Source organism: Vibrio gelatinilyticus, assembly GCF_022836845.1.
Lineage (GTDB): Bacteria > Pseudomonadota > Gammaproteobacteria > Enterobacterales > Vibrionaceae > Vibrio > Vibrio gelatinilyticus.
Window position 1 is genome coordinate 1 of the sequence record NZ_JAJNNZ010000011.1, and the last position, 115,343, is coordinate 115,343.

The following is a 115,343-nucleotide window of genomic DNA, read 5'->3' on the forward strand; positions in this document are numbered from 1 at the left end:
TGAAACAGTAGAAGATGTATTTGCTACGCAAATCCTTCCTGAGCGTTTTGTGAAAGCAAAAGCTGAGATTGAAAAGAAAATGGCTAAGCCAGCAGCTAAAAAAGCCACTAAGCGCGCCGTAGCTAAAACACCTAGCTACTCAAAATAATCAGGAAACTAAGCCATACGCTTAGGCTCTGATACGCATATTTTGTGAATAAAAAGCTCCCTCTGGGAGCTTTTTTTTGGTTATAAAAATACAGCGCCACAAATGGCGTTACTTTCCTTTCTAAAAAACTCACCTTGTAGCACAACAAAACCCAGCTTGGTGCAAGCGCACCATTATTGAGCATCTTATAACTACCTTTTACATGAGAATACCTCTAACCCCTCTCTTTTGGGGTTCTTAAACTTGGTCAGCTTATTGCATAGTCGTCTTAACCCTAAGCATCTGAAAGGATTCTGTGCGACATGAAACAACCACCACTAATAGAGCTCTGGAATGTGAGTAAGGCTTTCCCTGGCGTCATTGCAAACGACAAAGTAGATCTGACGCTTCACGAAGGGGAAATCCTCGCCTTATTAGGCGAAAATGGTGCAGGTAAGTCGACTCTCGTTAAAATGATCTATGGCGTCAACCAACCAGACAGTGGAGCCATTCTTTGGAAAAACCGAGAGATCACCATTGCGTCCCCCAGCCAAGCCAGACACATGGGTATTGGCATGGTGTTTCAGCACTTTTCAGTCTTTGAAACCTTAACGGTACAAGAGAATATCGAGCTGGCTCTCGATAAAGAGTTTCGCACCAAGATCGGCGATCTGCGCAAGCACATCCTAGATATCAGCAAAAAGTATGATCTTCATGTACACCCCGAACGATACGTGCACAGCCTTAGCATTGGCGAACGTCAACGAGTCGAGATCGTTCGCTGCCTCATCCAGAACGTTAAGCTGTTGATATTAGACGAACCCACTTCAGTATTAACACCTATAGAAGTCAAAGGGTTATTTGGAGTCTTAAGAAGTCTAGTTAAAGAAGGTTGTAGCATTTTGTTTATCAGCCACAAGCTTAAAGAAGTGACGGAGTTGTGTGACCGAGCACTGATCCTTCGAGGTGGAAAAGTAAGCGGTGAATGCATTCCAGCCAATGAAACCGCCGAATCCATCGCCCGAATGATGGTTGGCAGTACAGCAGAGCTTTCTGAATCTTATCCAAAAAAATCATCACAAAGCGTCACGCTTCAAACTCATCAACTGACTCTGCCCTCTTCTCATCCCTTTGGTTGTGGGTTAACCAATATCACTTTTGAGCTTAATGCCGGTGAAATTCTCGGCGTCGCTGGGGTGGCCGGTAATGGGCAAGAGGACCTTTTAGCCGCTCTCAGTGGTGAAGACACCAGAGCAAAAAGTGGCAGTATTATGTTCGATGGTCATGACATTGGTCACCTTGACGCGGGCGAACGACGCCGACGAGGCATGGCTTACGTACCGGCTGAAAGGCTCGGACAGGGTGCAGTTCCTGAAATGACGTTAGTGGATAATACCCTGTTAACACACTCAGATACGCTAGCCAAAAGAGGCATTATCGACCATCGCAAGCTTGAGTCCCTAGCCGATGACATCATATCCAATAACAACGTCAAGTGCCGTGACCGTAACGCTCAGGCCAAAAGTCTATCCGGTGGCAACCTGCAGAAATTCATTATAGGTCGAGAGGTTCAAAAGGCTTCTCGGGTATTGATTTGCGCCCATCCAACCTGGGGGGTTGATATTGGTGCCGCCAGTGCTATTCATCGACAAATCATAGCACTGCGAGATGCTGGCGCAGCGGTTATCGTAATTTCTGAAGATATCGATGAACTGTTTGTCATCTGTGACAAGTTGGCAGTGCTGTACGAAGGACAATTGTCTGCGACGGTTAACACCGAACAAACCACCATCGAAGAAATAGGAAAATGGATCGCGGGCAGTTTCATTCAAAACAAGGAATGCGTCGATGCTTAATATAGAACCAAGAATCGAAAACTCTAAAGCGATGGCGTGGATATCTCCATTTATCGCTATTTTTCTGACGATGTTGGCGTCTAGCATCATTTTCACGCTACTTGATGTGAGCCCTGTGAAAGCATTTGATGTCTTTATTATCCAACCAGTCAGCGATACCTACAACATTGGCGAATTATTGGTTAAAGCTACCCCCTTATTGCTGTGCGCGACGGGACTCGCTATCTGCTATCGGGCCAATATTTGGAATATTGGCGCTGAAGGGCAATTACTTATCGGCGCGATTGCCACCAGCTATGTGGCGATACAAGCCACTGACACTAGCGGCAATGGCCTGTTCTTTGTTGCATTGTTGGCTGGCATTGGCGCAGGAATGGCTTGGGCGGCCATTCCGACATTGCTTAACAGAGCCTTCCACACCAACATCATATTAACCACTATCATGCTCAATTATATCGGCCTTTACACCTTATTGTGGGCAGTGCATGGGCCACTTGCTGACCCTCAGGGCTTTGGCTTTCCTGAATCTGTGATGTTCCCTGATAGTGTCTTATTACCGCTGCTTTTGGATCAAGGACGAGCATCCGTCAGCGTCATTGTCGCTGTTGCCATCGCCCTGCTATGTGGTTTCGTTTTATTCAAAACACTGCCTGGCTTTAAAGTCCGTGTTTATGGTGAAGACCAACATGCCGCTCGCTATGCTGGGTTTAGCGCTAACAAAATCATTTGGGCCGTGATGTTATTTTCTGGTGCACTTGCTGGTTTTGCCGGAGCAGCCGAAGTCACAGGGCCTATAGGCCAACTTATTCCCTCTGTTTCTCCTGGCTACGGTTACGCTGCCATCATCGTCGCCTACCTTGGACGACTCAATCCCTTTGGGATCATTTTGTCTTCCTTTTTTATGGGCGCTCTTTATATGGGGTGTGATCTAGCCCAAATCGAACTTGGGTTACCCACAGCCATCACTGGCCTTTTCCAAGGTTCACTATTGTTTTTCTTATTGGCATGCGACTTCTTGATCTTTTATCGCATCAGGTTGGTGTCTCCTAAGGCTATTTGGTCAAAAAAATCCCCCCCTTCAAAACCTTCAACAACGACGAACTCTGAAGGCACAACCGTTCATCCAGAATCGCAAAACCAAGGAGTGGTGTAATGGATATTATGCTGATTCAACAAATTCTCATTGCCACGTTAAAAACAGGCACCCCGCTCTTACTCATCGCACTTGGAGAGCTGATTAGCGAAAAATCAGGCGTTCTCAATTTGGGGCAAGAAGGGATGATGCTAATGGGCGCGATGGCTGGCTTTGCTGGCGCATACTACACTGGCAATCTATTTTTTGGCGTTAGTCTGGCCATCCTATCGGGCATGATGATGGCCTTCATTTTTGGCTCTCTGTCCTTGATGTTAAATACCAACCAAGTAGCAACGGGCCTTGCCCTTACCATATTTGGTACCGGGCTCAGTGCTTTTCTTGGCACCAGTTTGGTAGGAACCACTATCGACGGTTTCAAAGAACTTCCAATCCCAGTTCTGAGTGATATTCCACTGCTTGGCCCATTGCTCTTTAATCAGGATATCTTTATTTATTTAAGTTTTGCTCTCGTGGGTGTGTGTTGGTGGGTGGTGAATAAAACGACTCTTGGCTTGACCTTGCGCGCTGTGGGGGAAAACCCACACTCAGCGAATGCCCTTGGAATCAACGTATTAAAAGTACGATTACTGGCCACTCTGTTTGGCGGTGCGATGGCAGGACTAGCAGGATCGTATATGTCCCTTGTGTATACCCCAATGTGGATGGAAAACATGACCGCGGGGCGTGGTTGGATTGCCCTAGCGTTAGTCGTATTTGCCTCGTGGCGAATTGGTTATCTGATCTTAGGAGCCTACCTTTTCGGTTTCACTTCAATACTGCATCTATTGATGCAAGGGTTTGGATTTGACATATCACCGAACTTACTGGCCATGACTCCCTACGTTGCAACAATTATTGTCATGGTATTGATCAGCTCAAATGCTCTGAAACAAAAATTGGCTACCCCAGCAAGTTTGGGCAAGCCATTTGACCCGAAATTACATTAGAAAGCGTTATGAAAATGCCCCTCGCACAAAAGTTGTCGACGGGCAATCCAGAATCGAAAACATGGTCACGACAAAATGCACAAATTTGGTGCGAACATTATCAATAGGCTCACCATAATCAATCAGGTAAGCATTTTGAGTGGCGAGATGGTTCGAAAAACCGGCGGCCTCAGCACCTCACAGTACTGACGGCATAAGCTTTACACGACAAACACACAATCATTAACAAAAAGACAACAACTTGGTCAATTTCTTGCAGTAGCTGGCTGTACGTTTAAAAAGTCAAAATGGATAAATGGAGAATTTCATGAAACTGAACAAATGGATGATGACTGCGGCATTGACGGCCGCCGCCACTTTTTCCGCTTCAACACTCGCAGAAGACCCACTAAAAGTCGGGTTTGTTTACGTGGGTCCAGTAGGCGATCATGGGTGGAGCTATGAGCACGACCAAGGTCGTCAAGAAATGCAACAGTACTTTGGAGACAAGGTCAAAACAACCTATGTTGAAAATGTTTCTGAAGGCGCTGATGCTGAGCGTATCATCACGCAACTGGCTAAATCTGGGCACGAAGTTATATTTACGACCTCATTTGGTTTTATGAATCCAACCATTAAAGCGGCGAAACGCTTCCCGAACGTCACCTTTGAACATGCAACCGGATATAAGCAAGCCAAGAACGTCTCAACCTATGGTTTGAGAACCTACGAAGGACGCTATGTGTCTGGTGTTGCTGCGGGTATGGCAACGAAAACCAATACCATCGGCTACATTGCCTCATTCCCCATCCCTGAAGTGATCCGCGACATCAACTCGGTCTATCTCGGTGCAAAAAGCGTTAATCCTGATATCAAAATCAAAATTGTTTGGGTGAATACCTGGTACGACCCAGGCAAAGAGTCAGATGCCGCGAATGCACTGATCGATCAAGGCGCCGATATCATAGTTCAACACACCGACAGCCCTGCGCCATTAATTGCCGCCGAAAAACGTGGTGTGATGGGCATTGGGCAAGCCTCTGATATGAGCCACTTTGCGCCCAAAGCGCACATGTTCTCGGTGCGTGATGTTTGGGCTCCGCACTATATCGAAACGGTCAAAGAGGTCATGAACGACAGCTGGAAACCCACTGATTTCTGGGGTGGCTTCCAAGAAGATATCTTGCAAATCGTATCCATCAATCCAGATCTGCCAAAAGACATCCAAGCGGCGATTAAAACCACTCACGCAAAGATTAAAGCAGGTGCATTCCACCCCTTCACCGGACCAATGGTTGATAATACTGGCAAAGAAGTCATCGCGGCAGGATACACCCTTAACGACAAAGAGCTGGCTGCTGTTAACTGGTACGTAGAAGGCATCGACGCCACGATTCCTAAATAAAAAATCACTTCTCGTAGCTTTACATACATATAGCCCAATATTTATTGGGCTTACTTAGGACAACTCTATGAATGCAGCCTTACCTATTATTGATATCTCACCGTTGTCAGGCAACAACCCAGAACACCAGCAAGACGTGATCAACGCAATTGATCATGCTTGTCGTGACAAAGGCTTCTTCTACGTCACAGGTCATGGCATACCCGAAGAACAATTCGCCAAGGTCCAGGCTATCGCAAGTACTTTTTTTGCCTTGGAAGAACAAGAAAAGCAGCGCATCAATATTCAACAATCTGCTAACCATCGAGGTTGGGGACAAGTCAATGCTGAGAAACTCGACCCTGAGGGGCCGCAAGACTATAAAGAAACTTTTGATATGGCATTGGATCTGAGCCCTTACCATCCCCAGGTTACACGCTTTCCCGAGCTGTACGGACCAAACCAATACCCAAACCTTACTGGGTTTATACAGATCATGCAGCAACATTACGAGCTGACACTGCAAGTTGGCCTAAAGATACTCAGCGCTATGGCATTAGCATTAAAACAACCTGAGGATTTTTTCACGCAGTATTTTACCTGCCCTATCAGTGTGCTTCGCCTCATTCATTACCCACCCCAACAACTGCAAAGTAACGGAGCTGGTGCCCATACTGATTACGGATGCATCACATTATTGCATCAGGACAATACTGGAGGGCTGCAAGTTCAAGACATTAATGGCACATGGCTAGACGCGCCACCAGTGGCTAACAGTTTTGTTGTCAACATTGGTGATCTGATGCAGCGTTGGACCAACGATCACTACAAGTCGACACCACATCGAGTCATCAGTCCGACAGCAAATACCACTCGTTTTTCGATGCCGTTTTTTGTCGAACCGGATTTTGATACCCCTGTTACCACGTTGGACTCGTGTTTGTCACCCGGCGAAGCGTCCCGCTATCCCACCATCACGGCAGGAGACTGGATATTGTCGAGGTTCTCGGAGACTTATGAGTATCGACATGGCTCAGAAGACAAACACCACGAACAAACGCCAGCAACGTAACGCTACCGAGTGCCGACGGCTCATGCTCACGCTCACAAGGCAACAATAATCCGCATTTGCTGTAATTTTCTTGCTGCAAATGCGATTAACCTTGATAGACAAATTCAGATGAAGTTCACAAACTTGAGTGAATGTTTAAATTGAAGCTAATGGACTCACCAAGAAAAATACATCTGCGTAACAAAAATAATGTAAAACCCACTATTTATTCTAATCATTTTAATTGGTTACACTGACTTCCGTAATGGGCCATTGCAAGCATAAGCCCCGAGAATCAATAGCGAGGTGTTATTTGCTTTTTCAATTTGAACTCGCCACTTAGTTGTATATAGTGCGCGAAAAGCATAACCATAATAAACATAGTCACATAACGTCACTTAGGCTTTCACATGAACCAAACCACTTTCGACCTTCTTAAAAATACTACGCGTGGCAAGATAAAAAATATTGAACGGATCCCACCATGCAGCAAAGAGTCATTGCTTGACGCCATCGACAACGTGACAGAATTAAATGACATCATCATTATCAATCACGCAATCAAAAAGATCATCGCACATGAATACGCTATGGCGTCTGAATCCTACGATGAAGCGAGGGGCTAGTCACTAGCGACTAAATGTGACGAAAGGTGAAATTCAGTGAATACATCAAGGGGAACGGGTATTCACTGTGGCGAGTTCCCATCGCTAAGCCAGGCTCATTGACGGCGAGCTACCTTAACAATATAGAGAATAGTTCACAATTTTCGCCTTCGCCTGCGTCACGCCAACCTCAGAGCGGCGAAACTCTACGGATTCGATTTAGTAGAGCCGACCTACGTCGTGATGATTTTTCGCAACGCTCTAGGCTTGTCGCTACGCTCTGAGCTTGTGGAAAAAAACCTCTATCCCAGCAGTTGCTGCGCCATTTTATTGGACACGCCCGCAACCCAGCCTCCGTCAATGCGAATGTCGCTCCCCGTTATGTACTGACTGGCATCACTTGCTAGAAAGTGATACGTCCCCAACAAGTCAGACACCTTTGCAGGTTTGCCCGCACAAGTCAGCGCCCGACATAAGGTTGCCTCAGGGCCATCTTCAGGTTCCATACTGGTTAATACCGTACCTGGCGACACAGAATTGACGCGAATACCACGCTCGGCCCATTGCATCGCCACATTTTTAGTAAGCTGGATAACCGCCGCTTTACTCACACTGTAACTGGTGTAGTCTTCCACCGTGAGATGAGCGGCCAGCGAAGCGGTATTAATAACAGAAGCACCCGCCGACAGCATTGAAGAAGCCGCCTTTAAGCAGCGAGTAATCCCCAAGAGGTTGGTGTTGAGGTTATTTACGATCTCAGCTGTAGCCAGCTGATCAACTGGGGCTTCCTGACCCGATATTCCAGCATTGTTGATCAAGACATCGATAGGTTGTCCCGCTTTCGACAGGTCATTAAAGGCGCTTTCAACCGACTCGTCACAAGACACATCCAGCGTGACAAAACGTATAGGCATAGCTTGCAGCTGTGCGCTGTACGTTCGCGCTGCCGCAGTCACGATAGCCCCTTCACGAACAAAATGCTGCACCAGACCCAGCCCAATACCCTGGCTCGCCCCAATCACCATGATGTGTTTCCCTGCTAACTTGAACATATACTGACCCCTTCACGATAGATATCCCATAGTGAATAACATCCACTCGAAGTCCTATACCCCAAAAACGTAACACAGAAATAACTAAGAGAGACTGAAACTACCGATAGGATCTAAAGCGAAGGGATACCACCACCCATCATCAACAATAAGTAGCGCAATAAACAGAGGAATAGGCCTGGTTCCAATGGTGCTGTCACCTACCAGTGGATATCAAGATCTTGCTGATTCAACAATTCAATTTCATACCAATCGTCGATTAACTCTTTGGCAAAGTCAGACGAGATAGGCTTTTCGAGCGTGGCGTCTTTGTGATCTTTCAGCGCGATACTGTAGATGGTTGCGCCTTTATGTGTTTTTATTGCGTAGTATTCTTTTAGGCACTGATCTTTATCTTTATTCGGCCCCCACGCCATAACAGACTTTGAGCCATTAATATCGATGCAAACTGCTAACGAACAACATTCCATCATAATCACCTCTGCGTTGTGCACGTACCCCAAAGTGTAGGCCAACATTGAGGGCTGCTCTAGCAACTAGCAACTAGCAACCCTCATTGATTACTGATAATCCGAGTCATGCTCTGAGAACAGCACTAACCACCACGGCGACAAAGATCGAGCTAAAGCGATACAGCAGAGCAAAGAATGCGTCTTTGTCTCCAGGGGAAAGTGCTGACGTCATTGGTACGGTAAGCGCCGCCATAGCAGAGAATGCAATCGCTCCTTTGGCTGGCCCTTGTGTTTGCCAGTAACAAAACGGGCCCATAGCAATGGTAAACAGTAGCCAATACAGGAACGCACTTTCAAACCAAAGCCCAAGTACCATCTGCATACCAAGGCCGACCGCACACCCCATTGCAGTACCAATAATTCTCACTTTCGCCATTTTTAAAGCCCCAGCACAGCTCATAGGCGCTAAGATCACCAGCATAGATGCATGAGCGGCTGCCGAATCATAGAGATCCAGAACTTGAAATGTAACAAACGCCACCATTGCCACAATCCAAACTGTAAGTACATTTTCTGCCACGTAAGCTGGTGATGATACTTCTCCGCCACTCGCGTTGTGACTTTCCTCCTGAGCCGGAAAAACCCAATACGCAATGGCACAAATCACAATATTAAGCGCTGCGTAAACCCAAACCGTTATAGACATATCTTCTATATCGACAAAAGGATAGGTTGCCAAGTTAAGAACGAGAGAGCCAATCACAATGCCCATGTAGCCGATCAGAAATGTTTTCTTGTTCGTCATCGCAATGCATTTGGTCATAAATACCAGTGCGACCGCAAGCAGCAACATCATTGGGTAACTGCCCATAATATCCACTAACAGCATCGCCTGAATGGTTGTCCAGACCGACGAAACTAATATCAATAGCAATAAAGGGACATTAAAACTGTCTGTATTGCTAAGCACAAACATCGGCAAGATTATCCCCAAAAAGCCGTAATCTAATCCGAATACAACACTCAGAGCCAACCCCAGCGAACATGCAAACCATATGCGAAGTGTTTTCATGCCACGCCCTTAGTAAATAAAGTGGAACCAGCTCACAAGTTGAATACGTGTTCGCGCAATGAACTGCCAGAAACGGCTCTCACCTGAATACAGGGCAAGGGTTGCTCGCGAGCCAACAAACAGTGACGCAGGCAAAGACTCTTCATGCTCAAGGTTAATTCGCGTTCTTTGGGCATCTCGTACCCAACGATTGTTCACTTCAATCTGGGTCAGCGTTCCATTTGGGTTTTGATGGCCCGCAGCAACCCCCTTATCACGGCTGGCAACGTCATAGCGAAACACTTTTCCAGGGAAGAACCATAGAGCTAACAGAGTCAGGTAAGCACTTATATGAGCTGATTTATCAGCAGTTCTATCATGTTGAGCAAAGCTTGATCGCGATGGAAGAATCAAAACAAGAGTTTACTGGAACCGTGCGCATTGCGATTCCGTCTGCGCTTATGCTCTCGGACATATTCAAATCAATCGTGATCGAGTACTCCATTGAGTTTCCCAATGTCCGAATTGAAATCGAGAATCACCACGAAAGTATTGATCTTAAAAGGCAAGGATTTGATTTACAGGTTCTACCTGATGCGGTGGGCGTCACTGACGACAGCTACGTTCAGTTCAGTTTGCTCCATTACGGTTCAAACCTCGTCGCCTCGCCTGGCTACCTTGAGTCACACCCGCCGTGCGAGACTGTAAATGATCTCAGATCGCATCGAATTTTCACTAATCGATACAACGCTGATCTGTTGAGTGAAGACATCCCGGTTCGATTAAAAACCGATGATCTGAATTTGATGCATGAGCTAGCGCTCAAAGGACAAGGTATCGCCTTTTTGCCGCAGACTCACTCAAAAAAATCGCTCGATTCTGGTGAGCTGGTAAAAGTATTACCAAGTTATAAATTCCCACGACTCAGCCTTACGTTAATCTACCCTTCAGCAAAGGCGCTCTCTAAAAAGACCCGAGCCTTTATTGATTTGTTTAAAAACAAGCTCAACTAAACACGCTGCGTCTGGCTGAGGTTACTTTCACGTAACCTCTAGCCTATGGCCAAAGTTGGTTTCGAGTGGGTGCGGTAGAAATGACTGCGGTTATTGATGCTAGTCATGAAAAGTTAGGCGAATGGGTATACGCTTATATCGTAATATTAAAAGCGGAACTACAAGTCGACGAAGAGAGCCCTATTCGTTGCAGTAAAGGGCAACTCGCTGCTTACGAATACCCGTGCCGTATTATCATTCATGAATCCCTACCAATGACGGCGACACGTAAGATTCTGCAACGCGAGTTAACAGAAGAAATGACACCGGAGGTGTAATATGGAGCGTTACGATTACATTGTCGTTGGTGGAGGCTCGGCCGGATGTGTGCTGGCTTCACGCCTTACTGAAGATGAAACTATTTCAGTATGTCTGCTAGAGGCGGGTGGCAAAGATGACAGTTCCATTATCCACACTCCGGTAGGCATGGTCGCTATGGTGCCAACCAAGATCAACAACTGGGCATTTGAAACGGTGCCGCAGCCTGGTCTTAATGGCCGTAAAGGGTATCAACCTAGAGGGAAAACTTTAGGTGGTTCAAGCTCTATTAACGCGATGATGTATGCCCGAGGCCATAAGTACGATTATGATCTTTGGGCAAGCTTAGGTAACGAAGGATGGAGCTATGATGAGTGTTTGCCTTACTTCAAAAAGGCGGAACACAATGAAGAGTTGAAAGATGAGTTTCATGGTCAAGGTGGACCACTGAATGTAGCGAACCTGCGTTCTCCAAGTCCTATGGTTGAACGCTATCTTGATGCCTGTGAAGAGGTCGGCATTCCGCGTAATCCAGATGTGAATGGCGTCGAGCAATTCGGTGCCATGCGGACCCAAGTGACTCAATTAAATGGTGAGCGTTGCAGCGCAGCAAAAGCTTACCTTACCCCGAATCTTGATCGCCCTAACCTAACTGTTGTGACCAAAGCCACCACGCATAAAGTGCTGATGGAAGGTAAGCGCGCGGTGGGTGTGGAGTATGGCTCAAAAGGCAATGTGTTTCGCATCTCTTGCAAACACGAAGTAATATTATCTGCCGGTGCGTTTGGCTCACCGCAGATCCTGCAGCTTTCTGGTATTGGCGATAAAGCCGATCTAGAACAACACGGCATTGAGCAGGTACACCAGCTTTCAGGTGTTGGCAAGAACTTACAAGACCACATCGACCTAATACATAGCTTTAAAACCACAGCCAAGAATGAGACGTTTGGTATTTCACTGCAAATGCTCGACGATATCCGCAAGGCGTTACCGGAGTGGAAGAAGGAGCGCAAAGGCAAACTGAGTAGTAACATAGCTGAAGGGATTGGATTTTTCCGCTCTGAAGAAGGTGTCGATGTGCCCGACCTGGAGTTTGTCTTTTTGGTGGGTGTGGCTGACGATCATGCAAGAAAAATTCATACTAGTCATGGGTTTAGCTGCCATGTAACACTGCTAAGACCTAAGAGTCGCGGCAGCGTCACAATCAAAAGTAGCAATCCATATGAGGCTCCGGCGATTGATCCCAACTTTTTCAGTCACCCTGATGACATGCCTTTAATGATCAAAGGGTGGAAAAAGCAGTATCAGATGTTGCAAAGCTCAGCCTTTGATGATGTGCGTGGTGACAACTTCTACCCTGTTGACCCTAATGATGATAAGGCGATTGAGCAAGACATCCGAAACCGAGCCGATACTCAGTATCACCCGGTCAGTACTTGTAAAATGGGGCCAAAAGAGGATGAGCAAGCGGTAGTCGATAATCAAGGCCGAGTCTATGGTATCGAGCAGCTTCGAGTTATTGACGCTTCTATCATGCCAACTTTGGTTGGTGCAAATACCAATGCCCCAACCATCATGATGGCAGAGAAAATCGTTGAGCAAATCAAAAAAAGACACGCGGTCACTGTGAACAGTTTGTACCGTCAAGTCGGTTTACCTGTACATCAAGACGCGAATCTATCTGGAAGGGATTTTTCCTAGTTTACTGCCTAGGTCACTCTTTGAGCTATTGTGTAAACATTTATGGCTGCTATAAACTGGTCGGAGCACTGCTTAGCGGTAACCTTCAATTATCGAGAAAAAGGACTTTTCTATGAGTGATCTCTCTTCCCAGTTCGAAGCGGCAGCCGAAGCCGTAAAAACATTGAAGCAAAGGCCTGATGATGAAACGCTGTTGTCACTCTACGCCTACTACAAACAAGGCAGCACTGGCGATGTACAAGGCAGGCGGCCTGGTCTGTTCGACTTTAAAGGTGGTGCCAAGTATGCTGCGTGGGAGCGCTTGCGTGGCATGGAATCAGATAAGGCTAAACAGGCATATGTCGACCTGGTCGAGCGTTTGGCCAGCGCCTGATCAAGAAGATACAGTTCAGCGGATCGAGCCTCTAATTTGTTGAGCTACACATATTAAAGGGGTTAAAAACAAGTCTTTGTGAACGTTATGATTCACACAGCGTGAGAGCGGGTTTCCCCTTTTTCTTAACCACAAGGGACTTTTGATGTTTAGTAAAATCCAATATATCGCGGCTTTAGTCAGTGTTCCCTGGCAAAGTAGCGAAGGCAATGCCCACGATTTTAGTTTCGATACCATCACTGGTGATGCATTGTCCCTTGCCGATTACAAGGGCAAAGTCGTGCTGGTAGTCAATACTGCTTCAGAGTGCGGCTTTACCCCGCAGTACAAGCAATTACAGACTTTGTGGGAAACCTATCGTGACCAGGGGTTAGTCATCGTCGGGGTGCCGTGTAACGATTTTGGTGGTCAGGAAAAAGCCTCCAATGCCAGTATCAATAGCTTCTGTGAACTTAACTTCGGGGTGACGTTCCCACTAGCCGCAAAAACAAAGGTGAAAGGCAAAGGTCAGCACCCATTCTATACCTGGGCCGGGCAGAAGGTCGGTTTCGTGGGTAAGCCGCGCTGGAACTTTCACAAATTCCTGGTGAATAAAGACGGCAAACTGGTTGATTGGTTTTCGTCGACGACCAAACCCGATGCCCGGAAACTGGTGAGAGCAATTGAGCGTGAGCTAGCCAAATAACTCAACAACGCGCCGATCTTAATCATCGCCAGTGCAACACGATCGGCTATACCGGCCAGACTTCCTTTTGATGCCCTTTTCAAAGCCCTCGCGATAATGGGAAGGCCGTCTTCTTTGATGCTACAGTGAAGCCCGAATCTAGGGTTTGCTCTACTCTCAACACAGCCCTGCTGATGGCAGATGCGGCTGTTCGCAACTTATTGTCCAGCAACACTTTTTAATCAATCTGCTCCTTGAGTATTTCATCTGATCCAACATTGATTTGCACATATCATAGACTCGCGCAACTTATTTTTTTGCGATTGTGTGGCCTAGTTAACACTGGGTGGTCGTACCAGTTGCTATGCTTGAATGACGTAAAGAAATCATGTCGCCGCGCGCCATTGGCAGGGTTACATAAATGTTATGGAGGCTAGTCAAGGAATGAATATGAACTACTTTATCACCGGGGCCAGTGGATTTATTGGCTTAAACCTCTTACAACGGCTGACCAAACGGCCAGGAACCTTTTATTTGCTGGTTCGCAATGACGATAGCCAGATTAAGATCCTGGATGCGGCAAAACAGCTCGGTTTCCCAACGGATCACCTGGTGTTTGTCCAGGGCGATTTAACACAACCGAAGCTCGGGATCGCGACCCAGTGGATCGATCAACTCAGCAACTCAGTGACACACTTCTTCCATCTGGCCGCGGTTTATTCGTTTGAAGCCGACAGTGACACTATCGACAAAGTCAACATCGACGGTACTCGTCATGCACTTCAGTTGGCCGAAAAACTGGGTGCAGGCTGTTTTCACCATGTCAGTTCGATTGCTGTCGCTGGTCAGTATCGTGGCTGGTTCCATGAAGATATGTTCGAGCAAGCTCATCCCGAGGGGCACAGTTACCTGACCAGTAAACTGGCATCCGAAGCGCTGGTGCGCGAGCAGAGTGCATTACCATGGAAAATTTATCGGCCTGGGGTGGTGATCGGAGACTCAAAAACCGGTGCGGCCATGCGTATCGATGGTCCTTACTATTTCTTCAAGTTAATTCAGAAAATACGCGATTCCCTACCGCAGTGGATGCCTATGCTGGGGCTTGAAGGAGGCCGCCTGAATCTGGTGCCGGTGGATTTTGTCACCGATGCCATGGATCATATTTCCCATCAGCCGGACTTAAACGGCCAGTGTTTTCACCTGACTGATCCAGAGCCTTTCCGAGCCGGCGAGATAGTGAATATCTTCGCCCGCGCAGGACACGCGCCTCAGATGACGATGCGGATTGACCTGCGTCTGCTAGAGCTACTGCCCGAGGCTCTACGCAAGGAGCTAGGCAATCAGCCCCTTTTGAAGCGTCTGGGCCATTCCCTGTGTCAGGAGTTCGGGATCCCGCCAGCAGTGGCCGCGTTTTTTACCACACCAACGCTATTTGACAGCCGCAATACCCAAAGGGCCCTGGAAGGCACTAACATCAGCTGTCCAAGACTTGACGATTACGCCCCGGTAATTTGGGATTTCTGGGAGCGAAACCTGGATCCTGATCTGCACCAGGCGCGCAGTCTCAAAGCACGGCTGAAGGGTAAAACGGTGATGATCACGGGCGCATCATCAGGCATAGGTAAAGCCGTGGCCCTTAAGCTAGCCAAGGCAGGGGGACAGATGTTGCTGGTGGCGCGTAATGCCGAACGACTGCAGGAGACGGTTCGCGAAGTTGAAGAGCTAGGTGGCAATGCCGCGGCATATTATTGCGACATCGCAGACCTTGAAGCCGTTGATGTCATGATGCAATTGGTTGAACAGCAGTTCGGTAAAGTCGATGTGTTAATCAATAACGCCGGTCATTCGATCCGCCGCCCGGTGATCAACTCGCTAAACCGTTTCCACGATTATGAGCGCCTGATGCAGATAAACTATTTCGGCGCACTGAGGCTTATCAACGGTTGTCTGCCAGGTATGATCGCCAATAACGGTGGCCACATTATCAATATTTCGTCGATTTCAGTGCTGACCAATCCGCCACGCTTTGCTGCTTATGCTGCATCTAAAAGCGCGCTGGAAAGCTTCACCCGCTGTGCAGCTCCAGAGCTGATTGACTACAACGTGCGAATGACGACGATCCATATGCCTTTGGTTGATACGCCGATGCTGGAGCCGGTGGAAACCTATCGATCGGTCTCCACTCTCAGCCCTGAAGAAGCCGCAGAGATGGTTACCAAAGCTGTGATTGATCGGCCGAAGCGCGTCGCTACCCGGTTGGGTCTGTTCGGTGCCTTGGTGCACGGATTATTCCCGAAACTGGGTGAGCTTATTATGAACACTTATTTTCATATGTACCCAGACAAGCTGGATCAAAAGTACCGACCGGATCTGCCCGAAGCTGAGGCTGCCCATAAAAATCAGCAGCAGATACAGCGAGAGATCCAGGCACTGTCCAGTTATATCCGAGATATTCATCTGTAAGTTTGTGCTGGATTAAGCAGCAGGTTAATCGGTCAATAGAGAAAAGACGACCTAGGAGTGGGAATGAAATGAAACGAATCGAACTGATTCATGCCTACGCGGCATCTTTGGATGAGGTAATCCGGTTTTTTAGCGAAACCGACCTAATCGAAGAGAAATATGCAGAGCTCGGAGCACGTCATACCCAGGTCCTGGAGCTGGCAGAAACCGACGACGGGTTCAGGACCCGAACCGAACGCCAAATACCGGCTCAGGTGCCATCGGTACTCAAAGCTGTACTTGGCGATTCGAACCGGATTCGTCAGCAGGAGCAGTGGCACTGGTTGGACGACGACACCATCTCCTGTGACCTGGTGGTGGATATCGTCGGCGTGCCAGTGACGGTGCAAGGTGAAATGCGACTGATCGCCTTTGATGACAATCAGCGCTGTGAAAACCACGTCACCATCTTGGTATCAGCATCGCTGCCGCTTATTGGCGGCACACTGCGAGATTTTGTTGCCAGAGATATCAAGCGTCTGGCCGAAGCCGAGTTTGAACATATTCAGCAGCAGATAGCAGTCAGCACCGCGTAGTCAGGTATATAACCACGTAAATGTAACCGTTGCATGGAGGCCTAGTGAAAACCAAATCCAAGATCCTTGAGGCAAGCCGATGTCTGTTCAATCAGCACGGGGTCGAGCCCATTTCCAGCCTGCAGATCGCAACTGAGCTTGGGATCAGCCCTGGTAACCTTTATTACCACTTTCGCGGCAAGGACGAGATACTCGCTGTGTTGATCAGCGAATGCGACCAGCTGTTTGCCGACGATAGTCAGGCGTTTTCACAAGAGGTTGAGGGCCTGGAGGACTATTGGGCCTTTCTGCACCGTCTGATGGAGCACTTCTTACGTTACCAATTTATCTTCAGGAGCCTGGATCACCTGCATTGTGACTCTCCTGCCCTTGGCCGGCGTATTCGTGCCCTAGTCCGCCGACTGAAGGGACTGATTATGACCATGCTGGAGCAGCTGTCCAGTCTCGGTGTTTTGCAGGTTAATCAAGCCGAGCAGGCTATTCTGGCCGACAACCTGTTACTGGTTGGCCTGCACTGGGCGCATTACCAGGTTCTGCAGGATCCTGGCATCGACGAGCAAGCACTACTGCGCAAAGGCGTGATTCGCATGCTGACTCTGGTCTCTCCCTACGTGGCGCCAGAGCATGGGGCAGCACTGGTTCAGCATCAGCGCTGGGCTGAGCAACTCACAGGCTAGGCCAAACTTCTATCATCGAGAGCCGAATTCCCGCGGCTGAGCTACTGATACTAGAGTGCTGTTTTAGGCAGCGGGATCTTCGCCTTTTACCACATCGTGTTGCCACAGAAAATGGGCAATGCTGTCAATGGCTTCTCCGGCTTCCCGGATCTGACTAAACAACGGATAAACATGGGGCATACCTTGACCTACGATCAGCTCGATCGGGTGTTCGGCCTGTGTCAGTTTGTCAGCCAGACGAGTTGAGTCATCCAGCAGGACCTCCTCGGAGCCCACCAAGATAAGCGTGGGAGGAAGTTTCACGTAGTCGGCGTAAATCGGAGAAACCAGGGGATCCCGAGGCGGTGCACCGTTAAGATAAGTATTGCGCATCAGCAGTAGCGAGGGCAGATCGAAAAACGGATCGTCATTACGTTTTTCATAGGCGCTGTTTCCTGTCATCTCCATATCAGAGACCGGCGAGAGCAGTACTGCAGCGGCGGGTAGTGGCAATTTATTCTGCAGAACCTGCAGTAAGGTTCCGAGTACCAGATTGCCACCGGCTGAATCGCCCATCAGGATTATCTGACTGCTGTCGTAGCCTTCTTTTAGCAGTGCACGGTAGACCCTGTAGCAATCATCGTGGGCGGCGGGATACGTATGCTCCGGCGCCAGGCGGTAATCAACCATCAGGCCGCGGGCGGAGATCTTCCGACACACCCGAGCGATGAAGCTGCTGTGGGTATTGGGGCTGACAAAACAGAAGCCGCCGCCATGGAAATAGAGCAGCAGCAAGTTGTCGTTCGATGTGGGCATGTCGACCCATTCACAAGGAATACCAGCCCAACTGCACGGGGAGCGCTTGATGAGTTTGGGGGGGTTGATAAGCGCGCCATACTGATCGATGTTGGTGATCAGCTCTCGCATTTCATGTACATCGTTGCAGCGAGCCATACGTTGGCGCATTACGCGCTCAAGTACTTTGTTAAATGCCCGACTTTTCCAATGTGCCATGTTTACCTCCCTGAGCTGATTAGGGGAACCCGTGTAGTCTTTTAATCTCAACAATATAGCGAACAAAACGGACCTTTAGTTTTACTCCTTCGCTGGCTCAGTTTCTTTGTTTACCCTGCGGTGTTGCCGAGGAAGAGGAGATACCTTGAACTGTTTCAGTTCGGCAAGCAGCATCTCAGCCTCGTATGCCAGATTTCGTGAATGATCGTCGGCACTGGGGTTGAACAGTCCGCCATTTACCGCTGACATTGCGGTATCCATCACATCCTGGTCGAGGGACGCCAGTGCTTCTTCCAGATAATCGGGAATTTTCTCCGCATGGGGCAAGTTAGATGGACAGCTGACGAGTCCGAAATGCAGATGGTCATCGTAGCCGAACATTGTGATGTTAATAGTCTGGCCAGGGATCAGCAAAGACAGCGGATAGCATTCCTGAACTTCGGCACCGAAGAAATAGCGCCGCTGCGCTGGTCCCGGCACATTGGAGATGATCAGATTGGTGGCTGGGGGTAGCACGTGGTTGATATTCAGTTTACCGCCTAACAATGCCAGTCCGTTGACCAGAATCGAATAGTTGATATACCCCCCAGGTGAGACCTCCTGCGCCTGGTGCTTCACATCGTGAGTCGACTGCTGTATCGCAGCCAGGCGCCTGGTCGGCGTATCTAGGGCATGACCCAGTTCCACCAGCCCAACCGCGAACTTGTTACCACCTTTTTTGACCGCTCCCTCTTCCCGCAGATCAATCGGCATCAGCGCGACCAAAGGCTTCTCAAGACACAGACGGTGATCCTGCAGGTGACGGTTCAAAGCAATATCACACACACATAACATCACGTCGTTCAATGACGCGCCAGTGAGACGGCTAATCTGTCGAAACTGGCTGATAGGAAGGCGGCCCAGGCCAACTGCACGCGATTTGTGATGCTTCTGATTGAACGGGGTCTTGGGTGCGGTAAAGGGAACTTTTAGATCGGGGCGTTTGCCGCAAAACAGTTTCGATAACATACCAGTGCCCAAACTGACCAAGCCCAATGAGGCACTGAGTTGACGTTTCAGTTCACAGGCCGAGCCAAACAACTGAGTAATCAGCTGCTGGTTTTCTTCTTGCTGTCGCTTGCGTGAACTTCCCAGATCCTGCTGCCAAAATGGCGTGCCCGGCTCGGCGGGATCCTGAGACGTGCAGAAATCAAACAACTTGCCGACTTTCATGCCATCGGCAATAGCGTGGTGTACCTTAAAGCAGATCACCACCTGGTTGTTCTCTAGGCCACCAATCACCCACATTTCCCACAATGGGCGGAAGCGATCCAGTTGATTGCTGTGGATCCGTCCCACCAGATCCAGCAGTTGCTCACGGCTCCCCGGTTGAGGCAGCATCGATAAATGAACATGCTGGGTGATATCCACGCTCGGGACTTCCTGCCAGTTTGGCCATTCGGTCAATGACAGGTTCAAGCGCCAGTTAAACGGTTTCTTGACCTCGGAATAGGAGAGCAACTGGCTGTACAAGTTACATGCGAACTCCGCGCTCTCGGAGTCAGTAGGTGGCTGCAGATGGACTAATCCAGTGACATGCATTGGCGTGTCACCAGATTCAAACAACACAAACGCAAGATCGATAAGAGAGAGTTGATTCATAGACACCTGCCGCCCCAGTCTTGTAAACAAATGAAAAAGGGGTGGGGGCAACGCCCCACCTGTTTACCAGCAAGTTGCCGGCTATTTTTTCGCTTGCTGTTCCAACATTGCTTCCACGATGGTGGTCAGCTTCTCGATTTTGTCATCTAACCGATCAAGCTTGGTCCGGTCGATGCCGCTGACGCGATACATTACGTCGTTCAGCTGGTCTTCAAGATGATCGGCGGTTTTATCGCGCGTTAGATCGATCTTGTCTTTCGCAGCCTGTTCCACTTCCTTGCCACGCTCTACCAGTTCGTCAAACATGCGGTTGGTTTTATGGTTGATAGACTGGGCCTCTTCGACACTGCGGCTATACATGCCCAGTCCGGCCAGCCAGATGTTTCGTGTCATAGACTCACCGCATTCAACGATTTGAGTGGCGGTTTGGTCAACTGTGCTCAATTTGCTCATGATGTCCTCCCAATAAACGGGTGTGTCGGGTTATTCCGCTTTTTCGGCTGTTGCAGTTTTTGGCTTACTTACTGGTGCCTTAGTGGCTTTTACTTCGCTGGCCGGTGCATTAGTAGCTTTTGCCTTGCCAGCCGGAGCATTAGCGGCCTTGGCCTTGCTAGCCGGGGCTTTTCGCCTTGCTACACCTGAAGCTGCGCGCGGCTTGGCCTTGGTGGTTTTTACAGCCGGCTTGGCAGGTGGCGCTTTAGCGACAGTATCTGCAGCGCTAATCGCTGCTGGCGAGCTCTCTTTCTGATCCTGGCTCTGTTTGAGCAACAGTTCGACCTGTTCGGTCAATCTGTCTAGCTTGTCATCAACCTGGTTCAGTTTGTAGCTGTCGACGCCGGTAACTTTCTGCACCATTTGATGCAATCGTTCTTCCATTGCCACGGCAGCTTTGCTGCGGGTTGTATACACACGTTCTTTCTGCTGTTTTTCGATGGCACGCCCGCGCTCGAGCAGGTCTTCGAATACCGAGCGGCCGCGCCCAGAGATCTCGTTGACCTCCTCGGTACTTTTGGCATAGGCGCCGAGTCCGGCCAGCCAGATGTTGTACATCATTGTTTCGCGCATGCTCTCGACGCTTTTTTCATTGTCGGCTGCGCTGCGTGAGAAGATCCCCATCTTTCCCTCCTTAACATGAATAAGAGTGAATTCTCATTCCAGTCTCATCATAGGTAGAGAAGTTAGAGTCAGCTTTCTAATAGCTTGTCAGCGCACAAAAAAATCGAATAAATCTTGATGGGATTTGTGCTGGATCAATTTTTGATGGGGACTAGCAGAGCAGCTCGTCTAAGCGCAGGGAAATATGTTGTTCGATGGAGCATGCAAACAGACTAGCGGCAAAGCCGAGGCGGATATTCATGCTCAGTTTGCCAGAGGTTGGCAACACCCACCCACGGGCAGAATGGTGTCGAAAGTGCAGATGTTCATCGTCCCAGTGCCAACGCAGGCCAAATTCCTGCTCCAGTTCATTGGCGACTTGCTCGGCAACATTTCTGGCCTGGCTGTGTGATAATTCATGATCGCGCTCGATAAAAATCAACATAGGTAATCAGACCGCCTCTTACTTCTGAGTTTCGATAAATCACTTTCGTTGACTATTCATAGCGCAAAGCATTGTAAAGATCCAGCGTGTCGCTTTTCAGATAGGGAAAAACCTGAAGGATCCCTCAATGTTAAACACATCTTCTCAGAATGAAGAAAAGTAGTGTTCACTGAGAGTTACCTGCATGATAGCCAAGTTTTTTCTTAGGTTCGAATCAGGAAATTGGATACAGATTCATATCAGTTAGTACGCAACAGCGAAAAGATTGCTGTAGCATTTTAGAAAAGCTTGTTCCTGTCATTATTGAAATCATGATGGATTGTACAGACAAAGTTTGGGGCGAGGCTGTGTATCCTTTGATAAACAACAATTAGTTATCCAACCAACTCAAATACCAGATTTCCATATGAATTACTCATCTATGTTTAACGTTGTACCCGAGTGCCTACGTTGAACCGTCACCCCTATATAAATTCCTATGACAATACATAAGGTCGCCACCAGCCCGGCTAACGATAACGCAGGTAATGCGACCAGCAGCTGTGAATCATTCCCGCCCCCTGCCATCACGGCCCCTACTCCCATCAGCATACCGGCCATAAAATGCTTGAATAACCGCATTACGGATGCCAGCTCAAATTTGAATGATTTGGTGATAACAGCGGCGATAACCATTCCCAATACTAGCCCCACAAATAGATAAAAGCGCTCTACTCTTGGCCAGCTGTCGTCGTGCCCATTCCAAACAGATACACCTATCGATTTTAATAATCCACTGGGCGTCCAATGGGGTTCATAGATAAAGACCAACCCGGCCATTGCGCCAATACCGAGCATTGAAAGCCAAAGCGTGCGAGTACTTGCATCACTTTTAAACGCCACTATAAGTAAAATCACAGAGAGTGTTATTAACGTTCCCATATGAGCAACCGCAGATAGCTGATACTGCTTTCCGGCGCTGCCCACGAGCAATTCACTAAACAGCAACCATGACGCTAACCAACCTAGTATCGTAGCGGCCATCATGACTTGCCCTCTGGCAAAGCGACTGATGGTAGATACGCCACATCCACCGTTAAAAGCAGCGCCAAAGCCGAAGATAAGCCCACCTAGAGCAGACATCATAGTTGGAAATTGCGTTGCATAAGTAACGGGTTGCCCCAAGAAATGGGCTGCGCCTATGGCCAACCACATCAATGAACCGCTCAGCAAAATCGAGATTAAGAACACAGGCTTGCCGCTGATAGCCTCTTTAACGCCACGCACCATGCAAAGCCCTGTGGTCTGGGCCAAAAAGCCGATAATGGCGATAAATAAAAGAGAGAGAAGCAACATGAGAATGCCTAGAGGTGCATCAAAAACACGGTATCAGTAACTATAGTAAAGACCTTAGAAACCATGTTCGGTTCGAACAATTAAGCGAGAGATACGCCGGGGCCGTAACTCTTACAATAGAACCTGCATTACGTGCTATTTGTGGCCCAGTTTCTACCACTCGTTAATGAGCAATCGGCTTTTTACACCGCGAACTTGCAGCCCCATGGCCTCAAAAACTTCCTCAAAATCGAGGCATTGAGGTGGAATGTTTGGCAAAGACAATGACGCTTCGGTGAAGAAACGCTGTTTATGATGTTCTTGCTCGCCCCATGCGAGATCCCACCAGGAAATGATTCGTTGTTTAGAGCCCACTAATCTGCGTTTACTCGGCAGGCGGTCACTCTTGCTTGTATTCTCTTTCTCAGTGGTCGGAAGCAAATTCCACATGTCGTTGTTTGGCCAATAGGCGAAAGGTAAACAATGATCAACGTGAAACGATTGGTTCAATTTAGTATTGCTCCAAACACTCGAAATTCGGTGCTTGTTTTGTTGCAGCTCACTAACTCTTTTTCGTACTTCACGTGTGTCATGATCTTTCTCTAACCATACCAAGCAATCGTGGTAGGTTTGCAACGACGTATTATTTTTCTTATTTAATTCATAGCGCTGCATTTGCATCACCCACTGGTTTACCACCAACGGCTCAATCCAGGCGTTGTAGATCCTAAAACACTCCCAAAGGCTTTGTTTTAGTGTGAAGAAACCAAAGCTTTCAAAAAACTCCGTATTCAAATAAACCGTATCCTGCATCCGGCGTTTTTTAGAAGAAGCGACTGTAGAAAACTCGTGTTTCTTTTCGTGCGCAGAGCCTGTGTAAATGAACTTAATTGGCCCTTCTTTCATCGTCTTTATGGTCGACTGAATGGTCTTTTGAAGTGCTTCGGCATCCTCGCCGAAGAACATCGTGCCTACCGCAAGATCGTCTGATGACAAATGCTTAAGCTTGTTCCAACCATCATCAGTAACAAAGCCTAATCCTCTATTGGAATTACTATTCTGCTGAAGATTTCCATAATCAATAAGCCGCTTGTAAGCCTTGACCCAATACAAGGCCACCAGCCCTAATGGAATAACAACTTCACCATCACTTCGATCAGAGACACAGCCGGGATGGGCATCTGCAATTCGAATCAGCACACGTAGTAGTGCCAGTTTGTACGTAGCACTTTTGCTGTCATTAACAATGATATGGCGTACTTTGTTAAGATCGCCCGAGCCATCATCAGGTAATGAAAATACCACCGTCTGCCAGCTAACGTTTTTACGTTGCAACGAATCGTCTGAGCGTCGAACTTCTTTGGCTAATAACGCTGTATCTTGTGCAAACTGTTCGAGCTCTTCTACTGAGACAGGATAGCTCACCCGCCCATCATCAAACTCGCCATGTCGTAAGCTAATAACGAGCTTGCCACTCGGTGCAAGTAAGTTCGACAATTTACGAAATGCACGACTTCTTGCACTCGGCGCTATGTGCATCCAGACCGCGCTCAACAAAATGACATCGAACCTAATGCCAAGGCTTTGTATCTGATTTAGGCTCGGCAGTTCATCCTCAATCCAGGTGACCTCAGGGCCACTAAAGGCTTTACCGATGGCCGCTAATTCTTTACATGGCTCTAGCGCAAACACCTCTGCGCCCTGCTCTAACATCCATTTCGCATCTCGCCCAGAACCAGCACCCACATCTAACACGACATCGCCTTCCAAAGGCCAATGCGGTTTCCATGAACCGTGCACTTTATCGAAGTCCAACGCATTGTATTGCTCAGATAACGAGTGTGCATTTCTGCTGTAGAAAGAAGAGGTTGCTGTCATATCAGTGCCATTATTTTGCCTTATGCAAGATTAACGGGAAACTAGATGAAAAGCGAGTTTGCGGGTAGGTAGTTGAGATACAATAAATAAAAAACTCACCAAAATGGTTTGAGAAACCCGCTCGTGTAACTAGAGTTGGAAGTTTATCGGTTTTCACTTTCAAATCTAATCACGTCAACTTTATAAAGGTTAGCGAACAAAGTTGACAATCGGCTAACTGAAGTCAGGGGTTAGCAAAGATCGTACTGGCACATAGTTAGCCGTTATCTATCAGTCTATTGGTTTGTTTTCTCCTCCTTAGTTTGCACCTCACCATTATCTATGCAAACTAAGTGTTTCAGTATATCTCAACCTCAATACCTCAATACCTCAATACCTCAATACCTCAATACTTGTCCTAGTACAGATGTCAGTTGATAGATAAATCAATATAAGTCACCAAAAATGAGACTTACCATTAAGTTATTGTTTTGGTTATAAATAACCAACCTTTCTGTGAGATTAGTCCTATAAATCAACCTAACATAGTGTTATTTTTGAACAACTTTGCAACCAGTTATTCACCTAACACTTACTTAAAGGTTATCCCCGGTCAACATTCATGTCTTTTAGTTTCGAAATCTTTTTAAAAGCTCTGGTCACTACAAGCTTAATCTTGTTGGTTTTTATTGTGGACCCATTGGGCATTCGCAATTCCGCTGAAGATCACTACGAAGACCATATTCTGCGCCTGTGGTCACCGTTTTTCAGTCAACAAGTTTCCGATGATGTTGTTGTTATCTTAATTGATGATCAATACATAGAAGCAACCAATTCCTACCCCGTCAGTTACCGAAACCTAACGAGAATGCTTAAAACCATCTCTCGCTTTGAGCCCCAGTCCATCTTTTATGACATTCTTCAACATCACGAACATTCGGACCATCTTAATCGTTGGTTGCGCACACTAGACAGTCAAACATTCCCGGTGTTTATGGCAAGTAATACTCGCTATGACACACAAGAGCGTTTAGACGATCCCAACTCTCTCAGACATAAAATTGCCAATGTCGCCGAACTGGCCGCGGTTTCATGGAGTGCTGAAGGCCGTTATTACCCACTCTCTGTTTCTTGGAATGAGACGAAAATGCACACCGTTGCCGCCGCCATGTATAAAGATTGGTGTACACGAACCCAGCAATGCAATGAGTCCACAATAGGAAGCATGGATGACTCCGTGATAGTTCAGTGGACCAATAAGCATGCGGACAACCAAGAATCCTATTTCCCTTTAGGTTTTGAGTGTGGAGATAACACCAGTCAATGGCAACAACTCAAAGATCTCCTTATCGTTAGCCTAACTCAGGGCGTGCAATCTGAAGAAGACGTCGATGCCACACTGAGAAAACGCTGTCCTCCTTTCCTTACTATTGCAGCCTCTAAAATTAGTGCTCCTGGCGCAGCGGGTTCACCCGAACTTAAAGCTGCGATCCAGGGAAAAATGGTATTGGTCGGTTATCATGTCACAGGTGGGGCAGACTCAGTTGTTTCACCTGTCCACGGGATGCTACCGGGAGTCTACTTCCACGCGATGGCATTGGATAACCTTATCACCTTAGATGGAGAATATTGGCGCTCACCTGACGACGCAGGCCTTTTCAACTTGAGCATGGCCGATATAATCGAGATCGCTGTACAAACAATTGTGCTATTTCTTGTAATTTGGTTTCGATTCAACTTCTTAGAACAACAAGCAACAGAGCAATTCGATGAAAGACAAAAACTTTGGGGAGCATTCATTCCCATGCTTATTATCATCGCCGTTATTACTATTTCTATCGTTCTTTCCCACTTTGTTCTCAATGTCGGCGCACCGAATTGGTACGGGTTGATCCTTATTATCTTTATCGACCTTCCCATCTTCTTCTTCTTCATTTTTGAAGCTTTCAGACCAAAACTCCAATCGTATAAGGAAAGGGTCTGTCTATTCGCAACAACCACAAAAAATAAACTTAGAAAAAACCAATAAATCTAAATACATCAATAAATAAGGAACATTTATGACTCGATTATCAACGTTAGTTTTAGGCTTAGCTTTCGGTATAACCTCTTCTGTATGTTTGGCACAAGACCAGGTAAAGATTATTGATTTTTTGGTTGATAATGTTTGGGTTTGTGACGAAAACAACAATTGTTCTGACGTGTCCATTGACACGCTACCTGACCCTACAAAGGGTGGCCTAATTGTAGAAAACTATGACCGCAAAGAGCAGATGGTAATGGTAAAGATCAATGGTCAAGCAAAGTGGTTTGACCAAATTGAAGTACAGCTCAACAAAACAGCCGTTGCGAGTGTCGTATGTAGCACCCAGACTATCAGCGCTAAAAGTGATAGTGGCACTTACGCAACTCTCGGCTTAGGTGAGGGGTGCAACTAATGAGTAAATTACTTTGGCTCACTGTACCTCTACTTATTTCGGGTTGTGCCGTCGACAGCATTAATAACTTAGTAGGTAGTAAGTATGAATCGTTTGAAGGTAAATACATCGACCAGCACCTTCTTGAAACCAATGCACCTGAAACCAATTCACCTGAAACTAACACTTCGGCTAGCAAAGAATTTCAAAATATCGTGAATACACGGGCCGCTGCTGACAAAGACCTGATCGCTAACCCATACGTCGACAAATACCTCAAAGACATTTTGACGAAACTTCTAGAACAATGGGAACAACCACTTAACAAAGACATCAGCATCATGGTTTCGTCAGACCGCAGTTACTCAGCCCATGCAACCCCCAATACGATTGTGATTACTCAAGGCGTTTTAGCTGATGCAGAATCCGAAGATGAAGTCGCGTTCATCATCGCACACGAACTGTCACATATCTTACTCGAGCATAATGAAACCAATGAATACTTTGCGAAACAAAGCGCACTGGTCAGTAAAACTGCCAATATTGCGATGGGTGCAGCGCTAATCAACGATATGAAAACGGAAAAAAATGCTGGGGGCTATAAGATTTCGGCTCAAAACAAGAGCTCGAACAAGAGTATGATTCAAGATTCTTACAAGGCTGGTTTAATTATTAACCGACTTAGCCGCGACGTTATTAGCTCTTCGATGAGCCGCAGTGATGAAGACGAAGCCGATCTTCTAGGTATGGACCTGTTGGTTAAAGCAGGTTACAGCCCCAGAGCTTTTTCACCTGTGCTTGAACGTTTAGACAGTAGTCACCAATACACCACAGAACAACTAAAAGAGAAAAAGGCTGAGTTCCAAAGTTTCGTTACTTTAGCGAGTGACGCTGGAAAGCACCTACAAAGCGACAATAAATGGAGCAGTTTAGGCTATTTGGTCGCGAATGAAGCGGGTACACAACTGCTTCAAAGTTTCTCAGCGCGCCATGCTTCTCCTATGGATCGTAAAAAAGACATGTCGGCTTATATTAAACGCGAATATAGAGAAGAGCGCCGTCGAACCTTCTCTTCTGATGAGTTTGAAAAAGTCGTTAAATCAGGTAAAGGTAATCAGATACAGCAGAACTATTGGTATGCCTCAGAAGCCTTTAAAGCACTTGAGTTTGGTGATATCAAAACCGCAGAAAAACTGGCGAGAAAATCCGTATCTGGACCAACAAAAAACCACGCTTACCCAAGATTGGCATTCTATAGTGTACGTAAAATGCAGAACTTAGATTCCAAAGCATTGCAAAACTTAGCGTTGATTCAAAGCTGGGACTATGCCTCGATTCAGACTTTCACACTGGCAGCTCAATCATACAGAGAGCAAAACAAACCCCAAAACTCTTTGAAGCTTTTAGCGAAAGGGGAGCAAGTTATTGGTACTCAAGTTCCTTTCTTATCTGAATATATTGCCGCACACAAAGCACTTGGTAACGATAGTGAAGTCAGTGAGTTATTGGCGAAATGTAAAAGTTTAAGTGAGAGTAATATTGTTGCTCAATGCCACAGCAGCGCTGGTGTTCCATTGCCCCAAAGTAAATCAAGCAATGGGCTTATGGACTCATTCAACTCTTTAACTAGCATAGTTGAATTCTAATCCCTTCTCGACTCTCCAGTATGATTAGCATTCTGCTGGAGAGTATGAAAAGCAATATGAAAGAAGACTAACTAGCGTCTAGTGATGTGGTGGCTATTCACAATGTATTGAAATTGCGGACTCAGTAAAAAAGCGAATAGTCGAAGCAGAGTTAAATCACATTCGCGGGCATGGCATTGATTTTGATTGGCCACATCCACGTGCTATACGATTAGAGTTCTGGATGGAAAATCCATTCATGCGTGTAAGTCAAATCGTCATACTTTTAATCGTAGCCATACTTTATGTGCTCACAACTCCCATCGCTGGAACCTACTATCTTGTTTCACGATTCAAGGCTATACAAAGACTGAAAAAAGAAATCGCTAATCTTAATTACATCGACGTGGCTAAATGCCATAAGACTAAAAGCATCACTACGCTCTGGAAGCTATATGGTCTCGACGAAATGCGTTATGCCACCGAGCATAAACTCGATGTACTGGACCAATGGATCCAGGTTCTATACGCTGAATCAGTTGCGACGAACATTAACGTGCACGAAATATACGATAACATCTCGAACTCACAACATAACGCCAACCGAAGCTATTACCTTAACGACCCAAGCGCGGTGCACTTCCATTTTGTTCCGCCTTTTCAGTCACTACTAAGTAGACTAGAAAAGTCCTTACCGCTCATATTCGAGTGAGAGTTCAGCAAAAGAGCACAAACATTGATTGAATGGGAATTTACTTAAACCCAGTTTTTCTATACAGGATGACGGACTTTCTTTGTTTTTTCTCAAATGGATACAACGAAAAAGCCCCAGCATTTCTGCTGGGGCTTAGAATGTGGCGGGAGTGAGACCTCAGACCTAAACTTATAACCAATTGATTTATAATACTAACCTCAAGCGGAGCACAACTAAGCATTTCAATGCGCATACACCCCAACAACTCTTATCTATACTCTCATATCTCTTTGTATTAATAGTATAGCGGTTGCTAAAGCGACTGCCTATCCCGCCCAAGAATAGCTATTTTTCAGAACGGGGGGAGTTTGCTTGCCTCGATCTCATTTCATATGCAACACTGACAACGTTCCTCCGAAGCTTGAGGTGGGGACCTCGGGCACAATGTATGAGCCGCCGGTTTAGGCGGTTCATTTTTCGATTGTCCTGACATAACACCAAACGGGCTACATAACGAACACACCTAGATAACACGCACATTAATGTGTTTTCTTACTCGAAATAAATTTGGTTAGGATTAAAAAATGGAATTTTTAAGAACAACATTGTCGCTGGGTATGGCTTCTGTTTTAACTGCGTGCGCATCTGGCCCAAACATCGCTGACAAAGAAGAATCAAGTATCGCCCTTCAAATAACCACGTCCGCTGGCTCTCACAAAATTTTCCACGATTCATCGGTTCGCAAAGACCAAGTAGGAGACGTTGGGCTTACTGGATATGTGGGCTCTACTCTGCTTGGATGGCAACTAGGAAGTGCGATGACTGGGTTTGGATTAGCACTTCTCGCCGACAGTACACATGGTTGGGAGTATACGAACTTCATAACTTATTTAGATGCTAGTGAAGTTTCAGGTTTGGACAAGGCTCAGATCTGCGAAGTAGTAGCTAATAAAATGTCTAACAGTATTTCGACTAATAAAGATGTTCTACAAACCTACACGAATATCCAACTCAACGATTCGAATCGACTGATGCCAAGGGAAGCTCACTACAATGGTGGCTCATACATCTGTGCCGATGGGTACAAAGTAAGTGACTCAGATTCGATAAAGAATCGCATGTACTTCCGCAACGATAACTATGTAGTGGGCTCAGTCATCAACATTAGAACGGTCAAAAAGCCTGTTTCATCCGAGTTATTCAGCAAAGAACTACAAGCCAAACTACCGAGCGACGAAGTAGTCGTTGTTCGATTTAATTTCAATAGCAGTTTCATTTCTCATCTACTAACAGAGCACCAACCTAAGGAGGGTTACTTCAGCTCAGATGGCTTTATAATGAGCCCTAGAATTACACTTCCCCCTGCAACATTCGTCAGTCTTCCTAGAAAGCAGTATATTCGTAAAGGCGAATACTTACCTCTCGTCTCTATGGTTAGAGACAATGACAATGCATACCTTTTCATTAAACCAGAATCATATTCACAACAGTCAATTTCGCTCACGGACTACCATGAGCAAATATCCAGCACATATAGTGGAATAATAAACACAAAATAATCAAACACTTAACAAGGATACTAAGATGAATACGGCACTTATATTAAAGACTATAGTGATTAACTTTCTATTAATACCGTTTGGATATGCCGCGAACATGTTAGATTTAATAGACCCAAAGAATAAGAAGTTTGCAGATGGCTATCCTTACTATAGTGCGATAGCTAGACTGAACTTCAATGACACTGGTAATGGTACAAGCATATTCGCACTTCGAAGCAGGACCAACAAAACTGATGGCTATGATACGATATATGCTGCCTCGATTAATGTAGATCATGAAAACAAAAAGGAAGTTCGCATTTACTACCCTTCGCCAGACTGCAATCAGGAGGGGCGTTCCTATGCAACAACGACTAGCCTTTCAACAAACGGGCGTCTAATAGAATATCGTAAGCACTGTGATGGTAAGACATACTTTATTAAGCCTGAATCGAACGAAGGAAAAGACTTCTTAACCAACCAGTTTAAAGCCACAAATTTTGTTTCTATAGAGTTTAGCAATGAAATAGCATTACTCGATACTACGGGATTTACAAATGCGTGGAACAGAATTAACTAAGCTTTAATAGTCTTTGATTTTTTAAAACATTAGCAAAACCATGTGACGCACGCTCATGTTTAACAACAACTTACTGAGCAAGTGTCACTTGTATTTGTTCAAATCCCACTTCTCTACTCGCTCCTCAAAAAATACCACTTTACCGATTAGTGAGCGAAAAAACGCCCACTAATCGCTAAAACGCCAAACAAAGTACCTTATTCTCTCATCTGTAGCCGTCAGTGCAGTACCAACGAGACAGTTACCTCATGTTATGAGCATAATTGAAAAGGAACAGCATATGAAAACAGTACCGAATCAAAACCAAGAATCCACTAGCAACTCAGAATTCTCTTCAATAGATCAAGTAATAAAGGATAACGGGCTTAACACGGATTCAAATGTTGACTATATTATTATGGCGCTTGCTCGAATGAAAGCCTGGCCATCAGTGGTGAAGTACACGGGCATCACAAAATCTCGCTCTCGTTTCCTGTGCTGCTACCAAGATGCAGAACGACTAATTGACGATATGACCTATATACTCAGAAAAGTAAGGAGTCCCAAATATACTTTACCTTACAGGCTTAAAGAGTTGATTAAACATTATGAGAAGAAGGTTGTCTTGGCGAGAATGCAAAATGGACTTCTACACTTTATTGAACTCAACGATATGCCTTCACACAATACTACTCTTATTTACAACATACTAGGATACTACGATGATATCTTTATTACCGACAGTGCAATATGCGCCAATCTTTGCTGGTCTAATTTACAAAATGCCATTTTCATTGATCCCTCCACTCCAATTAAATTCGATGACATGCTAAAACTCCGTTTGCTTCTTGGGGACCAAAGAGTGTATATAGTAACAGGAAGAGAACGGCTTACTTCATTGAAAATAAATAACATTCAAGAAATAATTCACAATGAAGCTATACTGTATAATGGGGTAGGCTGTTACGAAGACATAATGAAGATCATTTCTGAGAAACAAACTTTCGTCTGATATCTTCCCATGGTTATTGCCTACCCCTGTAGGCAATAAGCCTATGAATTTTATTATTTCATTGAATCAAAATCATCCCAATTTGTAATTTCCAAGTCATCAATGGCTTCACTATCAACAGCATCGAACCACTCCGCCACTTCTGAAAAATCCTCGGAATCAACAAGATCAAATGTATCCTCAATCAAATCATCGTTGTCAAAACACGATTCATCGCACTCTAAGTAACTATCATCTATCGAATCGATACCACTATTCCCATACGCATCATAGCCATAATCTAGACTCATATCACTGTCTCTCCGTGTATAGTAATCATCCTCAGATAAGAGCGTACTTCCTTTGAGGTCTGAGTCACCAAAATGCAATTCATTAAAAGGCTCTATTTGATGCCCCCATGGATATAGCGGATGCGTAGGGTCATTCAGGTGGTCGTCGTTAATCTCGTCATCACCACTAAGCCAGTCGTTTTGTTCTTTACGTAACGCTTCTTTTTGTTGCAGGTAGCGGAAGACCTGCTCTCTTTTCGCCATCTTCAACGTTCTTGCTTTGCGTGTAATTTTTTCTACTCGTGCGCCATTTAAGACAGCTATCGCAATATCAATATCCAAACAAGGCTTAGTGTTACGCTCCGAGCTTAAAGCTATATGAGAAACTCGTGATGATGGCTGAGTGCTGCCGAAAAAAGATCGTTGAGGTTTCGATCTTATACCGACTAACGAAGGTTGATTTTTCTTTCGCAACTTGTCGTTCTCAACAAGCAGACCACTGTTATCTTGCGAATTTTTGTTACTAGTACTATGTTGAGTTATCACTTTCATCATCAGTACAGCAAACGCGATTCCCAGTATCACTCCTCCAATACCGAGACTACCAAACACAGGTAACCCAACCATGCTCAGGATAAAAACTAAATAAGTCTTCATATCGCCTCCATTGTTCCTATTTCGAATCTGATTAACAAAACTAGAACAACCAAATGCACTCAGATTTATATAGAAAGGATACCACAGTATTTTTCGCCTCCCCCCAAAAAGCAAATTGACCGCCCAAATGACAAAATTCGACGCACTAATCGGGGAAATGACCATTTTGGCACGCTATAGTTAGTACTGTGACACCATGATGGATTCACGCCCTTTGAGTGTGTATTCATCAAAACATGCTGGAGAGCTGACTGAAATTCTCCCATAGCCAAAATGCTATGCCCCGACTGAGTATGTAGTTACTCACTAATAGAAGATGACGGTTCACTAAATTGTCGTGAGTGCAGTTTTGTAACGTCCTACCCCAAAAGCGCTGTTACTGATGATGTCTCAGCCCAAATCCTAAGTTATGGCCTCCAGTTGTCCCCGTCTATTTTAGACGGTAGGAAAAAATAGACGGGGACCCGAGCCTGACTAAAGCCTCTGATATTCCATGTAAAACTGGAATCATCGCAACCATGAAAAAGCATGAAATTGATCTTCATGCCTTCAAAACTTCTCATTCAGACACTGCCGGAGCTAAGGGAAATTGCCCTAAGCATGTGAGTCGCAGTCACCAAGCAACCTGATATCACAGAGAAAGCTACCTCACTAGTTTTAATGCCTCGGAATGTATTGATTGTTCTCCTTTCACTTTTAGAGTGGCGCATTCACACACAAGCAATACCAACCCAATGGCAACAAAACATAACGGTGAACCAGCCCAACACAACAAGCGTCGAGAGCGCTCTTATCTTCTCAAACCTTTGCAAATGTCGCGCTCATTTTAAATGCGCATTAACACTTAACCATATGATTCTGCGTGCAAAGTAAATCTAAAAGGACAACCAAATGACGAAAGTAACCACTATAGGCAGACACGAACGAGCTAATCCAAACTCAAAAAACTTTGGGCTAGGGTCGCGGGACATAAAGCAGGCAGCAAAAAACGCGTTACAAGAGAAAGGCAATGCATCACAAGTAGGGTTTACCACTGCGAGTGTGCAATCTAATCGATTTTCCCAATTTGCAGACTATCTAAAGGATGAACACGGTATAAAGGATATGAGAGACATCGAAAAAGAACATGTCGCTCAATACGCAGATGAACTACAAACCAAGTTTGATTGTGGGGCTATTGGGGTAAAAACAGCTCATGACTATCTTTCAGCCGTAAACTCTGTGCTCAGTCAGGCTATTGGTAATAACACTCTACGTGTAACAGCATCTGAAGCAGGCATCCCTGATAGGAGCGGGATAACAACTGACAACAAAGCCATATCAAATGAGCGCCACGAGCAAGTCAAAACCGAGCTTTCCCCTCGCCTTTCTGCCATTGCTGAGATGCAACGGCAACTAGGTTTTCGTTTTGAAGAGGCCGCCAAAAGTAGCCCATCAGCAATGCTCCAAGAAGCGCACCAAAAACACGCAATTACGATCTCCGATGGAACGAAAGGTGGTCAGCCCCGTGTCCTGCCAATTTCGTCACAAAGTCAGATTGACGCTCTGAAAAGCGCCAGCGTCATACAAGGTCTGCATCATTCAATGATCCCCAGCCATCAGAGCTATATCCAATTTAGTAGAGAGGTTTACCGTGAACACGGAAAGATAGGTCATCAGTGCCATGGTGAACGACATACCTTTGCTCAGAACAGTTACTCCAACCATATGCTGAACCAAACCGGAACTAGAGACATCAAATGCCCAATTTCATCCGGCTATAGTCGCGGCGAAGCTCATCACCAATATATAGCAAACAAGGTCGGTTGTACGATTCAAGAAGCCAAGGCATTTGATGCTAACGCACGAATGAATGTTGCAGAAGAACTTGGCCATCACCGAACAGACATCACTAACGCATATCTAGGGTAATGTTATGACTAGAATGGAAATGGAATTGAAACAAGCACTTCATTTGTACCAAAGAACCGGCGGGAAAAAGAACCGTAAAAACCAAGCAGAGAAAATACTTAGTTTTTGTAGAGACATCCAACATCATGACCCAAAGCTGAAATCGATTGGTCAAATTGGTAGAAGGCATGTTTCTGGGTTTTGGCGTAGGAAAAAGCGTTTAGCGCCTAGCACAAAGCTCGCGTACTACTATGGGATTTGTTACCTATGGTGCAAGATTCTAAAGCGCAGTTCAACCCCACCGCATTATGACAATGGCTAAGAAAATTTAATTGACCGTCTCACAGGATGCTACATTTTGGGAAAAGTCGAGAAGTTAGATCTTTAGGATCTACAGAAGGGCATTAGAGAAAAAGAAAGCGGCTTATGGCCGCTTTAATAACTACTTAACGTAATCTAATCCTATACGTGACGCATACTCACCGGATACTTTTGAGTGATGCAGGGCATATTCATATCTCAATTGACCGACTACTTTGTAATCGCACACCTTGACTTGTGGCGGTGTTAGCGACAAGTTCAAATTATAACTTCTCAATTCAAAGCGATCATTCCAGAGCCCCTCATTTGCAAACGCTAAGCTTGTCAGGCTTGGGTTCGAATTTTTATACAACTTAGAAATCGTAGAAAAGATTTCCACGCTACCGTCAATCAGTATAAAAAGTATTTGCTTGTTATTAACAAACTCTCTGCAACGTTCAAATAAGATACTTTCTTCAAGTGTCCCTTCGTCACTATCCTGCCTCACAGCTGCTGAAATAGGATAGAGCCTCTGTACCACGGCTTCAATATTCGTTGCTTTGTCATTTCGCCCTGGAACGAGATCGCACGCAGGAGTGACGACAAGAAAATAATCCCCTGTAGCGTTATTTTTAAGAACATGACCTGTAGTTAGGTGTTTACCTTCCACAGGCAGTGAGTTGTTGAACGCATTTGAAGACTTAAAAATCTCAAAATTATTTATCAACACTGCTGCTGGCGCGTATCTGGCTTCTATTTCTTCTATAGGTTTTCCTTCACACATTAAGCTCTGCACAATACGTGTCAAATATTGGCTCAGGTCATCCTTATAATGCCAAGACATCTCTTCTAAGTGACTTTGAGCTGTATACCAGGCTTGTTGCTCTAGATCCTGTCCTCGAACATTAAGAAGCTCTCTTAACCACCCAGCTTGAGTATGTGTTTTACTCAGTACACTATTGGCCAATGTAAAACCATGCTCATCCAGCTTGTGTCTAAGTTTAGCTAACAATAATCTGTGGGGATGTGGTCTCCAATGCTTTAAAGCACTTAGCAATTTATCCGGTAGTTCTGACGTTGGTACTGCTTTTCCAACGACACAAACAAAAAGATTGCCAGCTTTTACCCACATGTAATCGTTGTCAGCCCACTGCAAATCGTAAAACTCTGTTGGACCAAAATGTTGCTTAAGCTTTATTCCTTTTTTCTGTAGTACATACCACTGCAGGAATTTGAGCTCCAAATTATCTAATTCATCTTCTTCACCGATAGGGCGAGTATCGTAAAGCGTTTTCAGCTCTTGCAACTCTCTAACATCATGTCCGATTTTTACTGGGTTGATCGCTGATGAATACAGATTGAGATAATCCATATCTGTGACACTATCTATTAGTGTATCGAGGATCCCTGCCTGCTCTGCATCCCATGCATCAATAGCCTCCTCAATTTTCGCCTTTTTTAGCACCTTATCAGGAACTTCTTGGAACAAACGTGGCTTCTGAAGGTAAAAAACAATATCTTTGAAAACCGCCCTGTAACCATCATCGCCACCTTGATCACCATAGCCTTTCGTGTGAACAACAACTAAGTTGAAGTGATCTTTATTTGCTAATGATGAAAGTACATTTAGAGCGGTTTCTCCTCGACCAAAGTCACCATTACCCTCCAAATGATAATCTAAAATCAGCAAATCACTGTGATGCAAATTGTCCACGTCTCCAGTCCCATTAAATTGACCGTCATGTACATCTAACATCCAGTTATTGTTGGTATCTTTACACATTCCAATAACTTCTTGAAGGCGCTGTTTATCTTCTGCCTTAGAACCATCAACTCCCGTAATTAGGTTAGATAACGTTGGGTATTCATCATCAACAACCATTACACTTCGAATAGGGTTTATGTAAGCTTCTTTAATCAAATCCATCATGCTCATCTCATAAGCCCTCCAATTTTGATACCGAAATTCGCTCCCGATAGACACTTTTCATCTGAATTTGTAATGTAACGAATCGAATGGCCGGATAAAGCTAGATTAGACTTGCAGAGATAAAGGCCGACACCACGCCCACCGCGTTGTTTCTTGGTGAAGAAAAGCGTAAATAAACTTTCTAAATCGACCAAATCTACACCTGGGCCGTTATCCGCTACAATGACTTCTCCATCTCTGTAATCCAACAAGATTTCTTTTGGATCTTCATCTTTGACATTTAACCAATAACGAGAGTTATTGATTAAATTGATAAACACCGGATACAATCTAGCAGGTGAATCATAAACACTAAAATTGTCAAAACTGTCCGTAGTACTGAGCGTAATGTTTCTCCGTTCTAGCGCATTACCATAAAAATTATTTACATAACTTACTATTTTCGCGCCAGTCACATCGGTTTTTGTGTGGTCACCAGAAAGCTTTAATGGGGACAAAAAGCGCCATTTATCACTTAAGCTCTCATGAGCAAAACTAACGGAGTCAACCAAATCATTTTGGGTGCTCGATAAATCTGTTTTGCGGAGATCCCTTAGTCCCCTAGCCATTGTAAGGTCAAGACCTTCAATCTCATGACCGATAATTTCAACGGTAATACCGAGCTGTGCTAAACCGTTCAGCCTTGTCGCTTCTTGCTGCCACTTATTTGATTCACGCAAACTTGCAATTGCTAAACCTTCGAGGTCAATTGCATTTCGAATGCTGCTTAAAGCAGAAATATATGGCTTCAGAGCTTGGGCGTTTGCAATTTCTTGTTTTTGGAATTCGAGATCTATCTTTTTCATTGCATCTGAAGGAGATATAACTCCAAGGTCGAGATCCTTCAATAACTCGCTTAGTGCTGCGTCATAAGCCTTATTGCAGCTATCAACCAATTGTTCAAACCGCTCCAACTCAGCTTTTAACAGTTCACGACCTTCTGCCGCCATTTTCTTCACTTTTGAGGTAATGTAGCCACGGTTGGTATTGAATTGTGAACGAGCAACATCGGTATCACTTTTTGTTGTATGTTTTTCGATTGCGGTGTCAGCCGACATCGTCAGCCGCTTCACTATCTCTTTTGCTTGTAACTCCAAAGAACGGTAATCATCATACTGATCTTTTACTGTTCCCAAGCTTGGAGGGATTGGGCTCAAAGAGTATTCCTTCAAATTCTCATTGTATCTATTAGAAAGGTTTTTGAGCTCTTTAGCTTGATGCAAGTTAGTGATGTCTTCACCATGAATCAAGTCTGCTTGTACCTCTTCTAACTCCATAAGGAACGCTGATAGGTTTGGCTGGTTTTCTTTTATTAATTTTTTAACTCGATTCCGCTCATTCTTGAGCAATTTCTTTCTATCAGCTTTGGCTTTTGCTTCTGCCCTTTCAGCTGCGATATCCGCTTGAGCTTCTTCCCTGATTTTAGACCTACGGCCAAAGAAACGTTCTGCTGTTTCTATAAGGATATTGATTACAATTTCTCGGAACAGCATTGCTGCTCGATTGTCCATCAAGCCTTCTCGCCCAGCTTTATCTTTTAGGTTAGGGTTACCTAACCTTGAAATACTAATACGCCCATACGTCTTTCGTGCAGACCAAAAATAATGACCAGCATTTCTAGTACGACGACTCTCTATTTCGAAAAAGTCACTATCATCACGGCCATATGGCATCACTCGCAAACCATCACGGTAAATTCTTAAACCGCCATGTAGTGTCGACTTTGATTCGATTTGTTCCCAGAGCTCTTCGGGCAAAGATGACTTTTTCTTCAAACCCTCATAGCCGCCAATCCGCACATCAAACGCGCCAAATCGAGAATCTACACGAGTTTTATATTGTCTTACGGGCTTTATGACAACTTCGTCGAACTCTTGGCCAAATACTTTAACAGTGCCTTTAAAGTATCCTTCTTCATCAACATGGCCGTCGACCAAGTGTTCCATTTTTTCTAAATCTTTAATATCAAATTCGCGCTCCTCACCAACGAGCACTCGCTGTAGTTGACCATTCCATGCCACTACAATACAAGAAAATGGATCGTCTTTATTTTTTTCATCTTCAGTAACAAAGGGGTCAGTAAAATTAGAAAGTGTTTCCAGTAATTTTAATTTTGCACGGCCAGTTGCATCGTTGACTTCACTTATTGAATCCATGACCAACTGATCTTCAAGTTCATCAGGTATACCAACCATGAACATAGCTGTACCTGTTTCAGAAATACCCTTTGCAACCTGCCAAGTGTTGACGACGCGCTCGGTGAAGACATTTAGCTGCGACTGATTAACAATCTGATCTAGAGTAGATTGAAAGCCATCTAAATTTTGATTCTGTTTAAGGTACTCTTTTTCCTCGAATCCTGAAAACATTTCCCAAGCCACTCTCAAACGAAGGGCTGCTTCAGACTTGTCTTCTTCGGAGGGAGTTACATTTCGCATTAAGCCTTCGTAAAGAGATGGAAGTTCTGAATGAAGTTCTTCTAAACTACCTACCTCTACAGCAGGAATAGCTATATCGTGGAGCATGACGTAGGGGTTTTCAAAAATACGCCAGTCGATAAGGCTTGCAACATATGGATAGTGCTCTTTCTTACTGACGAGCAACAACAAATGGCCTAGAGCTGCGGATGATAGGCGACCGATACCCTTTTGCCCTTGCTTCTGTCTATCGTACTTACGTTTGTTTTCAGATTCGCCGTCTTCAGACTCAATCTTAGATTCAGTACCTACAGTGAGCCACTTTTCCTCGAAATCAGCCAAACTCATCCCAAAGCCATTATCAACAATAGCGGCTACTGATTGTTCACCATCAAGTATGTGCAGAGCGACTTCATCTGCATCTGCATCATAGGCATTTTTCCAAAGTTCAGATATGGCAGTAGGACAGTCAGCGATCTGTTCTCGCCCTAGATGGTCTATCGTTCTTGCTCTCGTTTTGAAAGACGATGTGATTAGAGGCATAAAGTAATTCCAGTTACGTATAAGCTCGTTTTTTAACTTAGCTTACTGAAAATAAAAAAAAAGTGCCTAACATTGTAGGCACTTTCTTCAATTCAATCTACTGCATATATCACTAATAAGAATCTGACCGAGCAATGGCGGTACAGCATTTCCTATCTGGCGAGCTTGCTCGGTAGAACTTCCATAAAAGTTGAACCAATCAGGGAATGATTGTAAACGGGCAGCATGTCGTAATGTCATACCATGGTCTTTCCAAGGGTGGACAAAGCGCCCTTTAGAAGGATTGTTACAACCAGTGGTCATTGTGTTGCTCGGTGTATGTATAAATATCCGACCGTACACATCTTTGTGCCCCTTATAGCCATTTGAGTGACACTTTAACCTGTGTTTCTCACCTGCGTCTTCACGACTACCATTTAGTGGTGTATCCGCAAAACGCTCTTTCATCACGTCAGTTGGAACCATATGAACATTGCAAGGATCGTTCTTATTTAATGGCTCTCCATAAGGGAGTGATTCAAGAAGTGCAAATATTTCATCTTTGCTGCGTTTGTCTTTTCTATTGAAGAAATCTTCCCAATACACTTGGTAAAGATGCTCTGGAATCTTTTTAAATACAGAAGATGCAGCAATCCACTCTGGCCTTGCTCCTGAAGTTGGAGGGAAGTGAGTCCTTGACGGTGGAAATACAATATCGTCTGAATCAAGGTCTTGACGAATGCCAAAAATAAATACACGTTTACGGTTTTGAGGTATCCCGTAATCTTTTGCGTTGACGACATCGCAGAACTTGATTACATAACCAGCCTGTTCAGCTAATGCAATGAACTTATCTAAAAAAGGCTTATGGCGTTTCCACAAAAGTCCTGAAACGTTTTCAACTAGGAACGCCTTAGGCTTGAACTCATTTACAAACTCGAAGTACCTAAGAAGCAAAGCATTGCGAGGATCATTAACACCAGCGTTTTTGATGCGATGTGTTGAAAATCCTTGGCATGGTGGCCCACCAAGAATTAAATCTAAATCACTAGGGTCTAAGCCTAAACTATCTCTTAGTTCTTGCGGCTCAACATTATTTATATCACCGCAATCTTCGCCAGCACGGAGGTCAATGTTTAACTCTTTAGATTCAATAAAGTTTTTCTTATAAGTATTGGCAGCTGCTTTATCAAACTCGATAGCTGCAAGCACTTCCACCCCTGCATCGATTGCAGAAAGTGTAAAACCACCGGCGCCGGCAAATAAATCTATCGCTTTAACTGTCATTAATGTCACTCAAAAGAAACTTAGCTGGCACATTCTACCGACTTGCTAATAAATTACCATTCCTAGGAAACTAACAGGTGATAAAACAAACCAACATATTCAGAAAATCAAACAAGGAACATTGTTTGACATTTTAGCTCGACTCAAACTGTGTTTATATACAGTTTCTTTATTCTACTATGTCGATTAGAAACTTAAAAGGTGGTTCTAAAAACCTTTCCTCTGCGAATGCTGCCTAAATGGTAGCACCAGCAGGCGCGTTCGTAAGAACTTTGCAACCAAGAGTAAAGCTAGGGCTTTTGAGCTTTACATAGCGAAAAAAGTTGATGATATGCCCTGGATGGGTATTAAACTGGATAACCTAGGAATGAGTGAGCTTTTGGAAACTTGGTGGCCCCTCCATGGCCATACTTTAAAATCAGGCAAGCATGAAGTAGCACAGGGTCTGGTCTTGCTTTTTACCACTATTAGACTCACTCTCGAATAATGCAACCCAAAGTGAGCATGGTCTTTCCCTCTTTCATCGGATTAAATTTGGTAGGGAGGGCGCACGCCCCTTAAAAGCGTAGAGTATTTAATCTAACGAATTTAGAGGCAAAAACAAGCTTGCATCGTTTCAACAATGCCTCAAAGAGTGGAGAGGAACACCAATGGTTGTTGGACTAATTAAGTACGTTGTTATCAACTCACTGGGTTGCAGCCTGCACCGTGATACACAAAAACGTCCACCTCTTTAATCATATGAACGCTCATCCATGCGCCCTTGCAACCATTGAAAAATTTCCAGTTCAATCCACCCAACACTTCTTCCCCCTAATGAAACTGCTTTCGGAAACGCATGACCGTCGGCATAGCGATAGATAGAACTTTTTGACAGTCCTGTTAGATTGATAACCTCTTTAAGACGAAGCACTCGAATTCGTTTGTCCATAATGGGGCTCCTGCACGTGACGTTTGTATCTATAAGCCCCAATATGGCAAATACTAAAGGTATTTTTATCGATTAGTGGCAGCGATTTTCTCATTTCGAATGTTCATCGGTACCAGAGCACCCAAACGCTATACTGCCTTTAAAGAACGGTACCCAGTGATCGACACCGTTCCGTAGCTAGCCTCTTCAATTCTCTTGCTCCACCAATCCATCAGTGGACGCCTGCGCTCTAGATAAGTCGTGCGATTGTAGGCTTTGCGAATTGCGTTCTTGTCTGAGTGTGATAATGCAGCTTCTATTACGTCTGGGTTAAAACCTTGTTCATTGAGAGTTGTTGACGCCAACGAGCGCAAACCATGCGCGGTTGTCCTACCGTGAAAACCAATTCGACCTAATGCCTTATTGATTGATTCTGAGTCAGTATGCTTCTTGGGATCACGTATTGAAGGAAAGATAAACTCTCTGTGTCCACTGACCGGACGTATAGTTTCTAGAATAGCCATACATTGTGGCGATAATGGAATCACATGCTCACGTCTCGCCTTCATTCGATGAGCTGGAATTATCCATAGTTTCTGTTCTACATCGATCTCATCCCACGTTGCCGCCGCTGCTTCGATGGGGCGAGTCATCGTGTGTAGTTGCCACTCTATTAAGCACTTTGTGGTAATAGCCATATTGGCTCGTGCAATAGCTTGAACAAGTTCAGACAGTTCCTCAGGCTTCAGGGCTTTCATGTGCGTTACTTTAGCCTTTTTGAACACTTCCCTTATACCACTCAAAGGGTTCGAGTGGATTAGTCCCGCATTGACCGCATAAGTCATTACTTCATTCATAAGTTGTGCGGTACGCTTAACAGTCTCGAGTAAACCCTTATCTTCCAATGGCTTTAAAGCTGCGATTGCCATTGGAGCTGTGATCTTGGTTATGGGAATGGAACCTAATAGCGGGAAGGCATAGAGTTCAAGCTTCCGCCAGTTGCCTTCAAGCGTTTTGGGCGTGATTCGGTTTTGCTTCATGTCTATCCACAATTCGGCAACAGCCTTAAATGTATTCGCCTGCTCACTTGCTAACTTGGCTTTTTGCTCAATCTTAACCAACTGTGGGTCGATACCATCGGCGACAATGCGTCTTAGCTCTGTTGCTTTCTGCCTCGCCTCAGCAAGCGACAAATCCGGAAATGAGCCTAACCCAGTAAACGTGGGCTTGCCTGTCGAAGGCTTTACATAACGAAACTCCCACGATCTTGCTCCACTGCTTCTTACATGAAGGTACAAGTTACCTCCATCCCCTAGTCGATAGGCCTTCTCTCTGGGTTTCGCTGTCGATACTTCTCTTGCCGTTAGTTTTGCCATTGTTCTCTCCTTTCTATCGGAAATTAACCACACAGTACGCAGATTTTTGACCTATTCGGCTCCCTCAAAATTAAAGTATGCAAAACAGGTGAATCTATGTTTTTCAAAGAGATAAAAATGGAATAAGAAACTTGGCAATCCTGCTCCCCCGTAAACTGTATGCTGCATTTTTGACGCAAATGTATGCCGATTTCTTTCAAATCTTAGAAGCATACACTTAGGCATACAACAGTACTTGGGATTGTAGAGGACGGATGGAACGTTGTGAGACTTGGGATTCGATATAAAACAATGAGTTATAAAACGAAAAAAGCCCCTAGACGCGTCTAGGGGCTCGAATGTGGCGGTGAGTGAGAGATTCGAACTCTCGATACGTTGCCGTATACACACTTTCCAGGCGTGCTCCTTCAGCCACTCGGACAACTCACCGTATTGTTTGTTAACGCTGTTGGCTAACGAGGCGCTAATTTAATGATTATCGGCCAGATGGTCAAGCCTAAACTCAGAAAAAAGCGCTCTTTTTTAACTGTTTGCCTACTTTGTGACTAATTCGATCAAAATCAAATCAAACCAGTTCGCGTTCTGTGCTTGTTAGGCGTTTTGGCAATAGCCCGGTACTTTAAACCACTTGCGGCAATAGTCGAGAAAATAGCCGTAAAGTACCCCCATACCACAAGAAACGATGGCGTTGCTCGAAACCGCAGTGATGATCTGGTCAGTAGATGCGCCTACTGTAAATAGAATCGCTGCGTATACTGGCGATTGGAACGCCACGTACGCCATCAGATCGGCAATGGATTTCATGAAACCAGAATCAGACACTTTGGCGCCCTGGCGCAATGCCCAATCGCGAAATACGCCGTATGGCCAGGCAATAGCAATATTGACAGGAATAGACAGTAACCTTGACGCTAGCGATTGTTCTAATGTCATTCCAGACACCAAAATTTCAATCAACATGCCAGTGATGAAACAGAACACAACCATTGCAAACGTGTCTGCCGCGGCATTACGCAGGCAAAAAGGACCTTTAGGCTTCAACGTCAAATTCCTCTAGGAGATAAAACCAAATAAAAAGACAGGCGCAATACAGAAAACTATATATGTAACGACTAACCAGTTGAGCGCGCTATTAAACCACTAAGTTTATAGTTTTACATACCAAATTTAAAAGACCAAGGTAAATAAACCACCATTTTGAAAGGAAAAACCAGTTAATTACACTAAGTTCTGTCTGGTCGATGTTTTTCCACCCTAAACCATCAGTTTCAGCGAGTTACAATTGCCTAACTGTAAGTTAATTACTCAATCTGGCTTAGGTTTCTGTTGATTTAGTGTCTATCAGTGACAAATGTGAAGAATTAATGGCAAAAAGGCCAAACTTGAGTGTTTGGCCTTTGTCTGTGTTATGCAATCTTCTTATGGCTGGGCTATGAGTGAACCCTTGCTGCAGCAAACTGGAACAGTTTTTCGGAGTACTGGTGCAATGCATCGTTTAGAATGCGATCGTCTATGGGTTTGGCCAGGATAAAGTCAGCCCCTGCACCTAACATTTTTTTTCGGGTCTCTTTAAAGACATCAGCGGTACAACCAAAGATTAAGGTGTGTTGCTTTTCGTTGGCGAGCTTGCGGATCTCTGTGATGGTCTCTACCCCGTCCATTACTGGCATGTGGTTGTCCATCAATATTAGGTCGTAAGTTTGCTCGTCTAATGCTTTGAGTGCGAGTTCACCGTTCTCAACACTGTGCGTCGCAAACCCTTTCTTTTTCATAAAGGCATTAATAATAATGGTGTTGGTTTTATTGTCTTCCACAATAAGAACCCGCAGCCCCTGGTAATTCCCCTCGCGCTCGATGGCCGCTTCTGTCTTTTGTGGTTCGCATTGGCTGAGCTCGGCGGTGACTTCGAATGTGGAACCTAACCCCGGAGCACTGTGCACGTGTATGTCGCCATGCATCGCTTTGGCTATCTGTTTTACAATTGCAAGCCCTAACCCTGTGCCGCCGTAACGACGTGTAGTGCCCGATTCTGCCTGCTCGAAAGGTTTGAATATCCTTTTCTGAGCTTCGCTTGATATGCCAATTCCTGTGTCGGATACGCTCATTCTCAGTGTGTTTTTGCCATCGATCTCGCATTCACTAATATGAACTTGCACCGAGCCTTGCCCTGTAAACTTAACGGCGTTGTTGATTAGGTTAAACAGCACCTGACGCAATCGTGCTTTATCGCCTATGTACCAACGATCTTTTGGTACTGTTGATGTCACCTCAAAGGTTAAGCCTTTCTCTACGCACAAGGTGTGATAAATACTGTGGATACTGCCAATTATCGAGCTTAATGAAAACGGAACACGCTCTAGCTCTAATCGCCCTTGTTCGATCTTGGAGTAATCCAGAATCTCATTGAGGAGCGCCATCATATGATCGCCCGAATCGTACAAGGTTTTAAGATGTTTTCTTTGTTCTAGTGTTAGCTCAGTTTTTAATAACAGCTGCGCGGTGCCCAGTACACCGTTCATTGGCGTGCGGATCTCATGAGACAACGTAGCCAAAAAGGCCGTTTTGGCGTTGGTAGACGCTTGCGCTTTAACGCGTTCACGCTCCAGGTACATGGTTTTACGGTTGAAATTATCGATGAGTGAGCGAATTTCATCAAGGCTTCGATAGTCCATATCTATGGTGCCACCAAGTCGCGATTCTTGCGCTTTACGAGCGATTTGTGTCACGGGGTTTATCAGGTAGCGGTTGATGAGGTAGTAACCCACCATCACGCACAATAACAAAATAGGGACAATGGCAATTTCGATGCCTGTGACGATCTCGAACACTTGATCCGCTACGCCTTTGCGTGCGTTCACCGCTTTGATGCTCCAGTCAAAGTCACCAAACGCCAGCTCACTAACATAAATGTCACGACTCAACCTATAGTTGTGCTCGGTAATGACCGTGCGCGAGCCGTCTAAAATAATGATGCCGAGTCCATGATCTTGAGCCCGAGAATTGACATAATTCACTAAGTCAGACAACGATAAGTCTACTGTAACTACACCGGCAAATTGACCTTTAAGGTAATACGGTGATGATGCGGTGATCATTTGAACATGGGTGTAAGGGTCGATGTAAACTTCAGACCACATAACCGTATCGGGCGCGGTGTGTTTTACGGAGGTGTACCACGGCTCGATATCGTAACCGGGTGATTGTGGATTGTTCCACAGGTCGATTTTATCTACTTCGCCAGATTGGCTGCGGTTATAGAATAGGCTTGCCAGACGAACATCAGGATCAACAGAGTACGGCTCTGGCCAAATGCCCCCACTAACTACGATACTGCCTTGTGGCGAGAATAAGCGGCGCAACATGGTATCGGCAATGTCAATATTGGTGTTGCCTTCCGCCATGGCAACTAAACTACCCAATGTGCTGCTTGCGCTATCAAGGGGCGATTTGATCTCTGCGGCCAATAGCTCGCTTTTTATATCTAAGTTGGTTTCTAGGGTTGTTCGAATTGGTGACTGCACCACGAAATACGTGATGCTTGCCAATACGGCTACAAAAAACGTTAGATAAACGGAGAGCGCGATTATGCTTTTCTTTTTTAGTGAAGACCGAATATACATTTCCCTGTATGCATCCCTTTTCTACTTTTGTCATCGACAATTGGTTGCTACTATAACGCTTTACTTCTCGCCTTTACGGTAAATCATTTTGACGTTAAAAGACATACTTGCCCAGCCAGAACTGGACGGAAAACTCCTAAATCAAGCTCAAACACAAGGGTTTATTGCTTCAATGGCATCTGCGCCAAATCTACTCCCGCCAGAAGAGTGGCTTGCGTTTTTATGGGGGGGAGAAGAAACCGCACCTTTTACTAACGCAGATCACTTCGAGCAGTACATCGATATGATTATAGCAATGTGGAACGAGTATCGCCCCGCTTTGCTTGATGGTACCTGGGCGTGGCCACAAGAATGCCAATTGGATGAAGAAGACATCGTAAACGAAGCAACGCGCTTTTTCTGTGAAGGCTTTTTGCAAGGCTGGCAACTTAGCCGCGACGATTGGGAAACCCTAATGCCAGAAGACAGCGAAGACAACGCACTGCTTGGTGGCGTGCTACTTTCGCTAAGTATGCTCTACGATACCGAGACATCTATTGCGACTTTGCAGCAGCAGGGAATGGAAGGATTAGAGCAGTTTGAAGAAATCTTCAACGCCATGCCTGTCATGCTATGTGGTATTACTCAAAAAGGCGCGGTATTGGCAGAAAACCAGTAATCGGCTCAACATTAAATAAACGGCTCATTGAACAATGAGCCGTTTTTTTGTGTCTTGATTTAAGCATTAAAAAGAATCACCTTAACCGTCAACTAATAGATCAGCTTGGCCAATGGAACTTTTCGATGCGCTCATCTGCGATATAGAACAGTTTGTTCCCTGGGTGGATGATTTTATCTAGCTCGGGATTGAGCTCTATTCCCTGACCAACATCGACGGCGATAAGAGTCGATTGATACTCGCTCTTCATCCAGTGAAACAGGGTAGATGTGGTCGTTTGAGGCTGTTCTTCGGGATACATCACTGAGTATTGTGTCATGCCTCGCGTAGAGCTCAGCAGTTCTTGATGAAGCGCACTCGAGCCAGGATCAACCGCCGCCTTGGCAAGCATCTCTGCCCCGACGGCGGGTATGCATTCAGAATTAGGGCAATGCTGATGCAACAGGTCGCTAAGCGCTTCGTCTTTAAAGTACGCGAGTAAATGTGCATTAGGGTTGCGATTAGCACAATACAGGGCCGCAGAGAGCGTGATGTCGTCTTCAGGGTTATCAATCAAAATACAGCTGGCACTTTCAATATTGGCTTTTTCCATTTCGCGGCCATCAGTGTAGCTGGTCACTTTGACAAATTCGATCTCCCCGAGCAAAGGGTTTTCAATGTCCGAGCGGCTGCATAGTACAATCGGGCGTCTGCCGGTTTCTTCGTGCTGCAACATACGGATCAAGTGAATGGTTCGCTGGCCGTTCCAACCCAACAATAAGATGTGATTGTCCACTTTTACTCTCCTTCTGCCTAGCTGCCCTGCGCGCCAGTATTCCAGCCCTTGTGCCGCCACTCTTCCTAATAATGCGGCAAATAAGGTTAATCCACCGGGAATGATAAACAACACGGCCACCCACTTCCCTGCTGTTGAGCTAGGCGACATGTCGCCATATCCCACAGTCGACGCGGTGACCAATATGAAATAAATAAAATCAGAAAATGACCCTGCAATTGCCATCTCATTCGTAATGTACAGCAAACACCAACTCGTCCCCAAGTAAATGAGTAAGGCGAATACTAGGTTTTTGAGCTTTAAATCAAACAGATGCAATTGCAGCCACTTTCTAAGCTGATACCAAATGACCAATTTCTTTTACCCGTTTTGCTTTCATCTATTGCTTTTATAGCACGCATAAAAAAAACCAGCTAGTGAGCTGGTTTTTTCTATTGAGCAAAACACGATTAAGCGTTGCCTTTCACCTGGATTTGCAGCTGCTCTGCAAAATCAAGCATGCGATTTAATGGGATAAGGGATTTCACTCTTAACTCATCATCAACGAAGATTTCGTGCTCTTCACCGCCTTCACGCAGTGCTGCATCAATTGCTTTAAGACCGTTCATTGCCATCCACGGGCAGTGAGCACAGCTGCGGCACGTTGCACCAGCGCCTGCTGTTGGCGCTTCAATAAGTTCTTTTTCTGGCACCAGTTGTTGCATCTTAAAGAAAATGCCTTTGTCGGTTGCGACAATCAGCTGCTTGTTAGGAAGCTCTTTCGCTGATTTGATCAACTGGCTAGTAGAACCAACCGCGTCTGCCAATTCAACAACGCTTGCCGGAGACTCAGGGTGAACAAGGATTGCGGCATCTGGGTAGACAGATTTCATGTCTTTCAGTGCTTTGGCCGAGAACTCATCATGAACAATACACTCACCTTGCCACAGTAGCATTTCAGCACCTGTTTGCTTGGCAATGTAAGAGCCTAAGTGACGGTCTGGACCCCAGATGATTGGCTTGCCTTCGGAGTCAAGTGACTCAACGATTTCTAGCGCGATACTTGAGGTCACAACCCAATCGGCACGAGCCTTAACGGCAGCTGAAGTATTGGCGTATACAACCACTGTATGATCTGGGTGTGCATCACAAAACTCAGAGAACTTGTCGGCAGGACAACCCAAATCAAGTGAGCATTCAGCTTCAAGAGTTGGCATTAAAATGCGTTTCTCTGGAGTCAGGATTTTTGCAGATTCGCCCATAAAGCGCACACCCGCGATGATCAATGTTGACGCTGGGTGACGGTTACCGAATTTGGCCATTTCTAATGAATCACCAACAAAGCCACCGGTCTCTTCTGCAAGAGCCTGGATTTCTGGGTCGGTATAGTAATGGGCGATGAGTACAGCGTCTTTCTCAACAAGAAGCGCTTTAATATTTTGAATGTACTGTTGTTTCTCTTGATCCGTCAGTGGGATCGGTTTTGGTGGAAACGGGTAAACAGTATCGATTGTATCTAAGATGTGGCTCATAGCGGCTGCTCTATGCTACTTCCAATTAATCCGAGTATTGTACCCAGTTCTGAATAGAAAAACAAAAGCTATCCCTACCGGCGATAATAGCAAGCCCAACCACACATCAAACTATCGAATAATAACCCACCACAACAGACAAAAAGAGCGCAGTGAATGCGCTCTTTTTGTTTGTGAGTAAACTTAAGTTAATGACTTAGGTTACTTTAATCTGGATGTCGCGACTTTGGCCGATGAACTGGTTGGGTGCTCATCAACGACGCGTTGATAGTATTTCTTGGCGGTTTCCAAATCATTGCCGCGTTTGGCAATGTCTCCGAGCTTAACCAGAGCGTCGGCACGTTTGTTTGAGTCTTGGAACTCTAACACCGCTTTAAAACTCTGTTCAGCTTCTTTGTCCTGGCGTTGAGCAAAGTAAAGCTGGCCTAACCAATAGTGAGTGTTCGGAGCGAAACTTGAGTCTGGGTAATCTGTTTGAAACTGCTTGAAGGCCGCGATTGCGCCGGTGTAATCTTTCTTTTTCAAGATCAAATCAACGGAATTTTGGTAAGCGGTTTGCTCATCGGCGTTGGTACTAAATGTCCCCTTCGAAGGCTTTTTTTCTTGTGTTGCGGTGCTGGCGACCGCTGCAGTACCCATTTGACTGCGAAGCTTATCAAGATCAATGAACAGATCGCGCTGACGCTGAAGCATTTGCTCCATATTGTAGCTATTACGCTCTAATTGACCTCTTAGCTCACTGATTTCGAGTGCCATCTCGTCCATTTGCGTTTGCATTTGCAATTGAACGCGATTGCGATTTTGGAGTAGTCGTTCTAACCGTTCAACATCAGTTTCGTTACTTGCAGCGTGCGCCGAGGCGACAGAAACAACGGTCGATGTCGAAGTAGCTGACGCATTGAGATCGGTAACTGGTGCTTTAGCAGCGAGCACAGGGCTCGCTGCTACGGTTAGTAACGTAAGCACAAAAGTGCGCTGTAAGTTACCTTTCATAAGGTTCAAACCTCATTTAACCGTTAATTAGTATACTAAAACTGCACGACGGTTCTTCGCGTATGCATCTTCAGATTGGCCAAGTAGTAGTGGCTTCTCTTCACCGTAGCTTACGATAGAGATCTGGTCAGCTTGTACACCAAGAGCTTGGATGTATTTAGCAATAGCTTGTGCACGACGCTCACCTAGTGCGATGTTGTACTCAGGAGTACCGCGCTCATCAGCGTGACCTTCGATAGTCACTTTAAGAGACGCATCTTTGCTCAGGTACGCTGCGTGTGCTGCTAGCATATCTTCGTAGTCGCCCGCGATTGTAGAGTTGTCAAAAGCGAAGTAAATAGTTTGGTTTTCACGTAGCGCTTTTTCTTTCATTTCTTGCTCAGTAAGCTGTACAGTTTCTTCAACTGGCGTAGCTACTGTTGTGGTTTCTTCAACGACTGCTGCATTGTTGTTTGTTTCTGAAGCAGATGTTGAGGCTGCGTCTTCGCTAGAGCTACAAGCCGTCATTGCCAGTACAGGTAGTGCAATTAGCAGCCCTTTAAAAACTTTATTTAGTTGCATTGTTCTTTCCCTTAAATATTAAAGTAAGTTGCTATAAAAACGGTGACCATGCGGGTGCTCTTACACGCCCATTTGTTGCCGGTAATCTAGCTTTAAAACGTCCGTCAATAGAAACCATTGATAACACGTTAATTTTGTTATACATCGAGCTATAGATGACCATAGCTCCGTTCGGTGCAATGCTCGGCGATTCGTCTAACAACGTTTTTGTTAGAATCTGAACTGCTCCTGTTTCTAAATCTTGCTTTGCAAGGTTAAATCCAGAGTTAGAGCGATTGACCATGACTAGGAAGCGACCATCGGGGGTGATCTGCCCACCAAGGTTTTGGCTGCCTTGCCATGTTAGTCTACGAGTTTTACCATCAGACAAATTTACTCCATAAATCTGAGGGTTACCACCCCTATCAGAGGTAAAAATAAGCGATTTTCCATCTGGTTTCCAAAATGGTTCTGTATTATTTGACCTTCCCCTAGTAATTTGGCGTAGCTTGCGCGTTTCTAGATCTAATGTATAAACATGCAAACTTCCGGTCTTTGACAGTACCAATGCTAATGTCTTTCCGTCAGGAGAGAATCTTGGCGCACCATTGTGACGTGGGAATGACGTTATTTTTTCTCTTTTACCTGTGTAAATATTCATAATGAATATTTCAGCCTGACCGTTTTGGAAGCTCACGTAAGCTAACTTCTCACCATCGGGCGACCATGCAGGCGACATAAGTGGCTGCTTAGAACGCAATACCATACGTTCGTTGTAACCGTCGTAGTCGGCTACGCGCATTTGATAAGGGTATGAATCCTTATCATTTACAACGACATAGGCGATACGAGTCATGAAAGCACCACGCTCGCCTGTCAGTTCTTCATACACCAAATCGGAGATTCGGTGTGCGTATTCTCTCAAGCGAGGGCCTGGTACCGACGCTTGCTTCTTAAACAAAATGTGATCGTTTGAAAGGACCAGTTGGCCATCATCACTCAGCGCTTTTGACTTACCACCCGTTAGTTGTCCACGTACAACGTCGATCAATTGATATTGAATAACGTAGTTATTTTCAGCGTTTAAGGTGATCGTCCCTGTTAATAATGCGTCTACACCTATCGATGTCCAGGCGCCAAAGTTAACCTGTGACGCATCAAAAGGCGTTTGTGGCATGTCACTGGTGGAAACCGGGCTAAATTTTCCGCTGCGTTGCAAATCCGAGGAAATTACCGCCGAAACGTCATGAGGCAGTTTGCCTGGCCCCTCCCATTTAAATGGGACAATGGCTATCGGCCTTGCTGAATCAATGCCATCGGTAATAACGAGTTCGAGCGCGGCATTTGCTAGCTGTAGGCTGCTGCCTACGATGAATGCCATTCCTATCAGTAATCGCCTAATCACAAGCTTTTCCTTTTACTCTGGTACTACGGTTAAGTTGATGTTCTTCAGTTTTTCATTCACATCGCTTTCTTTCGACAGCGGGAATGTGCCTACTTGAGCTATTGCGCTTCGTGTCGCTGCACATAAGCGGCTATCGCCATCGAGCACTTTTACCTGACCAGCAATCGCTCCACTGCCAGCAGGTATGAGCCTTAAGTTAACTCGACAAGACTTTCCCCTAAAGCTGTCCTCTAGCAATAGTTTTTGTTGAATCAGCTGGGTATAAATGGCCCCCATACGCTGCACTTCTGAGCTCACATGCCTAGAGCGTGCCGTCGTGTTTTGCGCTGATTCAGTTTCTAATCCACTAAAAATATCACTGAGCGCCGCTTCTTGCTCTTTACGCTCTCGCTCTAGCTGCTGCAGTCTTTCTTGCTCTTTTCTCGCTTTCTCGGCAGCTTCTTTGGCGGCTTTCTCTTTTTCTATACGCTGCTTCTCGGCACGCTCTGCCGCCTCTTTTTCAAGTCTGGCCTTTTCTTGTGCGGCTTTAGCTGCTTTTTCTTCTGCTACGCGCTGCTGCTCTGCTTTTGCAATCGCCGCCTCTTTTTCAAGACGTTGCTGCTCGGCTACAAGGATCGCGGCTTCGGCTGCTAAGCGTTTCTGCTCGGCTTTTTTCACCGCTTGTTCTTTAGCTTTACGTTCAGCCTCAGCCTTGGCGGTTTTTTCTTTTTCAAGTTTTCTGCGTTTTTCCGCTTCGCGAGTCGCTTTCGCTTCGTTTGCTTGTTGCTGCTTTAACTTACGAATACGCTCTTCTTCCGCTTTGCGGTTGCGCTCAAGCTGTTCGCTTTCACGGCGCAGTTTATCGAGCCTATCTTGTTCTTTCTTAGCCGCCGTTTGACGCTGCTTTCGGATCTCGTTCGCTTGCTGCCTGACTTTCGCAGGATCGATAACCACAGCTTGCACCATGCCAGCTGGTTCCGGATCGCTCATGGTGAAATCCGTTCCCCAAAGCAACGCGACAATTAACAGGGCATGCAATGCCACCGAGATTACCATCGGCGTTGAGTAACTATTCGCTACATTCTTTTTATTTTTCATAGCAGTTCGGAAACTATTCCTTTATCTCCGTCAGCAATCCAACTTTAGGGATCCCTGCCTGGCTCAACTCGTCCAATAAAATAACAACTTCTGCATAAGGTGTTGCGGCATCGCCGCCCACGGCAACAGGAGAGTTGGGGTTGATGCTTAGCTCTGCTCTTACACGCACGATGATGTCTTCTAAAGACAGGCCTCTTTGTACATCTTCGTTGTTAACGCTTAACCCTAGATTTCCCTCTGCATCGACTTCAACAATAATGAAGCTTGCGTCTGTGTCACCCGCCAATTCAGAAGCCGGTTTCGCACTGGAAGTCTTAGGGAGTTCTACATCCACACCTTGAGTGACAAACGGTGAGGTCACCATAAAAATGATCAACAACACCAACATAACGTCGATATACGGAACAACGTTAATTTCGCAAGTCAGTTTACGCTTTTTGGGTTGGTAGCCAGCCATTACTGCTCCCTACCCGCCATAGCCTGCCTGTGCAGGATACTGTGGAATTCTTCTGAGAAGGTCGCGTAGTTATGCTCTAGCTTACTTACTTTGTTACTTAGGCGGTTGTAAGCCATAACTGCTGGGATTGCAGCAAACAGACCCATCGCCGTTGCAATCAGCGCTTCTGCAATGCCTGGCGCGACCATCGCCAATGTCGCCTGCTTGACTTCACCTAAGGCAATGAAGGCGTGCATAATGCCCCATACCGTACCAAATAGGCCAATGTACGGGCTGATAGAGCCCACTGTTGCCAAAAATGGCAGATTGGTTTCTAATTCGTCGACTTCTCTGGCGACCGCAACACGCATGGAGCGCCCTGTGCCTTCCATAATAAATGCTGGTGAGTCAGAGTTTGATTTACGTAGGCGTAAGAACTCGGTGAAACCCGAATAAAAAATCTCTTCCGCTCCCGCCAGCTCGTCTTTGCGCTTCTTGACGTCTTGATAAATTTGAGACAAGTCAGCACCAGACCAAAATCTATCTTCAAAGGCGTTTGAGTCTTTGGTGGCTTGCGATAGTACTTTGCTTCGTTTGATGATCATTGCCCATGAGACAACCGACATACCGAGCAAAATAAGCATAACGAGTTTAACTAATAGACTCGCTTGTAGAAAAAGGTCCAAAAAGGAAATATCAGCACTCACTGCTTTTGAGCTCCTGTACTATAAATGATGGTATTGGTTTAGGTTTCATCTTTGCATTGTCTATACAGGCGACCTTAACCAGCGCCTTAGAAAATACAACACCCTCAGCATTAACAATTTTTTGATCAAAAACGATTGAAGCACGTTTTAGCTCGGCCACAGTCGTTTGCACCGTAAGGTGATCATCTAACTTAGCACCTTGAAGAAAGTCGATGTCCATATGGCGTACCACGAACCCGACATGCTCTTGAAGCAAAACGCCTTGGTTTATCCCTAATGTACGGAGTAACTCAGTTCTCGCTCTTTCAAAAAACTTCAGGTAGTTGGAGTGATAAACAACACCACCAGCATCTGTGTCTTCGTAGTAAACCGTCACTGACAGTTCAAATGGTAATCCTTGATGAGGCAAAACGCAGCTGATCCTTTGTAAGTAATGGCAATTAATATAACGCAACTCATTGTGTTTGTTATAAGCGCTGACCATTTTTTTTGATTTAAGTGCGAAAATTGACAATTACATGATTAAATCGGCAGCAAATTACCTGGTCCTCACATAACAAATACCAGAAGGTGTAAGAAAAAACCGAGCACTAGGCTCGGTTTATTTAGAAATAGTAACGAATTGTAAAATAAATCAGTATCGACAAACAAAAATATGGACTAAACACGATTTGCCAAAGCCAAAACCTGGGCTTAAATCCTATTCCGTAGACCATACTTGCGCATACAGACCACACGAACAGAATGCCCAATAAAGGGGTAAATCCTGCTATCTGCTCTGCATAGGCTTCAGGGGACCACATGAATAGCCCCGTGTTAAGAAAGCCAAGTAGCATGGATAAGGCACGTAATGCCGCCTTATCCATATAGCGATGTAGACGCTCTACTTGATGAGTAAGGTTACTCACTGTCTTTGTCCATCATTTCACTGTGTTCTAGCCAAAGCGCATTGATAATGCCAAAAGCGCAGGCCAAAAGAACACCTAAAATCCAAGCAAAATACCACATAACGTTGCTCCTTAATAAAGTGAGTTCTTGTTCTCTTCGATGAATTTTTCATCCAAGCGACCAAACATTTTGTAATACGTCCACGATGTGTAGCCAAGAATCACTGGCACCATCACAAACGCGACTGCGGTCATTAGGTTGAGTGTCAGTTCGCTCGACGTCGCATCCCACATTGTTAGGCTATGCGATGGATTTAAGCTACTTGGCATAACAAATGGGAACATGGCGATACCTGCAGTGAAGATGATGCCACCATTAGCCAGGCTTGACGCAATAAAGGCAGTAGCCCCTTTTTCTAGCTTAGAGGCAACAACCGCAATTAACGGCATTGCAATACCTAGCGCTGGCGCAATCCAAAGCAATGGGTTGCGTTCAAAGTTTGCCATCCATGCACCGGCTTCACGAATCACTTCTTTATTCAGAGGATTAGATGCGGCATTACCATCGAGAGAACCAACAATCGCATAGCCATCAATTCCTTGGATCCAGAAACCTGCGCCAACAAACGCTGCAACAACCAGCAAGCCTGTCAGTTGTGCGACGCTTCTTGCTCTGTCGTGCACTTCTGCCGTGGTCTTCATCTGTAGCCATGTTGCACCTTGTAGCAAGATCATAAACAGACTAACCAAACCACACAGCAAGGCAAATGGGTTTAACAGCCCAAAAAAGGAACCATGATACGTTGGCATCATAAAATCACTTAATTGGAACGGAACACCCTGCAACAGGTTACCAAACGCTACACCAAAAATAATAGGCGGAACAAAGCCACTGATTGAGATGGCAATATCCCAAGTGCTTCTCCACTTCGGATCTTCTATCTTGGAGCGATAATCAAGACCAATTGGGCGCAACCAAAGCGCCGCTAGAGTAATGATCATTGCAAAATAAAAGCCAGAAAACGACGTCGCATACACCAAAGGCCAGGCCGCAAATAACGCACCACCAGCGGTGATTAACCAAACTTGGTTACCATCCCAGTGCGGTGCAATTGAGTTGATCATGACGCGACGCTGAGAATCACTTTTGCCGATGATAGGCACCAGTGCGCCTACCCCCATATCGAAACCATCGGTAATCGCAAACCCAGCGAGTAACACGCCGATGAGTACCCACCAGATAAATCGTAAGACTTCATATTCAAACATCTTTCTCTCCCTGCTTACGCTTCTACTTGACGATTGACTTTGCTTTCTGCCGTATCAACATTTTGTTCAAAGTGATAACGACCTGTCTTGAGGCTACTTGGCCCCTTACGTGCAAATTTAAGCATCAAGTACACTTCAGCAATCAAGAACACTGTATATAGGGCGATAATGGCAAACAATGAGGTCCATAGCTGACCTACTGTCAGTGCTGATGCTGCAACGTGAGTGGGTAGGATTTCACCAACCGCCCACGGCTGACGTCCGTACTCAGCAACAAACCAACCTGCCTCGATCGCAATCCAAGGGAGTGGGATACTGAAGAGCGTGGCTTTAAGAATCCATTTCTTCTGTTCAATTTTCTGGCGACACGTTTGAATAAACGCCGCACCAAAGACGAACAACATGATGAATCCACATGCAACCATGATACGGAATGACCAGAACAACGGCCAAACGGTTGGGATAGAATCATCCGCAGCGGCTTGTATTTGGTCTTCGGTGGCATCGACAACTTTGTCGGTGTAGCGCTTAAGCAATAAACCGTAACCAAGATCTTCTTTAACTTCATCAAACGCTGCGATGTTGTCTTCACTTCGCTCGCCCGCGCGCAATTTCTCAAGTAGTTCGTAAGCGTACATACCGTTGCGAATGCGATCGACGTGTTCTTCGCGAAGGTCACGAAGGCCCGTTACTGGTGTATCTAATGAGCGTGTGGCGATAATACCCATTACATAAGGGATCTTCACTGCATAATCAGTATGCATTTCGTCCTGGTTTGGCAGGCCGAATAAAGTAAACGCTGCTGGTGCAGGTTCTGTGTGCCATTCTGCTTCAATAGCCGCCAACTTCACTTTTTGAACGTCACCTAGCTCATAGCCCGACTCATCACCCAGTACAATGACCGATAAGATTGACGCCATACCGAACGAGGCTGCAATGGCGAACGAGCGTCTAGCAAAGGCAGTATCACGCCCTTTCAGTAGATAGTATGAGCTGATACCAAGAACGAACATCGCACCTGTGGTGTAACCTGATGCAACAGTATGAACAAATTTCACCTGCGCCACTGGGTTAAGGACCACTTCGGCAAAGCTGACCATTTCCATACGCATGGTTTCGAAATTGAATTCAGCACCCACTGGGTGTTGCATCCAACCATTGGCAATCAAAATCCAAAGCGCTGAGAAGTTTGAACCGAGTGCAACTAACCAAGTTACGGTTAAGTGCTGACGTTTTGAAAGGCGATCCCACCCAAAGAAGAAGAGACCTACAAATGTAGATTCTAAGAAAAAGGCAACAAGGGCTTCGATGGCCAGAGGGGCTCCGAAAATGTCTCCGACATAATGAGAATAGTACGACCAGTTTGTGCCAAATTGGAACTCCATGGTTAGGCCAGTAGCAACACCAAGAGCAAAGTTAATACCAAATAACTTACCCCAGAACTTAGTCATGTCCTTGTAGATTTGTTTATCGGTCATTACATATAAAGACTCCATAATGGCAAGAAGAAACGCCATACCCAAAGTCAGTGGAACAAACAAGAAGTGATACATTGCCGTCAGTGCAAATTGCAGCCGCGACAGATCAACAACGTCAATCATGGTAACTCCTTTACGTGTCAGCTAAGCGACACTGTCAACATTTACATAAAATAAGCATTTGTTTAATGGAGATTAAACTTGTTGAGCTTTGTGCCTATATTGTTGTGTAAATGTACCTTATTGGTTAGTTAATTGTTAAGCATGAGCTAATATAGCTGCGGCTAATATTACTGGCAAATTGATAACCTTTCAAAATTTTTATTTCTTCAGGATGCCTTGATTTGCATCAACAAATGTGGGATGTGAGCTGTGCAATAAAACATCACATTGATCCAAATCAAACGCTGACAAGTTATATTCTATGGGAGGAAGATCGCGATTAGAGATAACCCAAAAGAGGTAACCTATTAATTTTACGCATAATATACGCTAGCAACTACTCGCTTGAACTATCATCACATTTCAAATGAATCTTGCTGCGCATAATTCTTAATTTTTTTTTTAGATCTTGAAAATTTATTTGAATGAAAACTAAGTTTGCCATTATGCGTTGAAAATATAATCAAGTTTAGTTCAATAAAACAGCAAACAAAATTAATCAGATTGATAGCAAAAAAAAGATCGCGGAGAGGAGGGTGAAAAAACGTAGCGGCAATGACACAAAAAAGGCTCGCTGTTGCTAGCGAGCCCGGAAAATTAAGACTTATCTATTCCAAAATGAAGATAAGCTCGGTCTGAGGCTATCCGTCCTCTTGGCGTTCTTTGTAAATAGCCCTGTTGAATCAGATACGGTTCGATTACATCTTCTATGGTGTCTTTCTCTTCACCGATTGCTGCAGCTAGGTTGTCTAACCCCACTGGCCCTCCTGAGAATTTCTCCATAATCGCCAGAAGCAGTTTTCGGTCCATGTAGTCAAAGCCTTGGCTGTCGACATCGAGCATATTAAGAGCTTTATCCGCGACATCAGAGCAAATATGGCCGTTGCCTTTCACTTCGGCGTAATCTCTTACCCTACGTAATAAGCGGTTGGCAATACGTGGCGTACCGCGTGCGCGCCTGGCTATTTCTAACGCTCCTTCTGGCTCCATTGACAGGTTTAAACAACCCGCACTGCGTTGTACGATGTGCTGCAAATCGGCGATCTTGTAGTATTCCAATCGCTGGACAATTCCGAATCGATCGCGCAATGGCGATGTTAATGAACCCGCTCTAGTCGTTGCGCCGATCAGGGTAAAAGGTGGCAAGTCAATTTTAATTGAACGTGCCGCAGGGCCTTCGCCGATCATGATATCCAACTGATAGTCTTCCATAGCTGGATACAGCACTTCTTCTACCATCGGGCTTAAACGATGGATCTCATCAATAAATAAGACGTCGTTTTCTTCGAGGTTGGTTAGCAGCGCAGCCAAGTCCCCTGCCTTTTCTAATACAGGGCCTGATGTTGTTCGAATATTCACTTCCATCTCGTTAGAGACAATATTCGCAAGCGTGGTTTTACCCAATCCCGGAGGGCCAAAGATCAATAAGTGGTCTAAGGCTTCATTCCTCATTTGGGCCGCTTTGATAAAGATTTCCATCTGGTCACGAACATGGTCTTGACCTCGGTAGTCAGACAACTTCTTAGGGCGAATGGCCCTATCGATGACATCTTCATCTTTAAATACTGGGTTTTCGGGGGCGATTAAGCGATCGGCTTCTATCATACTAATTAGATCTCGATGGTCAGCTTAGACCATTCTCTGTTAAACCATTCTCTATCAAAACAATAACTTGTTATAGTCTAGCTTATTTAGACCATGGCTCGCAGTGATTCACGGATCAGTGCTTCACTAGACATCTCTGGTTTCGCAACTTGAGCAACAATTTTTGATGCTTGTTGAGGCTTATAGCCCAAAGCAAGAAGAGCGCTTACGGCTTCTTCTTCTGCGTTAGCGTCGTTAGCGGCCACGCCTGCGCTATCAATTGGAGCAGCATCAGTTGCCGGCGTAAAGAGATCTCCCGCGCCCCAACCTTTCAACCTGTCTTTCATTTCAACCACAAGTCGCTCTGCGGTTTTCTTACCGACGCCGGGCAATTTCACTAAGGTCGAAATGTCTTCGCGCTCTACGCATGCGACAAATTGACTGGCAGACATACCCGACAAGATACCGAGGCCGAGTTTCGGTCCGACACCGTTGGCTTTGATAACTTCGCGAAATAGAGCACGTTCGCGAACCGTATTGAACCCATAAAGTAGTTGGGCATCTTCACGAACAACAAAATGAGTATAGATAATGGCTTCTTCACCAACGTCTGGCAATTCGTAAAAACAGCTCATTGGCATTTGAACTTCATAACCGACTCCACCGACTTCAATTAATAATTCTGGTGGCTGCTTCTCAACGAGAGTTCCTCTTAAACGTCCAATCACACTTCTATCTCAGTTTGTTTTTGATGGACACTAGAATATAAAATAACTGGATAAGTATCCAGTAAGATTTATGGAAATTGGCCTTAACAGTACATATTAAGGCCAAAAGTCGGAGTGCTATGCGTTTACCGCAGCACGAAGCCTTTCAGACAGCGTCGCCCCTTGAGTGATTTGTTCATCAAGATTGTGGCTAATTTGCTGCACATCTTCGGAAATATGATTTGTGGAGACCACCGAACGTGCGACATCGGTACTGGCAAGGTTGAGCTCCGAGATAGCCTCGTTCTGTTGATTGAGAAGCTGAGTTAACTGATCGACATCCTGGGAGATGGTTTGCACTTTTTCAATCATATCGCTAAGTTGTGTCACCGTTTCTTTAATGGTGGCGTGGCCCGCATCGATCTGTTGTTGGCTATTGGAAATTAAGCCACGGATCTCACTGACCGAATCACTAGTTTTCGAGGATAACTCCCTGACCTGGTCAGCAACGACTGCAAACCCTCGGCCATGCTCTCCGGCTCTTGCAGCTTCAATGGCCGCATTAAGTGCTAACAAGTTGGTCTGCTCTGCCACGGCTGTAATAAGCTCAATGACGGCGACCACTTTCTTGTTACTTTCGTCAATATTGTTGATCGCTTCAGTTGAAGCTTGCAGCGCGCCATTGCTCATTTCAGCTTGCTGACGAACCGATTCACTTTTTTCAGTTACCTGATGCATGAAATCAACGGAATTATCGGTGACCTGAGAAAGCTGTCCGAGTTGTTGGCTCATTTCTTCGGCTGCACTCGCCTGAGAAGAGCTGTTCATCCCCAGCGAGCTCATCTGCTCGGTCAACGCTGCAGATTCACCTTTAACTTGCTGCATGACGCCATCAAGCTCGTTAGAGCTTTCATTGACTGATGCCAATAACTGATTAAGTTTAGTTTCACCTTCAATTGCTTGCTGCGCGACTTCTTCACTGTCTTGGCGGGCTTTTTCAGCGTGATGAATTGCCGATTCTTTTTGCTTAACAGTAAAACTTTGCGCAAAGCAGATCACCGCCAATGGCAGTAATGTGCCTGACCATATCTCAATATTTTGCTTGGCTTGGGTCAATTCGATTTGCGGGAACATGTAGCCAGACACGTGAGCGTAGGTCATCATGGCTGACATGGAAATAATGAAGACACTCCACGATAGCGCCGCCACCCTAGAGGCCGAAAGGAAGAAGGCCACAATGAGCAATGGTACCCAATAAGTTTGTGTCGATTCTACGACGCCGCCACTTTGATAGATAATGTTAGTCGCATGACCAACCATTCCAGCAAAGCCAAGGTGCATCGAAATCTTATAGTGACGTGTATATTTGAGTACCGCCAACGACATCAATTCGGCAATAACGAGCAAATAAGACGAAGTGATAAGGGTGGAATGACCGTTGGCCGACCATTTAAACGCACTGTAAACCCCGACACACAATGCCACGATCGCGAATACGGCTGTGGTTTCAGCGCCTCTCATTTCATGCGACGGCAATTTTGTTTCCGAATAGATAAATCGCTGCCAGTTTGGTCCCGTTCCCATTTACTTTTGCTCCATTTCGCAACACATCGGACCAATAATATTGAGTTAACAAATAATTAACAAGGCATGATATTGGCAAATTGATAATTTTGTGGGGTAAGTTCTATTATGCTCACCTAATTGTAATCACTTCCTATAAAAGTGATGCTGTCACTGATTTAGCTATAACGACCAAGCTTCAGTAGCGACCAGATTTAGCGGTAGCGACCACGTTTCGCGCTCGACGCCTTACCAGCTAACGCAACCAGAGTTTTATTAGTGTTGGCATGACAAATCGCAACGCCAAGAGCATCGGCTGCGTCCGCCTGGGGTTTTGCCGATAGCTTTAGCATACTGGTCACCATGTGCTGAACCTGTGCTTTGTCTGCACCACCTGTGCCAACAACGGCTTGTTTTATAAGACGAGCTGCATACTCATAAACGGGAAGATCATGATTGACGGCGGCGACGATTGCACTGCCTCTTGCCTGACCAAGCTTCAACGCTGAGTCCGCATTTTTCGACATAAAGACTTGCTCGATGGCGAACACATCTGGTTGAAATTGGGTAATGATTTCGCTAACACCCGCATAGATTTGCTTGAGCCGCCCAGGCAGAGCTTCTTCTGAAGTGCGAATACAACCACTTCCCAAATAATGCAAATGCCTACCTTGTTGACGAATAACGCCATATCCCGTAATTCGTGAGCCCGGGTCAATGCCTAGTATAATGGACATAATGCTTACAAACTCGCGGCAACGTCATCAGAAATATCACCGTTGTGATACACTTCTTGCACGTCATCGAGATCTTCTAGTGCATCGATCAGTCGCAGTAGCTTAGGCGCGGTCTCGGCGTCTAGATCGGCTTTGGTTGAAGGAACCAAAGTGACCTCTGCGTTGCTTGACTCAAAACTGGCGGCATCCAGTCCGTCTTTAACCTGACCAAATTCTGCAGGTGAGGTGTAAACATCTATCGAGCCATCTTCAGCGGTTTCGATATCATCGGCCCCTGCTTCCAATGCCACTTCCATCACCTGGTCTTCATCAAGGCCCGGAGCATAGGAAATCACCCCCCTCTTTTCAAACAAGTAATTCACACTCCCATCGGTGCCTAAGTTACCGCCTGCTTTGGAAAACGCATGTCGAACACCAGAAACCGTGCGGTTGCGATTGTCAGTCATGCACTCAACCATCACCGCAGTTCCACCAGGGCCATAGCCTTCGTAGATGACCGTTTCCATATTGTCATTGCCTTCGTCACCCGCACCACGGCTCACCGCTTTGTTAACGGTGTCACGCGTCATATTGTTAGACAGTGCTTTATCAATGGCTGCGCGCAATCTTGGGTTATTTTCTGGTTCAGCACCGCCTTCTTTGGCAGATACAACGATCTCTCGGATTAATTTGGTAAAGATCTTACCGCGCTTGGCATCTTGTGCTGCTTTTCTATGACGAATGTTTGCCCATTTACTATGACCGGCCATGACAAATCCTTTGAGTTCTATGAAGTTGGATTACTTTCTATGTTGGTATAACTATACAGAATTGAGAAACAAAAACTCCCGCGATTGCGGGAGTTTTAAGTATGTTGTGATCTTGGCTTTTAGTTTTGGTACTCGCTTTGGTTGGATTCCTGCCTGCGTAGGCGCACGGCCAGTGGAATGACACATCAACCTTTGGTGTGCCAAAAATAGTCGTCATCCCTGCGTAGGCAGGGATCTACTAAAAGCGTGCGACCTAACTATACTACTTAGCAGTTTCTTAAGCGTCTTTCTCTTTCGCTACTGTCACTGCAATTGCAAGCTCTTCTAGAGCGGCTGGGTTTGCAAGACTTGGAGCGTCAGTAAGTAGACACGCTGCCGCCGTTGTTTTCGGGAATGCAATCACGTCACGGATGTTCTCTGTTCCACAAAGAAGCATAACTAAACGGTCAAGTCCGAACGCCAGACCCGCATGCGGTGGAGTACCGTATTTTAGTGCATCCAGCAGGAAGCCAAACTTCTCTTGCTGCTCTTTCGCGTCGATACCTAAGATTTCAAATACCGCAGACTGCATTTCTGCGTTGTGAATACGAACAGAACCACCACCCACTTCATAGCCATTAATCACCATATCGTAAGCATTTGAGTTTGCCGCCGCTGGGTTCACTTTTAGCTCTTCAGCCGTCATGCCAAGAGGTGAAGTAAACGGGTGATGCATTGCGTGTAGGTTACCTTCGTCGTCTTCTTCAAACATTGGGAAGTCAACAACCCACAATGGTGCCCACTTCGACGTGTCTGTTAATTCTAGGTCTTTACCTAGCTTCAGACGAAGTGCACCCATTGCTTCAGAAACAGTGTTTGCTTTGTCTGCGCCGAACAAGATGATGTCGCCAGACTCCGCGCCAGTGCGCTCAAGAATGCCGTTGATTACGTCTTCGTTTAGGAATTTCGCTACTGGAGATTGAATGCCTTCTACGCCCGCTGCGCGATCGTTGACTTTCATCCAAGCCAGTCCTTTCGCACCATAGATGCCAACGTATTCTGCATAGCCGTCGATTTGCTTACGAGTCAACTTCGCGCCACCCGGAACACGGATAACGGCAACACGACCTTTCTCGTCATTTGCTGGGCCAGAGAAGACTTTAAATTCTACGTCTTTTACAAGATCTGCTACGTCTACCAACTCTAGTGGATTACGTAGATCTGGCTTATCTGAACCGTAACGTGAAATCGCTTCTGCAAACGACATCACCGGGAACTCACCTAGATCTACATCTAGAAGCTCTTGCCACATATCGTGAACCAATTTCTCGGTAATGGCTCGCACTTGATCTGCCGACATGAAGGACGTTTCGATATCAATTTGAGTAAATTCAGGCTGACGGTCAGCACGTAAATCTTCATCACGGAAACATTTTACGATCTGGTAGTAACGATCAAAGCCAGACATCATAAGCAGCTGCTTAAACAACTGTGGCGATTGTGGCAATGCGTAGAACGAACCTTTGTGAACGCGGCTAGGGACTAGGTAATCACGCGCGCCTTCTGGTGTTGCTTTAGTCAGTACTGGTGTTTCGATGTCTAGGAACGCGTTGTCATCAAGGAAACGGCGAACGAAGCTTGATGCTTTGGCACGTAGCTTGATGCGATCGCTCATTTCTGGACGACGAAGATCGATATAACGATATTTTAGACGCTGCTCTTCTGTGTTGGTCTGGTTAAAGTCCAATGGAAGAACGTCGCTACGGTTAATGATTTCAAGGCCTTTCGCCAGGATCTCAACATCACCCGTTGCCATGTCTTTGTTTACTTGGCTATCAGGACGCGTGCGCACTTCACCGGTGAGTTTGATGCAGAATTCGTTGCGAAGTTGATTCGCGACTTCGAACACATCTGCCATATCAGGGTCGACGACTACTTGAACAATACCTTCGCGATCTCGCATATCAATAAAGATTAGGCCGCCTAAATCGCGGCGACGATTTACCCAACCGCACAGTTCTACAGTTTGTCCTGCGAGGGACTTGTTCAGGTGACCACAGTAATGGCTACGCATAGTGAATTTCCCAATTTCCAAATAAGTGATAATAACTTGCTTCCCGATTTGCTGATTATATTTTAATCGCTATCGCAAACCAAAAATTCAAAGGTTCATTTATACGCGGAAAATCGTCTAAAATCGACCATATTCGAGAGTTTTTATTATGATTAATCGCGCTTGAACCATTATAAACTCGCTAAGCGACCAAAATATCAACAAATGACAGAGATTAAGGCGGAAATGGAGAGACCCATGATCTATATCGGACTGACCATGTGGTCTCACAACGAATGGCAACAATCCTTTTATGGTAAAGGGACGACCAACAATGAGCGGCTTGAACGCTACGCCTCTGTCTTTAACACCGTTGAAGGTAACACCACCTTTTACGCTACGCCCAGCCCTACCACGATACGAAATTGGGCCAGCGCCACCAACGACGATTTTCGGTTTACCTTTAAGCTGCCAAAGTCCATCACCCACGACAAGCAACTGACTTTGGTCAAGCATGATTTATTGCAGTTTCTTAATGCCATGGAACCCGTTACTGATAAGGTCGGCCTATGGACCATTCAACTGCCGGCGTCTTTTGGACCAAGTGATCTCGGTAAGCTAAAGCAGTTTTGCCAGCTTTTTCCCGATCATTTCCCATTGGCGGTAGAAGTCAGGCACCCCCTGTTTTTCGCCAAAGGGCCACAAGAAAAAACGCTTAATCGCTGGCTTAGTGAGTCAAACATGGATCGGGTTATTATGGACAGTCGACCGCTGTTTGCCGCAAAACCCGAAAATGCAGTTATTCGCGACGCCCAACAAAAAAAACCTAAAGTGCCAGTACATGCGATTGCCACGCACCAATCACCTATGATTCGGTTTATTGGACAAACTGACGCTAATGCGAATCAGCATTATTTTCAGCCATGGATCAGGAAAATAAGCGATTGGGTCGAGCAAGGCAAACGACCTTATATCATGATTCATACCCCCGACAATGCTCGTGCGCCCGAACTTGCCGTCAGCCTGCATCAACAACTGTCGCAGTCACTTAAGCTAGAGTCACTTGCCCCCTTTCCGGCTCTGCGTCACTCTTCGCAAATTTCCTTGTTCTAAACTATGTTCTGTTAGCGCATACGATTAAGATGACAAGCTAAGGGAGATGGCATAAAATACGCGCCTTTTTTATCGGCCCGACAATACTTGCTGGCTTCTGCCTGTCTAGAGAACACACATATGGCGAATAAAGACACTATTTTTTCTGCTCCTATCGACAAGATCGGTGATTTCACGTTCGATGAACGTGTTGCGGAAGTTTTTCCAGACATGATCCAGCGCTCGGTACCGGGTTACAGCAACATCATTTCAGCAATTGGTATGTTAGCGGAGCGATTCGCTAAACCTCATAGCCACGTGTATGACTTAGGCTGCTCTTTGGGTGCAGCAACGCTGTCTATGCGACGTCATATTCAACAAGAAGGTTGTAAAATCATCGCTGTCGATAATTCAGCAGCAATGGTTGAGCGCTGCAAGCTGCACATCAACGCTTACCGCTCAGATACCCCTGTGGAAGTGGTAGAGGCGGATATTCGTCATATCGACATCGATAATGCATCGGTGGTCGTACTTAACTTTACTTTGCAGTTTTTGTCACCTGAAGACCGATTAGTATTGCTGCAAAAAATCCATGATGGGCTCCGCCCTGGGGGGATCCTTATCGTCTCAGAGAAATATGTGTTTGACGACGAGCAAGCCCATGAGCTTCTCATCGATCTACACCATGATTTTAAACGTGCTAACGGATACAGTGAGTTAGAAATCAGTCAAAAGCGCAGCGCTATCGAGAACGTGATGCGTCCCGACTCAATAGAGTCCCATCGTACCCGGTTCTCAGACGTCGGCTTTGCCACCAGCGAAGTCTGGTTCCAATGCTTTAACTTTGGTTCGATGTTCGCCATCAAATAGACGTTGCCATTTATTCCTACGCAGCACAGTGAGTGTTACCACCGCGGGTTTACCACGCTTGAGTTAACAGACAGTGTTTGTGTTCGCTAAAACTATAGAGATCACCATGTTCAATTTTGCTAATTTTTATCAATTCATCGCACAAGACACTCGATTGCAGCCGTGGCTCAATATTCTTCCACAGCAATTGACTGACTGGCAAAACGCTGAGCATGGAGACTTTGATCGCTGGTTGCGAGCGCTGGCTAAGATTTCGAATGCCTCCCCTGATCAGGTCGAGCTGAAAAGTGAAGTGGCGTTGAGTAACGACACACCTTTGGCAACGGGTGAATGCAAAAAACTCGAAAACCTTTTGCGCACTTTTCACCCATGGCGCAAAGGGCCTTATAACGTTCATGGCATTCATATTGACACGGAGTGGCGTTCAGATTGGAAATGGGATCGCGTACTACCGCACATTTCTCCGTTAAAGAATCGCTCTGTGTTGGATGTAGGCTGCGGGAATGGTTACCACATGTGGCGCATGTTGGGTGAAGGCGCGCGCATGTGTGTTGGTATCGACCCTTCTCACCTGTTTTTAGTTCAGTTTGAAGCCATTCGTAAGTTGATGGGTGACGATCAACGTGCTCACTTATTACCTTTGGGCATCGAGCAGCTTCCGGAACTGAATGCGTTCGATACCGTGTTTAGTATGGGCGTTCTTTATCATCGTCGTTCACCGCTTGATCATATTTTACAGTTAAAAAACCAATTGGTTTCTGGTGGCGAGTTAGTGCTAGAGACTCTAGTTATTGAAGGCGACGAAAATGCGGTTTTAGTGCCAATGGACCGATACGCTCAGATGCGCAATGTTTACTTCTTCCCATCGGCTAAGGCACTGAAAGTGTGGCTAGAGAAATCGGGCTTTGAAAACGTGCGTATTGTTGATGAAAATACCACTTCAGTCGGCGAACAGCGCACCACCGATTGGATGACACACAACTCTTTGCCAGATTATCTCGACCCTAACGACCCGTCTAGAACGGTAGAAGGCCACCCAGCTCCTCGCCGGGCAGTATTGGTTGCCACTAAGCCTTAACACCAAGGCAGTGTATACAAAATCGCCAGCACGTGAACGTTTGGGTGTACAAAGTTCACGTTGCTGACCGTATCTTTATAACTCTTACTTAGCTCTGACAATAGGGAGTTCACGACACCCTATCGATTGCGCTAGAATCCCTCTTCAGAAATCACCTCTGCAATTTAAGTCACTTAAGGTTAGACATGTACAAACGATTGGCACCTGTTGTCGCCATTGGCCTTCTCGCTGGTTGTTCTACAACCAATCACGAGCAGCTCCAACAAGCTACTATCGACGCGATTAATACCTCAGAAGCAAGGCTCGAAAATAGACTTACCAACCTTGACCTTCAACTTAGTAATCAAAGTGATTATATCGACAGCTTGGAATCAGAAGTTATCGCACTTACCCAGCAATTGGATTCTATACAGCTTTCTCAAAACAACGAACCTTTGTCTGATGACAAAGACACCGATGAAATTAAGACCACAAGTACGACGCCAAAACTCTTAACCCCTAGCAAACCTTCTTCTCTTGTCTTATTGGGGTCGGTTGAGATGGTCGAGCTCGATATCTTGCAAGCTTCGTACGATGCACGAGTGGACACTGGCGCGGCTACCTCGTCTCTTAATGCTATCGACATTCAAGAGTTTGAAAGAAACGGCAGTGACTGGGTTCGTTTTCACCTTGTCGATGACAAACATAAGGATCGTAAACAGCAATGGATAGAAGCACCGATCGTTCGATATGTGAAAATTCGCCAACAAAATAGTGAAAAGAGCGAGAGACGTGCCGTCATCGAATTGTGGATCCGGGTTGGAAAAATCCATGAAAAAGCGCAATTTACGTTGGCGGATCGTTCACAAATGAACCACCCTATATTATTAGGAAGAGAATTTATTAAAGATATTGCTTTAGTCGATGTAAGTCAGCAATATATACTTTCAACTAACAATTAGTTCTCTTTTCGCTAACACATTTACGGATAGCAAAAAATAATAAATAAGGTTGTGTATGACTTCTCGTATTCCATTTTACCTTTCTGTAGGTTTATTGATCGTAGTGGGTGCTGCTCTAAGCATAATGCGACACGACACCTATGGCGTTCCCTGGACTCCTGGTGAGACTCGCCAAGTCTGGGATATAGAAGCTCGTGTAGAGTTTAATGCTATAGGCCAACCCGCAAAGATCTCTTTGGCCGCTCCTCTTACTCAAGAAGGTTTCACACTCGTGGGAGAATCTGCATCTTCCCCTGGCTATGGTGTTTCCTATGTTGATACCGACTCAGGCCGCCGAGCTGAATGGTCTATTCGCCAAGCTGATGGACCACAGACTATCTACTACAAGACTCAGTTCTTAGTCGATGACCAAGCTGTGGTTGAATCCGTGCCACCAAGTGAAGATGCTATTGTTAGACCAACCTTTGATGGCCCAGAAGAAGCGGCGGCAACGGCCGTTCTTGAGCGCGCAAACAGTCGCTCTGCTGACAACATCACATTCACTCGTGAACTGATTAAAATCCTCAACGATGCTGATAGCCAAAACAGCGCCCTGCTACTGAATAACATGACGAAAACTGAAGCGGCTGCAAAACTGCTTTCGTTTGCTGAAATTCCGAACAAAGTCGTTGGTGTTATCGAACTTGAAGACGGTCGTCGCCGTCAGTCAATTCAACAAATGAATCAAGTTTGGGATGGCCAGAAGTGGACCATTTTCTCACCTGAATCGGTTGAAGGCAGTAAAAAGTCAAACCTGCTGGTATGGGATGAATCGAACATTTCTTTACTCGACGTAGTCGGCGGCAAAAACAGTAAAGTTCACTTCACTATGATTGCTCAAGATGCGACAACCCAAGAAGCGACCAATAGTAAAGTAGCGGCAGATGACCTGCTAAACTTCTCGATCCATAGTTTGCCACTAGAAGAGCAAGCCATGTTTAAGACCATCATGCTGATCCCAATCGGTGCATTGATAGTCGTTTTCCTTCGTATACTCATTGGTTTGAAAACCTCTGGTACGTTCATGCCTGTACTGATCGCGGTTGCTTTTGTACAAACTTCGCTTGTTACTGGTATTGTTGGTTTCTTACTGATTGTCGGAACCGGCTTGGTTATTCGTAGTTATCTTTCTAAATTGAACTTATTGCTGGTCGCCAGGATTTCGGCGGTCATCATTACCGTAATATTGATTATTTCGGTGTTCACGGTTGTTGCCTTTAAGATTGGCTTAACAGAAGGCCTCTCTATTACGTTCTTCCCAATGATTATTCTGTCTTGGACAATCGAGCGTATGTCTATCCTATGGGAAGAAGAAGGGGCAAAAGAGGTTGTTCTACAAGGTGGCGGTTCATTGCTAACTGCGGTTCTGGTATACCTTGGTATGACGAACCCATATATTCAGCACCTGACATTCAACTTTATTGGTCTTCAGTTTATTATTTTGGCCTGTATCTTATTGCTCGGTACTTATACTGGATACCGCTTAACCGAACTTCGTCGCTTCAAACCACTAACGGAGGACTAATCCTATGTTAAATAGAATTACCTCTCCGTTTAAGTTACGTGACCGCGGTATTATGGGTATGAACAAGCGCAACCACAGCTACATTGGGCGCTATAACGATCGTTCAAAGTACCCGTTGGTTGATGACAAGCTCAAAACCAAGATCATTGCAAAAAAGGCCGGGGCAACAACCCCTGCCCTGATTGGGGTCATTCGTAGCCAAGTTGAAGTGAAGACCATTCATAACATGGTCAAAGATTGGCCTGGCTTCGTGATTAAACCGGCTCAAGGCAGTGGTGGTAAGGGTATCCTTGTTGTTACCTCCCATAAAGATGGGGTTTATACCAAGCCGTCTGGCTCTACCATCAATAAAGAAGACGTCGAACGCCATATCAGTAATGCGTTGGCTGGGCTGTTTTCTCTGGGTGGCAAGAACGACGTTGCGGTGGTCGAAAACCTAATTAAGTTTGACGATTGCTTTGAAGGCTTTAGTTACGAAGGTGTTCCTGATGTTCGTATTATCGTCTTTCAGGGCTACCCTGTGATGGCGATGATGCGTCTTTCAACGTCTGCGTCTGATGGTAAGGCCAACTTGCACCAGGGTGCGGTAGGTGTTGGCATTGACATCGCGACCGGTAAGGCGGTGCGAGCGGTGCAATTTGACCAACCAGTGACCCACCACCCAGACACTGGCAAGGAACTGGCGCTACTAGCGGTTCCTCACTGGAAGCGTCTACTCACTTTGGCATCAAGCGCTTATGAGATGACCAGTCTGGGTTACATGGGTACAGACATGGTGTTGGACAAAGAAGAAGGCCCAATGGTACTAGAGCTAAATGCTCGACCGGGTTTAGCTATTCAAATTGCTAATGGCTGCGGTATTTTGCCGCGATTGCAGCACATTGAGTCGCTCGGTACCCCGGATCCCTTCAGCTACCCTTCCCCTGAAGAACGCGTTGAATATGCGGCTAAAATGTTTGGTCATGGTGAAATCCAGGATACATAACGTCATTGCTCACCGAGCATCGACCTAGTCTCTAAAAAGCGATTGTTGCCTGCAACAGTCGCTTTTTTTTAGTTAAGTCAGTCTGCACAATCGAAAACAAAAAAACCATGGAGCGGCTGGCTCCATGGCTTTTATGGATGGTCGAGTGGCTGTTTATATCAGCTCATTGACTCAGCCTAGTGCATCTTCCACTAAGCCTTGACGACTTGTTTTACTTGAAAGGTTTTCGCCAAATCCACGAAGTCCAACGACATGAACGTGCTCGTGATCTTTAAAGACCTTTCTCACCAACTTATAAGTGGTCCCTTTTTCTGGGCTGATGTTTTCTGGCGCGGCAATCAGCAATTGCATACCTTGACGATCACACAGCTCAAACAGTGTCGCAATAGACTTACTGTCCAGTCGGGCTGCTTCATCGAGGAACAGTAAGCGGCAGGGCATGATGTCTTTGCTGCGTAATCTGCGCGACTCTTCTTCCCAGCTTTGAACAACCATCAGCAGAATGGACTGCCCCGTACCGATAGCCTCACCCGTAGACAGAGCACCAGATTCGGCTTGTAACCAACCATCAGAACCTCGGTTGACTTCAACACTCAATTCCAGATAGTTACGATAGTCTAAGAGCTCTTCACCAAGAACCTGTGGGGAACGTTGTCCCATATCGATATGTGGATTAACACGCTGGAATAACTTCGCTATCGCTTCTGAGAAAGTGTAACGTGATGACTCGAATAGATCTCTATGCTGCTGCGTAAGTGCCACTAGCAGTTGCTCATGACTCTCACGGATCTTGACATTCAACCGCACTCCTTTCACCTGACCAAAGTGAATATTCGATAACCCCTGATTAAGCATACGAATTCGGTTTTGTTCCCGTTGAATCGTTTTGTTGATAATGCTCGCCACTGACTCTGAACTAATGGCAAGACGGCTTTCACGCTGAGTAAGCTCTTCGGTTAATCGAGCAAGCTCTACTTCCATCTCTTCAATGGCTTCGACAGGATCATCGGTGCGAATAATATCCTGACGAATGCGCTCACGTAGGTGTTGATATACCGCGATGTAGAACAGAACCTTGCGTTCTGGCTTAGAGTTGTCTTCAGACAGTCTTAGCGCATCTCGCAAGTCGTCGTTATCTGCAACCGCTAAACGCAGCGCGCCCAACGATTTATCCGACATTGAACGCAGCTCAGCGGCAGACAGGTAAGCAAGCTCTCGACGGTGTAAACGGCGCTCAACATCATTGGCCTTGGCAAGGCGAAGTACATTACACCAACCGGCTTTGGCGATGACGGCAATGCTGCGGAGCTCAAGATATTCTTTCGACACTTTCTTGAGTCGTTTAGCCAGCGACTTCATCTCCAGTTCCGTAGAGGTGAGTGTTTTCTCGTATTCTGATCGGCGGGTTCTTGATGTCTGCAGAGCCTGATTCAATTGATCTTTTCTTTGCTCAGCACGCTCTAGTGTGCTGTCATCTGGCACAATACCGTATTCTTGCAATTCCGCTTTGAACTCTTGAACCGTTTCAAGTTTCGCTTGATGGGAGCTCTTCAAAGAAGCCAGAACCTGATTGTACTGGTTCACTTGCTCGCGAGACTGATTTAACGACTCTCTAAAACGAGCCCGGGCACTTTCTGCCTGCACCAACTTCGCTTTTAACTGTTCGCTCAATTCACTGCTTCGATTCAATAAGTCCATTGAATCCTGGTAGGCGAAATAAGGGCGACGTTCAACTAAGTCTGCCACTGCAAAAATGGTTTTTTTCAACGCTTGCAATGACTGATCGGCACGCTGGTAGTCTTGCTCAAGGGCATCAAACTGTTGTGGGTCCACCTCGAGCGCATTAACGATGGGTGCTAGCTTATTAAGAACTTCACTGCGCTGAGATAAAAAGCGCTTCGCTTCATTTAGAGATTCGATATTAAGCTGGACTTCTTCGTGACGCATTTCGAGAGTGTCATCAAATACATTCGACGTTAACAGTGCCAGTTTATCAAGCAGGATAATCGCTTGCTTACACGAGGTAAGTTGGCCGCTTTGCTGCTGCTCTTTCTGGTGCAGTTCATTGGACAAGCGCGTGCTCTTATTGAGCACCTCTCTCTGGGTAAGTAAAGCCTGCTCTGGATCGGCTTCAAATGCGTGTTGCAAGTGCTTGGCAACAAAATCGTTGAACGCTTGAAAAACGCGTTGCAGTTTCTGTGCGTCGAACGACGCCTTAGCATGCAGTTCAACCGTTACATCTCTTTCTTCACGCAGCTTTTCTAAACGCTGTTCACGCGCAGCACGGCCAAAGAGCGGGATTTCGGGTAAACGTGAATAACGCAATTGACGGTCATTTAATTGCACACAGACTGCGCCTTCGAGCTCATCCGCGTCAAATGTACTGTCGTCAAAGGCATCAATGTCACCTTCAATGATGTAGAGATCTTCAGGGCAGTCGTCGAGCTCGACCAATTTCTCTTTAATGCCATCAAGGTTTGAAACGACAATAGCGTGACGAGCTGGCCCGTACATAGCGCTGAAGTACGGCGCATCGCTAAGCGTAATATCATCGTAAATCTCCGATAATAAGACGCCACCAAGGGTATCTGCTAAGCCTTTTAGTCGCGGGTCATTTGAGCCCCCCGGCGAGGCCAACAGTTCAATTTCACTTTCAAGCGAATGTCGCCGCTGAGCAAGAGTATCTCTTTGAGACGAGGTTTCACGCTCTTTCTCTAGTACTTTTTGCATGGCACTGATCACAGCGCCGCGCTCTGTAAGCTCATAACCCGACTGTTCTCTTAGAGCGACTAATGCATCGTTAGCGCTGATCCATGTTGGAGCGTAGTGTTCGAGTTTTTCAATTTTGCCGCGCAGCTCTTGCTCCTTTTGACGAGCATCACGCTGCTGCTCTTTTACAAGCTCTAGGTCGCTTTGTAGCTCATCGGATAGTGCACGTTGACGTTCTGATTCAAGTTCAACATCTGACTCATCGTGGATATTGACCTGAGCCAGCTCAGCGTAATTCTGAATCAGCTGTTTACCTTGATTTTTCTTCGTTAGCTGCTTCTCGATGTCCTTGCTTTGAGCGTGCAACTGAGTGCCGTTTTTGGCTTCTTGGGTGTAGCGTTCCGCTTTTCTTAATAACGCTTTTGCATGGACAGACGCCTCTTGACGCGGGATCTGTGCATCAACCTGTTTAAGCAGTTCAAAGGCATTATCGAACTGTTCAGCAACGGCTGATGACATGTCAAGGCGATGCTTAAGCTCTAGCAATACATTGGTGTCATGTGTTTCTGTCTGCTTCAATCTTGCCAAATGCTGCGGTGAATTATCAGCATTAATATCGCCATCACCGAGCAGCTCACGCGCTTTTTCTAACGCTTGAACGGCCTGTTGGTATTGCAATGCTCGAGTTTGCTGTACATCAAGCGCTTGTTGGTAGTCGGCCAACTGCGTTTTCAAGCTATCGACTTCTTCCTCGGCAAAACGGCTTTGCTCTTCGATGGTAAGCTTAGTTTCTTGTGCCTCTTCCACCACCATCATTTGCTCTTCGAGTCGTTCGCTCAACTCCTCGAGATCATCTTGATAGCGCGAGATTTTCTCTTGCTGACGCAATGCGTTTTGCACGAGTTGCAAATGGTCTTGTGCAGCCTGATGATCTTGCTCTAGCCCTGACTCCTGGTCATTGAGCATGTCGAGTTGTTGCTGAACATTATTAAGCAATTCGTTTTGAGCAATAAGCGTCTGCCTAGAACCAAACAATTCGTTTCTCAACGTCAAGGTTTGCTCTAGTCTGTTGCGTCGATCGTTTGCATGGCGCATGTAATCAGCGGCAACGTAATTGGTCGACTCGGTGATCAAATGCTTAAACAGATCGCGGTCGGTTTGAGTCGTTTTGATAGCCTCAAGAGTCATGCGGTTTTCACGCAGCGCCGATTCCATATCTTGGAAGGCTTTCTTTACCCCACCGTTTTGCGGCAACAAGTAATCACGAAGTGAGCGCGTAATCGCGCTTGAAATACCACCATACAGTGACGCTTCGATTAATCGGTAAAACTTCGAGCGATCGCTGTTATTACGCAGTTTCTTTGGTAAAACGCCAAATTCAAACATTTGCGCATGGTAATCAACAATAGAATTAAACGCTTTAAATTGAACCCCTTCGATCGCCAAAGCGGCTTCTTTCACTTCATTGATAGGACGTACTCTGGCTTGATTGTCAGAAACATTCTCGATCAAGATATCCGTAGGTTTGATATGGCTTGGTAAGCCCTGGATAACAAAGGGTTTGATGTCCACTTTCTTATCACGACCAGCGACTTGCTGCAGTTTGACCGCAAACAACAATCTTTGGTTGCGTGAGTTCACCACGTCTAAGGCTGAGTAACAGGTTCCCGGTTGCAATTTTCCATACAAGCCTTTGTCGCGAGACGCTTGGGAACTGCCTGCTTCAGTTGTATTTCTAAAGTGAAGAAGACCCTGATCAGGAATCAGTGCGGTGATAAAAGACGCCATCGTGGTCGACTTACCTGCGCCATTACCGCCTGATAAGGTGGTGACTAACGTATCAATATCAAAGGTCCGGGCAAAAAAACCGTTCCAGTTCACCATTGTCAGTGATTGATATTTACCTCTTTCAATCATACGTCAGCCTCTTGTGTTGCTTGTTCTTTCTTGTCTTCATTATTAACTATTTGACTCGGAATTAAGCTACCTTGTGTCGGAGCCTGGGCATGCACCACAGCCTCGCCATCACGAATAAGGCGCAATTGTGCTTCTTTCATGTCGTCGCCAACTCTAACATCCGCGCCAAAGCGAAATACCGCTTCACTGATACGGAATTTTCCACTGTCACCAATTGAGATGGTCATTCCCAAACGCTTAAGGCGGCGCAACGAAGTGCGCACTTTGTCGAAAAGTTTCTCTTTGTCCAGATCCGAGCCAGTTGCTCGATTGGTGACCAGCCTCATCAACTTTTTATCATCGGTTAGTGACAACAACTCGTCATAGAGTTCTTGGTGAGTAAAAATCCCTTCGTGTGCTAATCGCTCTGGGCTTAGATACAAGAAACACAGCACTTTTCCCACCAGCATATCGAGCTCTGACAATACACTTCGACCTATTAAGCTGGTCGAACGTGGTCTTAAGTAAAAGAAGCCTTCTGGAGCTTTTACCAGTTCAGTGTTATAGCGCTGATAAAAGTGCGCCAGTTCGGTTTCGAAGTCACACAACAAAGCATGGTTGTCCATGTCTTCGCTCGAAATGTGTCTCCCCGCGCGCAATACACTATCAAGCGCTGGGAAGAGTGGGTTTGAAATCGCTTTGGCCAGTTTTTCTGGCATATATTCATTAATATTTGTCGATGACATTTGCTTGTACCTTTGCGCCAAAATCGTTGATGGCTTGCCAGTCGGGTTGGATGGCAGAGTAGTCGGACTGGGAATACCCCATACGTACCGCTTGATCAACAACGATTCTCGCTAAATCAAAATGATGAGTGCGTGGGTGGGCGGCGAGGTATTCTTTCAAAACCACACCAAGATCAATCGCGCCCCCGTGCATTTTATGCTTGGCTAGCATGGCCGAGATTCTCTCTGCTAGCTCATCATTTACCTGTTCAAATTCTTCGTATTCAACATCAAGAGGGGCCTCGCCTGTCACTTCATCATTACGAAGTAACATGGCTTCATCTCTCATGTCAGTGAGCTTGTCTGCATCAGCATAAGTAAGGAACCAAGGCATCTCGAAGTAGTCAGTTACCGATTGACGAAGTCGCTGACTAAACGCGCGATTCTGGTCCATATCGATGGCGGTTCGAATAAATTTATGTACGTGGCGATCGTAACCAATCCATAGGTCTATTGCTTGTTGACCCCAACTGATTATTCGATCCAACTTCATTTGCAGTGCAAACAGCGCTTCTCCGATGAACTCTAAGTCATCGTCGCCGTAAACAATTTCCTGGATATCGAGCAATTGAGATTGCAGTTCATCACTTGCTGCTTGCAATGTATCTTGCAGCTCTCTTAGATTTGACGACGTTTCTGACAGTAAGCTTTCACAGTTACTGATCGCTTCACGCCAATCTTTGTTGAGTAGCTCGGCAATTTCGGCTTTAACGGTTTGCTGTTGCTCATCCATGACACGTTGATTGAGATCGATTTGGTCAAAGATCTCTCCTACCGAATATTGCAATACCCCGAAAACATTCTTTCGCCAGTGCGCTATGGTTCCACCTTCTTGGGCTGCAATAATGGCCTTACCCATCTCATCTGCAACCATAGAAAGTTGAATCGAAAGTCTTAGTCTGGAAAATTCTCGGTGACGGACGTAATAGTCTGTGATTCCAACGGCTAAGGGAGTCAAACGATAGATGCTCGCCCCTTCCGTGACTTCGCTTGTAAAGCGTGTGAGTAACCTTTGGTTGACTAACTCATTAATAGCGTTGTTGGCTCGAAACGCGGAGGCTTCCCCGGTTTCTTCAAATTGTTGGGTGACAATTTTAAATGCATCATGCAATTCACCTTCACCCAGCTCTTCATCGAATCTTTCGTTACTTAATACCGCGATGGATATTAAAAAACCAAGACGTTCCGTGGAAAGATTCAATGAAAAATCATGCTGCTTGACCCACCCTATCAATTCATCAATCGGTTGATCAGCAGCATGCAGAGTCTTCTCACTCATGTTCTTTCCTGTTGTTATTTTTTCCTAGCCCATACATGAATGTATCGACCCAGAGACAAATACGGTTCTTGCCTGCACAGCGTTTGTTCAAGCTGCAAGACATCCTCTGCCGTATAGTCTCCCATATATTCCATGTTACCAATGTAGTCACTAAAAGAACGGATTCCAGATTTTCCACAGATTTCGAATCCGGCTTGCTCTATCCATTGATAAACATCTTCAGGCTTTAACCCTTTTTGGGGCTGAAGCTTAAATCTCTTTCGATGCGGCATTCCATCCAGTACGTGTGGAATATTGCCGCAGATGACGTTTTTTAAAACCAAACCATGATGGTTGTAGAACATAACAGAAACAATACCGCCTTGTTCAATTTGCTGTAAGACTTTTTCAAGAGCAAACTTAGGATCCGCTAACCACTCCATTACGGCGTGAAAAAGCGCCAGGTCAACAGACCCCTCTATGTGCTGTTCAATATTCTGTATTGGACTATGAATCAGCCGATAACGGTCGCTTAATCCATTTTTCTCGATGTCCGCTTTTGCAATCGCAAGCATCTCTGAAGAGAGGTCGCACAAGGCGACTTGGTGTCCACGCGAGGCTATACGCTGCGATAATTGGCCCAATCCCCCACCAGCATCTAATACTTTGAGTGTTTTTTTAGTATCATCCAACTGAGCTAAGATTTCGGTTATGTCTTGCCAAACAATAGTTTGACGGATCTCACCTTTTTCCGAGCCATAAATATTTTTTGCAAATTTGTGGGCAATATCGTCGAAATTTCGGTCTTCTGTCACAGTTTGTTGAGTTATCATAACGAATCGTATCGCTATTCTGTCATATAAGTGGCAGGAATAAAGGATCTTGTGCCCTTTACAGCGTCAAGTGGTGTTTTTTCGGACTATTTATCTATGTTTGAGCTGAAAAAAGTCGTGTCATCTTTACTTATGCCTTTACCTGCTATGCTCATTTTGGGCTTTTTGGGTTTAGCACTCATCATGTTTACAGCGAGGCGTCGCCTAGGCTGTATGGTTATTCTTACATCTCTTTGTGGGATATTTCTCGTTTCTTTCCAACCATTCTCTAGCCGGGTGTTAATGCCTTTGGAACGTCAATACACAGCGTTTCTTACCACAGCAGAATCTATTGATTACGTAATGGTACTTGGCAGTGGCCATGTGGTTGACGACGCCATTCCGCCTACATCTGAATTAAGCCGCAGTTCTTTGATGCGGCTGAATGAAGGGATACGCATTATGCGTATGTATCCTGGAACTAAGCTTATATTGTCTGGCTACTCTGGTGGTACTGAAGTAAGCCATGCTCGCATGATGGCAAAAGTTGCATTGGCTTTGGGGGTTCCGAAACCGGATATTGTTTTACTTGAAACCGCAAAAGACACTTGGGAAGAAGCTCGCCAAGCCGCCGCTTTTGTTAATACCAAGAAATTGGTATTGGTGACATCGGCAAGCCACATGGCAAGGGCTATGAGTGAATTTGAATCTGCTGGCCTTAATCCTATTCCAGCGCCTACCAACTATCTGGCTCAGAAAAACGTCGAGCAATTTTGGCAAAAATACGCTCCAAGAGCAGTGTACTTAGAGCAAACGGAGAAGTATTGGCACGAGCAGATGGGGTTGATTTGGAAAAGTCTGCGTGACTGGGTATCGGAAGAACAATTTGAGCCTGTTGATATCAACGTGTCTGATCTAACTGGTGGGGATGACAATGAGTTGGTATTACCCGAATAAAGCGACCCCAAGCACAAATTAGCTGATTGAACATCAAAAAAGGCCGATGATAACTCATGGGCCTTTCTTATATGGTTCTCAACAGTAAAGGCTAACGCCCTCGTAGTCATGCTAACTTCATTGAAAAATTGCGTCAGTGCGATTCTCAAAAATAGTGACATGGAAACACGTGAAACTAATCTCCTGCAAACATATAGCCTTCGCCATGAACCGTAATAAAAATCTGTGGGTTTTTGGGATCAAATTCCATTTTCGCTCTCATGCGGCGGATCAGAACGTCGATTGTTCTGTCATTTGGTGCATCCACCCGGTGACTGATCATATTCAATATTCGGTCACGGCTTAATACCTGATTAGGATAGCTGGACAATGCCACCAGCAGTTCGTATTCGGCTTTGGTGAGTTTCACCGGTTCGCCATGACGACTTAAAGAACGTCGTTGTTTGTCAAAGATCCAGTCGGAAAAGTGCACGGTATTGCCGTCAGGTTCAAAAGTATCTCGGCTTACCGCTTTGTTGGTTAAAGAAATCCGCCACAACAAGTTCTTTACGCGTACGAGCAACTCTCGAAGCTCAAAAGGTTTCGTAACGTAATCGTCAGCCCCCATTTCCAGCCCGACAATTTTGTCGATACTGTCGGTTCTGCCTGTCACAAGAATAATTCCGATATCTGAGTGGCTTCTGAGTTCTCTGGTCAACATCAGGCCATCTTCGTCCGGTAAGTTGATATCTAGCATAATCAGGTCGATGTTTTGTGATTGCAAAACCTCCCTCATTTGCACGCCATTTTCAGCTTCGCTAACCTGATACCCCTCTTTCTCAAAGTACCCTGCTAACTTGCTGCGTGTGACAACATCATCTTCGACGACTAAAACGTGATAGCTCATATTCACCACTTTTAAAAAAATCGGATTACCGAGTCATTCTATTCATAATTGTTCACAATTCTAGCTCACATTTGCAAGAACAATAGAAACTCGGAGCTTTATTGATTCAAAACAAACTCAATCGCATCACAAGAACAAACGCGCTTTAATTTAGCGATAACGTTGACACTGGTACCAAGCGTTTGCTTTCTGTTTATCTTTGATAACAAATCACTATTTTTCTTCATGAAAAGAGTTATTGCTGTTCATTTTTTTTCGCTAAACTTATGTCATTACGTTGTGGAGTAGAACAAAATGCAAGAACTCAAAGCATTCAATGAACAAAGAGCTGAAATATATTGGTGGTTGTCGAGCCTGTTTGCCAAAGAGCTGACCGAACAAGAACTCGATAAATATCACTCGGCCGAGATTAGGTCGTTCCTTACCGGTTTGGGACAAAACGAAATGCTTGCCAAGCCGATAGAGCAATTAATAACTTCATTGAATCAACTACAGGATAGAGAAGACGCACAATTAGAACTGTCTGCGGACTTCTGCGATCTTTTTTTAAAAACCGATAAACACGGTGCGCTGCCTTATGCCTCTATGTACATAGGTAAGTCCGGCTTACTTAATGACACCCCAGCGCAAGATATGGCAGACCTGTTAGCAAAGCACAATATTGCCGTTGATAAAAACCTCAACGAGCCTGCGGATCACATTGCAATCGAACTCGACTTTCTCGGAAATTTGATCATTCGTTCTAATGAATTGGAATCAGCTGTTCATATGGAAGAGGCTCTACGCTATCAAGCCAATTTCATAGAAAGTCAGCTGTTAACCTGGCTCCCCGAGTTTACCCAACGCTGTCAGAAACAAGATGAGTTTGGCTTCTACTCGGCCGTGTCATCGGTACTATTAGCGTTCTGCAATATTGATTTACAGTACTTAAAGGTCGAACAATAGTGCATTTTCCGGTTAGTTACCGTTCATGTATTTGCTAGAAATGCTGCACGAGCTGTATATTTGCTAGGTAGATCATTGCTTGCCATTCCTTCTAGTACTAGAATCAGGTCACATAGAGTGCTATATGACCCTCATCTACAATACCTACAAAGGTCAGCACCAATTAATAACCGCTTTTACCAGCGGTTTTTTTAATGAACCACTATCGACTATACCTAAGAAAGTATTTATGCATTTTCTTAGGTATAAACTAATTTTAATAATAAAGAAGAAAACAATCCGAGAATACGTTTTCTACAGGATCCAGTTATGGCAACAATTAAAGATGTCGCCCGTCTTGCCGGCGTATCAACGACTACCGTCTCTCACGTAATCAATAAAACACGATTCGTAGCAGAAGCTACACAAGAAAAAGTAATGGCGGCCGTTGACGAACTCAACTACGCCCCAAGTGCCGTCGCTCGAAGCTTGAAATGCAACTCAACTCGCACCATTGGAATGCTAGTAACACAATCAACTAACTTATTTTTCTCTGAGGTTATCGATGGTGTCGAAAGCTACTGTTATCGACAAGGTTATACGCTGATTCTGTGTAATACCGGGGGTATTTACGAGAAACAACGAGACTATATCCGCATGCTTGCTGAAAAGCGCGTCGACGGTATGTTAGTCATGTGTTCCGACCTAACTGAAGAACTGCTGCAAATGCTAGAAAAGCACTCCGACATTCCAAAAGTCATTATGGATTGGGGACCTGAAAGCTCACAAGCAGACAAAATCATTGATAATTCGGAAGAAGGCGGGTATTTAGCCACCAAGTACCTTATCAGCAAAGGTCATACCGATATTGCCTGCTTAAGTGGTCATTATGAAAAGGCCGTTTGTAAAGAGAGAATTATTGGTTATAAGCGAGCATTGGCCGAAGCAGGTCTAGAAATGAAAGAAGATCGCATTTTAGAAGGCAACTTTGAGTGCGATACTGCTGTTATCGCGGCAAACCGCATCGCAGCAATGGAAGACAGACCTACAGCTGTATTCTGTTTTAACGATACTATGGCACTTGGCTTGATGAGCCGACTTCAACAGTTGGGGGTTCGCGTACCTGAGGATGTTTCCGTTATCGGCTATGACAACATTGAACTGGCTGAGTATTTTTCGCCGCCGTTAACTACGATTCACCAACCAAAGCGCCGTGTTGGTAAAAACGCGTTTGAAATTCTTTTAGAACGAATCAAAGATAAGGGGCACGAAAAGCGAATTTTCGAAATGCACCCAGAAATTATCGAACGACATTCTGTCAAAGACATTACAAATCAATGACAAAAGCGCCCTTTCGGGCGTTTTTTTTGATCTCTTCCACAATTAATATTTATGAATTTGTTAGTAAATATTACCCCTTCATCACAAATCACAATCCTTTTTGTGAACCAATATCACAAAAATGAACCATAACCTTGCCGAAGTAATGTGCTTTCATTTTATCCTATTGGGGTCACGCACAGGGCAAACCATTCGAAAGGGTGGGACGCAAAGCCACCGGCCTAAACCAAATGAATTGGTAGGTAGCGGGGCTGCCGATGGCAAAGGTGACTTTTTTTGAAAGGATTCAAAAACCTGACATGAATTTGACACCTGTTTGCTAACCTCTCGGACCTGATTCTGGTGACTTAATCAACAACACCGAGATATAGAAAGCATGGACAATCCAATATTAAAAAATTCGATGCAATTATTTGGTCAACTAGGAAGAGTTAAATCACGCTCGATGTTTGGTGGATTTGGCATTTTTGTAGACGATACAATGTTTGCATTAGCAGTGAATGATAAGTTACATATCAGAGCTAACCGTCAGACCGCTTCAACTTTCAAGACTCTAGGTTACAAGCCTTACGTCTACAAGAAACGCGGATTCCCAGTAGTTACTAAGTACTTTGCACTTCCTGAAGATTGCTGGAACGATGAGGCGACAATTTTAACGTATGCCACATCAGCATTGGAAATCGCAAAACAAGAAAAGGAGAAACAGTCAGAGGCCAAACCAACTCGCCTCAAAGACCTGCCTAACTTACGACTTACTACAGAGAGAATGCTCAAAAAAGCAGGCATCGACTCTGTGGTTGATCTAGAAGAACATGGTTCGGTTGAAGCTTACAAAGCGATTCAAAGAACGCACACAAATAGTGTTGGCTTAGAACTGCTTTGGGCCTTAGAAGGAGCAATTAACGGCACTCATTGGTCCGTTATTCCTCAGACTAAGCGTGACGAGCTCGCAAGTAGGTTGTGCTAACTAACTGCGCTTCTATATAAAATCAGCCATTTGGCTGATTTTTTTTATTCCTACTCATTGAAATTTAATGTTTGTTCGCCCTGTCTACTAGACTAACAAGCAGACCCACTAGGAATCTAAGCATGAATAAGAAGCTCATATTCGGTATTATTCTCGTAGCCACTATCATTTTTTTGGCTATGAACTTTAGCCACTTACTCACCCTTGAAAATGCCAAAGCACAACAACAAGTCCTGACAAGTTATATCCAAGATAACTTTGTGACGGCTGCCATCAGCTACTTCTTCGTTTATGTTGCCATTACGGCTTTTTCTATCCCCGGAGCTGCAGTAGTCACTCTTTTAGGTGCTGCTCTGTTTGGATTCTGGAATAGCCTTCTACTTGTTTCTTTTGCCAGTAGCATTGGAGCGACACTTGCCTTTTTAAGCAGTCGATTCTTACTACGCGACTGGGTACAAAGTAAATTTGGTTCTAAATTACAAACCATTAACCGTGGTGTCGAGAAAGATGGCTCTTTTTATCTGTTTTCTTTGAGGTTGATTCCTGTCTTTCCTTTTTTCCTTATCAACTTACTCATGGGATTAACACCTATTAAAGCGTCGCGCTTTTACTTAGTGAGTCAGATCGGTATGCTGCCAGGAACTGCAGTTTATTTGAATGCGGGGACCCAACTTGCCACTATTGATAGCTTATCGGGCATAGTCTCTCCTGGTGTCCTACTGTCTTTTGCGTTATTAGGTTTATTCCCGCTGATTACGAAGTGGATTATGGGTCGACTTCAAAAAACACCTCAAATCCAGTAACGAGACGCAATGAAAATATACATAGGTTCAAACCCAGCCGAGACTCACATCGTTTGCCAGTTGCTTAATATGGAAAATATTCACTGTGAAGTACGTGGTGAGGGTCTATTTGGATTGCAAGGTGAAATCCCTTTTGACGATTCAACTCAACCTTATATTTGGCTTGATGAACCAAAGAAGAAGTCTCAGGCCCTAGAGGTTATATATCAGTTTAAGCTAGACCAGTTGAAATCGAACGACACTAAGACTTGGCTTTGTCAACAGTGTGGAGAAACCAATGATTGGCAATTTGCGGTGTGTTGGCATTGTGAGGCGATAGGTTCTGAGCAGTAGATGACTGACCGGCTCTGGACCAAAGAGCTAGCTTACAGCTAAATAGTGCTCTAGGACGTTATTTAGCTGTTTTCTTTTATAAAGTTAATCGAGTGTCGATTAAACTCTTCAGGCTTCTCTACGTTGCACACGTGGCCACAGTTTTCAATTTCTTTTAATTGACTAGAACGGTGCTCCGCCACCATCTCTTTAACAGGCTGAATAAACATATAGTCTTTATCTCCCATCAAATAGAGCGTTGGGATTGGAAGTTCTTTGTCTTTAAAATAGCGGTTTAGAGGGTTAACCTCTGAGGTCAGAATAAACCAGCGTTTGAACTCTTTTTGACACAGCTTTTTCGCTTCACGCACAAATAGATGGCGCGACTCTTTTTGACTTCGTTGTGGCATGACGATATACGCGAATAACCGGTATAGCCACATGTACGGAATGATGTGCTTACTAAAATTACCTAGGGTAACCAAAATCTGAGAGCGCGTATTAAGTCGCGTTACAGCGCCCCCTAGCACCATAGTTCTCACACGTTCAACAGCCAGTTCTGCAATATTACGCACAATGATCGTTCCCAGTGACATTCCTACAAAGTGTGCCGACTGGATTTTTAAATGATCAAGAACACGTAAGATGTCCATCGTCACCGATTTAAAGGTGTATTTGTTACTGATGATATCTTTAATCAGCTGGTTGGACTTACCGTGACCACGTAAATCAATAAAAAGCAGGTTAAAGTGCTCTTTATAGGCTCGTATTTGCTTGAACCAAATGGATGAACTGCCCCCCGCACCGTGCACAAAGACTACCCACTCTTTACTTGTAGGGTGTGGATAGGTTTTATGAAATAGTAACGCTTGACTCATATCGCTCATTTGTTCTCTGGTCGTAATTGCCCATACCCTACCATAATCGGCAGAATTTGCGATATTCTACCCAATAATTTTTCTTTGAAAATGATTGCCAAATGTTTATCGCTTCGTTCTAAAAGAAAAAAGCAGCTCTAAACGCTGCTTTTTTGTCCGTGTGTTAATTCTCGCCCAATGCGAGCTCGTACATCGAGATGTACTCTTTTGCCGACTCTTGCCAGCTAAAGTCCTTTCTCATCGCTCTGAGCTGCATCTGGCGCATTTCCGTAGGGTTTTGTAGATAGAACAACACCACTCTCTGTAACGCTATAAGCAAAGCATCATGACAAGGCTCAATAAAACCAAATCCTGTCGCTTGTGCCGGATTTTCATCGTAATCAACAACGGTATCTTTTAGTCCACCGACTTGTCGCACAATAGGCAACGTGCCATAGGCCATACTGTAGATCTGATTTAAACCACAAGCCTCAAACTCAGAGGGCATTAAGAAGAAATCAGCACCAGCTTCTACCAAGTGAGCAAAACGATTACTGTATGCCTCTACAAATGAAAGCTTATCACTGTATTGTTCGGCAATATCTTTTAGGTGAGCCGCGATTTCTGGCTCGCCGGTACCGATAATCACCACCTGTACATCATTGAGTAAGAACTTTTCCAGGATCGGTAAGATATAGTGAAAGCCCTTTTGGTGAGTCAGGCGACACACCATACCGACCATAGGAATATCTCTTTGTGGCAAGTTTAACTCTGTTTGCAACAGTGTTTTTGCCGCCAACTTTCCTTGCAACATGTCTTCCAGTTCATCGCTATAAGCCTTTGGCAGGAAGTCATCGTTGCGTGGGTTCCACTCTGAATAGTCGCAACCGTTGACGATGCCGTGCAGATCTTTAGCTCTGTGTACAAAGTCATCAACTAGGCCATGAGCCCCTAAAGGGGTCACCAGCTCTGCTGCATAATTGGGGCTTACTGCATTGATCTTATCAGCAAAAGCAATGCCTGCTCTCAATGTACTGACGTATCCTGGGTCCCACTGCAAAAATTCCATTCCAGATAAGTTTAATTCCGGAATGATTTCGAGTTGAGGGTAAGAGAAAATGCCTTTAAAAATTGCATTGTGAACCGTGAGTACTGACTTAATGCCGGCAAAGCGCTCATCGTGTTCGTAGCGAACTTTCAACAAAAATGGGATAAGTGCGGTATGCCAGTCATTGGCATGAACAACACTAGGTTTAATGCCGAGCTTAGGGAGTACATCCAAGCTTGCCGCCGCAAAAAAACCAAAACGTTCACCGTTGTCGCTGTAAGCTCGATTGTGCTCGGCGTATAACTCGGGACGGTCAAAATACTTATCGCATTCAATAACGAAAACATCGACACCATCCAGTGCCGTTTTTTTCACTTGATATGCAGTATGGGGCCAATGTTCCAATTCTGTCGATAGAACCAATTCATAGTGTTCTTTATCAGGCAGTGCCTGATAGCCAGGAATTGCTATCGCAACGTCTTTATCCAGCTCTTGCAACGCTTTTGGCAGAGCCTTGGCTACATCAGCCAAGCCTCCACTTTTTACCAATCCTTGCGCTTCAGAAACTGGAAACCAAACATCAAGGTTTCTCATTCTAGAATCCAACTTTCATCCCTTTCTTGATGACGACAACACCTTCTGGTGACACGTGAAATCTTTTCGCATCTAGCTCAAGATCCTCACCAATGACCATTCCAGGTGCAATTTCAACATCTTTGTCAATAATCGTGCGACTGATTGTACACCCTGCGCCAATTTTTACATCCCCCAAGATAACGCATTCACTGATTTTTGTTCCTGCTGCAATATTACTGCGATAACCCAGTACAGACTTATAGATGGAAGAGCCTTGTACATAGCTACCCCCTGAAATTAAGCTGTCTGTTACCTTAACATTGTGATGCTCAGCATCGACAAACGTGGCAGGTGGCAATGGCGGATAATAGGTGTGTAGAGGCCATGAGCGGTTATAAAGAGAAAACTGTGGTTCTTGCTCTAACAGATCCATGTGGGCAGCCCAATAAGAATCAATGGTACCCACATCACGCCAGTACGTTGTGTCTTTCTCACCAGGGATTTTGTTGGTCGAGAAATCGTAGACGTAGACTTCACCTTCAGGGAACATCTTAGGAATGATATCTTTGCCAAAATCGTGGCTAGATTCTTTGTTGTCAGCATCGATTTCTAACTCATGGCATAGGGACTTAGCGTCAAAGATATAGTTACCCATTGAAACTAAAGCCATATCTGGATGACCTGGGATAGATTTTGGGTTCTCTGGTTTTTCTTCAAAGCCGATCATCTTGCCATTTTCGTCGACTTCAATGACGCCAAATTCAGTTGCCTCTTTCAATGGCATACGCAGTGCAGAAACCGTCAGTTTTGCTTCCATACGCTTGTGGAAATCCAGCATTTGGCGAATATCCATTTTGTAAATATGGTCTGAGCCAAAAATACAGACCTGCTCAGGGTCAGATAATTCAATGAAGCGAATGTTTTGATAGATCGCATCAGCTGTGCCTTCATACCAACGTTTGCCATCACGCATCTGTGCTGGAACGGGATCAATGAATCGATCGGTAATTCCAGATAGGTTCCAACCCTTTTTCATATGTAGATAAAGTGATTGCGACTTAAACTGTGTTAACACGTAGATCCTCATTAGATCCGCATTAATAAAGTTGTTAAGCGCAAAATCAATGAGGCGATAACTTCCACCAAAAGGAACCGCAGGTTTGCTGCGCGGCTCCGTTAATGGTCTTAACCTTGAACCTTCGCCACCAGCAAGAATCATTCCTAATACACCAGCCATTTATTTCTCCGTTCTCGTTACAGCCTTGTTAGTCATCATCAAACGCGATACTTTTATTGAGTTCGGGGGATCGTTCGATGACGTATTTTTGTAAACTACAAATTTGGCGGGTTGCCCTACCAAGCCTTCGTTAAATCGTATATCAACAAATAAAATTAACCATTAAAGCTATCATTAGATCTTTTGCTTTGCATTTACCTAAATTATCGTTTCTCGTTGAGATTACAATGCATAATGCTGCATTCTATTAACTTGATTTGACTTTCACTACGAGCTTTGAGTTAGGTCACAGTATGGCGTACTGGAAAATTGGGCGGGTTACTTAGTCATTACAAAATTCATACACATTATCAACGTTAAATTTCGAGCCTAGTCCCCCGCAACGTCAAATACCACATGGCTTACAGGAGGACTCTACCGTTTTATCCGCAAAGCGGTGATTAAAACAATGGTGCAACTTATGCAAAAAAAAGAGCAGCGTTACAACGCTGCTCTTTCAACTACTATTTTTTAGGTTTCTTTCGTTTGTCTGTGATTTCCCATTTGCCGTCTACATAGAGTGCAGTCCAACCCGATGGCTTACCATCAACTTCTGAACGTACATAATTCTCTTTCGATTTACGGCTAAAGCGGACCACAGTCGGCTTACCATCAGGATCTGCTGTGGGAGCATCTGCAAGATAATGGAACTTAGGTGATATCCGCTCTTTATATCTCCGTAACTCCTCTACAAGAGGCGCTCGTGTTTCGCGAGATTTAGGAAAGTTACTCGCGGCCATAAACAGGCCAGAGGCTCCGTCTCTTAATACAAAGTACGCATCAGAGTTCTCGCAAGGCAGTTCAGGGAAATGAACGGGATCTTCTTTAGGTGGTGCAATTTCACCATTCTTAAGGATCTTACGGGTGTTTTTACACTCTTCGTTTGTACACCCCATGTACTTACCAAAACGGCCATTTTTCAATACCATCTCAGAGTTACATTTATCACACTCAACCGTTGGGCCGTCGTATCCTTTAACCTTGAACTCACCTTTCTCTACGACATAGCCATCACAATTTGGGTTATTACCACATACATGCAATTTACGTTTGTCGTCGATTAGGTAGGCATCCATTGCGGTTTCGCAAATAGGACAGCGTTTTTTCGCACGCAATGCGGCTGTTTCAACGTCCTCTTCAAGAACATTAATGATGCCTTCTTCGTCACCTAAGTTAATGGTGGTTTTGCAACGCTCTTTTGGTGGTAAAGCATAACCTGAACACCCTAAGAAAACACCTGTCGATGCTGTACGAATACCCATTTTACGAGAACAAGTTGGGCATTCAATATCCGTTTCAACGATATGATTTGGCTGCATGCCGCCAATCTCTTCATCAAGCTCGGCTTTTTCTAGATCAGCGGTAAAGTCCGCAAAGAACCCATTGAGTACGCCTTTCCAATTAGCTTCACCCTCTGCGATTTGGTCGAGCTTCTGCTCCATACGTGCCGTGAAGTCATAGTTCATTAAGTCTTCAAAGCTGCCGCTCAGACGATCAGAAACAATCTCACCCATTTTCTCTGCATAGAAACGGCGCTGTTCAACTTTAACGTAACCACGATCCTGAATAGTCGAAATGATCGAAGCGTAAGTCGATGGACGACCAATACCACGCTTTTCTAGTTCTTTCACTAGAGCAGCTTCAGTAAAACGCGCTGGCGGTTTAGTGAAGTGCTGTTTTGGTTCTAAAGCATCTAGAGACAACTTGTCGCCAATCTGAACCGATGGCAAGATCGCATCTTCGTTTTTACCAAGTGGACGCTGAACACGAGTCCAACCGTCAAATTTTAGAATACGACCTTTGGCTTTCAAAGTGTATTCTGATGCTTTGACACTGATGGTGGTCGAATCATATTTTGCCGGTGTCATTTGACACGCTACAAACTGATTCCAAATCAGCGAATAAAGTTTGTGTGCATCCGCTTCCATTCCTTTTAGATCATCAACTTTGACATTAACATCTGAAGGTCGAATCGCTTCGTGCGCTTCTTGCGCCCCTTCTTTACTGCCGTACCTAATAGGCTTAGCTGGTAGGTAAGCATCGCCAAATTCTTCGCCAATAAAGCCACGTAAGTTCTCTACAGCCTCGCTACTCAAGTTGGTAGAATCGGTACGCATATAGGTAATATAACCGCCTTCATACAGACGCTGTGCCAACATCATGGTCTTTTTAACGCCATAGCCAAGACGAGTACTTGCCGCTTGCTGTAATGTTGATGTGATGTAAGGTGCCGAAGGCTTGCTCTGTGTGGGTCTATCTTCGCGCTTACACACCTCAAAGGTGGCTTTCTCTAGAGTTGCAACTGCAGTCGATGCTTGAGATTCGTTGACCGGTTTAAAGGCCACACCATCTTTTTGAGCTACGAGCAGACGAAAATCGACATTGTCTTTGGTTTGGGTGTTAGCATGAATATCCCAGAACTCTTCTGGGATGAAAGCGTTAATTTCACGCTCTCGTTCAACGAGCAGCTTAACGGCAACAGACTGAACACGCCCAGCAGATAGGCCCCTCGCAACTTTCTTCCAAAGCAAAGGAGAAACCATAAAGCCAACCACGCGATCGAGGAAACGACGAGCTTGCTGCGCGTTGACTCCATCCATACTCAGCTCACCTGGCGATTGGAACGCCTGCTGAATGGCATTTTTTGTGATTTCGTTGAAAACTACACGTTTGTATCGCTCTTCATCACCACCGATGATCTCGCGAAGGTGCCAAGCGATAGCCTCTCCCTCACGGTCCAAATCGGTTGCGAGATAGACGTGATCTGCATCTTTGGCGAGTTTTTGTAGCTCGGCAACAACTTTTTCTTTGCCCGGCAGAATTTGATAGTTCGCAGCCCAGTCATGATAAGGGTCAATACCCATTTTCTTGATCAGCGCTTTACGATCTTTATCTTTCTTAATTCGTGCTTTTTCTTCTGCACTTAAGCCTTTTGTCGAAACCGCAGCTGCTTTTTTGCCTGTACTTTGACCAGCAGTAGGCAGGTCACGTACGTGTCCTACACTCGATTTTACAATAAAATCTTTACCGAGGTACTTGTTGATAGTCTTGGCTTTAGCTGGCGACTCCACTATTACTAGTGACTTACCCATATTGACTCTAACGTCCTATATCATGTTGCGACGTTTTAATCGCACGATGTTCGAATGTAATTCTTCTTTTTACTATTGAGCGATAAACAAAGAAGATCAACCTGTTTTTTGGTTTACTACGGTTAATTGGTCGACAATTCACCGCTATTATGGATCACGATGCCTTGGAATTTCGGCAATACTAAACGGCAAAATACCTATTTAGCCAGCGAATATCGATAAACTATGCATCTCGTCACAATTTACAATCCGCGAAATTGCGGCTTGCTGTACGCATCAAAATTTATTGAAATAAATGCTATGAATAATAGACTATCGACACATTTTTACTTTAGGTGTTTAAGATGTCGAATAAAAAGCCTATCTCACAATTCGATTTGTTATTGATTGCTAACCAAATAATTCAAGACCACGACGACTATTTAGACGGCATGCGCGCGACTTCTGTTGTCGAGAAAGACATGGTGTTGATCTTCAAAGGTGAGTATTTCCTCACTGATGAAGGGCTACCATCAGAAAAAACCCCTGCGGCGTTTAATATGTTTAAATATCTCGCACACCATTTATCCCCAGAATTTACGCTTTCCAAGTAAATAAAAAGTGCCCCTTGTTTGGGGCACTTCCTTATTCAGAACAACTCAATCCTGCCAGCTTTTCGAAATAATCTGGAAACGTTTTAGACGTACATTTCGGATCATTGATGGTCACAGGTGTATTACTTAGAGCCACTAATGAAAAACACATCGCCATACGATGATCATCATAGGTATCAATGGCTGCATGCGTCAGTTTTTTCGGTGGATTAACAATTAAGTAGTCCTCCCCTTCTTCAACCTCAGCACCCACTTTCCTTAACTCTGTCGCCATCGCCGATAATCGATCGGTTTCTTTCACGCGCCAGTTATACACATTTCGGATGGCCGTTGTGCCTTCAGCAAAAAGAGCGGTGGTTGCAATTGTCATTGCGGCGTCCGGGATATGGTTATAATCCATATCAATCCCTTTCAATGAACCCTTTCTACAGGCAACAAAATCTTCACCCCATTCGATATGAGCACCCATTTTCTCTAATGCGTGAGCAAATTGAACATCGCCTTGAATACTGTTTTTCCCGATACCTGTGACCTTAACTTCTCCACCTTTTATCGCCGCTGCCGCCAAGAAGTAAGATGCAGACGAAGCGTCACCTTCGACAAGGAATTGCCCGGGCGAAAGGTACTTTTGACCACCGCGAACAACGAAAGTCTGATACTGGTTGTTTTCGACTTCAACACCAAACTGCTTCATTATATGCAATGTAATATCGATGTATGGCTTAGATACCAGTTCACCAACAATATCAATTCGCGTATCGGCTTTCGCTAACGGAGCTGACATTAAAAACGCAGTTAGAAATTGACTTGATATTGAACCATCGATAGAAACACTCCCGCCTTGAAGTCCACTTCCTTGGATCTTAAGTGGTGGATAATGTTCGTTTTCTAAATACTCAATATTTGCCCCAGCTTCTTTTAACGCATCGACAAGGTGACCAATAGGTCTTTCTTTCATGCGAGGCTCGCCAGTAAGCACATACTCGCCCTGACCTAGACATAACGCTGCCGCTAACGGGCGCATCGCTGTTCCGGCGTTACCCAGAAACAACTCGGTTAGTCCACGCCCCTCAAATGCTCTGCCAAGACCAACCACTTTACATTGAGTTCTATCTTCTGAAAGTTGGTATTCAACACCCAATTGACTGAGTGCGTTAAGCATGTGACGAATATCATCACTGTCGAGTAAGTTAGTAAGGTGAGTGGTACCTTCTGCCAATGCTGCGAGTAGCAAGGCTCGATTAGATACGCTTTTTGAACCCGGTAAATTAACAGTACCAGATACCTCTTTGATGGGCTGTAGAGTTAGGCTTTCCATTCAGTTTTTTCATTCCTTCATTCGTGATCATTTCATCCATTAAGGATCACGATGCAAAATTCTTCGTACTTGCAGACTACCCAAATTGATTCGCAAAAACCAGAGTTAATCCAAGCCATTTTTCGTGATGCAATGAGCTCCGACCTCAAGAATTTGTTATAAAACAGTTACCACCCAAAACGTAAAGTCCAAAAATCACGTTATACTTTTGTATTGAAATAGAACATGATGGGCTACGTAATAGCCTTGATTTAGGCATCGTTTGTAACACTTTTGGGTCAGTTTTATTAATGGCGATTTATTTATACGAACTCTCATCTTCTGATTATTGGTTTCCTTACCCTGAAGACGCAATGGATGACCCGAATGGGCTATTGGCGTTTGGGGGAGATTTACATCCAGAACGAATTTTCGCGGCCTATCAGCAAGGCATTTTCCCCTGGTTTGGCCCACAAGAACCCATTCTATGGTGGAGTCCTGCTCCTAGAGCTGTCTTTGACCCTGTCAGTTATCGCCCTTCTAGAAGCGTTAGAAAGTTCCAGCGAAAGGCTCAGTATACTGTCACTCTTAATCGAGCGACTAGTTCCGTCATCGCCAATTGCGCAAGCACTCGGAGCACTGAAGAGACCTGGCTTAACGAGGATATGATCAAGGCCTATATTCGGCTTTCCGAGCAAGGGATCTGCCATTCGGTAGAGGTATGGCGTGGTTCTGAGTTGGTCGGTGGTCTATACGGGTTATGTATCGGTCAAATGTTTTGCGGTGAGTCTATGTTTTCAACTCAGGACAACGCATCGAAAATTGCCCTTTGGTACTTTTGTCATCACTTTGCGCTTCATGGTGGTAAACTCATCGACTGTCAGGTCATGAATGATCACCTTTTGTCGCTTGGGGCTTTTGAGCTTGATCGAGAAACCTATCTCACTCAGCTGGAGAAACTTCGAGCGCAACCGCTACTAAAAGACTGCTTCACAATGCAAACTTTACGAGAACCAAATATAAGTAGGGATCCTTAGTGAATATGGCTCAGGAACAAATAAGGATTGGACTCAGTCGCAATCAACCTTGTAGTTACTTGCCCAACAAGCAAGAGCGCGTTGCGGTAGTGCTCGAAAAACACTGTCACGAGTCCGATCATTATGAAATGCTATTGGCCAACGGTTTTCGCCGCAGTGGCGACACGATTTACAAGCCACAATGCGATTTTTGTCAGGCCTGCCAGGCTTTACGCGTCTCCATAAAAGATTACCAGCCCACAAAAAGTCAGAAGCGTCTTTTAAATAAGGCGAAAAACCTGCGCTGGGAAATCAAAGATACACTTGATAATAATTGGTACGAATTGTACCAACGCTACATAGAGGAGCGCCATAGCAAGGGCAGTATGTATCCTCCTAATCAACAGCAATTTTATGATTTTTCTCAGTGTACATGGCTGAACATCAAATACTTACACATCTATGAGCACGATATTTTGATCTCTGTCGCTATAACCGATAACCTGCAACATAGTGCCAGCGCATTTTATACTTTCTACGACCCCCAACACCCTCTATCGCTAGGCACGCTGTCGGTGTTGAAGCAATTAGAATATTGTAAAATGGCAGGCAAACAGTGGCTCTACCTTGGTTACCAAATCGACGAATGTTCAGCGATGAACTATAAAACCAACTTTCATCGTCATCAAAAGCTAGTAAATCAGCGGTGGCGAGGGTAGAATACCCGGCAGCTTTACTTATTGATATTTTAACGGCACAATGCCTGCCGTTAGAAGCGCCACATTTCGAAAGAGGATTAAATGGCTAAAGAAGACGTAATTGAGATGCAAGGTACAGTCCTTGATACTCTACCAAACACAATGTTCCGCGTTGAACTAGAAAACGGTCACGTAGTTACAGCACACATTTCTGGTAAGATGCGTAAAAACTACATCCGAATCCTAACAGGTGACAAAGTAACTGTAGAGATGACTCCTTACGACCTATCTAAAGGTCGCATCGTCTTCCGTGCTCGTTAATCCTTTAGGTTGCACAGAATACAAAAAACGGAGCGTCAAGCTCCGTTTTTTGTATCTTTAAAATGGTTATTTCACCTTCTCAGGAAAAGGTAGGCCTGGTCGACCTACCCTAAGTTCAATATTAATGATGAATTTCAGCTTCTTCCTTAGTGCCGAGATAAGTAAACTCCAGCTCATCTTGAACCAAAGACACTCTTACCGTCCCTCCGTCAACCAGCGCGCCAAATAGCAACTCATTCGCCAACGGCTTTTTGAGCTTGTCTTGAATTACGCGCCCCATTGGTCTTGCACCCATCGTCTTGTCGTAGCCACGTTCAGCGAGCCAGTGACGTACGTCCTGGTCCACTTCAAGTGATACGCCCCGAGCGTCTAATTGCGCCTGAAGCTCGACAATGAACTTATCAACAACTTGGTGAATAACTTCGCTGTCTAGGCTGTTAAACCAAATGATATTATCTAAACGGTTTCTAAATTCAGGTGTAAAGACTTTCTTAATTTCAGACATCGCATCAGGGCTATGATCCTGCTGGATTAAGCCAATGGATTTCTTCTCGGTTTCAGCGACACCCGCATTGGTGGTCATAACCAAAATCACATTTCTAAAGTCCGCTTTACGGCCATTGTTATCGGTCAAAGTTCCGTTATCCATAACCTGTAACAGCAGGTTAAAAATATCAGGGTGTGCTTTTTCAATTTCATCAAGCAGTACAACAGAGTGTGGGTGTTTAATTACTGCATCGGTAAGTAATCCACCCTGGTCATAGCCTACATAACCCGGAGGCGCGCCAATCAAGCGACTCACGGAATGGCGTTCACCATATTCAGACATATCAAAGCGCAATAGCTCAATGCCAAGCAGCTTAGAAAGCTGGACCGTGACTTCCGTTTTACCTACACCTGTTGGGCCGGCAAATAAGAACGACCCTACCGGTTTGTTGTCGGCACCAAGACCAGCACGAGTCATTTTGATGGCTTCACTGAGGACGTCAATGGCTGGGTCTTGACCAAACACCAACATTTTCATTTTCTCATCAAGATTTTGAAGAATGTCTTTGTCTGAGGAAGACACTGATTTTTCCGGAATACGAGCGATTTTAGCAACCATGGCTTCAATGTCTGCTACGCCCACGGTTTTCTTACGTCGACTCGCTGGCACTAAACGACTGCGAGCACCGGCTTCGTCAATGACATCAATCGCTTTGTCGGGTAGATGACGCTCATTAATGTACTTAGCCGATAGCTCTACCGCTGCTCTAAGAGCCTTGTTTGTGTAGCGAACCTCGTGGTGAGCTTCATATTTAGGTTTAAGTCCAATCAAAATTTTAGTCGTATCATCTAGTGATGGTTCGACTACGTCGATTTTTTGGAAACGTCTGGAAAGAGCACGCTCTTTTTCAAAAATATTGCTGTATTCATGATACGTTGTAGAGCCAATGCAGCGTAACTTACCGCTACTGAGCAATGGCTTGATCAAGTTGGCAGCATCAACCTGCCCTCCAGAAGCCGCACCAGCGCCTATGATGGTGTGTATTTCATCAATGAATAAGATAGCATCGTCTTCTTTCTCGAGCTGCTTGAGAATCGCCTTAAAACGCTTCTCAAAGTCGCCTCGATATTTGGTACCAGCCAGTAACGAACCGATATCGAGAGAGTAGATAATACTATTTTGGATGACCTCTGGAACTTGCCCCTCGACAATTCTCCAGGCAAGACCTTCAGCGATCGCGGTTTTACCCACGCCGGCTTCACCGACGAGTAAAGGGTTATTCTTACGACGGCGACACAATACCTGGATAGTTCGCTCCAACTCTTTATCCCGACCGATCAACGGATCGATGTTGCCTTCTCTAGCCACCTGATTCAGGTTTGTCGCAAAACTTTCTAAACGGTCCTCGCCACTCACTTCCTCGACATTCTCTGAGCCTCCAATCGAACCGCTCGAAGGTTCATCATTGCTACTGCTAGAGGTTTTGGTAATGCCATGTGAAATAAAATTAACAATGTCCAGTCGACTTATATCATTTTTCTTTAGTAGGTACGCTGCATGCGACTCTTGTTCACTAAAAATGGCGACTAAAACATTAGCGCCCGTGACTTCATTTCGGCCGGAGGATTGAACATGGAAAACAGCACGTTGCAAAACGCGTTGAAAACTCAGCGTAGGTTGAGTCTCGCGAGTTTCATCGTTGTCTGGGATGAGTGGGGTTGTTTGATCGATAAAAGTATCAAGCTCTTGACGCAGGCCGTCTAGACTAGCGCTGCAAGCTTGTAGAGCTTCTTTAGCCGAGTCATTGTCTAACAACGCTAAGAGGAGATGCTCTACCGTCATGAATTCATGCCTTTTGTCACGGGCACGAGCAAATGCACCGTTAAGGCTCGACTCTAATTCTTTATTTAGCATAAGTACCTCCTAAGGAACGACGTATGTCGTACATGCGAAAATCAGGCTTTCTCCATGGTACACAATAATGGGTGTTCATTTTCCCTTGAATACATGGTCACTTGCGCTACTTTCGTTTCAGCTACTTCAGAGGTGAAAGTGCCACAGATAGCTTTTCCTTCATAGTGCACTTTCAGCATAACCTGGGTAGCCTTATCTTCATCCAACGAAAAAAAGCGTTCCAAGATTTCTATTACAAAGTCCATAGGTGTGTAATCATCGTTATTTAACAAGACGTTATACAACCTTGGTGGCTCAATTTTGGTTTTTTCTTTCTCCAGTAAATCTGAGTCTGGAGTCACCCATTCAAAATTCTTACTCATGGCTAATTTTTGTTGAGAGTTTTCGCATTTCGTTTATGACGTTACCTAGAGATGAGTGATTGATGACAACTCGGTTGTACACCCTCACTCTAGACTCGAAAAACATCTCTATTTAGAGACTAATGCACCAATTGTATCGCTGCAAATAAAACAATGCTATTAGTGTGTGTCACATATGAGTCAAGAAAGAATAAAAACCAGCGTGCCTCATCTAGAATATCGAAATCAGCCAGTAATTGAAGCGATTTCTTTGATGAAATGTTAAATAAAAACCTTGCATGTTTCTAATTTGTATTGATTTATACGAGATTACTATTGACTAAGCTCAATCATTAGCTAAAGTGGTTAATTAGTGACTAAAATTTAACTAATTTTGAATCTGTATTCTGAGTGTTGAAGGAACACAAGACTCAAAAAAGGAAAAGAATTCGAAACGTTTAGTCGCGTGAAGAACAGTTTGGTTTGTGTCTTCAGATACATAAGTAACAAAAATGCATGAGGGATGTATAGCATGGCTACAGGTACAGTAAAATGGTTTAACAATGCCAAAGGATTTGGGTTTATCTGTCCGGAAGGTGAAGATGGCGATATCTTTGCTCACTATTCGACAATTAAGATGGATGGTTACCGTACACTGAAAGCGGGTCAGCAAGTCGATTACGAAGTGGAAGAAGGCCCTAAGGGCTATCACGCAAGCTCCGTCACTCCTATAGAGGGAGCCCTTGCAAAGTAATCAATATAGTAAGAACACAACGTCACACCAACTAATTTGAAAGACACAAACCTAAAAAAACCCACCATAAGGTGGGTTTTTTCATTGTGGGACAATCAAATTAACCAATAATCGAGTTCAGTGCAGAGCTTGGTCTCATCAATGCTGACGCTTTGCTCTCGTCAAACTGGTAATAGCCACCCAATTCGCCTGCTGGACCCTGAGCTGCATTCAACTCAGAGACAATCACACTTTCATTTACCGCTAGTTGCTCGGCGATAGGTGCAAATTGAGAAGCGAGTTGTGCATCTTCGGTTTGAACCGCCAGAGCCTGTGCCCAATACAGTGCTAGGTAATAGTGAGAACCACGGTTATCCAGTTCATTAACCTTACGTGAAGGTGACTTGTTGTTGTCAAGGAACTTACCTGTTGCTTCATCAAGCGCTTTCGCTAGAACGTTTGCTTTGTCATTACCTGATATTGTGGCTAAGTGCTCTAGTGAAGCCGCTAGTGCTAAAAATTCACCCAGCGAGTCCCAACGCAAGTGGTTTTCTTTTTGAACTTGCTGAACGTGCTTTGGTGCAGAGCCACCCGCGCCAGTTTCAAATAGACCACCACCGTTCATAAGTGGAACAATCGACAACATTTTAGCTGATGTACCAAGCTCTAAGATTGGGAACAAATCAGTAAGGTAGTCACGCAGTACGTTACCCGTTACCGAGATAGTGTCCAGACCCTGCTTGATACGTTCTAGAGAAACTAACGTCGCTTCTACAGGCGCAAGGATACGTAAATCTAGACCAGTGGTATCGTGAGTAGGCAGGTACGCATTGACCTTTTTGATAAGTTCTGCATCATGTGCGCGGTTCTCGTCTAACCAGAAGACCGTTGGGACACCTGTTGCACGAGCGCGCGTCACAGCAAGTTTAACCCAATCTTGAATTGGAGCGTCTTTAACTTGGCACATACGGAAGATGTCACCTTGCTCGACAGCTTGAACCAACAAGACTTCACCGTTTGCATCAATCACTTCTACAGATCCTGCTGCAGACATAATAAATGTCTTATCGTGTGAACCGTATTCTTCCGCTTTTTGCGCCATTAGACCTACGTTTGGTACGCTGCCCATCGTTGTTGGATCGAAGGCGCCATGCTCTTTACAGAAATCAATCACGGCTTGATAAATGCCAGCATAACTGCGATCTGGGATCATCGCTTTGGTGTCTTTTTGTTTGCCGTCTGGCCCCCACATCTGCCCTGAAGCGCGTAACATGGCCGGCATTGACGCATCAACAATGATATCGCTAGGCACGTGTAAGTTTGTGATACCACGATCAGAGTCGACCATAGCCAGCTCCGGCTGGTATTCATAAACTGCAGCGATGTCCGCTTCGATAGCCGACTTTTGCTCTGCTGGTAACGATGCAATTTTAGCGTAGACGTCACCAAGACCGTTATTCACGTCAACACCCAACTCTTCAAACAAAGTCGCGTACTTCTCGAAAACATCTTTGTAGTACACTTTCACTGCATAGCCAAAGATAACCGGGTCAGACACTTTCATCATTGTCGCTTTCATGTGAAGTGACAATAGAACGTCTTGCTGCTTAGCTTCTTGGATCTGCTTTTCAAAAAACTCAACCAAAGCGGCTTTATTCAATACCGACGTATCGATAATTTCTTTGTCTTGTAATGCTAGACCATCTTTAAGCGTGTTTTTTTCGCCACTGGCCGTGGTGAATACAATCTTGGCTGTGGTCTCTCCAGACACAGTGACTGATTTTTCACTACCAAAGAAATCATTATCCGACATGCTAGAAACATGTGACTTAGAGTCGCTCTTCCATGCACCCATCGAATGTGGATTTTTCTTTGCGTAGTTTTTAACCGATAAAGGAGCGCGGCGATCTGAGTTGCCTTCGCGAAGTACTGGGTTTACAGCACTACCTTTGATCTTATCGTAGGTCGCTTTAATGGCTTCTTGCTCGGCGTTGCTTGGCTCTTCTGGGTAATCAGGTAAAGCAAAGCCATTTTGTTGTAATTCTTGAATAGCAGCCTTCAGTTGAGGCACAGACGCCGAAATATTTGGCAATTTAATGATGTTTGCTTCAGGAGTCTTTGCAAGCTCTCCTAATTCAGCAAGAGCATCCCCAATTCGCTGCTCTTCTTTTAGGTAGTCAGGGAAGTTCGCAATAATACGGCCCGCTAGCGAGATGTCTCTAGTCTCAACATTGATTCCAGACGAAGCAGTGAAAGATTGGATGATAGGTAACAACGAATACGTTGCTAGAGCTGGAGCTTCGTCAGTAATCGTATAAATAATTGTCGGCTTTTCTGTAGGCATGAAATTTCCCTATAGTTCTAATTAGGTGCACACGCACCTCTTCTGAATTGACGCCCGGCGTTAATACACCATGGCGTAAACATGTAACTGCACTGCTACGGTAGTCACAGGCTATGCTTCCAAGTAAAATCCCTTACATTGCTATAATCTTTACTTGGAACGAGCATTAAACACGCAATCACACTAAATCCTAAGCACTTATAATTAAACAAATTTGGTCGATTAGTCTATTATCTTGTGCATTATTATGAGTTTTGAGCGCGCATATGATAGCTCAAAATTAAAGTAGACAAAACTAACACCTACAGTTTGTTTACATTTTTGCAAGGTAGTTAACATGACACTTAAAACGGCAAATCATCGTCCAAGCCAAGAAAATCGCCCGGTCAAGAAAAAATTCAAACAAAATTCATCCCATTCTGCGGTTAAAAAACGCCCAAAGCCGAGTCAAAAAGATCAAAAGAAACCTCGTATCAGTCCGAGCGAACGCAAGATTATTTTGTTTAATAAGCCATTCGATACCTTAAGTCAGTTCACTGATGGTGAGGGACGAAAAACGCTTGCGGACTTTATTCCGGTAAAAGATGTCTATGCTGCAGGACGCCTTGATCGTGACAGTGAGGGGCTGATGGTACTGACTAACGACGGCATTTTACAAGCTCGCTTGACGCAACCTAAATCTAAATCGGAGAAAACGTACTGGGTTCAGGTTGAAGGAGATCCGAGTGAAGACGACCTCCAAAAATTACGCAGTGGTATCACCCTAAAAGACGGACCAACTCTACCAGCAAAAGTGGAACGTATTGATGAGCCCAAAGTTTGGGAGAGAAATCCCCCAGTCCGCTTTCGAGCCAATATACCCACTACCTGGTTAGCCATTACCATTATCGAAGGGCGCAATCGTCAGGTCAGGCGTATGACGGCAAATATTGGGTATCCTACACTGAGGTTGATTCGCTATTCGATGGCGGGCTTTACATTGCTAAACCTTGCCTCAGGCGAGTGGTGTGAAACCACTCTACCGGATCAAAGACTCAATCTTACTTGAAGAGCGAACGCACCTGCTCTAAGTCTTCTGGGGTGTCAACTCCAGCGGCAGGTGCTTGCTTTGCGACTGCGACATGGATTTTTTCACCGTACCAAAGCACACGTAATTGCTCTAAACACTCTATTTTTTCTAGAGCACTCGGCTGCCAGTTGATGTAGGTATTAATGAAGCCAGCTCGGTATGCGTAAATCCCGATGTGGCGCAGCAGAGGTTGCTGGATATTTTGAGCATCATTGGCAAAGGCATCTCTGTCCCAGGGGATCGTCGCTCGACTAAAGTACATCGCGTAACCTTTTTCGTCGGTTACCACTTTAACTGCATTGGGATTAAAGACCTCGTTTTGGTCTTTAATTTCAACCGCTAATGTCGCCATCGGTGCGTCACTTCCCATTAAATTATTAGCCACTTGCTCAATAATTACGGGTGGAATCATTGGCTCGTCACCTTGCACATTAACGATCGTGTGCTCGTCATCAATACCCATTTTACTGATGACTTCAGCAAGTCGCTCTGTGCCAGATTCATGATCCGCTGATGTCATACAGACTGTGCCACCAAAACTGAGGACGACTTGCTCTACTCGTTCATCATCGGTAGCCACAATCACTCTGTCGGCCCCTGATTTCAGAGACTGCTCATAAACATGCTGTATCATTGGTTTGCCGTTGATATCGGCTAACGGCTTACCCGGTAGTCGGCTCGACTGATAGCGCGCCGGAATGATGACTGTAAAAGACATTATCGCCCCTCATCCATTGCCATAGTTCTTGCTTCCGCTTCCAGAAGCACAGGAATGCCTTCTTTGATTGGGTAAGCTAATCGGTCTAGCTTGCAAATCAACTCTTGATTTTCTTTGTCAAAAGTGAGTTTTCCTTTACAGATTGGGCAAGCGACTATTTCAAGAAGACGATGATCCATAGTTGTTAATTACCTTTTTAATTTTTTCCATTATAGAGTGGCTATCTTGGTCATTAAATGTTGCCGTAACCGGTAGATACCACCAATTATCCTGAGCGAAAGAATGGCATTTAACTGCATCTTTCTCTGTCATGATGACATTTTCTGCTGCTTGTGAAAATTCATAAAGCTCTTGCTGTTCAAAAGCTTTATGATCGGCGAAACCTTTAGTCACTTTAAGATTAGCCCCAAGTTGAGTCAACGTATTGAAAAACCTTGGTGGGTGACCTATTCCAGCAAAGGCTGCAAGCCCACCTAGTGCCGTGACTTCGCGTTGTCTTCCCGTTTTTAAGTTGACCGCTAACGCTGGCTCAAGTTGAAAAGGCATTTCCAGTGCCTGCGCCTGCCCGCCATTAGTGACAATAAAGTCAACGCCTTTTAAACGGCTGATAGGCTCTCTCAATGGCCCTAGTGGCATCATCTGCTCATTACCAAAGCGCCTTACGCCATCCACGACTACAAACTCAACATCACGTTCTAGAGCATAATGCTGGAGCCCATCGTCGGTGATAATGATATCAACCCCATGTTGCTCCAGTAACTGAACAGCCTGACTGCGCACCGGATCGACCGCCACAGGTACTGCCGTTCGACTAAAAATTAACTTTGGCTCATCACCACAATGTTTTGTTAACGTCGTGTCATCCACTAATAGCGGGTAATGTTGAGCCTTACCACCATAGCCACGCGACACTACTCCAGGGCGATAACCACAAGCCTGGAGCTGCTCTATGAGCCAGATTACTATGGGCGTTTTACCGTTACCACCTGCGGTAATATTGCCAACCACAACCACAGGGACCGAAGCTTTATAGCGCGTTTTTTTCCCTGACAGATAGGCGTTTTTTCGTCGTTGGCTTACCCAGCTAAACACCTTACTTAGGGGCCAGAGAACAGGCCAAACTAACCACCTAACTGGGTGGTGTTTAAACCACAGCGCTTCTATCACGATGCCTCACCAAACTGAATGCGATGCAGTTGAGAATAGGCGCCTTCATGAGCAATCAACGTCGCATGATCGCCGCGTTCAATGATTTCACCTTCATCAACAACTAGGATTTCGTCTGCGTCTTCGATGGTCGATAGACGGTGCGCAATAACCAGAACCGTTTTGTCTTTTTGCAGCTCCTCTAATGCAGATTGAATCGCTCGCTCAGACTCGGTGTCCAGAGCCGATGTCGCCTCATCGAGAATCAATACAGGTGCATCACGCAGTAGTGCTCGTGCGATCGCGATTCTTTGACGTTGGCCACCAGACAAATTGGTGCCATTTTCTCCGATGACCGTATCAAGGCCTTGTTCCATTCCTTCAATAAATTCCATCGCATGTGCCAAAGTCGCTGCGCGCTCAATATCTTCACGAGAATACTGCTCCTCGCAGGCATACGCGATATTGTTAGCGATGGTGTCGTTAAACAAATGAACATTTTGAGAAACCAGCGCGAAATGTTGACGCAAGTTGGTCAGCTTGAAATCTTTAATGCTATGACCATCTAAAGAAATATCGCCACTATCGACATCGTAAAAACGAGTAAATAGATTGGCAATTGTACTTTTACCTGAACCCGAGCGACCTACTAGTGCAATGGTTTTTCCGGCGGGAAGCTCAAGGCTTACATTGCGCAGTGCTGGTTTTTCAGTACCTTGATAGGTAAACGTTACATTATCGACTTTAATGTCACCTTTGGCGCGCTCTAACGTAAGCTGACCGTTATCTTTTTCCGTTTCAAGATCCATCAATGCAAACAAGGTGTGGCTCGCTGCCATACCTCTTTGGAACTCAGACGTTACGCCAGTCAAGGCTTTTAGAGGCCTCATCAAACCAAACATTGCTGAGAAAATCACGGTGAATGTACCTGCCGTGAGTTCAGCACGAACCGAATCAAAGCTGGCTAAAAACAGCACAGAGATTAAAGCCAAAGAGGCAATCATTTGAATCACGGGGTTCGCAATCGCTGACGCACCAACCATCTTCATAGTTTGCTGACGCATCTGATTACTGACTCGCTCAAAACGTTCACTTTCGACTTTTTGTCCACCGTAGGTCAAAACTACCTTGTGGCCTTTAAGCATCTGCTCAGCAGATGTCGTCATGTCGCCCATCGATGTCTGCATGTTCTTTGAGATTTTACGAAAGCGTTTTGAAACAATACTGATCGCCCAAGCTACTAGCGGCGCAACGATGAGTAACACAAGCGAAAGTTGCCAACTGTTCCAAAACATCAACACCAGCAGACCAATAATGCTCGCACCTTCACGAACAATGCTCACCAATGAACGACTTGTTGCGGCAGCTACCTGTTCTGAATCGTAAGTGATACGAGACAACAAACCGCCTGTCGATTCCTTGTCGAAGAAACTCACTGGCATGTGCATAAAGTGACTAAAGATGCCGCGACGCATCTGCATCACAACATTCCCCGATACCCAACTCAAACAATAAGTCGAAACAAAGCCACTAAGACCACGAATAAACATCATCGCAAAAATGATGGCCGGGAGAATTTTTAAAAAATTTGACTCAACATCGCCGAAGCCTTCATCAAGAAGTGGCTTGAGTAGAGAAATCATATAAGTATCGGCTACAGCATTGATCACGAGTGCGACCACTGCAACGGATAAACCTGTTCTATAAAGACGGATATAAGTCCATAGACGTTTAAAGGTTTCAAACGTCGATTCATCTTGGTGTTGTGTCATAAATTGAGATACTTTTTTCTGGATATCATTTCATTCTACTGCGGATCGTAGCATCTTCCTATACCAAGAGGCATTCTCTCCCCCCCTAAGGTGTGAAATATATAAAGTTTTATCTGCAACGGTGAAGGTTATTTGACCAAACTGACCAGTATCCAACCAATTGGCTCCTAACTCTCGATATCGTTCAACCACTTTATCACTGGGCATATTCCAACGATTATTGTGCTTTAGTGAAGCAACCGCATATTGAGGTTGAACACTATCGAGTAAAAACTGACTCGACGAGGTTTGGCTCCCATGATGCGGGACAATCATCACATCCGAGCGAATCTCACCTGCCTCACGAGTTAGTAATATCTCACTCACGGTCTCAACATCACCAGGTAATAAAAATGACACCTGATTTTGCTTATCGAATACTCGTATCACACATGAATGTGGATTGTAGGCTCTATTGACGGTTTTGGGTGGCCAAAGGGCGTAAAATTCAATATGTTGCCATTGCCAGCGCTCCCCTTGTCGACAAGCTAATGACTGTTCTCGGTTCTCACTGCTCCTCACCCATTGAGGTCTCCATTGCCGCTGTAAGTCATCAAGCCCACCAGCATGGTCTTTGTCAAAATGGCTAATCACAATCCCTTCCAACTTTTCGACGCCGCGCTTGACTAAAAAAGGGCTGATAATTTGCGAAGCTACGCTAGCCTGTGCCCATTTATCGCCCGTGTCATAAATTATCGCCTCGTTCCCTTTGATAAGGACGATAGCTAGCCCATGTCCCACATCCAGGACTGAAAGTGACCAGGAGTTCGTTTGTTCTCTAAAGGTGAGCCAGGATGTCAATACCAGTGACAGCAAACACCATCGGGCATAGCCAGATAACATTGGTATTAGAATCGTGCCTACAGCAAGAACGACCAACAACAGCCATTCATGATGGGACACACTAAACCATCCCATTGGGCTCCAGGTCAGTGTGTAAAAGATCGGGGCGATCAGCCAGTCGGAAATTTGCCACGAGACGGTTGCCAAAAATGTCAACGGCGTTAACGACACGACAAAAGAAAAAAACAGCCAGGGAAGAACTACGATTGAAAACCACGGCACAAAAACCAGATTATAGACGATGGCACTAATGCTAATACCTAAGTACAACCAAGCGACAATCGGTGCAAATAGCAAAACCAGTAAAACCTGAGTCAATATTGCTGTTTGAATTAAGCTGCCCCTTTTGATGATTTTTGATGACAACAACAATATGGCCACCGCCGATAGAGACATCCAGAAACTCATGTTTAACCCTGAGAATGGCATCAGTGTAAGCAGTAATGCAGCTGTGAGGCAAAGCACAAACAGCGCGGAGAGCTGTGGCCTAATCATGTGGCTGAGCGACAAGAGTGTTAGCATGATGAGTGCTCGCACAGTGGGCAGGCTGAAGTGCGCAATCCAACCGTAGCCGTATGCCAGAAGAAGTCCGGAGACAATGGGCAGGTAAACACCAAATTGTCGACACTTGGAGTACGGCTTGATGATGCATGACATGCTACAACGCAAAACTCTTCCAACCAGCAGGCCAATGCCAAATACGATGCCAATATGCAGCCCAGAAATCGCCATCAAATGAATAAGCCCACTTTGTTGTAATAAAGACCACTGCTTCGAGCTCACGCCACTTCGCTCACCAAACAACAATGCCGAATAAAAGCCGGCATATCGACTGTTCTCTACATACTGCGAAATAAGATACTGCCATTGCGACCGCAGGTGACCTTTCGATGATGCTATATAAGAGGTCGATACTGAGAGCGTCCCGACTATCCCATTACTAAACATCACCTTTTCTTTGTCGTAGCCCACTTCGTTTCTTAACCCTATAATGGGCTTAATTTTAGCGGTCGCGGTAATCAATGCTCCTTGCTCTGTTCTTTGATTGACCCTAAGCTTAACTTTTGGTCGTTTTATTTGGCTTATAGCCTGTCCGTTAATGGATAAGACCGTTGCGTCAGCCTCATATCCATGAGTTATTTGTTTAAAATGGCTGTCAATTCTTGCTTTTATGGTAACATCGGTTCCAAATTGAAAGAGCGCATTTAATTGCTGTTTTATTACATTCCCCTGAATTAACGCTATGGACAAGGCGAGAAACACCGTCATCAACCAAGTTTTGCGCAGCGCAATAGAGATGACAAAGAGAACGGAAGTAGGAATGAGCCAGTAGTCACTGGGCATCGTCAGCCAATATGGTGCACTGAGAAGGATCAGTGTATATATAACGGGTGGCATTATGCCTTTTAAGAGAGTCATATTCCCCTATGCCAAGAAAGTTCATAAAACGTTTTATGCCTGACCATGAGGTCATAAAAAAACAAAAGGCACTGAAGGTTTTCGGCAATGTGTTATACAACCCCAACCTGTGGTGTCTTAATCGACGCTCTGCAGCAGGAGCTTTTGCAGTCGGGCTTTTTATGGCCTTCGTCCCATTGCCTAGTCAGATGATTATGGCCGCAGGGTTAGCGATATTATTTGGTGTCAACTTACCGTTATCCGTCGCCTTAGTGTGGATCAGCAACCCCATCACTATGCCGGTTATGTTTTATTTTGCTTATAAAGTGGGTGCATTTTGTCTCAATACACCACCACAACCCTTCCAATTTGAACTCTCTTGGCAGTACATCAGTGAACAGATGTCGACCATTGGACCTCCTTTTCTGCTCGGTTGTGCCTTGTGTGGGCTTATCGCTGCGGTATTGGGCTACTTTGGTATTAGAAGCTTATGGCGATATTCGGTAGTGCGCAGTTGGCAAAAAAGAGCCCTACGATAATAAAAATGCTTTGGCTGTACCAATCGCGTCATCGTTTCTTCAGGCTGTTAGCCATGCTTGTGAAATTGATATGTAAAACAAAAAGGACCCTGCGGGTCCTTTTTCGTTATTGGGCATAGCCTTGGCTGCCGTCATGCTATTTGGCACTTAAAACCGTCGCCGGGTTTAATTGGCTTGCCTTTGAAGCGGGATACCAAGTAGCCAACAGGCTAAGTACAATCGCCGTCCCTGACACCAACACCACATCACTCCATACCACCTGTGATGGCAAAAAGTCGACGAAGTAGATGTCACCAGACAAGAAGTTATGCCCTAAAAGCTGTTCTACCGTTGATATCAGTGTTGTTAGGTTTAACGCAAGCAATACTCCGAAAACACTGCCGATCACGCTACCAACGACACCAGAAAAGACACCTTGCCAGACAAAAATACGTCTAATTAGCGCATCGCGCGCCCCCATAGTCCGCAGAATTGCGATTTCAGATGCTCGATCTTTTACGGCCATCATCAAGGTCGAAACAATATTAAAACATGCCACCCCAATCACCAGAACCATCACCAAATACATAATGGTTCTGACTAGCTGAATATCACGATACAAAAAACCATACTTCTGTTTCCAACTTCTCAAGTAGACGTACTCTTTAAGCGTTGAGCCTACTTGCCGAACCACAAGTGGCGCATTAAACACGTCTTTTAACCTAACGGAGACACCGGTGACCTGCTCTCCTAGCCTTGCGTACTGCTGAGCATCTTCCAGTGGGACAATCGCCAAACTGTGGTCGATTTGTCCGTTGAGTTCCAGTAACCCTGTAACCTTCACCCGCACCCGGCGAGGAGCCTGTACTTTTGTTGTAGAGCTCGTGGTTGGGATCATCAAGGTAATAAAGTCACCGACCTTTGCATTAACTTGATCAGCCACGCCTTTGCCAAGAACCACCTGCTGCTCTTTGGGTTTAAAGGTTCTCCAGGCATCCCCTTTTACAAACTGAGTTAAATTAGATACCTGTTGCTCGAGTTTGGTATCAACCCCTCTTAGTTCAACGGCTTTTAATTCACTTCCTTTTTCAACCAATGCTGTCAGGCGGACATAGGGTGCTGCCGCGACCACCTCTTCATGTTGCAAAGCTCGCGCCATAAGCCCTTGCCAATCTTTGATCGGCTGCTGTACACCTTCAAATTCACCATGTGAAATAACCGAAAGAACACGGTTTTTTAGTTCTCGTTCAAAGCCGTTCATCGCCGACAAACCGACAATGATCACCGCAACGCCAACGGCAATGCCTACCATCGAGGATATTGAAATAAAGGAAACCATCTTGTTGCGTTGCTTTGCTTTACTAAAGCGTTTTCCAATCAAAAAAGAGAGAGAGTTCACTGCGTCACCTACGATGCGGTTGTCATTGCTGCGGGGGTATCGATCAATAACCCGTCTTGCATGTGCATTTTTCTGTCCATTTTTGACGCCAGTTCATTGTCATGGGTCACCACCAAAAAGGCCGTTCCATACTCTCGATTTAGGGTTCTCATTAGCTCATATATGGAAAGGGCGGTATTATGGTCTAAGTTACCCGTTGGCTCATCTGCAAGTACAAGGTCGGGCTTATTCACTAATGCTCTGGCAATCGCTACTCGTTGTCTCTCGCCGCCAGACAACTCTGCAGGGCGATGTCTCACGCGATGGGAAAGCCCAACTCTATCAAGCATAAGTTGAGCTTCTTGCTTGGCATTTGCAATCGTCTGTCCACCAATCAGCAATGGCATCGCAACATTCTCCAGAGCAGAGAAATCACTTAACAGATGATGAAATTGATAGACAAAGCCAAGGTGTTTATTGCGCAGTTTGGCTTGCTGGTTACTCGATAAAGTTAATAGATCCCTGCCAAGAAAGTTTACACTTCCTTTGCTGGCGTCATCAAGCGCACCTAAGATATGCAATAACGTTGACTTTCCCGATCCAGAGGTGCCAATAATTGACACCAACTCTCCTTTCTCAATTGCAAAGCCCACGCCTTTTAATACTTCAGTGTCGATACTGCCGTCATGAAAGGTTTTTCTGATATTTTGACACTCTAACAGCGTGTTATTCATAGCGTAACGCCTCTGCTGGTTTTACTGATGATGCTCTATAAGAAGGAAACAATGTTGCCAATAAGCTTAATGCTACAGCCAATACGACCACGACAACGATCTGGAGAACATCGATCACAATGGGTAATTCTCCACCAAAACTAAACAACGCAACACCCATCGCATCTAATAAACGATTGAGGTTACTCGCCAATAACACGCCGAGAGAACCGCCGACTAGAGCGCCAATGACACCGCTGCTTGCTCCTTGAACCATAAAAATGGCCAAAATCTGGCTGTCTTTCATTCCCTGTGTTTTTAAAATCGCGACTTCTGATTGTTTCTCCATTACGACCATAATCAAGGCAGAAATAATATTAAATGCTGCCACACCGATGATAAGACCGAGCATTAAGCCCATCATGTTCTTTTCCATTTTAACGGCTTGAAACAGCTCTCCTCGTTGCTCGCGCCAATCTGCCCATTGCCAACCGGAGGGCATAGTAGATTGTGATAAGGAAGAGACAATAAAAGGGTCTTCGAAAAACAGGCGCCACGCTGACGCTTGTTCAGGCGCATAACGCATCAAACGGCCAGCGTCGGCAATATGAGTGACTATGAGCTGGGCATCGACATCTGAGCCTGTGCTATACAAACCAGACACAGTGAACATTCGTTGGCTAGGAATTCGCCCTAAAGGCGTATACTGACTGGCACTGGTCACCATGATTCGGACTTTGTCGCCAATATTGACTTCTAACTGACGTGCCAAACTGTGACCCAAAATAACGTGATAGTTCCCTTTTTTTAGATTGGTGATAGTACCGCTCACTAATCGCTCACCAATAGGGTCTTGTGGGGAAGGCTCGACACCAAGTAGGAAAGTCGCAGCAATACCGTTTGGGCTTTGTATAACCGCTTCGCTTGTCACAACTGGTGTCGCTTTCTGGACAGTAGGCATGCTGTCAAACATAGACGGTATAGGCTGACTGGTCTCGATTCTCCCCGAATCCGTGGTCACCAAAGCTTGAGGTAACACCCCCAAAATTCGACCTTTTAATTGCGCTTCAAAGCCATTCATTACCGACAAAACCGTTACTAACGACATCACACCAATCGTGATACCGGCAGTCGACATATAAGAAACAAAGCGACTAAATCTATCGCCAGATCGACCTCTTAGGTATCTCAAACCGATAAATGCGGGTAAAGGGTGAAACATAGATTAAACTCATGAAATTTCGTTCTAATTACTGTAGCGAGAAATGCGCATCGGGTGTAGTGTTTATTTGTCATATTCCCTTTAATTTACTTAGATTGCGATTTTATCGGGAGATTTCTTGATAACTAAAAACGACATAGGGATAATCTCTGTCTCGCATTTAAGGATATGAATATGCTGAATAATGATTTCTTCACAGTAAATGCGGCACTCGCTGCCAATATTGAACCACTGCCGCCTGAAGCATCGGTGCCCGATTTGGCTCAATTTGGCGCAGAAATCCCCGCCCCTTTCATGGCCGCCAGTGAATTCAGCCAACTCGAACAGCTCAACGAAGCTGCAAAGCACGAACTGGCCAAATACGATTTGCAACAAGTTATTCGCTTACTCGAAACCCAAAACGCGAAATTTAATCTTTTGCTCAACTTTATGCTTTCACAGCAAGACGCCATCGAGCACCGTCACACGACGGTTTCGTTTGGTGCAGGTCAACTTAGCTATCTAAGTGATCGACCATTGCAACTTGGCCAGCTTGCTCGAGTTAAACTATTTTTAGATCAGCCAGCCGCGGGTATCTATTGTTATGGTGAAGTCGATCTGGTAGATGCTCAAGGAGATCAATTTCTGATGACCATCAAGTTCGTGCGCATTTTAGAAGAGCATCAAGATCTC

The 115,343-nt window shown here is 45.1% G+C and carries 102 protein-coding genes, 1 tRNA gene and 1 riboswitch (1 of these 104 running past the window's edge); of the genes, 43 read left to right on the forward strand and 60 right to left on the reverse strand.

The window, feature by feature from the left end:
• Positions 1–450: 450 nt before the first annotated feature.
• The 6 genes from LNL84_RS13530 (at position 451) to LNL84_RS13555 (ending at position 7,105) form a co-directional block, all read left to right on the forward strand.
• Positions 451–1,983 (forward strand): ABC transporter ATP-binding protein, encoded by a 1,533-nt coding sequence (locus tag LNL84_RS13530; RefSeq protein ID WP_244358101.1) that lies wholly within the window; start codon positions 451–453, stop codon positions 1,981–1,983.
• On the forward strand, positions 1,976–3,136 hold the full coding sequence (locus LNL84_RS13535; protein ID WP_244358102.1) for an ABC transporter permease: 1,161 nt from the start codon (positions 1,976–1,978) through the stop codon (positions 3,134–3,136). The genes LNL84_RS13530 and LNL84_RS13535 overlap by 8 nt, the downstream gene beginning before the upstream one ends.
• Positions 3,136–4,065 carry an ABC transporter permease gene (locus tag LNL84_RS13540; RefSeq protein ID WP_244358103.1) on the forward strand — a complete coding sequence of 310 codons (930 nt, stop codon included), beginning with the start codon at positions 3,136–3,138 and terminating at the stop codon, positions 4,063–4,065. Before LNL84_RS13535 ends, LNL84_RS13540 begins: the two co-directional genes overlap by 1 nt.
• Before the next feature lie 307 nt (positions 4,066–4,372).
• On the forward strand, positions 4,373–5,449 hold the full coding sequence (locus tag LNL84_RS13545) for a BMP family ABC transporter substrate-binding protein (protein ID WP_244358104.1): 1,077 nt from the start codon (positions 4,373–4,375) through the stop codon (positions 5,447–5,449).
• Between the two features lie 67 nt (positions 5,450–5,516).
• On the forward strand, positions 5,517–6,500 hold the full coding sequence (locus LNL84_RS13550) for an isopenicillin N synthase family dioxygenase (protein ID WP_244358105.1): 984 nt from the start codon (positions 5,517–5,519) through the stop codon (positions 6,498–6,500).
• Between the two features lie 389 nt (positions 6,501–6,889).
• Positions 6,890–7,105, forward strand: a complete 216-nt coding sequence (locus LNL84_RS13555) for a hypothetical protein (RefSeq protein WP_244358106.1) — start codon at positions 6,890–6,892, stop codon at positions 7,103–7,105.
• A 281-nt stretch (positions 7,106–7,386) separates the two neighbouring features.
• Here LNL84_RS13555 and LNL84_RS13560 read toward each other — a convergent pair whose 3' ends face one another.
• The 4 genes from LNL84_RS13560 to LNL84_RS13575 form a co-directional block, all read right to left on the reverse strand.
• Complete coding sequence (locus LNL84_RS13560; RefSeq protein WP_244358107.1) at positions 7,387–8,136, reverse strand: SDR family NAD(P)-dependent oxidoreductase; 750 nt, start codon at positions 8,134–8,136, stop codon at positions 7,387–7,389.
• A gap of 200 nt (positions 8,137–8,336) precedes the next feature.
• Complete coding sequence (locus LNL84_RS13565; protein ID WP_244358108.1) at positions 8,337–8,654, reverse strand: hypothetical protein; 318 nt, start codon at positions 8,652–8,654, stop codon at positions 8,337–8,339.
• A gap of 58 nt (positions 8,655–8,712) precedes the next feature.
• A complete protein-coding gene (locus LNL84_RS13570; protein ID WP_244358109.1) occupies positions 8,713–9,660 on the reverse strand; it encodes a DUF2955 domain-containing protein in 948 nt (315 codons plus the stop codon).
• Positions 9,661–9,669: 9 nt separating this feature from the next.
• Positions 9,670–10,053, reverse strand: coding sequence for a hypothetical protein (locus tag LNL84_RS13575; RefSeq protein WP_244358110.1), 384 nt, complete (start codon positions 10,051–10,053; stop codon positions 9,670–9,672).
• On the opposite strand from LNL84_RS13575, the gene LNL84_RS13580 reads away from it, so the two are divergent.
• The 8 genes from LNL84_RS13580 (at position 10,041) to LNL84_RS13615 (ending at position 17,402) form a co-directional block, all read left to right on the forward strand.
• A complete protein-coding gene (locus LNL84_RS13580; RefSeq protein ID WP_244358111.1) occupies positions 10,041–10,652 on the forward strand; it encodes a LysR substrate-binding domain-containing protein in 612 nt (203 codons plus the stop codon). The two genes, LNL84_RS13575 and LNL84_RS13580, sit on opposite strands and share 13 nt — an antisense overlap.
• 65 nt (positions 10,653–10,717) lie before the next feature.
• Complete coding sequence (locus tag LNL84_RS13585) at positions 10,718–10,969, forward strand: AMP-binding enzyme (RefSeq protein WP_341829458.1); 252 nt, start codon at positions 10,718–10,720, stop codon at positions 10,967–10,969.
• Between the two features lies 1 nt (position 10,970).
• On the forward strand, positions 10,971–12,650 hold the full coding sequence (locus tag LNL84_RS13590) for a GMC family oxidoreductase (RefSeq protein ID WP_244358113.1): 1,680 nt from the start codon (positions 10,971–10,973) through the stop codon (positions 12,648–12,650).
• 112 nt (positions 12,651–12,762) lie between these two features.
• The gene (locus tag LNL84_RS13595) at positions 12,763–13,023 is read left to right on the forward strand and encodes an acyl-CoA-binding protein (protein WP_244358114.1); all 261 of its coding nucleotides are present in this window, start codon (positions 12,763–12,765) and stop codon (positions 13,021–13,023) included.
• 145 nt (positions 13,024–13,168) lie between these two features.
• Complete coding sequence (locus LNL84_RS13600) at positions 13,169–13,708, forward strand: glutathione peroxidase (RefSeq protein ID WP_244358115.1); 540 nt, start codon at positions 13,169–13,171, stop codon at positions 13,706–13,708.
• A gap of 429 nt (positions 13,709–14,137) precedes the next feature.
• Positions 14,138–16,150: an SDR family oxidoreductase gene (locus LNL84_RS13605; RefSeq protein ID WP_244358116.1), complete on the forward strand. Its 2,013-nt coding sequence runs from the start codon at positions 14,138–14,140 to the stop codon at positions 16,148–16,150.
• A 68-nt stretch (positions 16,151–16,218) separates the two neighbouring features.
• On the forward strand, positions 16,219–16,725 hold the full coding sequence (locus LNL84_RS13610; protein WP_244358117.1) for a DUF2505 domain-containing protein: 507 nt from the start codon (positions 16,219–16,221) through the stop codon (positions 16,723–16,725).
• 44 nt (positions 16,726–16,769) lie between these two features.
• Positions 16,770–17,402, forward strand: a complete 633-nt coding sequence (locus LNL84_RS13615) for a TetR/AcrR family transcriptional regulator (protein WP_244358118.1) — start codon at positions 16,770–16,772, stop codon at positions 17,400–17,402.
• Between the two features lie 63 nt (positions 17,403–17,465).
• On the opposite strand, the gene LNL84_RS13620 is transcribed toward LNL84_RS13615, so the two are convergent.
• From LNL84_RS13620 to LNL84_RS13650, 7 genes are all read right to left on the reverse strand, one after another.
• Positions 17,466–18,395, reverse strand: coding sequence for an alpha/beta hydrolase (locus tag LNL84_RS13620; protein WP_244358119.1), 930 nt, complete (start codon positions 18,393–18,395; stop codon positions 17,466–17,468).
• Positions 18,396–18,476: 81 nt separating this feature from the next.
• On the reverse strand, positions 18,477–20,036 hold the full coding sequence (locus tag LNL84_RS13625) for a wax ester/triacylglycerol synthase family O-acyltransferase (protein ID WP_244358120.1): 1,560 nt from the start codon (positions 20,034–20,036) through the stop codon (positions 18,477–18,479).
• A gap of 81 nt (positions 20,037–20,117) precedes the next feature.
• On the reverse strand, positions 20,118–20,489 hold the full coding sequence (locus tag LNL84_RS13630) for a phasin-related domain-containing protein (protein WP_244358121.1): 372 nt from the start codon (positions 20,487–20,489) through the stop codon (positions 20,118–20,120).
• 30 nt (positions 20,490–20,519) lie between these two features.
• A complete protein-coding gene (locus LNL84_RS13635) occupies positions 20,520–21,152 on the reverse strand; it encodes a phasin family protein (RefSeq protein WP_244358122.1) in 633 nt (210 codons plus the stop codon).
• A 151-nt stretch (positions 21,153–21,303) separates the two neighbouring features.
• On the reverse strand, positions 21,304–21,576 hold the full coding sequence (locus LNL84_RS13640) for a polyhydroxyalkanoic acid system family protein (RefSeq protein ID WP_244358123.1): 273 nt from the start codon (positions 21,574–21,576) through the stop codon (positions 21,304–21,306).
• 411 nt (positions 21,577–21,987) lie between these two features.
• Complete coding sequence (locus tag LNL84_RS13645) at positions 21,988–22,911, reverse strand: YeeE/YedE thiosulfate transporter family protein (protein WP_244358124.1); 924 nt, start codon at positions 22,909–22,911, stop codon at positions 21,988–21,990.
• A gap of 153 nt (positions 22,912–23,064) precedes the next feature.
• Complete coding sequence (locus tag LNL84_RS13650; protein WP_244358125.1) at positions 23,065–24,768, reverse strand: class I SAM-dependent methyltransferase; 1,704 nt, start codon at positions 24,766–24,768, stop codon at positions 23,065–23,067.
• A gap of 601 nt (positions 24,769–25,369) precedes the next feature.
• Between LNL84_RS13650 and LNL84_RS13655 the strand changes: the two genes are divergently transcribed.
• The 7 genes from LNL84_RS13655 (at position 25,370) to LNL84_RS13685 (ending at position 32,595) form a co-directional block, all read left to right on the forward strand.
• Positions 25,370–26,776, forward strand: a complete 1,407-nt coding sequence (locus LNL84_RS13655) for a CHASE2 domain-containing protein (RefSeq protein ID WP_244358126.1) — start codon at positions 25,370–25,372, stop codon at positions 26,774–26,776.
• A gap of 31 nt (positions 26,777–26,807) precedes the next feature.
• Positions 26,808–27,185 (forward strand): hypothetical protein, encoded by a 378-nt coding sequence (locus LNL84_RS13660; RefSeq protein WP_244358127.1) that lies wholly within the window; start codon positions 26,808–26,810, stop codon positions 27,183–27,185.
• A complete protein-coding gene (locus LNL84_RS13665) occupies positions 27,185–28,810 on the forward strand; it encodes a M48 family metallopeptidase (protein WP_244358128.1) in 1,626 nt (541 codons plus the stop codon). The genes LNL84_RS13660 and LNL84_RS13665 overlap by 1 nt, the downstream gene beginning before the upstream one ends.
• 223 nt (positions 28,811–29,033) lie before the next feature.
• Positions 29,034–29,501 carry a hypothetical protein gene (locus LNL84_RS13670; RefSeq protein WP_244358129.1) on the forward strand — a complete coding sequence of 156 codons (468 nt, stop codon included), beginning with the start codon at positions 29,034–29,036 and terminating at the stop codon, positions 29,499–29,501.
• Positions 29,502–30,067: 566 nt separating this feature from the next.
• A complete protein-coding gene (locus LNL84_RS13675; RefSeq protein WP_244358130.1) occupies positions 30,068–31,042 on the forward strand; it encodes a hypothetical protein in 975 nt (324 codons plus the stop codon).
• A gap of 25 nt (positions 31,043–31,067) precedes the next feature.
• On the forward strand, positions 31,068–31,604 hold the full coding sequence (locus LNL84_RS13680; protein ID WP_244358131.1) for a hypothetical protein: 537 nt from the start codon (positions 31,068–31,070) through the stop codon (positions 31,602–31,604).
• Between the two features lie 280 nt (positions 31,605–31,884).
• Positions 31,885–32,595, forward strand: coding sequence for a hypothetical protein (locus LNL84_RS13685; protein ID WP_244358132.1), 711 nt, complete (start codon positions 31,885–31,887; stop codon positions 32,593–32,595).
• Positions 32,596–32,648: 53 nt separating this feature from the next.
• Here the strand turns inward: LNL84_RS13685 and LNL84_RS13690 are convergent, their stop codons facing one another.
• A complete protein-coding gene (locus tag LNL84_RS13690) occupies positions 32,649–33,521 on the reverse strand; it encodes a hypothetical protein (protein WP_244358133.1) in 873 nt (290 codons plus the stop codon).
• An 891-nt stretch (positions 33,522–34,412) separates the two neighbouring features.
• Between LNL84_RS13690 and LNL84_RS13695 the strand changes: the two genes are divergently transcribed.
• Complete coding sequence (locus tag LNL84_RS13695) at positions 34,413–35,432, forward strand: integrase domain-containing protein (protein WP_244358134.1); 1,020 nt, start codon at positions 34,413–34,415, stop codon at positions 35,430–35,432.
• A gap of 421 nt (positions 35,433–35,853) precedes the next feature.
• Here LNL84_RS13695 and LNL84_RS13700 read toward each other — a convergent pair whose 3' ends face one another.
• The 8 genes from LNL84_RS13700 to LNL84_RS13735 form a co-directional block, all read right to left on the reverse strand.
• Complete coding sequence (locus LNL84_RS13700; protein WP_244358135.1) at positions 35,854–37,641, reverse strand: response regulator receiver domain; 1,788 nt, start codon at positions 37,639–37,641, stop codon at positions 35,854–35,856.
• Between the two features lie 2 nt (positions 37,642–37,643).
• Positions 37,644–40,640 carry a sensor histidine kinase gene (locus LNL84_RS13705; RefSeq protein ID WP_244358136.1) on the reverse strand — a complete coding sequence of 999 codons (2,997 nt, stop codon included), beginning with the start codon at positions 40,638–40,640 and terminating at the stop codon, positions 37,644–37,646.
• An 87-nt stretch (positions 40,641–40,727) separates the two neighbouring features.
• Complete coding sequence (locus tag LNL84_RS13710; RefSeq protein WP_244358137.1) at positions 40,728–41,906, reverse strand: DNA cytosine methyltransferase; 1,179 nt, start codon at positions 41,904–41,906, stop codon at positions 40,728–40,730.
• Positions 41,907–42,639: 733 nt separating this feature from the next.
• On the reverse strand, positions 42,640–42,825 hold the full coding sequence (locus LNL84_RS13715) for an AlpA family transcriptional regulator (RefSeq protein WP_341829460.1): 186 nt from the start codon (positions 42,823–42,825) through the stop codon (positions 42,640–42,642).
• 140 nt (positions 42,826–42,965) lie between these two features.
• A complete protein-coding gene (locus LNL84_RS13720; RefSeq protein ID WP_244358139.1) occupies positions 42,966–44,192 on the reverse strand; it encodes an integrase domain-containing protein in 1,227 nt (408 codons plus the stop codon).
• Between the two features lie 341 nt (positions 44,193–44,533).
• Positions 44,534–44,621: transfer RNA gene (locus tag LNL84_RS13725), tRNA-Ser, on the reverse strand.
• A gap of 162 nt (positions 44,622–44,783) precedes the next feature.
• The gene (locus tag LNL84_RS13730; RefSeq protein ID WP_244358140.1) at positions 44,784–45,233 is read right to left on the reverse strand and encodes an L-alanine exporter AlaE; all 450 of its coding nucleotides are present in this window, start codon (positions 45,231–45,233) and stop codon (positions 44,784–44,786) included.
• A 389-nt stretch (positions 45,234–45,622) separates the two neighbouring features.
• Complete coding sequence (locus tag LNL84_RS13735) at positions 45,623–47,812, reverse strand: hybrid sensor histidine kinase/response regulator (protein ID WP_244358141.1); 2,190 nt, start codon at positions 47,810–47,812, stop codon at positions 45,623–45,625.
• A gap of 88 nt (positions 47,813–47,900) precedes the next feature.
• Between LNL84_RS13735 and LNL84_RS13740 the strand changes: the two genes are divergently transcribed.
• Complete coding sequence (locus LNL84_RS13740; RefSeq protein WP_244358142.1) at positions 47,901–48,470, forward strand: UPF0149 family protein; 570 nt, start codon at positions 47,901–47,903, stop codon at positions 48,468–48,470.
• A 100-nt stretch (positions 48,471–48,570) separates the two neighbouring features.
• Here the strand turns inward: LNL84_RS13740 and LNL84_RS13745 are convergent, their stop codons facing one another.
• From LNL84_RS13745 to aspS, 19 genes are all read right to left on the reverse strand, one after another.
• Complete coding sequence (locus LNL84_RS13745) at positions 48,571–49,599, reverse strand: potassium channel family protein (protein WP_244358143.1); 1,029 nt, start codon at positions 49,597–49,599, stop codon at positions 48,571–48,573.
• Between the two features lie 95 nt (positions 49,600–49,694).
• Positions 49,695–50,756 (reverse strand): quinolinate synthase NadA, encoded by a 1,062-nt coding sequence (gene nadA, locus LNL84_RS13750; protein WP_244358144.1) that lies wholly within the window; start codon positions 50,754–50,756, stop codon positions 49,695–49,697.
• Positions 50,757–50,957: 201 nt separating this feature from the next.
• The gene (ybgF, locus tag LNL84_RS13755) at positions 50,958–51,749 is read right to left on the reverse strand and encodes a tol-pal system protein YbgF (protein ID WP_244358145.1); all 792 of its coding nucleotides are present in this window, start codon (positions 51,747–51,749) and stop codon (positions 50,958–50,960) included.
• Between the two features lie 27 nt (positions 51,750–51,776).
• Positions 51,777–52,310 (reverse strand): peptidoglycan-associated lipoprotein Pal, encoded by a 534-nt coding sequence (gene pal, locus LNL84_RS13760; protein ID WP_244358146.1) that lies wholly within the window; start codon positions 52,308–52,310, stop codon positions 51,777–51,779.
• A gap of 31 nt (positions 52,311–52,341) precedes the next feature.
• Entirely contained in the window at positions 52,342–53,670 is a 1,329-nt protein-coding gene (gene tolB / locus LNL84_RS13765; RefSeq protein ID WP_279611037.1) for a Tol-Pal system beta propeller repeat protein TolB, read from the reverse strand.
• 36 nt (positions 53,671–53,706) lie between these two features.
• Positions 53,707–54,771 (reverse strand): cell envelope integrity protein TolA, encoded by a 1,065-nt coding sequence (gene tolA / locus LNL84_RS13770; RefSeq protein WP_244358148.1) that lies wholly within the window; start codon positions 54,769–54,771, stop codon positions 53,707–53,709.
• A gap of 13 nt (positions 54,772–54,784) precedes the next feature.
• A complete protein-coding gene (locus tag LNL84_RS13775) occupies positions 54,785–55,228 on the reverse strand; it encodes an ExbD/TolR family protein (protein WP_244358149.1) in 444 nt (147 codons plus the stop codon).
• The gene (gene tolQ, locus LNL84_RS13780; RefSeq protein ID WP_244358150.1) at positions 55,228–55,914 is read right to left on the reverse strand and encodes a protein TolQ; all 687 of its coding nucleotides are present in this window, start codon (positions 55,912–55,914) and stop codon (positions 55,228–55,230) included. The genes LNL84_RS13775 and tolQ overlap by 1 nt, the downstream gene beginning before the upstream one ends.
• Complete coding sequence (ybgC, locus tag LNL84_RS13785) at positions 55,904–56,335, reverse strand: tol-pal system-associated acyl-CoA thioesterase (RefSeq protein WP_244358214.1); 432 nt, start codon at positions 56,333–56,335, stop codon at positions 55,904–55,906. Before ybgC ends, tolQ begins: the two co-directional genes overlap by 11 nt.
• 184 nt (positions 56,336–56,519) lie before the next feature.
• Entirely contained in the window at positions 56,520–56,822 is a 303-nt protein-coding gene (ybgE, locus tag LNL84_RS13790) for a cyd operon protein YbgE (protein WP_244358151.1), read from the reverse strand.
• Positions 56,815–56,922, reverse strand: a complete 108-nt coding sequence (gene cydX / locus LNL84_RS13795) for a cytochrome bd-I oxidase subunit CydX (RefSeq protein WP_000270284.1) — start codon at positions 56,920–56,922, stop codon at positions 56,815–56,817. The genes ybgE and cydX overlap by 8 nt, the downstream gene beginning before the upstream one ends.
• An 11-nt stretch (positions 56,923–56,933) precedes the next feature.
• Positions 56,934–58,070 carry a cytochrome d ubiquinol oxidase subunit II gene (gene cydB, locus LNL84_RS13800; protein ID WP_244358152.1) on the reverse strand — a complete coding sequence of 379 codons (1,137 nt, stop codon included), beginning with the start codon at positions 58,068–58,070 and terminating at the stop codon, positions 56,934–56,936.
• Positions 58,071–58,084: 14 nt separating this feature from the next.
• A complete protein-coding gene (cydA, locus tag LNL84_RS13805) occupies positions 58,085–59,671 on the reverse strand; it encodes a cytochrome ubiquinol oxidase subunit I (RefSeq protein ID WP_244358153.1) in 1,587 nt (528 codons plus the stop codon).
• A 636-nt stretch (positions 59,672–60,307) separates the two neighbouring features.
• Entirely contained in the window at positions 60,308–61,315 is a 1,008-nt protein-coding gene (ruvB, locus tag LNL84_RS13810) for a Holliday junction branch migration DNA helicase RuvB (RefSeq protein ID WP_244358154.1), read from the reverse strand.
• Positions 61,316–61,401: 86 nt separating this feature from the next.
• A complete protein-coding gene (ruvA, locus tag LNL84_RS13815) occupies positions 61,402–62,022 on the reverse strand; it encodes a Holliday junction branch migration protein RuvA (RefSeq protein WP_244358155.1) in 621 nt (206 codons plus the stop codon).
• A 117-nt stretch (positions 62,023–62,139) separates the two neighbouring features.
• Positions 62,140–63,585: a methyl-accepting chemotaxis protein gene (locus LNL84_RS13820; RefSeq protein WP_244358156.1), complete on the reverse strand. Its 1,446-nt coding sequence runs from the start codon at positions 63,583–63,585 to the stop codon at positions 62,140–62,142.
• Positions 63,586–63,779: 194 nt separating this feature from the next.
• Positions 63,780–64,301: a crossover junction endodeoxyribonuclease RuvC gene (gene ruvC, locus LNL84_RS13825; RefSeq protein ID WP_244358157.1), complete on the reverse strand. Its 522-nt coding sequence runs from the start codon at positions 64,299–64,301 to the stop codon at positions 63,780–63,782.
• A gap of 5 nt (positions 64,302–64,306) precedes the next feature.
• Positions 64,307–65,050: a YebC/PmpR family DNA-binding transcriptional regulator gene (locus LNL84_RS13830; protein ID WP_244358158.1), complete on the reverse strand. Its 744-nt coding sequence runs from the start codon at positions 65,048–65,050 to the stop codon at positions 64,307–64,309.
• 277 nt (positions 65,051–65,327) lie between these two features.
• Positions 65,328–67,103: an aspartate--tRNA ligase gene (aspS, locus tag LNL84_RS13835; protein WP_244358159.1), complete on the reverse strand. Its 1,776-nt coding sequence runs from the start codon at positions 67,101–67,103 to the stop codon at positions 65,328–65,330.
• Between the two features lie 225 nt (positions 67,104–67,328).
• On the opposite strand from aspS, the gene LNL84_RS13840 reads away from it, so the two are divergent.
• The 6 genes from LNL84_RS13840 to LNL84_RS13865 all read left to right on the forward strand — a co-directional run bounded on the left by LNL84_RS13840 (position 67,329) and on the right by LNL84_RS13865 (position 73,612).
• Positions 67,329–68,195 carry a DUF72 domain-containing protein gene (locus tag LNL84_RS13840; protein ID WP_244358215.1) on the forward strand — a complete coding sequence of 289 codons (867 nt, stop codon included), beginning with the start codon at positions 67,329–67,331 and terminating at the stop codon, positions 68,193–68,195.
• A 120-nt stretch (positions 68,196–68,315) separates the two neighbouring features.
• Positions 68,316–69,044 (forward strand): carboxy-S-adenosyl-L-methionine synthase CmoA, encoded by a 729-nt coding sequence (gene cmoA, locus LNL84_RS13845; protein ID WP_244358160.1) that lies wholly within the window; start codon positions 68,316–68,318, stop codon positions 69,042–69,044.
• Positions 69,045–69,150: 106 nt separating this feature from the next.
• The gene (cmoB, locus tag LNL84_RS13850; RefSeq protein WP_244358161.1) at positions 69,151–70,122 is read left to right on the forward strand and encodes a tRNA 5-methoxyuridine(34)/uridine 5-oxyacetic acid(34) synthase CmoB; all 972 of its coding nucleotides are present in this window, start codon (positions 69,151–69,153) and stop codon (positions 70,120–70,122) included.
• 185 nt (positions 70,123–70,307) lie between these two features.
• Positions 70,308–71,063: an ATP-dependent zinc protease family protein gene (locus LNL84_RS13855; RefSeq protein WP_244358162.1), complete on the forward strand. Its 756-nt coding sequence runs from the start codon at positions 70,308–70,310 to the stop codon at positions 71,061–71,063.
• Positions 71,064–71,118: 55 nt separating this feature from the next.
• Positions 71,119–72,627, forward strand: coding sequence for an inactive transglutaminase family protein (locus LNL84_RS13860; protein WP_244358163.1), 1,509 nt, complete (start codon positions 71,119–71,121; stop codon positions 72,625–72,627).
• A 4-nt stretch (positions 72,628–72,631) separates the two neighbouring features.
• On the forward strand, positions 72,632–73,612 hold the full coding sequence (locus LNL84_RS13865; RefSeq protein ID WP_244358164.1) for an alpha-L-glutamate ligase-like protein: 981 nt from the start codon (positions 72,632–72,634) through the stop codon (positions 73,610–73,612).
• A 171-nt stretch (positions 73,613–73,783) separates the two neighbouring features.
• Here the strand turns inward: LNL84_RS13865 and mukB are convergent, their stop codons facing one another.
• Genes mukB through cmoM form a run of 4 tightly spaced genes read right to left on the reverse strand, consistent with a single transcriptional unit; the run spans position 73,784 to position 81,075 of the window.
• Complete coding sequence (gene mukB / locus LNL84_RS13870) at positions 73,784–78,238, reverse strand: chromosome partition protein MukB (RefSeq protein ID WP_244358165.1); 4,455 nt, start codon at positions 78,236–78,238, stop codon at positions 73,784–73,786.
• Positions 78,235–78,963: a chromosome partition protein MukE gene (gene mukE / locus LNL84_RS13875; RefSeq protein WP_244358166.1), complete on the reverse strand. Its 729-nt coding sequence runs from the start codon at positions 78,961–78,963 to the stop codon at positions 78,235–78,237. Before mukE ends, mukB begins: the two co-directional genes overlap by 4 nt.
• Entirely contained in the window at positions 78,944–80,281 is a 1,338-nt protein-coding gene (gene mukF / locus LNL84_RS13880) for a chromosome partition protein MukF (protein ID WP_244358167.1), read from the reverse strand. The genes mukE and mukF overlap by 20 nt, the downstream gene beginning before the upstream one ends.
• A gap of 14 nt (positions 80,282–80,295) precedes the next feature.
• On the reverse strand, positions 80,296–81,075 hold the full coding sequence (cmoM, locus tag LNL84_RS13885) for a tRNA uridine 5-oxyacetic acid(34) methyltransferase CmoM (protein WP_244358216.1): 780 nt from the start codon (positions 81,073–81,075) through the stop codon (positions 80,296–80,298).
• A 114-nt stretch (positions 81,076–81,189) separates the two neighbouring features.
• Here cmoM and elyC point away from each other — a divergent pair, with 114 nt between their 5' ends.
• The gene (gene elyC / locus LNL84_RS13890) at positions 81,190–82,029 is read left to right on the forward strand and encodes an envelope biogenesis factor ElyC (RefSeq protein ID WP_244358168.1); all 840 of its coding nucleotides are present in this window, start codon (positions 81,190–81,192) and stop codon (positions 82,027–82,029) included.
• 175 nt (positions 82,030–82,204) lie between these two features.
• Here elyC and torR read toward each other — a convergent pair whose 3' ends face one another.
• Positions 82,205–82,915, reverse strand: a complete 711-nt coding sequence (torR, locus tag LNL84_RS13895; RefSeq protein ID WP_244358169.1) for a two-component system response regulator TorR — start codon at positions 82,913–82,915, stop codon at positions 82,205–82,207.
• 294 nt (positions 82,916–83,209) lie between these two features.
• Here torR and torD point away from each other — a divergent pair, with 294 nt between their 5' ends.
• The 5 genes from torD (at position 83,210) to LNL84_RS13920 (ending at position 87,283) form a co-directional block, all read left to right on the forward strand.
• Positions 83,210–83,860 carry a molecular chaperone TorD gene (gene torD / locus LNL84_RS13900; protein ID WP_244358170.1) on the forward strand — a complete coding sequence of 217 codons (651 nt, stop codon included), beginning with the start codon at positions 83,210–83,212 and terminating at the stop codon, positions 83,858–83,860.
• Between the two features lie 309 nt (positions 83,861–84,169).
• Entirely contained in the window at positions 84,170–85,180 is a 1,011-nt protein-coding gene (gene purR, locus LNL84_RS13905; RefSeq protein WP_244358171.1) for an HTH-type transcriptional repressor PurR, read from the forward strand.
• 172 nt (positions 85,181–85,352) lie between these two features.
• Positions 85,353–85,439, forward strand: a riboswitch (cyclic di-GMP riboswitch).
• A gap of 117 nt (positions 85,440–85,556) precedes the next feature.
• Positions 85,557–86,147 carry a TfoX/Sxy family DNA transformation protein gene (locus LNL84_RS13910; protein WP_244358172.1) on the forward strand — a complete coding sequence of 197 codons (591 nt, stop codon included), beginning with the start codon at positions 85,557–85,559 and terminating at the stop codon, positions 86,145–86,147.
• 122 nt (positions 86,148–86,269) lie between these two features.
• Entirely contained in the window at positions 86,270–86,950 is a 681-nt protein-coding gene (locus LNL84_RS13915; RefSeq protein WP_244358173.1) for a TVP38/TMEM64 family protein, read from the forward strand.
• 9 nt (positions 86,951–86,959) lie between these two features.
• Positions 86,960–87,283, forward strand: a complete 324-nt coding sequence (locus tag LNL84_RS13920; protein WP_244358174.1) for a putative signal transducing protein — start codon at positions 86,960–86,962, stop codon at positions 87,281–87,283.
• A 62-nt stretch (positions 87,284–87,345) separates the two neighbouring features.
• Here LNL84_RS13920 and LNL84_RS13925 read toward each other — a convergent pair whose 3' ends face one another.
• The 4 genes from LNL84_RS13925 to topA form a co-directional block, all read right to left on the reverse strand.
• The gene (locus LNL84_RS13925; RefSeq protein ID WP_244358175.1) at positions 87,346–88,140 is read right to left on the reverse strand and encodes an alpha/beta fold hydrolase; all 795 of its coding nucleotides are present in this window, start codon (positions 88,138–88,140) and stop codon (positions 87,346–87,348) included.
• Between the two features lie 163 nt (positions 88,141–88,303).
• A complete protein-coding gene (gene glgA / locus LNL84_RS13930) occupies positions 88,304–89,761 on the reverse strand; it encodes a glycogen synthase GlgA (RefSeq protein WP_244358176.1) in 1,458 nt (485 codons plus the stop codon).
• Position 89,762: 1 nt separating this feature from the next.
• The gene (gene glgC / locus LNL84_RS13935) at positions 89,763–90,980 is read right to left on the reverse strand and encodes a glucose-1-phosphate adenylyltransferase (protein ID WP_244358177.1); all 1,218 of its coding nucleotides are present in this window, start codon (positions 90,978–90,980) and stop codon (positions 89,763–89,765) included.
• A gap of 503 nt (positions 90,981–91,483) precedes the next feature.
• Positions 91,484–94,111 (reverse strand): type I DNA topoisomerase, encoded by a 2,628-nt coding sequence (gene topA, locus LNL84_RS13940; protein WP_244358178.1) that lies wholly within the window; start codon positions 94,109–94,111, stop codon positions 91,484–91,486.
• A gap of 344 nt (positions 94,112–94,455) precedes the next feature.
• Here topA and LNL84_RS13945 point away from each other — a divergent pair, with 344 nt between their 5' ends.
• Positions 94,456–94,704, forward strand: a complete 249-nt coding sequence (locus LNL84_RS13945; protein WP_244358179.1) for a YciN family protein — start codon at positions 94,456–94,458, stop codon at positions 94,702–94,704.
• Between the two features lie 31 nt (positions 94,705–94,735).
• On the opposite strand, the gene aroA is transcribed toward LNL84_RS13945, so the two are convergent.
• Positions 94,736–96,022, reverse strand: coding sequence for a 3-phosphoshikimate 1-carboxyvinyltransferase (gene aroA, locus LNL84_RS13950; protein WP_244358180.1), 1,287 nt, complete (start codon positions 96,020–96,022; stop codon positions 94,736–94,738).
• 290 nt (positions 96,023–96,312) lie between these two features.
• Between aroA and aat the strand changes: the two genes are divergently transcribed.
• From aat to infA, 3 genes are all read left to right on the forward strand, one after another.
• Complete coding sequence (gene aat / locus LNL84_RS13955) at positions 96,313–97,038, forward strand: leucyl/phenylalanyl-tRNA--protein transferase (protein WP_244358181.1); 726 nt, start codon at positions 96,313–96,315, stop codon at positions 97,036–97,038.
• Positions 97,038–97,736 carry an arginyltransferase gene (locus LNL84_RS13960; protein WP_244358182.1) on the forward strand — a complete coding sequence of 233 codons (699 nt, stop codon included), beginning with the start codon at positions 97,038–97,040 and terminating at the stop codon, positions 97,734–97,736. Before aat ends, LNL84_RS13960 begins: the two co-directional genes overlap by 1 nt.
• 81 nt (positions 97,737–97,817) lie before the next feature.
• Positions 97,818–98,036, forward strand: a complete 219-nt coding sequence (infA, locus tag LNL84_RS13965) for a translation initiation factor IF-1 (RefSeq protein WP_001040192.1) — start codon at positions 97,818–97,820, stop codon at positions 98,034–98,036.
• Between the two features lie 121 nt (positions 98,037–98,157).
• Here the strand turns inward: infA and clpA are convergent, their stop codons facing one another.
• Together clpA and clpS are read right to left on the reverse strand one after the other, a co-directional pair.
• Complete coding sequence (gene clpA, locus LNL84_RS13970; protein WP_244358183.1) at positions 98,158–100,437, reverse strand: ATP-dependent Clp protease ATP-binding subunit ClpA; 2,280 nt, start codon at positions 100,435–100,437, stop codon at positions 98,158–98,160.
• 41 nt (positions 100,438–100,478) lie between these two features.
• Entirely contained in the window at positions 100,479–100,799 is a 321-nt protein-coding gene (clpS, locus tag LNL84_RS13975) for an ATP-dependent Clp protease adapter ClpS (protein WP_244358184.1), read from the reverse strand.
• Positions 100,800–101,310: 511 nt separating this feature from the next.
• On the opposite strand from clpS, the gene cspD reads away from it, so the two are divergent.
• Positions 101,311–101,532, forward strand: a complete 222-nt coding sequence (cspD, locus tag LNL84_RS13980) for a cold shock domain-containing protein CspD (protein ID WP_244358185.1) — start codon at positions 101,311–101,313, stop codon at positions 101,530–101,532.
• Between the two features lie 100 nt (positions 101,533–101,632).
• On the opposite strand, the gene LNL84_RS13985 is transcribed toward cspD, so the two are convergent.
• On the reverse strand, positions 101,633–103,855 hold the full coding sequence (locus LNL84_RS13985; RefSeq protein ID WP_244358186.1) for an NADP-dependent isocitrate dehydrogenase: 2,223 nt from the start codon (positions 103,853–103,855) through the stop codon (positions 101,633–101,635).
• Between the two features lie 337 nt (positions 103,856–104,192).
• On the opposite strand from LNL84_RS13985, the gene LNL84_RS13990 reads away from it, so the two are divergent.
• On the forward strand, positions 104,193–104,903 hold the full coding sequence (locus tag LNL84_RS13990) for a pseudouridine synthase (RefSeq protein WP_244358187.1): 711 nt from the start codon (positions 104,193–104,195) through the stop codon (positions 104,901–104,903).
• Here LNL84_RS13990 and kdsB read toward each other — a convergent pair.
• Genes kdsB through LNL84_RS14015 form a run of 5 tightly spaced genes read right to left on the reverse strand, consistent with a single transcriptional unit; the run spans position 104,896 to position 110,861 of the window.
• Entirely contained in the window at positions 104,896–105,642 is a 747-nt protein-coding gene (kdsB, locus tag LNL84_RS13995) for a 3-deoxy-manno-octulosonate cytidylyltransferase (protein WP_244358188.1), read from the reverse strand. The two genes, LNL84_RS13990 and kdsB, sit on opposite strands and share 8 nt — an antisense overlap.
• On the reverse strand, positions 105,642–105,821 hold the full coding sequence (locus LNL84_RS14000; protein WP_244358189.1) for a Trm112 family protein: 180 nt from the start codon (positions 105,819–105,821) through the stop codon (positions 105,642–105,644). Before LNL84_RS14000 ends, kdsB begins: the two co-directional genes overlap by 1 nt.
• Positions 105,802–106,809: a tetraacyldisaccharide 4'-kinase gene (gene lpxK / locus LNL84_RS14005; RefSeq protein WP_244358190.1), complete on the reverse strand. Its 1,008-nt coding sequence runs from the start codon at positions 106,807–106,809 to the stop codon at positions 105,802–105,804. Before lpxK ends, LNL84_RS14000 begins: the two co-directional genes overlap by 20 nt.
• The gene (msbA, locus tag LNL84_RS14010; RefSeq protein ID WP_244358191.1) at positions 106,806–108,560 is read right to left on the reverse strand and encodes a lipid A ABC transporter ATP-binding protein/permease MsbA; all 1,755 of its coding nucleotides are present in this window, start codon (positions 108,558–108,560) and stop codon (positions 106,806–106,808) included. The genes lpxK and msbA overlap by 4 nt, the downstream gene beginning before the upstream one ends.
• Positions 108,561–108,590: 30 nt before the next feature.
• Positions 108,591–110,861 (reverse strand): DNA internalization-related competence protein ComEC/Rec2, encoded by a 2,271-nt coding sequence (locus LNL84_RS14015; protein WP_244358192.1) that lies wholly within the window; start codon positions 110,859–110,861, stop codon positions 108,591–108,593.
• 8 nt (positions 110,862–110,869) lie between these two features.
• Between LNL84_RS14015 and LNL84_RS14020 the strand changes: the two genes are divergently transcribed.
• Positions 110,870–111,379, forward strand: coding sequence for a DUF2062 domain-containing protein (locus LNL84_RS14020; RefSeq protein WP_244358193.1), 510 nt, complete (start codon positions 110,870–110,872; stop codon positions 111,377–111,379).
• Between the two features lie 136 nt (positions 111,380–111,515).
• Here LNL84_RS14020 and lolE read toward each other — a convergent pair whose 3' ends face one another.
• Genes lolE through lolC form a run of 3 tightly spaced genes read right to left on the reverse strand, consistent with a single transcriptional unit; the run spans position 111,516 to position 114,671 of the window.
• Complete coding sequence (gene lolE / locus LNL84_RS14025) at positions 111,516–112,757, reverse strand: lipoprotein-releasing ABC transporter permease subunit LolE (RefSeq protein ID WP_341829459.1); 1,242 nt, start codon at positions 112,755–112,757, stop codon at positions 111,516–111,518.
• Between the two features lie 8 nt (positions 112,758–112,765).
• On the reverse strand, positions 112,766–113,470 hold the full coding sequence (gene lolD, locus LNL84_RS14030) for a lipoprotein-releasing ABC transporter ATP-binding protein LolD (protein ID WP_244358194.1): 705 nt from the start codon (positions 113,468–113,470) through the stop codon (positions 112,766–112,768).
• Positions 113,463–114,671, reverse strand: coding sequence for a lipoprotein-releasing ABC transporter permease subunit LolC (gene lolC / locus LNL84_RS14035; protein ID WP_244358195.1), 1,209 nt, complete (start codon positions 114,669–114,671; stop codon positions 113,463–113,465). The genes lolD and lolC overlap by 8 nt, the downstream gene beginning before the upstream one ends.
• Before the next feature lie 174 nt (positions 114,672–114,845).
• Between lolC and LNL84_RS14040 the strand changes: the two genes are divergently transcribed.
• On the forward strand, positions 114,846–115,343 hold the 5' portion of the coding sequence (locus LNL84_RS14040; protein WP_244358196.1) for a PilZ domain-containing protein. Its footprint extends 72 nt past the window's final position; only the first 498 of its 570 coding nucleotides appear in the window; its start codon is at positions 114,846–114,848; its stop codon lies off the right edge, out of view.

Coding starts and splice junctions, on each gene's coding strand:
- LNL84_RS13530 (WP_244358101.1), top strand. CDS start 451: ATGAAACAACCACCACTAATAGAGCTCTGGAATGTGAGTAAGGCTTTC.
- LNL84_RS13535 (WP_244358102.1), top strand. CDS start 1,976: ATGCTTAATATAGAACCAAGAATCGAAAACTCTAAAGCGATGGCGTGG.
- LNL84_RS13540 (WP_244358103.1), top strand. CDS start 3,136: ATGGATATTATGCTGATTCAACAAATTCTCATTGCCACGTTAAAAACA.
- LNL84_RS13545 (WP_244358104.1), top strand. CDS start 4,373: ATGAAACTGAACAAATGGATGATGACTGCGGCATTGACGGCCGCCGCC.
- LNL84_RS13550 (WP_244358105.1), top strand. CDS start 5,517: ATGAATGCAGCCTTACCTATTATTGATATCTCACCGTTGTCAGGCAAC.
- LNL84_RS13555 (WP_244358106.1), top strand. CDS start 6,890: ATGAACCAAACCACTTTCGACCTTCTTAAAAATACTACGCGTGGCAAG.
- LNL84_RS13560 (WP_244358107.1), bottom strand. CDS start 8,136: ATGTTCAAGTTAGCAGGGAAACACATCATGGTGATTGGGGCGAGCCAG.
- LNL84_RS13565 (WP_244358108.1), bottom strand. CDS start 8,654: ATGTTGGCCTACACTTTGGGGTACGTGCACAACGCAGAGGTGATTATG.
- LNL84_RS13570 (WP_244358109.1), bottom strand. CDS start 9,660: ATGAAAACACTTCGCATATGGTTTGCATGTTCGCTGGGGTTGGCTCTG.
- LNL84_RS13580 (WP_244358111.1), top strand. CDS start 10,041: ATGGAAGAATCAAAACAAGAGTTTACTGGAACCGTGCGCATTGCGATT.
- LNL84_RS13590 (WP_244358113.1), top strand. CDS start 10,971: ATGGAGCGTTACGATTACATTGTCGTTGGTGGAGGCTCGGCCGGATGT.
- LNL84_RS13595 (WP_244358114.1), top strand. CDS start 12,763: ATGAGTGATCTCTCTTCCCAGTTCGAAGCGGCAGCCGAAGCCGTAAAA.
- LNL84_RS13600 (WP_244358115.1), top strand. CDS start 13,169: ATGTTTAGTAAAATCCAATATATCGCGGCTTTAGTCAGTGTTCCCTGG.
- LNL84_RS13605 (WP_244358116.1), top strand. CDS start 14,138: ATGAACTACTTTATCACCGGGGCCAGTGGATTTATTGGCTTAAACCTC.
- LNL84_RS13610 (WP_244358117.1), top strand. CDS start 16,219: ATGAAACGAATCGAACTGATTCATGCCTACGCGGCATCTTTGGATGAG.
- LNL84_RS13620 (WP_244358119.1), bottom strand. CDS start 18,395: ATGGCACATTGGAAAAGTCGGGCATTTAACAAAGTACTTGAGCGCGTA.
- LNL84_RS13625 (WP_244358120.1), bottom strand. CDS start 20,036: ATGAATCAACTCTCTCTTATCGATCTTGCGTTTGTGTTGTTTGAATCT.
- LNL84_RS13630 (WP_244358121.1), bottom strand. CDS start 20,489: ATGAGCAAATTGAGCACAGTTGACCAAACCGCCACTCAAATCGTTGAA.
- LNL84_RS13635 (WP_244358122.1), bottom strand. CDS start 21,152: ATGGGGATCTTCTCACGCAGCGCAGCCGACAATGAAAAAAGCGTCGAG.
- LNL84_RS13640 (WP_244358123.1), bottom strand. CDS start 21,576: ATGTTGATTTTTATCGAGCGCGATCATGAATTATCACACAGCCAGGCC.
- LNL84_RS13645 (WP_244358124.1), bottom strand. CDS start 22,911: ATGTTGCTTCTCTCTCTTTTATTTATCGCCATTATCGGCTTTTTGGCC.
- LNL84_RS13650 (WP_244358125.1), bottom strand. CDS start 24,768: ATGACAGCAACCTCTTCTTTCTACAGCAGAAATGCACACTCGTTATCT.
- LNL84_RS13655 (WP_244358126.1), top strand. CDS start 25,370: ATGTCTTTTAGTTTCGAAATCTTTTTAAAAGCTCTGGTCACTACAAGC.
- LNL84_RS13660 (WP_244358127.1), top strand. CDS start 26,808: ATGACTCGATTATCAACGTTAGTTTTAGGCTTAGCTTTCGGTATAACC.
- LNL84_RS13665 (WP_244358128.1), top strand. CDS start 27,185: ATGAGTAAATTACTTTGGCTCACTGTACCTCTACTTATTTCGGGTTGT.
- LNL84_RS13670 (WP_244358129.1), top strand. CDS start 29,034: ATGGAAAATCCATTCATGCGTGTAAGTCAAATCGTCATACTTTTAATC.
- LNL84_RS13675 (WP_244358130.1), top strand. CDS start 30,068: ATGGAATTTTTAAGAACAACATTGTCGCTGGGTATGGCTTCTGTTTTA.
- LNL84_RS13680 (WP_244358131.1), top strand. CDS start 31,068: ATGAATACGGCACTTATATTAAAGACTATAGTGATTAACTTTCTATTA.
- LNL84_RS13685 (WP_244358132.1), top strand. CDS start 31,885: ATGAAAACAGTACCGAATCAAAACCAAGAATCCACTAGCAACTCAGAA.
- LNL84_RS13690 (WP_244358133.1), bottom strand. CDS start 33,521: ATGAAGACTTATTTAGTTTTTATCCTGAGCATGGTTGGGTTACCTGTG.
- LNL84_RS13695 (WP_244358134.1), top strand. CDS start 34,413: ATGACGAAAGTAACCACTATAGGCAGACACGAACGAGCTAATCCAAAC.
- LNL84_RS13700 (WP_244358135.1), bottom strand. CDS start 37,641: ATGATGGATTTGATTAAAGAAGCTTACATAAACCCTATTCGAAGTGTA.
- LNL84_RS13705 (WP_244358136.1), bottom strand. CDS start 40,640: ATGCCTCTAATCACATCGTCTTTCAAAACGAGAGCAAGAACGATAGAC.
- LNL84_RS13710 (WP_244358137.1), bottom strand. CDS start 41,906: ATGACAGTTAAAGCGATAGATTTATTTGCCGGCGCCGGTGGTTTTACA.
- LNL84_RS13720 (WP_244358139.1), bottom strand. CDS start 44,192: ATGGCAAAACTAACGGCAAGAGAAGTATCGACAGCGAAACCCAGAGAG.
- LNL84_RS13735 (WP_244358141.1), bottom strand. CDS start 47,812: ATGTATATTCGGTCTTCACTAAAAAAGAAAAGCATAATCGCGCTCTCC.
- nadA (WP_244358144.1), bottom strand. CDS start 50,756: ATGAGCCACATCTTAGATACAATCGATACTGTTTACCCGTTTCCACCA.
- ybgF (WP_244358145.1), bottom strand. CDS start 51,749: ATGAAAGGTAACTTACAGCGCACTTTTGTGCTTACGTTACTAACCGTA.
- pal (WP_244358146.1), bottom strand. CDS start 52,310: ATGCAACTAAATAAAGTTTTTAAAGGGCTGCTAATTGCACTACCTGTA.
- tolB (WP_279611037.1), bottom strand. CDS start 53,670: ATGGCATTCATCGTAGGCAGCAGCCTACAGCTAGCAAATGCCGCGCTC.
- tolA (WP_244358148.1), bottom strand. CDS start 54,771: ATGAAAAATAAAAAGAATGTAGCGAATAGTTACTCAACGCCGATGGTA.
- LNL84_RS13775 (WP_244358149.1), bottom strand. CDS start 55,228: ATGGCTGGCTACCAACCCAAAAAGCGTAAACTGACTTGCGAAATTAAC.
- cydX (WP_000270284.1), bottom strand. CDS start 56,922: ATGTGGTATTTTGCTTGGATTTTAGGTGTTCTTTTGGCCTGCGCTTTT.
- cydB (WP_244358152.1), bottom strand. CDS start 58,070: ATGTTTGAATATGAAGTCTTACGATTTATCTGGTGGGTACTCATCGGC.
- cydA (WP_244358153.1), bottom strand. CDS start 59,671: ATGATTGACGTTGTTGATCTGTCGCGGCTGCAATTTGCACTGACGGCA.
- ruvB (WP_244358154.1), bottom strand. CDS start 61,315: ATGATAGAAGCCGATCGCTTAATCGCCCCCGAAAACCCAGTATTTAAA.
- LNL84_RS13820 (WP_244358156.1), bottom strand. CDS start 63,585: ATGGGAACGGGACCAAACTGGCAGCGATTTATCTATTCGGAAACAAAA.
- ruvC (WP_244358157.1), bottom strand. CDS start 64,301: ATGTCCATTATACTAGGCATTGACCCGGGCTCACGAATTACGGGATAT.
- LNL84_RS13830 (WP_244358158.1), bottom strand. CDS start 65,050: ATGGCCGGTCATAGTAAATGGGCAAACATTCGTCATAGAAAAGCAGCA.
- aspS (WP_244358159.1), bottom strand. CDS start 67,103: ATGCGTAGCCATTACTGTGGTCACCTGAACAAGTCCCTCGCAGGACAA.
- LNL84_RS13840 (WP_244358215.1), top strand. CDS start 67,329: ATGGAGAGACCCATGATCTATATCGGACTGACCATGTGGTCTCACAAC.
- cmoA (WP_244358160.1), top strand. CDS start 68,316: ATGGCGAATAAAGACACTATTTTTTCTGCTCCTATCGACAAGATCGGT.
- cmoB (WP_244358161.1), top strand. CDS start 69,151: ATGTTCAATTTTGCTAATTTTTATCAATTCATCGCACAAGACACTCGA.
- LNL84_RS13855 (WP_244358162.1), top strand. CDS start 70,308: ATGTACAAACGATTGGCACCTGTTGTCGCCATTGGCCTTCTCGCTGGT.
- LNL84_RS13860 (WP_244358163.1), top strand. CDS start 71,119: ATGACTTCTCGTATTCCATTTTACCTTTCTGTAGGTTTATTGATCGTA.
- LNL84_RS13865 (WP_244358164.1), top strand. CDS start 72,632: ATGTTAAATAGAATTACCTCTCCGTTTAAGTTACGTGACCGCGGTATT.
- mukB (WP_244358165.1), bottom strand. CDS start 78,238: ATGATTGAAAGAGGTAAATATCAATCACTGACAATGGTGAACTGGAAC.
- mukE (WP_244358166.1), bottom strand. CDS start 78,963: ATGTCATCGACAAATATTAATGAATATATGCCAGAAAAACTGGCCAAA.
- mukF (WP_244358167.1), bottom strand. CDS start 80,281: ATGAGTGAGAAGACTCTGCATGCTGCTGATCAACCGATTGATGAATTG.
- elyC (WP_244358168.1), top strand. CDS start 81,190: ATGTTTGAGCTGAAAAAAGTCGTGTCATCTTTACTTATGCCTTTACCT.
- torR (WP_244358169.1), bottom strand. CDS start 82,915: ATGAGCTATCACGTTTTAGTCGTCGAAGATGATGTTGTCACACGCAGC.
- torD (WP_244358170.1), top strand. CDS start 83,210: ATGCAAGAACTCAAAGCATTCAATGAACAAAGAGCTGAAATATATTGG.
- purR (WP_244358171.1), top strand. CDS start 84,170: ATGGCAACAATTAAAGATGTCGCCCGTCTTGCCGGCGTATCAACGACT.
- LNL84_RS13910 (WP_244358172.1), top strand. CDS start 85,557: ATGGACAATCCAATATTAAAAAATTCGATGCAATTATTTGGTCAACTA.
- LNL84_RS13915 (WP_244358173.1), top strand. CDS start 86,270: ATGAATAAGAAGCTCATATTCGGTATTATTCTCGTAGCCACTATCATT.
- LNL84_RS13920 (WP_244358174.1), top strand. CDS start 86,960: ATGAAAATATACATAGGTTCAAACCCAGCCGAGACTCACATCGTTTGC.
- LNL84_RS13925 (WP_244358175.1), bottom strand. CDS start 88,140: ATGAGTCAAGCGTTACTATTTCATAAAACCTATCCACACCCTACAAGT.
- glgA (WP_244358176.1), bottom strand. CDS start 89,761: ATGAGAAACCTTGATGTTTGGTTTCCAGTTTCTGAAGCGCAAGGATTG.
- glgC (WP_244358177.1), bottom strand. CDS start 90,980: ATGGCTGGTGTATTAGGAATGATTCTTGCTGGTGGCGAAGGTTCAAGG.
- topA (WP_244358178.1), bottom strand. CDS start 94,111: ATGGGTAAGTCACTAGTAATAGTGGAGTCGCCAGCTAAAGCCAAGACT.
- LNL84_RS13945 (WP_244358179.1), top strand. CDS start 94,456: ATGTCGAATAAAAAGCCTATCTCACAATTCGATTTGTTATTGATTGCT.
- aroA (WP_244358180.1), bottom strand. CDS start 96,022: ATGGAAAGCCTAACTCTACAGCCCATCAAAGAGGTATCTGGTACTGTT.
- aat (WP_244358181.1), top strand. CDS start 96,313: ATGGCGATTTATTTATACGAACTCTCATCTTCTGATTATTGGTTTCCT.
- infA (WP_001040192.1), top strand. CDS start 97,818: ATGGCTAAAGAAGACGTAATTGAGATGCAAGGTACAGTCCTTGATACT.
- clpA (WP_244358183.1), bottom strand. CDS start 100,437: ATGCTAAATAAAGAATTAGAGTCGAGCCTTAACGGTGCATTTGCTCGT.
- clpS (WP_244358184.1), bottom strand. CDS start 100,799: ATGAGTAAGAATTTTGAATGGGTGACTCCAGACTCAGATTTACTGGAG.
- cspD (WP_244358185.1), top strand. CDS start 101,311: ATGGCTACAGGTACAGTAAAATGGTTTAACAATGCCAAAGGATTTGGG.
- LNL84_RS13985 (WP_244358186.1), bottom strand. CDS start 103,855: ATGCCTACAGAAAAGCCGACAATTATTTATACGATTACTGACGAAGCT.
- LNL84_RS13990 (WP_244358187.1), top strand. CDS start 104,193: ATGACACTTAAAACGGCAAATCATCGTCCAAGCCAAGAAAATCGCCCG.
- kdsB (WP_244358188.1), bottom strand. CDS start 105,642: ATGTCTTTTACAGTCATCATTCCGGCGCGCTATCAGTCGAGCCGACTA.
- LNL84_RS14000 (WP_244358189.1), bottom strand. CDS start 105,821: ATGGATCATCGTCTTCTTGAAATAGTCGCTTGCCCAATCTGTAAAGGA.
- msbA (WP_244358191.1), bottom strand. CDS start 108,560: ATGACACAACACCAAGATGAATCGACGTTTGAAACCTTTAAACGTCTA.
- LNL84_RS14015 (WP_244358192.1), bottom strand. CDS start 110,861: ATGACTCTCTTAAAAGGCATAATGCCACCCGTTATATATACACTGATC.
- LNL84_RS14020 (WP_244358193.1), top strand. CDS start 110,870: ATGCCAAGAAAGTTCATAAAACGTTTTATGCCTGACCATGAGGTCATA.
- lolD (WP_244358194.1), bottom strand. CDS start 113,470: ATGAATAACACGCTGTTAGAGTGTCAAAATATCAGAAAAACCTTTCAT.
- lolC (WP_244358195.1), bottom strand. CDS start 114,671: ATGTTTCACCCTTTACCCGCATTTATCGGTTTGAGATACCTAAGAGGT.